Raw genomic sequence first — 115,343 nt, forward strand, 5'->3', positions numbered from 1 at the left:
GTATTAAAAGCAATTGAAGCTGCTGGTTACAAGCCAGGATCTGATATTTGTTTAGCTTTAGATTGTGCTGCATCAGAATTTTATGTAAACGGTAAATACGATTATACAAAATTTGAAGGTGATAAAGGTGCAATCCGTAGCTCTGAAGAACAAGTAGCTTACTTAGCAGAATTGACTGAAAAATATCCTATCATCTCTATTGAAGATGGTATGCAAGAAGATGATTGGTCTGGATGGAAATTGTTAACAGAGAAAATCGGTGCTACTATTCAATTAGTAGGTGACGATTTATTTGTTACGAATACAAAACGTTTACAACAAGGTGTTGATACGGATACAGCAAACTCAATCTTAGTTAAAGTAAACCAAATCGGTTCATTAACAGAAACGATCAATGCGGTTACTTTAGCACAGAACTCAAACTATACTTCGGTTATGTCTCACCGTTCTGGTGAAACTGAAGATGCAACAATTGCTGATTTAGCTGTTGCTTTGAACTGTGGTCAAATTAAGACTGGTTCTGCTTCTCGTTCTGATCGTATGGCTAAATACAATCAATTGTTACGTATTGAAGAAGAATTGGGTGCTAACGCTCGTTTTATCGGAAAGAACTTCCGTTTTGCAAAAAAATAATTTGCAAATACGTTATAAAAAAGGCGACTCTACACAGGTAGAGTCGCCTTTTTTAATACCTAATTATTTGTGGTAGGTATATGGAGATTAAGGTTGAGTTCTTTGTTTAATTTTTGGATAAAGTAAGCTACCAGTAGGGGCGATTCTACTTCGATATTTTGGTGGATGAAAAAGTACAAGTTTTGTAAACCTGCCTCTCGCCATTGTTTAATTACAGTTACCCACTCTGCTAATCGGGGATAATCGGAAGGGTCGTTGGCTCCGACATAACGGATGAATGCTGAAGTTGTAGTCAATCGCATATGCAATAAATCACGTCTTCCTGCTGTATCAACCAAGACATTTGTCATGTCAAACTCTTCGAGTAATTTATAATATGAAGTAGCTGTTGCCGGATTGGAGAACCACTCTTCATTACGGACTTCTACTGCTAGGGGTATGCCTTTTGGAAATTTAATTAAAAACTCCCGCAAACGCTCGATATCTTTTGGCTTATAGTTATCGTGCATTTGTAGGAAAGTCATCCCTAATTTTTCTTCAAATAAAGCGATACTATCTGTAAATTCCTTAACTTTTTCATCAGTATTGAGTAAGCGGCTATAGTGGCTAATGGATTGGGGTATTTTAGGACAAAACTTAAAATCGGGAGGAGTCTTTTCTTTCCAGGTCTCAACTTGACTTTTTGATGGTGTATTGTAAAAAGTCGCATTGAGTTCAATACTATTGAACTGCTTACTGTAGTATGGAAGTTCATCCTTTGTGCCTTTTGGATAGAATCCTTTCAAATCGGACTTGTTCCACTTCGCACATCCAACATAGGCTGCAAAGTTGTCTTTATGCTGCTGTTCCTTTAATAAGCTTAGGGTATCAGGCGCAGTAGGGGGTAATGTAAAGTCTATATCCTTAGGGTTCGATACTTGTCCAAATTTCATGTTTTCGTTTTTTAATGTTTAAAATTGTAAAGTAGAGATGAAAGATTAATGAAGATTTACATGTTCAAATTTTTTGTTATCGTAGCTTGGTCGTGTATCATGTAGAGGAACAGTGTTTTGAAATTTGATTTTTCTTAATGTAGTTCATCCCAGAATTCTTGAAATTGCTGTTTCAATTGTGCTAGTTCTTGTTCTAAATTTTCAATTCTTTTATGTAAAGCATCCGTGTTTTCAGGAGTACTATGTGTTTGTTCAAATTGCGCAAGATTAACGTCGCCTAACAAATGAATATAGCGAATTTCCTTATGTCCAGGTTGTTTTTCTAATGCTTTTACAAAACCTTCGGTCGCTAATTTTTCGAGTTGTGAGGTGATATCTTCTAAAGCTTCAAAATCATAAAGGCGTCCAGAATTTGAATTAATCTCACCGGCTGTTAATGGTCCACGAAGTAAAAGAAGACAGATAATGGCTAATTCTGAAGGAAGTAAAGGAAATTGTATGGCGAGATTGTGCTTATATTTCGTAACACGGCTTCCGCCACCTACCACATGTGCGATGAGTCCTCTTTTCTTCAATATAGCTAAGGTGTTGATGATGGTCTCGTCCGTATATTGTGCAATAGGTCTACGTGCGGTCTTTTGATTACATGCACTTTGTAGTCCGTTTAGTGACATTGGGTAATATTCGGGCGTGACCTTTGACTTTTCTATCAAAGACCCTAAGACACGCTGCTCTTCTGCAGATAGTTGAGGTTTTGGACTGAGTTCCATATGTTTAATTAGTTGTAACCAAACTTAAATAAATTTGTTCTATTTACAATTTTAATTGTGTCATATATAAAAAAAATATGCGTTCGCGTCTTCCATCAAGAAATATTATTTAACGGGAATAGGCCGTTTTTTTTATAAAGAGAAACTATTTTTTAAAATATTATCCACAATAAAAACCAATAATTGACCTTTTTATTATCTTAGTAAAGTTTTAAATACATTGTTTTGCTAAAGATTGCTTTCCACCCCGAATATATTCATCCCGTACGTGAAGGTCATCGATTTCCGATGGAAAAGTATGAATTAATTCCTTTACAATTATTGCACGAGGGTGTGGTCAGTAAATCTGATTTTTTTGAACCGAAACTGGCTTCATTTGAAGTGGCATGTCTGGCTCACGATCCGAGTTATGTCCAATCCTTATTTGATCTGACGTTAGACGCTAAGATGATCAGGAGGATTGGTTTTCCCTTGACAAAAAGCTTAGTCGATCGTGAACGCTACCTGTTGGATGGTACCATTCAATCAGCGTTATATGCACAACAAAATGGAGTTTCCTTTAATGTTGCTGGCGGTACGCATCATGCAGGTTATGATTTCGGAGAAGGATTTTGTTTGCTTAATGATCAGGCGGTGGCTGCACGGTATTTATTAAAGCATAAATCTGTGCAACGAATCTTAATAATTGACTTAGATGTCCATCAAGGTAACGGAACTGCTCATATCTTTCAAGATGATAACCGAGTATTTACTTTTTCGGTACATGGAGAGAAGAATTTTCCATTTATCAAGGAACGTTCAGATGTAGATATCCCTATCGCAGATGGCATAATGGATGATGCATATTTGCAGGTGTTGGATACTTATTTGCCAGCGGTATTCGAAAAAGTAAGGCCAGATTTTGTATTTTACCAAGCAGGAGTTGATATTTTGGAAACAGATAAGTTGGGAAAGTTGAAACTTTCGCATGAAGGCTGTCGATCGCGGGATGAATTTGTCTTTAAACTTTGCTTGAAAAAACAAGTTCCTGTACAGGTGAGTATGGGGGGAGGCTATTCTCCACGTATAAAAGATATCGTCAATGCGCATTGTCAAACATTTAAGACTGCGCTAGATTTATATAATTTTTAAAAAATAAAATTTAAATAAAAAATATGTTTTTTCATCAAGATGCAACTTTTGAGCAACTTTCTATTCATCGCGTAGGAAACAAGTCGCAAGAAGAGTTTTATATTTTATCCGAACAACCTGTTCCATTGGAAAACGATGAAGTCTTACCGCCTTTATTAATGCAATATTTTATGGGTCCGTTTGCAAAAGTGAATGAAGTCTATCGTTTGTTCCATCCCAATGAAGAATTGGAGTTGAATGAGATCTATTATTTCACGAAGCAGTTTTTTAAAGGTCAGTTGTCTTTTCATGAATTTTCACAACAGGTGGCCAAACATCTTTACGAAGTTTGTATGCACCCGAAGATTAAACCGGGAGAAGTTTATGTCGTATCCTTGAAAAATGTACAGATTGAGGGTGAGAATTACGATGCAATCGGCATTTTTAAATCTGAGAATAAGGAAACGTATTTAAAGGTCTATCCTAACCAAGGTGGTTTTCAATTGGATTATGAGGAAGAGGCGATTAATATCAATAAATTAGATAAGGGAGTTATTATAGTAAATGTAGAAGAGGAAGAGGGATACAAGGTGCTGATTGTGGATCAAACCAACAAAACAGAAGCTGTGTATTGGAAGGATGATTTCTTGAAAATAAAAATTCGTAACGATGACTTTAATCAAACAGGCAACTATCTGAAAGTCTATAAAAACTTTGTCAATGAAAAACTAGATGATATGTTTGAATTGGAAAAAGCAGATAAAATTGATTTACTCAATAAGTCCATGAATTATTTCAAGGAGAAAGAAACCTTTGACCAAGAGGAATTTGAGGTAGAGGTTATCGGGAATCCAATTGCGGCGAGTTTGTTTAAAGATTTTAGGTCTGGATTTGAAGATGAGTTTGAGTCTCCTTTTCAAAGTAGTTTTGATATCGCTGATAAAGCCGTTAAAAAAATGGAAACGTCTTATAAAACCGTCTTAAAATTAGATAAAAATTTCCATGTTTATTTACATGGGAAACGAGAATATATCGAGAAAGGATTTGATGAGGAAAAAGGGATGAATTACTATAAATTATATTTTGAAAATGAAAGCTAATCATTAGATGAAAACGATATTACGTAAGCCTCTGCTATGTTTTGCTATCCTGTTGCTTCTTATTGGTATTTTGACCTATATGGAAGGGCAGACTGCTTTAGTCGAACGCTATTTTTCACGATTGTGGTATCCCTTATTTTCATATGTTCCGCAGGCTATTTTCGGATTTATACCTTTTAGTATTGGAGATATATGCTATGTAATCATCGTGGTTTCCCTAGTTGGAATAGCTGTGTGTGCGCTTAAAAATTTATTGAGAAAGAATTATATTCATGCGATTAAATCCTTTATTTGCCTTTTAAATGTTGTATTGGGATTATATCTGTATTTTTATAGTAGTTGGGGAATGCATTATTATCGGGCTCCGATTACAGAAAATGCAGGTTTGGATACCGATAGTCTCCAACTGGCCGATTATTTGGTGCTTCTGGAGCAGAGTTTAGATTCAACGAACACATTACGAGCGGGAATAAATCCAAAAGAATGGGAAGATCATGGAGAGAAAATAAAAAGGGATATGGAAGAATTGGTTCGTACAGACACGACATTTCAATCTTTCCTTTCCACAACACTCATCCGTGCGAAAGGCCCGCTCAATAGTACTTTGGTGTCCTATTTTGGCGTTTCTGGATATTTTAATCCTTTTACGCATGAAGCACATGTGAATACGGAAATGCCCGTGGTTTCCAGCCCTTTTACTTATGTTCATGAACTTGCTCATCAACAAGGGATAGGATTTGAGGATGAAGCTAATTTTATTGCATATGTACGGTTGAGAAACCATTCGGAAGCCTTCTATCGCTACTCAAATTATTTGCAAACGACGACTTATATGTTGCAAGAGTTGAGGGGGATTGATGAAGGGTTATTTTTGAGTTTTAAAAATCGCCTCTCAAAGGGTGTATTAAGTGATTTACAGGAGGAAGCTGCTTTTTGGAGTAATTATACAGGCTGGATCAATACTGCATCAGGAATCTTCTATAATGGCTATTTGAAGCACAATAATCAACAGGAGGGCATGGCCCGTTATGATCGAATGACAAAACTTGTTTTAGCCTATGAACTAAAGCAACAAGGCTGTCGATAATATAAAAGAGTATCAAATAAAAAAAGCGAGCATAGCTCGCTTTTTTTATTTGATACTGATAATTTCAGTTTTTCCATCTACTCCAGGACTTCCTGAGTAAATCTGTCCTTGAGGAAGACCTCTCAGCCCTCCAGGAGCCTGTCTCACGCGATCATAAATTGATCTCAGGTCACTTGTGGCATTGACATTTTTCCCTCCACCTTCATTTGCAATTTGAAGATAATTCGGTTGCTTTTTATTTTCACGCTGTGGTACGATACTATTTTCAGCAAGTGTTAACTTCACATTCCCACCATTTCCATTTGGGTATGTTTTTGTTCCATTAAAGGCATTATCTCCTTTTGCTATGATATAAAGAGAACCTAACTTTTGGAAATTTGCTTGAATATCAAAATTAGCACCATTGTTCTTGCTATCTGTTCCCGAAATGGAAGCATTATTGCTAATAATGGCGTGACCAATGTTCAAATTGACATTTTTATTCCCGTAAAACATCAAGGATGCTTTATCTCCCATTATTAAGGTATCAATATGTAAATTAATAGTCGAGTCAGATGATTTGTTATTATAGACTTTTTTAGCCTTTTTCCCAATCTCTAACTTGCTGATGTGCTCAACATTGCTTTGAGCATGTGACTGAAATGCCAAAAAGGCAAAAGCTAACATTGCAATTATTTTTTTCATGGCTATTAGTAATTTATGTTAAACAACACTCATTTGACGAATAGCGTTTTTGAAGGTTTAATGCGCTACTTCAAATACTGAACAATTAATTTAGCTGTTTTGTTTGATGCCCCTGGTTGGCCTAATTTTTCGGCAAGTTCCTCATAGTTTTCCATTACGCTCGCGCGGTATTCTGGTTTATTGATAAGTTGATCTAATTCTTGTGCGATATCGTAGGTTGTGCAATCTTCTTGAATCAACTCACGAACAGAAAGATAGTTATTAATCAGATTGACCAATGAAATGAATTTGACTTTGATCACCAGCTTCGCTATCCAAATCGATATGGCATTGGCTTTATAGACTACGACTTGAGGGATTTTTAGGATCCCTGTTTCTAGTGTAGCAGTTCCACTTGTTACCACTGCTGCTTCGGCATTTTTGAGCAAATCATAAGTGGCATTAAATACGACAGGAATTTGCTGATCACCTATATACTGTTGGTAATAGGCTTGATTGAAATTAGGTGCTCCGGCTATGGCAAATTGATGCATTGGGAAAAGGTAAGTTAAATTGGCCATGATGGGTAATAACTTGGCGATTTCCATTTTACGGCTTCCGGGCAATAGGGCTATGATTGGCCTATCCGTTAGCTGGTGGTCCTGAATGAAATTAGGATTGAATTTATAGGCAGAAATGGCATCCAATAGCGGATTGCCAACGTAATCAACTGGCATTTTCCATGTTTTATAGAAATCCACTTCAAAAGGGAGGATACAGAACATATGGTCCACGACACGCTTGATTTTGACGACACGTTTTTGATTCCAGGCCCAGACTTTAGGAGAGATATAATAACAGGTTTTTAGGCCATTCTTCTTTGCAAATTCTGCAATTTTAAGGTTAAAGCCAGGAAAGTCGATGAGGATAACACAGTCAGGTTGTTCCTTGATGATGTCTGCTTTGACCTTTTTAAGGTTTTTTGCGATGGTACCTAAATTTTTAAGAACTTCTACAAAACCCATAAAGGCCATATCTGCGGTATGAATCAATGCTTTTTGATCCGTAGCCTCTTCCATTTCCGTTCCACCCACTATTTTAAAAGTAGCGTCCGAATCTTCGATCTTTAGTGCTTTGATTAAGTTTGCACCATGCAGATCTCCCGATGTTTCGCCAGCTATAAGGTAATATTTCATTTGCTCGATTCTATTCAATAATAGGGTTAAAGATAAGATTATTCTTCTTCATTAATAGATGACGGTCATTTACTTTTTCCATAAATGAAAAGCATTTAAGTGAAATTGTGGCTGATTTTAAAGAAATGTTTCTATATTTAATAGAGATTTAGCATGTATAGATCTTTAATATTACTTTTGTATTATGGATAGATTTTTAGCACTTATTCGAAATAAATACTTTTTAGCTGGTATCGCTTTTACGATATGGATGTGTTTTTTTGATCGGAATGATTTTGCGACACAATACAGTTATCAGCACCAGAAGAGTAATCTAGAACGGGAAAAAGATTTTTATGAAAAGGAAAATGAACAAATCATTGAGACCGTCACTAATATTCGATCTGACCAACGTGAAGTGCAAAGAATAGCGCGTGAAAAATATAAAATGAAGAAAGAAAACGAAGACGTTTATATTGTGACTGAAGTCGAACTTGCAGATAAATAGGATGGAGGTCTTCCGTGCCTATCAGGGATGGAAAAATAATAATACCCGAAACAAATAGGCTGCTTCATTTTTGAAGCAGCCTATTTGTTTTATTCTTTTGATTTTTGCTCTTCAGCATATTCTTTACGTATGACTGAATGCTTTTTGCTATATACAAAATAGACGACAACCCCGATCAACATCCAAATACCTAAACGTTCCCAAGATTCGACTGGTAATGAAGCCATCATCAATACGCAGACCAAAATCCCTAAGATTGGTACTAGTGGTACAAATGGTGTTTTAAAGGGCCGTTCTAAGTTAGGTTCTGTTTTCCGTAAAACAAGAATACCGATACAAACTAAGGTAAAGGCAAATAAAGTACCAATACTTACCATATGACCTAAATCTGAAACCGGCACAAATCCTGCAAAAATACTGACAAAAACCATAAAGATAAGATTGGTTTTCCATGGAGTTTGTCTTTTTGATAGGTCAGAGAATACTTTAGGTAATAAACCATCTTTACTCATGGAATAAAAAACACGACTTTGCCCTAAAAGCATCACTAGGATAACGGAAGTATATCCAGCAATAATAGTGACGATTAAAGCGGTATTTAAGAATGTATATCCTGTTTTAGCAAAGGCAGTTGCAACGGGTTTGGCGTCACCTTTAAATTCAGTATACGGTGCTAATCCTGTTAATACATAAGAGAAGAGTACATATAATAACGTACAGATAATCAAGGAACCGATAATACCAATTGGCATTCCTTTTTTAGGGTTTTTCGCTTCTTGAGCAGCAGTACTCACGGCATCAAAACCTATAAAAGCAAAGAATACGACACCCGCAGCACGTAAAATTCCGCTAAAGCCATAATGTCCAAAATCGTCACTTTGAAGGAAACTCCAGAAACTTAATTGACCACTTTTCACAAGCTCTTCGCCGTGGTTGATCGGTATAAAAGGAGTGTGGTTGGCATCATCTATGAAGCCCCAACCCAATACGATGAAAATGAGAACAACAGCAACTTTTAAAATCACCAAAATATTATTGACAAAAGAAGATTCTTCTGTTCCGCGCATCAAGAGCAAGGAAAGCAAACAAACAATGACGATGGCTGGTACATTCACAATACCGCCTTCCCAAGGACCGTGTAAAAATTGACTTGGAAGCTCTATACCTAAAGTTATTAGGAGCTGATTGAAATATTGCGACCAACTCACAGATACTGTAGCTGCTGCTAGCGCATATTCTAAGACCAAATCCCAGCCAATGATCCAAGCCATAAATTCGCCCATAGTCGCATAGGAATAGGTATATGCTGAACCCGCAACCGGTATCATCGATGCAAACTCTGCATAACATAATCCTGCAAACCCACAGCCGACTGCTGCAATGATAAAAGAGAGCACAACAGCGGGGCCAGCATGATCAGCAGCAGCGATACCTGTTAATGAGAATAGTCCGGCACCAATAATGGCACCTACTCCTAATGCAATAAGACCGGAACTGGAAAGTGTACGTTTTAAGGTAGCTTGACCATTGAGATCCGCCTCTGCTATTAGTTTGCTAATTGATTTTTTAAAAAGCATAAGATATTTTAAGTTATAGTGGTTTTAAAATTGTAATATTTGTCTTTTCAAAGTCAAACTTAGATAAATTTGTTTTATTTACAATTTTATTTTTGTCATATATAAAATAAATTTATTCGTTCGACTCTTTTTATTTGGAACTTATGATTGCTACGCAATTGTCGATTTCTCCTTTTCCATCGAGAAATGATTTTCAGAGAAAATATACCTTATTTGAACAACCTTTAGGAGGTTTATTTCATACCGTTTTAGCAGTCATTATTTAGCATATGTTGTCGAATTATATTGCCTTCCGTTGGAAATATGGAATCTGATTTTAGCTTCTCAAGCGCTGATTCTTCCTCTTGTAATTAAAAAACAATTAAGGGAAGTATAAAAAAAATGATGGAACGATTATACTGGGACGGGATAGCGTTATAAATAAACGTAAAAAAAAAGCTTTTAACTGAAATACAGTTAAAAGCTTTTTAATATGTAGCATTTTTAAGAAGTAAAAAATACCTTTATTTTTTACTTTTGAATTTTTTGTACGAATCCATAATGTACAATTTTATATCTTCATTTAATGCGTGTTCGACGAATTTGTAAGTTGGTCTGTATTGTTCTTTGAATAAAGCCAGTTCAGGATCGACAAGAGGAGTCAAGGACTGAATAAGATCGCTTGAGAACTTACGGTCAATTGCTCTTTTCTGTTGCTCTTCGACCAGTAATTTATAGCTTTGACGTGCTTTTTTTGCTTCCTTACTGAAAACGCGCGAAGGAGATATTCGGATACCACCACGTTCTTTACCGATATCAGCGTATTTACCGGCTAGTTTTGCTGTTTGTATTTCAGCGTTCAATCTACTATCGGTCATTCTTTCGATAACTACCTCACTTAATTCAATAGCCGTGTTTAGTTTATTTAAATAAACTCTTTTTACACCGAAGTCATACACAAATACAGTGTCTTTTTGGTAACCGGTCGATTCGATTGCTAAATAATCATCTAATTGAGCGTCGATTACAAAATTTCCATTCTGATCGGTCAGTACTTCCGTGTTTGTTCTTACATTTTTAATAGAAACCCCACCGATGGTCTGGCTAGTCACCAATTCCATTGCGATACCTTTGACTTTTTCCTGTGCATGTAGTTTTCCTAACATACTACTGAAGGCTAAGATTGTCAAGATGCTTAAACGCTGTATGAATGCTGCTGTCATTTGTTCTTTTTTATAATCAAAAATACATAATAATAAGTACTTATATCTTTCAAAAATTAATTATTTTAACAAAAAAATGTCATATGCTCTTTTACATATGACATTTAAGTTTTTTATTTAGCAGTCCAGCTATTATTTTCAGGAACATGATCTGGAAATACATGATCAGGATCTAACTGGACAGATACTAAAGGTTCTTTAGAATCTATCTTGAAATCGAACGATTGGTTTCTTTCCCAAATTTCTACCGGTAGTTTTTTTCGGATTTTCTTTCCAGAGGCTGTTGTTGCCTCTATGACAACAGGCATGGGAAGTTTTTCTAAATTTTGAACGGTAATGATTGCACCCTGTGATGGATCATTTTTTAAGTAAGATACTTGGCTAATCGCTTGATCTACCTGCCAATTATTGATAAACCAACCGCGCCAAAACCAATTTAAATTCTCACCGGTTCCATTTTCGATGGAACGGAAGAAATCTTCTGGAGTAGGGTGCTTATAGGCCCAATCTGAAATGTATTTTTTAAAGGCAAAATCGAAACGCTCCTTACCAATAATCTCATCGCGTAAAAGTTTTAATCCATAGGCCGGTTTATAGTATACTAAAATCCCGATATTTCGTTCATTCATATTTTGCGGCGTGTTCATAACAGATTCTAATCTTTGGTCGGTAAAACGGACAGCTTGACTGTTTGGGTCACCTACTTTTTTAGCGTATTCACCATTATTGAAACTTTCAGTAGCAATTTCGTTAATAAATGTATTGAATCCTTCGTCCATCCATCCAAATTCTCTTTCATTGCTGGAAACAATCATTGGAAACCAATTATGACCAAATTCATGGTTGGTCACTCCCCACAATGAGCCTGCTTTAGCTCTATTGCCACAGAAGGATAGCGCTGGGTACTCCATACCTCCTACATTTGAAGCCACATTAACGGCAACAGGGTAAGGATACTCATACCACTGATCTGAATAATGTTCGATTGCTGCCTTTGTATATTCTGTAGAACGTTCCCAAGCATTATTGCCGTTACTTTCTTCTGGATAAGCAGAAATGGCAAGTGATTTTTTTCCGCTAGCTAAATTTATTCGTGCGGCATCCAAAATAAAAGAAGAAGAAGAAGCCCAGGCAATATCCTGTGCATTATTAAGACTGTATTTCCATGTCAAGCTCTTTTTATTTGGTCTTGAATTTTTTTGCGCTACTTCTTGTGCAGAACGTATAATAATGGTCTGGTCACTTGTTTTTGCATTTTCATATCTTTTGAGTTGCTCTGCAGTGAAAACTTCTTGTGGATTAAGCAATTCGCCGCCCAATACTACGATATGATTGGCTGGAGCAGTAATTTCGACCTGATAATTTCCAAATTCCCGATAGAACTCACCAGGACCGGTATAGGGGAGGGTATTCCATCCGCGAATATTGTCATAGACACAAAGCCTTGGAAACCATTGTGCTATCGCGTATACATTGCCTTGAGCTGTTGGTAGGATACCTGTTCGATCCGCACCATATTCTGGGATGGTATAGGAATACTGTATCTTAAAACCAGCTTTTCCTCCTTTTGAAGCTAATGCTTGAGGAAGTCTAATTTGCATTCGGGTGTCGGTAATGATGTATTCTATAGCTTTTCCCGTTAAGTCGGTGACAGAAGAGATTGTGTAACCGCCATCAAAATTATTATTGGCATCTCCATATCTACTTTTCGTTAATGGAGAAATGGCTTGGCCGCGACCTTCCTTTGAAAACATATTCTGATCCAGCTGTAACCAAATATAATCAAGCTGATCAGGGCTATTATTCGTATAGTTTATTTCGACATCTCCAGCAATGCTGTTTTTTTTGTCGTCCAATGCGGCTGTGATTTTATAATCGGCATTGTTTTGCCAGTAGGCTGGTCCCGGTTTTCCACTTGCAGAGCGAAATTCATCACCATTATTGTTGAAAAACAAAGGTGCAAATGCTTCCGTATAACTATAATTGCTTTTTTGTTGGGCAAAGCTTAAAGAAGTGATTGATAAGGACAGAATACTTATTGATAGTAGGGGTAATCTTTTCATACTTAATTGTAAGGCTTGTTCTGCTCTAAATATAGTATGAAAAGATGTAATGTGAAATTATTTCTGATAAATAATCGGTTTGTAACGATTATTTTAAGATAGAGGCGTATTCAATTTCATCAAAACCCACCAAGATTTGTTGACCACCTTCAATGACTGGACGCTTGATCATGCTGGTGTTTTTAGCCAAAACTGAGTTCGCCGATTTGGCATCGATGACAGCTGCTTGTTCGTCGGCATCTAGTTTTTTCCAAGTGGTTCCTTTCTTATTCAATAGTTTTTCCCAGCTAATTTCTTTTTCCCATTCGATTAGTTTCGCCTCCGAAATACCCTCTTTTTTGTAGTCGTGAAAAGTATAGTCTAATTGATTATCTGCTAGCCAAGTAATTGCTTTTTTGACTGTGTTGCAGTTTTTGATTCCATAAACGTGTAACATAATATCCAATATTTTTAACCAAACTTAGATAAATTGAGCTTTATAAACAATATAATCAAGCGGAATATAGCAACAAGTTATTTTTAGGATGTATTTTATATGTTTATCTATAGTAATCGTTATGCTTATGCAATGAAATAGTGGCTTTAGTGTAGCGCTAAAAGCATATAATCTCCCAGTTAAATTACCTTTTCAAGTCGTGATGTTGCTATATGCAGATATTGGGAAGGTATAACAGTTTTCCGTCATCATTATGAGTAGAGCCAGTAATATGGAAGGAAGTCACTATCTTTAGGTTAATTAATAAGGTTAGTGTAATATGTACACTTTATAAATTATGTAGAACAATAATTTTTTTTTACCTTAGTCCATAAATAGATTATAAATATCAAAAGCAAATTATAATATGAGCCTAAAAGATTTTAAAGGTGTATTGACAGGAGATCAAGTACAAGAGTTGTTCGAATTAGCAAAAGAGCATAAATTCGCACTTCCAGCAGTTAACATTACTGGTACAAACTCAATCAATGCTGTGATGGAAACTGCTAAAGCAGTTAACTCACCTGTAATTATTCAATTATCAAACGGTGGAGCACAATTTTACGCTGGTAAAACATTAAATAATGATGGTTTAAAAGCGTGTATTCTAGGTGCTGTAGCTGCTGCTCAACACGTACATTTATTAGCAGAACACTATGGTGTTGCTGTTATTTTGCATACTGACCATGCTGCTAAGAAATTGTTACCTTGGATCGACGGTCTATTAGATGCTGGAGAGAAATTTTTTGCGCAACATGGTAAGCCATTATTTTCTTCTCATATGTTAGATTTATCTGAAGAGTCTATCGAAGAAAATATCGAAATTTCTGCAAAATACCTTGCTCGTATGAAACCACTAGGTATGACTATAGAGATTGAATTGGGTGTTACAGGTGGAGAAGAAGATGGTGTAGATAATTCTGATGTTGATAGCTCTAAATTATATACGCAACCAGAAGAAGTGGCTTATGCTTACGAAGAATTGTCGAAAATTTCTGATAAATTTACTGTAGCAGCTGCTTTTGGAAATGTTCACGGTGTATACAAACCAGGAAACGTAAAATTACAACCTGTTATTCTTCATAATTCGCAGGAGTATATTCGTGAGAAATTCAATTTAACAGCTCAAAAACCAGTAAACTTTGTTTTCCATGGTGGTTCAGGTTCTTCTCCGGCAGAAATCGAAGAAGCAATCTCATACGGTGCTATCAAAATGAATATCGATACAGATATGCAATGGGCTATGTGGGATGGCGTTCGTGAATACGAAGCTAAAAACCATGACTTCTTACAAAGTCAAATTGGTAATCCTGAAAGTGCTGATTCACCAAATAAAAAATACTATGATCCTCGCGTTTGGTTACGTAAAGGAGAAGAAGCTTTCGTTACACGTTTGAAACAAGCTTTCGAAGAATTAAATGCAATCGATATTAACAATAAATTGTAATATCAGATCATGCTACCTTTGGTAGCTGTTAAGAGCGCATGGAGGGATTTCACTTCATGCGCTTTTTTAATGCTTTATTTTTGTCTATTTTTTGTTAAAAACTGCTAAATTATGTGCTAAAGTCAAGGATGGTGCATATTTTGCAGAACAGTTACACGAAAACAATAAATGAATATGAAAAAATTAGGATTAGGTGCGATTTTATATTTTATTGCGCAATTTGGTTTTGCTCAAACAAAGCAAAATGTGGGAACCTTTAATTCCGTAGATGTGACGGATAAAATACAAGTGGAGTTGATTCATGGAAAATCTAATGAGGTTGTGATAGAAGGTGATAATTCCGAAAATATTCAAGTTGTCAATACAAATGGGGCACTGCGTATAAAAATGAATACTTTAAATGCCTTACAGGGTAATAATGTTAATGTAAAGGTTTATTACGATGCATTGAAAAGTGTGTCAGCAAAGAAGGGAGCCAAGCTTATTAATAGAGACGCTGATCAGCTTGTATCCGATCAGTTGAGCGTGTCTGCAGCTGAAGGGGGCTTGATTGTTATGCATGTACAGGCTAAGAAGGTGGATGTCAAAGCAACATCTGGTTCAACGATCTCTCTTATAGGAAAAAGTATAACGCAGGATGTCATTTCTAATTTCGGAGGTAAATATGAAGGTAAAGATTTACTGACCGATGTGAGCAATGTGACTGTGAATGGCGGAGGTAAAGCGGAAGTTTATGCTAAAGATTCTATTGTCGCCAAAACAAGAGCAGGGGGTGTAATCGATGTTTATGGTAAACCTGCCCACAAGTCAGAAAAAAAATTGGCTGGAGGTATGATCAATTATAAATAATTGGCACGCTATGTATTAAAGTAAGCACCTGAATACATCAGGTGCTTGCTTTACTATTTCATCAACATGTTAGGTGTTGCGATAATCGACAAATGTATTTTTAGCTATACCTAAGCCATCTATACCATATTCGATTACATCACCATCGACTAAAAAACGTTGTGGGATGTGTCCGATACCTGTTCCGGCGGGTGAACCTGTAGAAATAATATCACCAGGAAATAGTCCAAAGAAATCGGAGATATAGGATAAAAGATCTTTTACAGGAGTAATGAAGTTTTTTGTATTCCCCTCTTGCATCAATTCTCCATTCAATTTTAACCAGATACGCAAATTTCCGTCATCTTCAATTTCATCTTTGGTGACGAAGTAAGGGCCTAATGGAGCAAAAGTATTGTAACCTTTTCCTTTGTCCCAAGTTCCGCCTCTGTTTTTCATAAAATGCCTTTCTGTTACATCATTCATCATGACATATCCTGCAATATAATCGCTGGATTCTTCAATAGGAAAATGGTTTCCTTTTTTTCCAATTACAATAGCCAATTCTGTTTCCCAATCTGTATGGTAAGAATTTTTCGGAATGATGATATCATCAAAGGGACCATTTAATGCTGAAATAGCTTTTAAAAATAAAATGGGCTCTTGCTCCTGGTTCAACCCTGTCTCTGTTGCATGGTCTGAATAATTAAGACCCACACATACAATCTTACGTGGATTTGCAATAGGAGTGCCGATACGTGAATCAGCGGGAATTTGATTTAGATTTTTTAAATTTTTATTAATATAATCTTGTAGTCTTTCAAGTCCGCTGTTGGCAAGAAAATCATTATCGTAATCTTCCCCGAATCCGGATGTGTCGTAATGTATATTGTTAATAAGAATCCCTGTTTTTTCCTGATCTAATGGCCCGTATCGAAATAGCTTCATGTTAATTGTAATGTTGAATGGCAAATTTAACCCTATATTCTTATTTGATCGTTCTTAAATTGTCAAAATGAGGTTTTGAAGTTCTTAAAAGGTATTTAGTTATTTGTATAACGATAAATGCGTGCTGTCTAACTTTTATGAGAATGAAAAAAGGTTCCATTTACGGAACCTTGATTTTTATAAATTGCTTTGTTTTTTCTTCTTTTTTCGAACAACTGGTTTAGCGGCCATCTTTAACTCATATTGTTTTTCAAGATACAGGATAATCTCGCCTGCAATATCTTTTTTCGTCGCCTTTTCTATTCCTTCCAATCCTGGTGAAGAGTTTACTTCCAACACGAGTGGACCTCTGTCGGATGGCATCATGTCAACACCACAGACTGTTAATCCCATAGAAGCTGCTGCTGCAATTGCCGTCTCGCGTTCGTTTTTCGTTAATCTAATGATTTCGGCTGTTCCACCGCGATGGATATTCGAACGAAATTCCCCTTCTTTGGCTGTTCTTTTCATAGCACCTACTACTTTTCCTCCAACAACAAAAGCACGAATGTCGGTGCCTTTTGCTTCCTTAATATATTCTTGAATTAATATATTATTTCCTAGGCCATAGAAGGCTTCGATAACAGAAGATGCTGCTTTTTTGGTTTCTGCTAATACAACTCCAATGCCTTGCGTTCCTTCCAATAACTTGATGACCAATGGAGCACCACCGACCATATTGATAAGGTCGTCTACATCCGAAGCGGTACGCGCAAATCCAGTAATTGGAAGTCCTATACCTGCACCAGAAAGAATTTGCATACAACGCAGCTTGTCTCTCGAACGGGTGATTGCTTGACTCGGATTAGCGGATATGACGTCCATAACTTCAAATTGTCTTACAATGGCAGAACCATAGAAAGTAACGGAAGCTCCTATACGAGGAATGATTGCATCAATATCAGAAATATCCTGACCTTTATAGTGGATGCTTGGTTTGCCTTGTTGAATGCCCACATAGCATTTGCTGTGGTCAATAACAACGCATTCATGTCCACGTGTTTCTGCGGCCTCTACTAATCGACGTGTCGAGTATAAGCTTTTAACTGTTGATAATACAGCGATTTTCACTTTGCTATGATTAGAATGATTTAATTGTAATACTGGTCTATAAACAAATATGTACGAATATAAGTTTTATCCAATGGATTTTTGGGACACATTTGATCGTGAGACATCAACGATAAATTTTTTACTTAGGAAGCTTTTTCCTAATAACATGGGGTATCGCATGGAAGAGCGGTCTCTAAAAGATAACTTAATGTCGAATAATTGATTGTATAATTTGGCTTTCGTTAAAATATAATAACGCTTTTCTTTGTGACCGAATGAACTTTTAACGATCTTTTCTTTATAAACGGGGAACTGAAATATGCGTAGTTCCTGTGTTTTAAAATTAATGATAATATGACAAACAATCCATTTTTGATTGTCAATTATTTTGATTTCATAAGATTCACAATGTAAAACAGAAGACCCAGCTCCAGTATCTACTTTAGCTTCGAAATTAAATATACCAAGTTCTGGTAAATCTAATGATTCCTTCCATCCCACAATTAGTTTATCTTTCATGGCTATAGGGAGTAATAAGGCTTGAAATTACATCAAGCCTTATTCTAATTTTTATTATTCGTAAATAAATTCGCCGTAAGGAGATTTTACTGTTACTTGTTTTGTAGCAGATGTCTCTACGCGACCAATAATTTGAGCTGGTATACCAAAAGATTCTGATATTGCAATAATTGCAGCTGCAATGTCCTCAGAAACATATAATTCCATGCGGTGTCCCATATTGAATACTTTGTACATTTCTTTCCAATCGGTATTTGATTCTTTTTGAATTAATTCAAATAAAGGAGGAATAGGGAATAGGTTGTCTTTAATGACGTGTACGCCATCAACAAAATGCAATACTTTCGTTTGTGCACCACCAGAACAATGAACCATACCATCAATTTGAGGACGGTAAAGGTCTAATATTTTTTTGATGACGGGTGCGTAAGTTCGAGTCGGAGATAGCACTAATTTTCCGGCAGTAATTTCTTCACCTGTTTCAACTGTGATTTTGTCGGTTAAATTTTGACTTCCTGCAAAAACTAAATCATAAGGAACAGCTGGGTCAAAACTTTCAGCATATTTTTCGGCAATACTTTTATTGAAAACATCATGACGCGCTGAAGTCAAGCCATTGGAACCCATGCCGCCATTATATTCGTTTTCGTAAGTCGCTTTTCCTGAGGAAGACAAACCAACGATGACATTACCTGGTTTGATATTATGATTAGAGATTACATCTTCACGCTTCATGCGGCATGTAACCGTACTGTCTACAATGATTGTGCGTACCAAATCACCTACATCTGCTGTTTCACCACCTGTCGAGTAGATGCCAATTCCCATTTCACGGAGTTCTGCTAGAATTTCTTCTGTACCATTGATGATTTCTGCAAGAACTTCTCCAGGAATAACATTTTTATTACGACCAATTGTTGAAGATAGCAAAATATTGTCTGTAGCACCGACACAAAGTAAATCATCTAAATTCATGATGATTGCATCTTGTGCTATACCTCTCCAAACAGATATATCACCTGTTTCTTTCCAGTAAACATAGGCCAAGGAAGATTTTGTACCTGCGCCATCGGCGTGCATAATATTACACCACTGCTCATCACCACCTAGAATATCAGGAATGATTTTACAAAAAGCTTTAGGATACAATCCTTTATCGATGTTCTTAATAGCATTGTGTACATCCTCTTTACCTGCGGATACACCTCTTTGGTTATATTTTAAATCTGACATGTTGCTGCAAAAATAATGATTCGTTATGAATTTAATGCTTTTATTACTGGAAATATTTGTTAATCTTTTTTAAGGATAGTTTCCCATTCTTTAAATAGTTTTTCTAATGAATATTGTGCATTTGCCGGACTGGTACTTGGTAATATGTAATATTGATGGTGCTCCGTTCTTTTAAAATGTTTTTTAAAGAGTTGATGCGCCTTTTGACCATTGAAAATTATGGTGTGCAATTGTGGGTGGTCGATTAGGAATTGGGCAAGGTTATTCGGTTCTTCTTCAACGATGGCGATATCCATACTCCCTTTTCTGTTCGCTTGTGCACAGACATCCCATAGTCCAATTTGGTTTATTAAAAGCGTTTCTAACTTTTCGTTATATGATTTAAAATCCGTGCTATTAAAAATCAGTTTTATTAATTTCCAGAATCGATTTTGAGGATGTGCATAATATTCACCTTCTTGAATGGATTTATCGCCTGGTAATGACCCTAAGATCAGTATTTGAATATGATTGTTTGCAATTGGTGCGAAAGATTGTTTTAACATATTGATAATGAACTTCTGCTACGAATTTAAAAATTCTTTCTGATATCATGAATTTTCTAAGACTGAAATCTTAAAATGCTCTATTTCCTCTGAAAATCATTTTTGGTGGTAGATGTGATGTCGGACTCAAACGAGAAATTTTGTTTTATAAAATGCAATAATATATAAAAAAAAATTATCTAAGTTTGATATGAAACAATAATAAACTAAACAATTATGGAAAAATTAATCAAACCACTTTCCGGTTATTTGGCTCTTTTAATGGCTATTGTTCTTATGCTATTGGCTATTGTGTTTTTCGTTCAAGCAGACGGTTCACCCTGGTATATTTTTGGGGGTATTTTGTTTTTAATAGCGGCATTGTTCTTATTAAAAGGTTTGATGATCATCAACCCGAACCATTCGCGTGTATTGAATTTCTTTGGTCGTTATGTGGGAACTGTTAAAGAAAATGGACTATTCTTTGTCAATCCTTTGTATTCAACTTTAAATGTTAGTTTAAGATTGGATAATCTGCAAGGACAGACTTTAAAAGTAAATGATAAAATGGGTAACCCTATTGAAATTGGCGCGGTTATCGTTTGGCAGGTAGGAGACACCTATAAGTCGACTTATGATGTTACGAATTATACTTCTTACGTAAATACGCAGAGTGAAGCAGCTGTAAGGCATCTAGCCGGTAGTTTTCCATATGATAATTTGGAAGTTGACTCCAATAATGAAGAGTCAATTACTTTGCGTGAAGGTGGTGAGATGGTCAATCAAATATTAGAGCGGGAGTTATCCGACCGATTGGCACCAGCAGGTATTCTTATTAAAGAAGCACGTATCAGTCACCTGGCCTATGCTTCTGAAATAGCTGGAGCGATGTTACAACGTCAGCAAGCGACAGCTATTGTCGCTGCTCGAGCAAAAATTGTGGAAGGTGCAGTAGGTATGGTAGAGATGGCCTTACAGAAATTGTCTGAGAAGGATATTGTTGTACTTGATAATGAGAAGAAGGCTGCAATGGTCAGCAACTTAATGGTGGTGTTGTGCGGTGAGAAAGCCGTATCTCCGGTTCTTAACACAGGATCTCTAAATCAATAAGTATTTTTCAAGTTCGTTTTTAATTATGTTGAAATAAGGTAATAAATTCTAAATTTGAATGATTTTTGATTAGTAAGATTATATTAAATATGTATAGTAATTTTAGATTGCTTGTTATCAGTACGAGCACAATTCACGGAAGTTCGTTTTTAGCTTATATAAAGGATGATTTCGTCGACTTCATTCAAACGGATGAATTGATTTTTGTGCCCTATGCAAGGCCCTCTGGGATTTCTTATGATGATTATACGGTAAATGTCCAATCAGCATTGGCTGAAAAGGGGATTGCAGTAAAAGGTTTACATACATTTTCGGATAAAAAGGAAGCAATCAAACAGGCAAAAGCAATTTTTATAGGAGGAGGTAATACTTTTCTTTTACTCAAAACGCTGTATGAATTGGATCTTATTGGCGACTTGAAAACTGCTGTTGCGGCAGGTGTCCCTTATGTAGGTACTTCTGCGGGATCTAATTTAACGGGATTGACGATAGGGACAACTAATGATATGCCCATTGTTTATCCACCTAGTTTTGATGCCTTGCAGTTTTTGCCCTTTAATCTCAACCCACATTATCTGGATCCAGACCCCAATTCCACCCATAAAGGAGAAACAAGAGAAACGCGGATAAATGAATTTCATCAATTCAATAGTCAAGCAGTTTTGGGATTAAGAGAAGGAAGTTGGTTGCATGTCGAAAATGGCGAAATTCAACTTAAAGGTACATTATCAGCAAGATTGTTTCAACAAGGAGAAGAGCCTATTGAGCTTAATCCTGGTCAACTTAATTTCTGAGACTTTTGCACATCATGTTTGCAATTCAGTCTTTAGATCTTAGCGGCGACACTAAAAAGTAAAAGTTTATGGGGAAAAAAATAAAAGTACATCCCGCAGATCTTGCTGAGGCTCTAGGTAAATTAGATAAGGAGTCTTTATATCAACAATTCAATCAATATAATCTTGAATTGAAACTCGAGATATTCTCCTTTTTGGAAAAGGACGTTCAATATCGATTAGCACGTTCTCTTTCCGAATCGCAACTGACTGAATTGCTTAACAATTTGAAACCCGATATTAGGAATCAATTGTTTTCTGATTTACCTGATAATTTGATTAAATATTTAATCAATCTATTGAATGAACGGGAAAAGCAATTGGCTCTGAAATTGATTGGTTATGCTGAGAACAGTATAGCAAGGCTGATGACTCCTATGTATGTACAAGTTCGACCTTACTTTACTGTCGAGCATGTTTTTAAGCATATTAAGTTATTTGGTAAAAAGGCTGAGACATTAAATTTCATTTATGTGGTAGATGAAAATAATGTGTTGATTGATGATTTGAAAATAGGAGAGTTGTTATTGGCAGATGCTGATACCAAAATTTCGGAATTGATCGACTATAATTTTGCTGCTATAAAAGCAGCGACACCTATGGAGGAGGCGTTTGAGATTTTTCAAAAATATGATCGAAGTGCGCTTCCTATTACGACAGAAAATGGAGTTTTGGTGGGGATTGTCACGTTTGATGATGTGTTGGATCAGATAGCAGACCGTGATACGGAGGATATCCATCGTTTTGGTGGTATGGACGAGCTCGATGTTGCATATACAAAAACGCCCTTGATGAAATTAATTCAGAAAAGAGCAGGGTGGCTTGTTATTTTATTTTTAAGTGAAATGCTGACGGCATCAGCAATGGCTTATTATGATGGTGAAATAGAAAAAGCAGTAGTTTTGGCATTATTTGTTCCATTAATTATTTCGAGTGGCGGAAATTCGGGATCGCAAGCTGCTTCTTTGATTATTCGTGCCATGGCTTTAGGCGAAATAAAGCTAAAAGATTGGTGGTATGTGATGAAACGGGAGATCTCTTCAGGATTGATTTTGGGAGGGATATTGGGTATTATAGGTTTTTTAAGGATTTTAGTATGGCAAGAATTGGGAATCTATGATTACGGTGTCTATTGGGTGTATATTGCCTTAAGTGTATCCATATCGTTGTTATTTGTGGTGCTTTGGGGGACTTTGTCTGGTTCTGTGATTCCATTTGTTTTACGGAAGTTTGGTTTAGATCCTGCAACTGCTTCCGCACCATTTGTAGCGACTTTGGTGGATGTATCTGGATTGATTATTTACTTTACCATTGCAGGTTTATTTTTAGCGGGTAAATTGCTGTAAAGTTTCTTTGCATAAGATTTTAAAACTGATCGTGCTTTTCATTGTTATTTAAAGACCGAGCATTAAATTGGCTCGATTGACTTAAATAACTTAATATGGCAAAGATTGTTGCAGATCAATTGGTTGAAATGCTTGTTGAAGCAGGTGTAAAACGTGTATATGCGGTTACGGGAGATAGTCTTAATTTTTTTAATGAAGCCATCCGTAAGGATGGTCGAATCAAATGGATTCATGTAAGGCATGAAGAAGTGGGGGCTTATGCTGCAGCTGCTGAAGCTGAATTGGATGGCATAGCCTGTTGTGCTGGAAGTTGTGGCCCAGGGCACATCCATCTTATCAACGGTATGTACGAGGCCCATCGTTCTCATGTTCCCATGATCGTGATAGCGTCTACCATTAATACCCCGGAAATGGGAATGGGATATTTTCAAGAAACAAATACCATCAAGCTTTTTGATGACTGTAGTTGTTATAATCAGTTAATCACTACAGCCGAACAAGCACCTCGAATTATTCAAACGGCTATACAACATGCGATTGGGCAGAAAGGTGTAGCAGTCATCGGTTTACCGGGCGATGTGTTAGAGATGAAAGCTCAAGATTCGTCAGTATCTACACAGTTGTTTCGTGTAAATCCAGTCATTCGACCTTCTGATGATGAGTTAGATGCTCTTGCTAAGACAATCAATGCAAGTAAGTGTGTGACTATTTTTTGTGGAATTGGTGCTACAGCTGCCCATCGTGAAGTTGTTGAACTCTCACAGAAGATTTTAGCTCCTGTAGGTTATTCTTTTAGAGGAAAGATGGGGATTCAACATGATAATCCTTTTGAAATAGGTATGACAGGTCTATTGGGACAGGCATCAGCTTATCAGAGTATGCACGAGTCTGATCTGGTCTTGTTATTAGGGACTGATTTTCCTTACGATAAGTTTATGCCTGAAGATAATAAAATCATTCAAATTGATACTGCAGTGGAACGATTAGGACGGAGGGCAAAACTAGAGATGGGGTTATGTGGTGATATTAAACACACCCTGCTGGCGCTATTACCGTTATTGGATCAAAAAGAAGATACGAGCTTTTTAGAATCTCAATTGAAGATTTATGAGAAAGTGAAAGATAATATGAGGATGTTTATGGAAGAGCAGGGGGGAGAGGATACCATTCAACCAGAGTTCTTGGCACACTGCATTAACGAACTCGCCACCGACAGTGCAATCTTTACCGTTGATACGGGTATGACCTGCGTTTGGGGCGCTCGCTTCATTACGGGGACAGGTAAAAGACAGATGTTAGGTTCTTTCAATCATGGGTCAATGGCCAACGCAATGCCTATGGCAATAGGTGCAGCGCTGTCACATCCTGAAAGACAAATCATTGCTATGTGTGGCGATGGAGGTTTGTCCATGTTGCTTGGTGATTTAGCGACAATCAACCAGTATCAACTACCAATTAAAATCATAGTCTTCAATAATAGATCGTTGGGTATGGTTAAATTAGAAATGGAAGTTGTTGGATTGCCAGATCATGAGACCAATATGATGAACCCTGATTTTGCTGCTATAGCTCAAGCTATGGGTTTTAAAGGCATTAATGTGCATAAACCCGAGGAAGTAAGGAATGCTGTAGAATTTGCATTATCGCATCCTGGACCTATTCTTCTAAATGTTTTCACCAATCCTAATGCATTAGCAATGCCTCCGAAAGTAGATTTTGATCAAATGGTGGGGATGGCAAAATCCATGTCCAAGCTGATGTTGGGCGGCAAGATGCAGGAAGTACTGGATACCATAAAATCCAACTATAAACATCTCAAAGAGCTGTAATGTATACTATAAAACACCTAAGAATTTATTTATGTTATCGGATTCTTTAGGTGTTTTTATACTTTTTGAATTTCTTTAATTTTTCTTGGATACCAGATCTCCGTCTCTTTAAATGGAGGTAAAAATGATGTTTTGGACCTTTTAAAATTTGACTTGAGTAAATCCCATTTGCACCAGAAAAGAAATAGGCAATACAGCATGCTATACCAAAATATATACTTGCCTCATAACCAAAGAGCTCGATTCCCATGAGTAGACAAGCAAATGGTGTATTGGTCGCTCCAGCAAACACGGCGATAAAACCCATTGCTGCCAATAATCCCAGAGGTAGTGGAATGATTCCAAAAAGGGCATTGCCGAGTGCCGCTCCAATAAAAAAGAGGGGTGTAACTTCTCCGCCTTTAAATCCAGCTGAAAGGGTGAATGTGGTCAGTAATAGCTTAATCAAAAAATCATAAGAATTTAAGGGGCTGTCAAATGATGCTAATATTGTAGGGATCCCTAATCCAATATATTTCGTGCTTCCTAAGAACCAAATCGAAAGTACAAGTATCAACCCTCCGATAAAAGGTCGAAGTGGAGGATATGCTATTTTTTTGAACACCGTGCCAAAGAGGTCACTGCATAGTGTAAAGAGGTAGGCCACTAATCCGAAAATTGCACCTGCCACAACTGAATAAAGTATGGATGATGTATTTATTGCAGGTATGTCCTCTTGAATATGGTAATGTGTGTGGGCTACATTCCATAGGGAACATGTATAGTTGGCGATAAAGGCAACGAGTATACTTGGGATCAGTGCTTTTAATCTGGACTTTCCCCCTGTGATGACCTCTAATCCAAATAATGCTCCGGCCCAAGGTGTCCCAAAAATAGAAGCAAATCCGGCACTAATTCCAATTATAATTAAAATTTTCCGGTCATCATGATTGAGCTTCAAAACTCTTGTGCATTGATCAGCAATAGCTCCTCCGATTTGTACTGCTGTCCCTTCTCTTCCTGCCGATCCTCCAAAAAGGTGGGTGAGTAACGTACTGAACAAAACCAAAGGAGCCATTTTTAAAGGGATTGGATGTTCACTTTGGTAATATTCTTTAAGTAAAAGGTTATTACCCTTGTCCGATACACCACCGTAGTAGTAATATAATAGGCCAATGGTCAATCCTGCTAGGGGTAAGCCTAAAATAATCAAAGGATGGGCCTCTCTATAATTGGTTACCCAAGACAAACTTGTTAGAAAGAAGGCGGAAATGGAACCAACGACGCTACCGACTACTGCGGTAATCAATAGCCATTTTAGGGCTGTGATCGTTATTGTACGAAACGAATTTTCTGAAAGGTTACTGTTTTTTGCTAACATGTCTACTTGATAATATCATACACCATTACAAACGGTACAGCTTGTACCATCTAAAGTAGACGTCATCAGCTTCTTAAAGCGGTTTAGGGCAGACATCATTGCCTTATTTAGGTAAAATTAAATAAAACGGATGATTAATGCAACCCAACCCACGATCATTAAGAGTCCTCCTAGTGGTGTGATAGGGCCTAGGAATTTTAGATTCTTATTCCAATACTGCGCGAACGACAGCAAATAGATGCTAACTGAAAATAATAAAGTACCCGCAGTCATACTATAGAAGGCTAATCGTTCACTGTAAAGATCAAAATGTAGATTGAAGCCAAGCACTAATAAGGTAATTGCTATATACATTTGATAACGAACGCCAACTTCAAATGAGGCAAGTTTTTCTTCGCTGATTATTTTTTTAAAGGCATGTGCCCCAAAAGCTCCTAACATAATTGCTGTGGAACCTAAGATTGCTGCTGTGATGATTACAAGATTATTCATAAAAGTATGTTTAGGGTTTTATCATATCAATGTGGGGGATTCCGAAATCCAAGTATTCTTCTGATACTTGTTCAAATCCAAAGCAACCATAAAATTTCTTTAAATAGGTCTGAGCACCGATCTGAATAGCTGTCTGGCCATGTTTTTCGTAAGTTAGGGTAATTGCTTTTTCTACGAGCGATTTGCCATAATGATTTCCCCTGAAGGAAGGGTTCGTGACTATACGTCCAATAGATGGCTCCGGATAAGAGAAACTTGGTGGTACAAGTCTCGCATAAACAATAATTTCATGGCCGATTTCTGCCCAAAGATGGGAGCAATGGAAATCTTTATCGTCCAATTCTGGGTAAAAACATTGTTGTTCATTGACAAAAATATTTACCCGTAATTGCAGAATGCGATATAATTCTTCCGTAGTCAATTCGGAGAAAGCCTTATGTTTCCAAAATAATTCCATAAAAAAGAAGAGCTATATTGCTATAGCCCTTTTATAATATTACGTGTATTCAATTAAGCTAATAATCCTTTTACAAGTTCAGAGATGGTGCGGCCATCAGCTTTCCCTGCCAATTGTTGGTTAGCAGCTGCCATTACTTTTCCCATATCTTTCACCGAGGATGCTCCGGTAGTACTGATGATTTCCTTGATAATCTTCTCGACTTCTTCCTTACTTAATTGTTGTGGTAAGTATGCTTCAATAACTTCCTGTTCTTCGACCTCAATCGCATATAAATCTTCTCTGTTTTGATCTTTGTAAATCTCAGCAGATTCTTTACGTTGTTTAACTAATTTCTGAAGAACTTTGATTTCTGTTTCTTCTGTCAATTCTTCGCTATGACCTTTTTCAGTCTTTGCTAGTAAAATTGCTGCTTTCACAGCACGTAAGCCACGTAATTTACTCGCATCTTTTGCGATCATCGCTGCTTTAATATCCTGATTGATTTTTTCTTCTAAAGCCATATTTTAATTGATTTTATTATTTTCTATTTATGATCGTTCCTGAGGCCTGCGCAGTAGGCATGATAATAAGGTCATTGATGTTGACATGCTGGGGTCTACTGATGACAAATGATATCGTTTCTGCGATATCTTTTCCCGTTAATGCTTCGATACCTGAATATACATTTTTCGCACGATCCTTATCTCCCTTAAAGCGCACTTCTGAAAACTCTGTTTCAACCATTCCAGGGTTGATACCGGTTACTTTTATTCCCTTTGAAAGTAAGTCAATACGCATCGCTTGATTTAGCGCATCTACCGCATGTTTACTGGCGCAGTAGACGTTTCCATTGGGGTATACCTCTTTAGCAGCGATTGATCCTAGATTGACGATATGCGCTCCTTCTTGGTTCTCTAAAAGGGGTATGACAGTTTTTGTTACGTACAATAGTCCTTTAACGTTGGTGTCAATCATACTATCCCAATCGCCGATGTCACCATCTTGAATGGCATCCAAACCTTGACTTAGGCCCGCGTTATTGATCAGGACGTTGATGTTTTTCCATTCTTCAGGGAGGTTATCTATTTTAGTTTTTACTTCATCGTAATTACGAACATCAAGTTCAAAGATGTGAATAGCGAGTTTCGGGTATTGCTTTGTCAACCTATCCTTGATTTCTTCTAATCTTTGGAAGCGACGAGCGCAAAGTAATAAGTTAAACCCTTCATGTGCGAAGACTTCGGCACAAGCTTCTCCGATACCTGAACTTGCCCCTGTGATGAATATTGTCTTTGACATCGTATTGATATTAAAAATGAAACTTAATTGCGAGTTTTATTTTGTCGCGATATAAATGGTACAAACCCCGAAAGTTTGAGGACGAATGATTGTGCTTGAAAATCCTACAGCTTTTGTAATTGTCGCAAATTTTTCCCCATCGGGAAATCTAGCTACAGATTCCGGTAGATAGGAGTAAGCGCTTGAGTCTTTTGAGAATAATTTTCCTATTGTTGGTGTAATCCTTTTGAAATAGAAATTATACAATTGTTTTATTGGGAATTTTTTAGGGTTAGAAAATTCCAATATCACTGCTTTCCCTCCTGGTTTCAATACACGACAGATATCTGCTAAGCCTTGCTCTAGGTTTTCGAAATTACGAACCCCAAAAGCTACAGTTACAGCATCGAAGCTATTGTCTTCAAATTGAAGATGCTCAGAATCGCCAAGCTGAACTTCAAACTGATCGGATAGCCCTTTTTGTTTAATCTTTTGTTGTGCAACATCGAGCATGCCTTGGGAGATGTCTACCCCAATTATTTTTTTTGGATTCAATATCTTAATCGATTCCAGGGCAAAATCACCCGTTCCTGTCGCTACATCGAGCATGTACTGCGGAGCAATTGATTTTAAAGCATTGATTGCTTTTTTACGCCAAATTATATCGATACCTAAAGATAGAAAATGATTTAAAAAATCGTAAGTTTTTGAGATGTTATTAAACATGTCTGCAACTTGTTGTTTTTTACCGTCTTTTGCGTCTTTGTAAGGTTTTAATGATGATGCTTCATTTGTCATAGTAGCAAAGATACAATATTCTGATTGAGCTTTAATATGATCGAAAAGGAAAAAATGAAATCGCGGATTTTTCTGATTCAATCTCTTGTCGAATTAATAACAGGAATGTCCTTTTTAATATTTATTGGTTTTGTATTGTACGATTGCTAGGATAATTAGCGTAACTTTGTTAACATAGGGTAAAGTTGTTAACATTTATATAAGGTGTTGTTATTTAGCTATGGTTTTTGTTTATCAACATTTTTTCCCACATCAATTGTGGAAAAGTATCGATGTAAATCGATGTTTATCAAAAGCTTTTAGGGTCATTGTTTTCACAACTAATTTGACTGTGTACAACTCTTAAAAAATGTCAACCTTATTTTTTATACATTTGCTATCCGCTATCAATTTTTTAGCGTACATGCACACGTTTTGGATATCACATAAAGATGAGTAACGATAATAATTTTGAAGATAAAAATGCTGGAACTGGAAAGAAGACCAATTTCGGAGAGCGTAGAACTAAACTCAATAACTTAGTTGGCGGCATGGGCAAATTGCCTCCGCAAGCTTTGGATTTAGAGGAAGCAGTTCTAGGTGCTTTGATGTTGGAAAAGAATGCTTTAAGTGAAGTTATTGACATCCTTAAGCCAGAATCTTTCTATAAAGATGCACATCAGAAAATTTTCGAAGCTATTTTTAGTTTATTCCAAAAATCATCTCCCATAGATTTGTTAACTGTAACTGCTGAGCTTCGAAAGATGGGAGCTTTAGAGATGGTAGGTGGTGCTTACTATATAACGCAATTAACCGATCGTGTTGTTTCTGCAGCTAATATTGAATTTCATGCTCGGATTATTTCTCAGAAATATATTCAACGTGAATTAATTAAAGTTTCAACAGAGATCATCAACAGTTCTTATGATGAAACTTCTGATATCTTTGATTTGTTGGATCATGCAGAGAAGAGCTTGTTTGATATTGCTCAAAACAACTTAAGAAGAGATTCTAGGAAAATGGACGACATCATGCGTGAAGCAATATCTAATTTGGAGTTGTTGCGTGATCGTACTGATGGATTGACAGGAGTGCCTTCGGGTTTAACGGCATTAGATCGCATGACCTCAGGATGGCAACCTTCGGATTTGGTTATTATTGCTGCTCGTCCTGCAATGGGGAAAACAGCTTTCGTATTATCTATAGCACGTAATGCCGCGGTAGATCATAACAAGCCTGTTGCGGTTTTCTCACTAGAGATGTCATCGGTGCAGTTGGTGAATCGTTTGATTGCTGGTGAAACCGAAATAGAACAGGAGAAATTAAAGAAGGGGAATTTAGCCGATCACGAGTGGCAGCAATTGCATTCTAGAATTGGACGCTTGACTGAAGCGCCATTGATCATTGATGACACTCCGGCTTTAAATGTGTTTGAATTTAGGGCAAAATGTAGGCGTTTAAAGGCGCAGCATGATATTCAGATGGTTATTGTCGATTATTTGCAGCTTATGCAAGGTAAAGCTGATGGTAAAGGTGGTGGTAACCGTGAGCAGGAGATTGGTAGTATTTCAAGAGCCTTGAAATCTGTTGCGAAAGAGTTGAATGTTCCTGTATTGGCATTGTCTCAATTAAGTCGTGCGGTAGAGTCACGTCCTGGGAACTCAAAACGACCTATGCTTTCGGATTTACGTGAATCTGGGTCTATTGAGCAGGATGCGGATATGGTGTTGTTTTTATATCGTCCTGAATATTATGGTATGACAGAGGATGAAGAAGGACGTTCTACGGCTGGATTAGGAGAGGTTATTATTGCTAAGCATCGTAATGGTGAAACTGGTATTGTTCCACTTCGTTTTATAGGTAAATATGTGAAATTTGTGGATTTGGAAGATGAGTTCTCAGGAATAGGTGCTGCTGATGGGTTTAATAACCCTACTTCATTTAGCTCTCCTGCTATGAATCCTTCTGCCCTATTTAGTGGAGGTGATAAGGGCGGTATGACTGGTGGTATTACCATGCCATCACGAATGAATGATATGCCTGATGATGCTCCATTTTAATGAAAAATAATTAAATCGTCTAAGTTTCTCAGATTTTAGTCTGATCACTTGGAATGATGCTATATCATGATAAAGGGCTGTTCATAGAACAGCCCTTTATTTATTTCATGCGGATAATTTTATCAACCACATAAACGGTATTTCCGCGCCAAGGTAATATTCCATGGTACTCTTTATAGTGTAAGTCGAAAAATTTTCCACTGTTCGTTTCAAGCTGTTTGAAAATGGCATCATCCTCAATGGAGAATTCGAACTGATTGCTGGTAATACCTCCTGTTTTCATCTGTCCAAAACCTTCTTGGATAAGTTTGCCTTCGTAAGTTTTGAAAACGTTACCTTTTTTTACGGCGTAATTTAAATAGCCGGATTTAACACCTTCTCCAAATACGAAGTAATATTTATAATAGGTTGCACATGCTCCAATGGCTACGATGAGTAGGATAGCAATGGTTAAAAACTTTTTGAAACCACCTGATTTTTTTTGTGTATCAACAGAATTGTTCATAATATCTTTATTTTAATATAAATATATAGGTTTTATCGTCAATATAATTATTCCCTCTAAAATAGAGATAGTCGTTTTTATTTTAATGTAGCGTTTTGTCTAAAATTATGATCAGATGAGACATCTCTGTATATAATTATATAGATTTGTCTTGACAAGAAGTTATGATGGATAGCACGACAGATAGGAAGAGGAAAATTATCCATTTGGATATGGATGCATTTTTTGCTTCTGTTGATCAACGTGATTTTGAGGAGCTGCGAGGGAAGCCTATTGCTGTTGGTGGATCTCCAGATGGTCGCGGTGTAGTGGCTACCGCAAGTTATGAGGCGCGTAAATATGGCGTTAAATCAGCTATGTCTTCTTCAAGTGCTCTAAAATTGTGTCCCCATTTAATATTTACTAAGCCTAGATTTGACGTTTACAAGCAAGTGTCAGACCATATTCGTACAATTTTCAATCGTTATACGGATTTGGTTGAGCCCCTGTCTTTGGATGAAGCTTTTTTAGATGTTTCTGATGATAAGCAAAATATTGGATCAGCTTTGGAAATCGCAAAAAGAATAAAAATTGTGATAAAGGAGGAGCTTAATCTAACGGTATCAGCAGGGGTTTCTGTCAATAAGTTTGTTGCAAAGATAGCTTCGGACATGAATAAGCCAGATGGTCTTACTTTTATAGGTCCGTCCAAGATTTTTTCTTTTATGGAGGAATTGCCTGTCGAGAAATTCTTTGGCGTAGGGAAAGTGACAGCAAATAAAATGAGGTCATTAGGTATTTTTAAGGGTTTAGACTTAAAAAAGCAATCGCATACCGATCTGGTTCGATGGTTTGGGAAATCGGGCGATTTCTTTTACCAAATTGTAAGGGGAATCGATGATCGACCTGTCGTCCCGAATCGTATTCGTAAATCAATCGGTATTGAGGATACTTTTTCTAGTGATGTAGCGCATGTAGAAGATTTAAAATTAATCTTACAGGATTTAAGTACACGACTTTATGGTCGCTTAGAAAAAGGTGACAAGCGGGGGAGAACCTTAACATTAAAAGTGAAATATGCAGATTTTACAGTATTGACGCGAAGTGTTTCCATTTTACAAGTTTTTAAAAAGCAAGAAGAAATGTATCAAGTTGCTCTGGCGTTATTCCTTAAATTGGAGTCGGATAAAAAGGTTCGTTTAATGGGAATTTCGATTTCAAATTTTCAAGATGAAAATAATGAACGCTTCGAGGGGTATCAATTATCGCTGTTCGATGATGAATGAATTTTGTGTTCTTAATAACCTTGTTACAACTTAAATTTCTTATAAATAAGGGCAATTTCCTATCTTAGTGCTCAAACTTAGATAATCTTCATATTTAAATGAGTAAATTAATTACCGCGCTGAGTCTTACGGCTTTTATTCTGGTTTCAGAATCTTCAGTTCAAGCGCAACAAAAACGATTGGATTTTGATCAATCTTGGGGGAATCGAAATTCATTAACACAGAGCATCAACAGTTATTCAGGTTGGGCAAATAATAATGCTTACTTAGAACGTGATGCCCAAGATGGTATAACGTATCAAGTAGATTTGAAAACAGGAAAACGCGAAGTGTATATTGTGCCTGCTAAATCTTCTATAAAGGTATATGTCTCCAAAAATGATATTTTCATTCAGGATGGCAGTCAGGAAGCAAAGCAATTGACAAATTCTCCTGATATTGAAGAGCAAAATCCGACACTCTCTCCAGATGGCAATTTTATCGCATTTACACGCAAAAGTGATCTTTATGCTATTGATCTAGTTTCAGGAAAAGAAATTCGCTATACGAATGACGGTACAGATGTCATTTATAATGGTTGGTCTTCATGGGTCTATTATGAAGAAATTTTAGGTCGATCGACGAACTATAAAGCTTTTTGGTGGTCGCCGGATAGTAAAAAGCTCGCTTTTATGCGCTTTGATGATACCAAGGTTCCGATGTTTCCGATTTATGTCTCCAAAGGTCAGCACGGGTATCTTGAAGAGACACGTTATCCAAAGGCTGGTGATCCAAACCCAGAGGTTAAAGTTGGATTTGTCAACGCGACGGGTGGTCAAGTTACATGGTCTGATTTTAACGAAAAAGATGATCAATACTTTGGTCAACCTTACTGGAGTTTTGATAGTAAGAATATCATGGTGCAGTGGATGAACCGTGACCAAAATAATTTGAAGTTTTATCAGGTTGATCCTATCTCTGGCCAAAAAGTGGAGATTTATGACGAAAAACAACCTTCGTGGATTAACTTAGATCATGAAGAACGCATTACTTATTTAGCCGATAATAAACATTATATCTTAAAATCGGATCAGACAGGTTGGGCTCATTATTATTTGTATACGTTAGATGGTAAGCTATTAAATCCAATCACATCAGGTGACTGGCAAGTAACTTCATTGGAGTATATTGATGAGAAGTCTAAAGTGGTTTATTTTATGGCACGAAAAGAAAATTCGGCTCGTTGGGATTTGTATCGCGTTGATTTTTCAGGTAAAAACTTGAAGCGATTGACATTTGGAGATTATTCTCATGACGTGAAGGTTTCTCCGAATGGTCAATATTTCATTACGAATTATTCCAATGTGAGCACACCAAATAAAATAGCGTTAGTCGATAACAAAGGAAAAGTTATTAAGGAATTGGCCGATAGTAAAGCGGCGGATTTTAATGGATATAAATTTGGCGAAACAAAGTATTTCACTATTAAATCTGATGATGGACAGTATGATTTACCGGTGGTAGTTACTTACCCGACAGATTTTGATGAAACAAAAGAGTATCCCGTTATTTTTAGTATTTATGGTGGCCCTGATGCTGGAACAGTAAAAGATACTTGGAAAGGTACTAGAAGCCAATATTGGGCTAATGAAGGTGTTATTCAGGTCTCTGCCGACCACCGTGCATCTGGCCAATTCGGAAAACAAGGGGTAGCGCTTATGCATCGCAACTTGGGCCACTGGGAAATTATAGATTACGTTACGGTTGCAAAATGGTTTAAAGCGAAACCTTGGGTTGCTAAGCATAAATTTTTGATTACGGGCCATAGTTATGGTGGTTACATGACTTGTTTGGCTATGACAAAAGCGGCTGATGTTTTTGACTTTGGTATCGCTGGTGCTCCTGTAACATCGTGGGAATTATATGACACCCATTATACAGAGCGTTGGATGGATACACCTCAGGATAATTCTGAAGGATACAAAAATGGTTCTGTATTAACGTATGCAGATAAATATAAAGGTGTATTAAGAATTATGCATGGTGATATGGATGATAATGTTCATTTGCAAAATACCATGCAATTGGTGGATGCATTGACAGATCGTGCTGTTCCTTTTGAATTGATGATTTATCCTGGTAGCCGACATGGTTTTGAAAGATCTAAGAGTGCTTATGATTTTAAGGAACGTGTACGTTTTTATTATCAGTATTTGCTCGAAAAACCAATTCCAAAAGAATTCAAATAGGCGTGTAAAAACAGAAAAAGCCATCTCAAAATTTTATTTGAGATGGCTTTTTTGTTAAGTCGCCTTTTATCTGTAAAAAAAGAAGAAATATTGGAGCGTTAAATTGTTGATAACCAAAAATTATTTCATCTTTGTGTAATCTATTTTTATTTCAATGATTCAGTTTCTCAAGGAGAGCACTTTTGCTGTTAATGAAGTTTTAAGCAAGTCAATTCGTATACTAAAGGGACATTATTTCTCTATTGGGGGATTGTTATTGTCTATTTTTTTATTGTTTGTACTTGCACATGAACTGACGTTTTATTTGGAAACGTCAAGTCTACTCATCAAAATCCCTTTGATGTTACTGTTTGCGATTAGTTTATTAGGTTTACAATTGTTCCTTTTTAAATACATTTTGAATCTATTGGATCATAAAGAGAACGTAGGGCTTGTGAAAACATGGCCATCGTGGTCAGAATTGGTTTCTTTTTTAGGAGGAATTGTCGTTTTTACCTTTGCTTCTATTTTGATTTCTGTATTTGCAATGATCGTGTGTTTCCCACTTATTTATATGGGGATTGATACGGAAGTAGTTTCTTTTGAAGTTGTACCAAATGTAGCGGCTATATTATCATTCTTTATTTTGCTCCGAATTTCATTTTTCCCATTCTTTATCATTGATAAAGGAGCGAATGTGACAAAATCGCTGCGATGGAGTCTTGCCATTACAAAGGGAAATATCGTTCGCCTATTTTTAATTCTATTGAGTTTAGCGTTTGCTAGTGTAATGAATATCTATTGGGTCTATATGGATTATTCTATTATGGCGATAATATTTAGTATAATAAATTCGTTTTTGATTATTCCATTGACATCTGTGGTTTACACAGTTGCTTATAGGGACATGATTCAGGAATATAAGGGAAGTGAAGACCCCAGTATTTTAAGTAATATATTTTAATAAAGAATTTTGATTTTGAAGAAAAAAGGAATCGCTATTTTAGGTTCGACGGGTAGTATAGGTACACAAACCTTAGATGTGGTTCGCGCTTTTCCTAGTCATTTTAATGTTGTTGTATTAACCTGTGCTTCGAATGCTACGTTGCTCGTTGCTCAGGCTTTGGAATTTCTACCCCAAGCTGTTGTTATTATCAATGAAGACCTCCTTGATTTTGTTCGGTCAAAATTAAGTCATACTTCCATTGCTGTTTATGCAGGGATATCTGCATTGGAGGAAGTGGTACAGTTTGAAGCAATTGATGTTGTTTTAAATGCTATCGTGGGGGCCGCAGGATTAAGACCAACAGTGAAGGCGATTGAGAGCGGGAAAGATATCGCTCTTGCTAATAAAGAGACATTGGTTGTCGCTGGTGAGCTGGTTATGCAATTAGCTTCGAAACATCAGGTTAAGATGTTACCTGTGGATTCAGAGCATTCAGCAATCTTTCAGTGTTTGGCCGGGGAGGAAAAGAATCCTATTGAGAAAATTTACATCACGGCCTCTGGTGGTCCTTTTCGTGGAAAAGATCGTTCCTTTTTATCATCAGTTAAAAAGGAACATGCCTTAAAGCATCCAAACTGGGTAATGGGTGCCAAAATAACCATTGATTCGGCTTCTTTAATGAACAAAGGACTGGAAGTGATAGAAGCTAAATGGCTTTTTGACCTTGAAGTTGATCAAGTTGATGTTATTGTACATCCGCAGTCTATTGTGCATTCACTGGTGCAATTTCAAGATGGTTCTATGAAAGCGCAACTTGGATTGCCCGATATGAAATTGCCGATACAATATGCCTTGTCTTATCCCAATCGTTTGGAGAATAATTTTGAACGATTTAATTTCTTGGATTATCCGGAGCTGACTTTCGAAAAACCCGACATGGCAACTTTTAGAAATTTGGCTTTGGCCTACGATTCATTGCGGAAAGGTGGTAATCGTGCATGTGTTTTAAATGCAGCTAATGAAATTGTCGTTGATTCCTTTTTGAATGATAAGATTAGTTTCTTGGGGATGAGTGATGTTATCGAGGCTGTGTTGGAAAAAGTAAATTACCTTGTGAGACCAAGTCTAGATGACTATATTGAGTCGGATTATGAGGCAAGGAGAATTGCGAGAGAAATAATCATTAAGTAAAATTATAGAAGAAGAGATACATGGGTGTTTTAATTATGGTGGCGCAAGTTATTTTAGGCTTGTCAATTTTAATTGTATTGCATGAGTTAGGTCACTTTTTAGCGGCTAGGGCTTTTGGAATCAAAGTAGAAAAATTTTATTTGTTTTTTGATGCTTGGGGTGTCAAATTATTCAAATTTAAATATAAAGACTGTGAGTATGGTATTGGTTGGTTGCCTTTAGGTGGTTACGTTAAGATTGCGGGTATGATCGATGAATCGATGGATACTGAGCAGTTGAAAGGTGAACCACAGGATTGGGAATTCCGTTCCAAACCAGCTTGGCAACGTTTAATTGTCATGTTGGGTGGTATTATTGTCAATGTGATTGTTGGTGTCATTGTATTTTGGATGTTAACATTCAAAATGGGGACTACCGATATTAAAAATGATCAATTGGTGAATGGTATTGTACCAGGAGAAATTGGTAAATCAATTGGGTTGCAGGTAGGAGATCGTATACTGGCCATCGATGGGACTAAGATTGAAAACTATTCTGATTTGATCAGTTCTAAATTATTGATGGGGGGAGTTGACTTGACGGTAAACCGTGGAGGTATCGATACTCAGGTACACGTTCCTGCAGATATTTTGAATACAATTGCAGATAAGAAGGATGAGAAGTTTATAGAACCCCGTATGAAAATGACTGCTGTTGCAGCTACACAACCAGGTTCTGAAGCAGTAAAAATGGGCTTTATCAAAGGGGATAGTATTATTGCTGTTGATAATACACCTATCCAGTTTTTTGACCAATTTAAGGATCAATTAAAAGGGAAAGTTGGAAAGCAGATAGAATTGAAAGTTATTCGTGATGGCCAAGAACAATTATTAAGTGGTGTGGTTCCAGCGGATGCGATTTTGGGTTTTAATGTCAATCCAGATCAAACACTTAAAACATTTACAATACACTATAGCCTATTAGAATCTTTACCAATGGGTGCAAAGAAAGCATTTACTGTTATTACAGATAATGCAAAAGGGTTTGGTAAAATATTTAAGGGTGAAATTCGTGCAGATAAAGCACTTTCTGGACCTGTTGGTATAGCACAGTTATTTGGAACAGAAGTGGATTGGGTACGTTTTTGGTCATTGGTAGGTATGTTGTCGATGGCCTTAGCATTTATGAATCTATTACCTATTCCTGCTTTAGATGGAGGGCATGTTGTTTTCCTTTTGATTGAAATGATACAAGGAAAGCCGCTTAGTGAGAAGTTCTTAGAAAAAGCACAAATGGTAGGATTCTTTATTTTGCTGGCTTTGATGGTATTCATTTTTGGAAATGATATTTTTAAATTATTTAAGTAAGAAATATTAAGCTTATTGAACAAGGTCTTACTTCATTTGTAAGACCTTGTTTATTTTTAGATATTTGTATTATGGATGGAAAAACTAGAGCAACGATTAAACCAGGGATGTTGGTTAACATTATCTTGAAAAAAGATCAACGTTCCGGAGAACTTACAGAAGGTATCGTAAAAGATTTATTGACTTCGGCACCTTATCATCACAGAGGAATAAAGGTTCGTTTAATGGATGGTCAAATAGGTCGAGTTGCAGAGATTATTGAAGACGATTTTTAAGTCGGTCTTGCATTTAATAAAAAAGCTTCTATCCTTAAAAGGATAGAAGCTTTTTTATTAAATATTTTCAGCGTTTTATTGTGCTGTTTCAGCTTTAGGTAGCTCTTCTTTTGTTACCTCAGTTGCTTTGGTTGTCTTGTTTACCCTTGCTTTATTTTTTGGTCGCCTAACACCATAAGAACCATTTGTGATTTTTCCTTTTCCGGTTTTGATATCTCCTTTGCCCATACTTCAATGTGTAAAATTAGTGATAGTTGAATTATTCAGCTGTTTTTCAGCTGAATAATTCAATTTAAGCAATTAAAGGCTAACTATCAAATTTATTGAAATTATATAATTGGAAATATCTTTTTCTGAAGATCAATTTTATAATTTTTCTTTAAAGTGTCGAAAAAATTTTGGTTGCTAGCCGTATTTTGAAACACGAGATAGGGTATTTCGACTATTTTATCTTGTGTTTTTATTCTGAAATAACCAAATAAAAGACCTTTAGTATTTTGAATGGATTCTATCTGTTGCACTGCCTTCACATCGGTGAGCATATTAAAGCGATAAGTCTCTTTTGTAGTCGATTCAATAAGCACTTCTGCAGTTTCTTTATTGTACCATATAATTTGATCTGTTGCTTTCTTTAAATGATTTTTAAAAAGAAAAAGGTAGCCCATCATATAAATGGAAATTGGAAGTAAGAAAAGGAGCAACTTAACCTTAATAATCAATGCAAGCATGATAATTAATAGGATAGCGCCAATTCCTACATTTTTCATCACTTTTTGCGAAGTGTCTGCAATGATAAGTTTAGAGGTGTCTATTTTCTGAAAACCATTTCTAACAATAATAGTTGGACTACTACTGGTCGTAAACGAACTTGTTAACTTTTTACTGATAAAGTATAGCAAGAATAGAATGAGTCCAACTATTAAGATGATTTTGGTCATGACAGTTTATGTATTAATACTGTTCGTTATCATTTGGGTAGTTTGTTGCTTTTACGTCAGCAACATATTGTTCTACAGCACCGGTTATTTCTTGATATAGTTGTGCATATTGTCTTAAGAATTTCGGTTTAAATCCTTTTGTTAAACCTAGCATATCATTGACTACCAAAACCTGTCCATCACATTGATTACCAGCTCCAATACCTATTGTTGGTATCGTTAACGAGGCGCTAACTTCGGCTGCTAATTTTGCTGGTATTTTTTCCAATACAACAGCGAAACAACCTGCTTCTTGTAGCGCTAAAGCATCTGCTTTTAATTTCTCGGCTTCACTATCTTCTTTTGCACGGACACCAAAATTTCCGAATTTATTGATTGCCTGTGGCGTCAATCCTAAATGGCCACATACAGGAATTCCAGCGTTTATGATTTTTTTGATATTGTCAATGATTTCAATGCCACCTTCCAATTTAAGGGCGTGTGCTCCAGATTCTTTCATGACACGTACTGCAGAGAGATAAGCTTGGTCGACGCTACCTTGGTATTCTCCGAATGGAAGGTCCACTAAAACTAAAGCTCTTGTTGTGCCACGTACGACAGAAGCGGCATGATAGATCATATGGTCTAATGTGATAGGAAGGGTGGTCTCGTAACCTGCAAATACGTTCGCAGCCGAATCTCCTACTAAAATGATGTCGATTCCACCTTCGTCAAGCGCCTTTGCCATTGTGAAATCATAACCTGTTAACATCGCAATTTTTTCATGGCGATGCTTCATTTCCTGCACTTGTACTGTTGTGATACGTTTTATTTCTTTATTTACAGACATTACTTATAATTTAATTAATCAAAATTAGAGAAATTCGTTGAATTAAGGTCATTAATTGTTGATTTTAAAATGTTAGTTGCGCATTTACCAGATTAAATTGCTTTGATTTTACTATTTTTGTAGGATGAGAGAAAACGAGACTCGCTTATTTAAATTTCCGAAATTTTCCGACCTTATTGTATTTGAAGATGACAATTTGATCGTTATTAATAAACCACCTTTTGTCGCTTCTTTGGACGAACGCGAGGGAGGGGAGGTCAATATATTACGCTTGGCGAAAAAATATCATGCTGATGCACAAGTTTGCCATCGATTAGATAAGGAAACATCGGGGCTGTTACTCATTGCTAAAAACCCTGAAACTTATCGCTCCGTTTCAATCGAATTTGAAAGACGTCGTGTTAATAAAGTATATCATGCCATTATTGCTGGGACGCATACTTTCACGGATCTAAAGGTCGAACTACCAATTTTAAATCAAGGTAGTAAAAATGTATCTATCGATCGTGTCAATGGTAAAGCGGCTACTACAATTTTTAATTCTTTACGTTATTTTAATCATTTTACTTTAGTGGAATGTAAACCAATTACGGGACGTATGCATCAAATCCGAATTCACCTGGCAACGCAAAAAGCTGCTATTGTAGGGGATGACATGTATCATGGAAAGCCTGTATATTTGTCGCAGATTAAAAAACGCGGATTTACTTTGTCCAAGAATGAAGAGGAACAACCGATTATGAAACGTTTTGCGTTGCATTCTAGGTATGTTGACTTTACAATTGATGGCAAGAAGTTTGAATTTGAAGCACCGTATCCCAAAGACTTTGCGACTTTACTGAAGCAATTAGAAAAGTTTGACTCTTAAAAAGCATGTGCCATGAATCCAAAAACGAAAAAAATAATCGTTAACGTTGTATTTGCAGTCTTTCTTCTTTTATTATTATGGCCAACAAGTAGGGCGTATTTTCAGCAAGGCTTAATGAAAATCGGTTTGTTTAAGCCCTCTCTTGAGGAGCCTAAAAAAATAGATTCAGCGTCTACGATACCTACTCAGAATAACATTTCTTTTAAGAATGATATGGGAGAGGTCGTGCATATGACTGATTTGAAAGGGAAAGTGGTTTTTATCAATTTTTGGGCTACTTGGTGTCCTCCTTGTATTGCAGAGATGCCTTCAATTGCTGTTTTATACGAGCGGTTGAAAGATAATAAAGATGTTGTTTTTCTTATTGTGGAGATTGAAGGTGAGTCTGAAAAAGCAAACAAGTTTATGCAAGGTAAGCAATTAACTCTTCCTGTGTATTATCCAAATTCTCAGATTCCACAAGAATGGTTAGGCGGATCGATACCCACAACAATAATCATCAATAAAGAAGGCGAAATCGCGACTAAACATGAAGGTTTAGCCGATTATTCTCGTCAAGATGTCTCTGATTTTATAATTGAATTAACAAAAAAATAAGTACAGAATAATAGGTATGACAAGAGCAGAACTTATTCAGCAGATTAAACTAAAGAAGTCATTTCTTTGTGTTGGTTTGGACACCGATATCACTAAAATACCTACGCATCTTCTAGGAGAGGAGGATCCTATTTATACTTTCAATAAGGCTATTATAGAGGCTACAGCAGATTTATGTGTTGCTTACAAGCCGAATATTGCATTTTATGAAAGTTACGGTATAAAAGGATGGCAATCTTTGCAAAAAACGTGGGAGGCTTTGCCTAAAGATTGCTTGAGCATAGCTGATGCAAAACGTGGTGATATTGGAAATACGTCGAAAATGTATGCACAAGCTTTTTTTGACGAAAAACAATCTGGCTTAGGATTTGATTCCATTACTATCGCTCCTTATATGGGAAATGACTCGGTTACACCATTTTTGGATTTTGAAGGAAAGTGGGCAATTGTATTGGCACTGACATCAAATGAAGGGAGTCTAGATTTTCAGAATTTTAAAAATTCCGCTGGTTTACAGTTGTTTGAACAGGTTATCGATAAGGTAAATACTTGGGGAACGATCGAGAATTTGATGTATGTGGTAGGTGCTACGCGCGGAGAAGGATTTGTTAAAATTCGGGAGCATGCACCAGATCACTTTTTGTTGGTACCAGGTGTTGGTGCTCAAGGAGGATCGCTTCAAGATGTTTGTCAATATGGTATGAATAAGGATTGTGGTCTTTTAGTAAATAGTACTCGGGGTATTATTTATGCTTCAAAAGGTCTTGATTTTGCAGAAAAGGCCAGAGAGGAAGCTTTAAAATTGCAACAAGAAATGGAAATAGAATTGATAAAGGCTGGTATTATTGATTAACAGCTACAATAAAACAAAAAGTGCTTCATTTAACCCAAAATGAAGCACTTTTTGTTTTTAGCCTATTTATTTTTCTTCTAAAGGAGGATAAAAAGGGAGTATTTAAGCGTATTTAAGTCAAATTTCGATACTATAATTTCATATCAAATGTGTAACTTTGCGCCATGCCAGAAAAAATTATAATTCTTGACTTTGGTTCGCAATACACGCAATTGATCGCGCGTCGTGTAAGAGAACTTAATGTGTATTGTGAAATTCACCCTTTCAACAAATTACCTGAATTTGATGAGACTGTAAAAGGAGTAATCCTTTCAGGAAGTCCATCTTCAGTGAGACAAGAGAATGCACCACAAATTGATTTTAAATCAATTCAGGAGCGTTTCCCTTTATTAGGCGTTTGTTATGGTGCACAATATATCGCTCAAAAATCAGGAGGTGAAGTTTTACCTTCGGAGATTCGTGAATACGGACGTGCCAATTTGCAATTTGTGAATGCTGAGAATGAATTATTAGCAGGTGTACCGGTACAATCTCAGGTATGGATGTCACATGGTGATACCATCAAAGAGGTTCCTTCAAATTTTGAAATTATCGCGAGTACTGATAAAGTTCGAGTTGCAGCTTACCATATTGTTGGTACAAAAACTTACGGTATTCAGTTCCACCCAGAAGTTACTCACAGTACAGATGGAGCAGTTTTGTTGAAAAACTTTGTCGTTAACATTTGTGGATGTGCTCAAGAGTGGACTCCTGATGCATTTGCAGAAACTAGTGTTGCATCATTGAAAGCACAATTGGGTGATGATCACGTTATTTTAGCATTATCTGGCGGTGTCGATTCTACTGTTGCAGCTGTATTATTGCACCAAGCAATTGGGAAAAATTTACATTGTATATTTGTAGACCACGGTTTGTTACGTAAAGATGAATTCGAACAGGTATTGGATTCGTATAAAAACATGGGCCTTAATATCAAAGGCATAAATGCAAAAGAGTTATTCTTCGGTCGTTTAGCTGGTGTTTCTGATCCAGAGCAAAAACGTAAAATCATTGGAAATTCATTTATTGATGTATTTGATGAGGCTGCGAAGGAAATTCAAAAAGAATTACCTGAAGGTGTTGAAGCAAAATGGTTAGGTCAAGGTACTATTTATCCTGATATTATTGAATCAGTATCGGTAAATGGCCCATCTGCAACGATTAAATCGCATCATAATGTTGGCGGATTGCCAGATTATATGAAATTGAAAGTGGTTGAGCCTTTGAAAGCTTTATTTAAAGATGAGGTAAGACGTGTTGGTAAAACATTAGGTGTTGATCCAGCTATCCTTGGGAGACATCCTTTTCCTGGACCTGGCTTGGGAATTCGTATCTTAGGTGATATTACCGAAGACCGTGTTCGTATTGTGCAAGAAGCTGATGATATTTACATTCGTAATTTAAAAGAAGCGGGTTGGTATGATAAAGTTTGGCAAGCTGGCACGATTTTTCTTCCAGTTCGTTCAGTAGGCGTTATGGGTGATGAACGTACATATGAGCATGTCGTTAGTTTACGTGCAGTAGGTTCATTAGACGGTATGACTGCAGATTGGATTCACTTACCCTATGACTTATTGGCTAAGATTTCAAATGAAATTATCAACCATGTCAAAGGCATTAATAGAGTTGTATATGATATCAGTTCAAAACCACCAGCTACGATTGAGTGGGAATAAAATTGCTCTTGCAGTAGCATTGGCTTTAAGCCTTGCAAGCTGTACGACAAAAAAAATAGGCGTACTTCGCTCACCTTCTCAAAGAGGTGAGCAAGGTGCTGCTTCTAATAATAGTGGGATAACTACTGCTGAACAAGCAGAAGAAGCCAAAAAACTCGAAGCGGCTAAAGCGAGTGAAAATCTTAAAAGTCAAAAATCAATTGCTCTTCTTTTACCTTTTCAACTGAATCATATAGGTGGAATGCAGCCTACTGCTGAGGATATTAAAAGATCAGCTCTAGCGTTGGATTTTTATCAAGGTTTTCAATTGGGACTAGAAGAGCTAGGTGAGAAGGGTAGTAAATTTAATCTTCAGGTTATTGATTCTGAAGATGATAATTATAGAAACACCTCCTTAGCAACATCTTCTTCTGTGAAAAATGCGAACCTAATCGTGGGACCGATTTATCCAAAAGAGATTAGAGCATTTTCACGAGCGATTCAAGATAAAAATACGTTACAAATTTCTCCTTTAGCAGCGACTTTGGCTTCAGAATTCGAAGTTTCAAATTTAGTGTCTTTAACTCCTTCTATTCGAGTTCATTCTGAATTAATGGCCAAGTATGTAGCCAAGCAATTTGCTTTAGGGGATGTTGTATTGGTTTATGATATACAGGACGCTGATAGTAAACAGTTTTTAGACAGTTTTATGTCTGAAGCGCTGGGCTATAATAAAGATCTACAAATTAAAGTAGTGAATTCTATAGCTGAATTGAATGATAATCTAGTAGCAACTGGTAACAACCATATTGTTTGTGGTACAACAAATAGAAATCAAATTAGGACATTGTTAGCAAACATGGATGTGCAAACGACTGAATTTGGTTACGGGTTTAAATTGTACGGTCATCCAAATTGGGCTAAATTGTCATTTGAAGATTACATGTATATGGATCGTTACGAATTGACGTTGACTACCTCTACATTGGTCGATGAAAGAGCTGAAAAAACCCGCAAATTCGATTATAATTATAAAACTAAATTCCAAGTTGCTGCATCAGATTTTTCTTATAAAGGATATGACGCCGCTATTTATTTTGGTGGTCTTCTATCCAAATACGGTACAGACTATGTACAGTATCTCGTGAAGGAATCGTACTCTGGAATAAGCAATGATTTTAGTTTTGATTATTTTCCGAAATGGGGCTATGTGAACAGGGGAATTAGATTTATAGTATATCGTAATAATAGTTTTGTTAGAAAATAAAAAATGAGTGATTTTAGTGAAAAAAGAGTACAGCAGCAAATTCGTAATTTTGAAAGAGCACTGGATGGTTATGAAGGGAATGAGCCGTTTGCACGTTATCTCACTTCATTTTTTAAAATAAACAAGCAAATGGGCTCAAAAGACCGTAAATGGACTTCCCGTTTGTGTTATAATTTTTTTAGATTAGGAAAGGGTGCAAAACAGCTTTCGCAACAAAAAAGACTTGTCATCGCTGAGTATTTATGTGAAAAAGAAAGCCCTCTTGTTTCATTGTTTGAACCGGAATGGAATTTGGATTTGACATTAGAAGAGAAATTAACTTTTCTACAGGACCAGAATTTATTGCTCTTGGAAGATGTTTTTCCATTTACTAATAAGCTATCGCCAGCAATCGATCAAAATATTTTTATTCAAAGTCTGTTTATCCAACCCGATTTATTCATTCGCGTAAAGAAAGGTAAAGAAAAGTTTGTGAAAGCTATTTTTGAAGCTGAGCAGATTATTTATCACTTTATCTCCGATCAAACTATTGCTTTGGCTAATGGTACCTCTTTGCAAAGATTCAAAGATTTGGAAGGTGTGATTGAGGTGCAAGACCTTTCTTCACAACGTACTGTTGAATTTATGAGTGCTTTTCCTAAAGAAAACTGGTGGGATGCATGTGCAGCCTCAGGTGGTAAGGCATTATTGTTTCTTGATAAATATCCAACAACAAATCTGATGGTGTCCGATATTCGTATGAGTATTTTGCGTAATCTTGATGAACGTTTTGAAAGGGCTGGAATCCAAAATTATCGCAAGAAGATAGTCGATTTGACGAAAGATACAACACCTATTTTAGGAGCGGAGCTTTTCGATGGAATTATTGTAGATGCTCCTTGTACGGGGTCTGGTACCTGGGGACGAAGCCCTGAGAATATCAGTTATTTTAATGCGAAAAAGATTGAAGATTTTTCTGCTTTGCAAAAAGATATCGTTAAAAATGCTTCGTTGCATCTGAAAGCTGGAAAACCTTTGGTTTATATCACTTGTTCGGTTTTTGAAAAAGAAAACGAGGATGTTATTGACTATATCCAAAAAGAATTGGGCTATACACTAGACTCATATAAAGTGTTAAAAGGATATACTGAAAAAGCAGATAGTATGTTTGTAGCCCGCTTAATTAAACTGTAATCTTGTAAGATATTATATCATAAGCCATCTGTAGAAATACAGATGGCTTTGTTTTTTTAATTATATTGTGAATGGCTTTATTTATTATTCGCACTTGCTTGGTACTACAAGTACGGGGCATGTTGCTTTTCTAATTACGGCCTCGGAAACAGATCCAGATATAAAGTGGTCGAAGCCAGTTCGGCCATTGGAACCCATTACAATCAAATCTGCAGACCACTCATGTGATGTGGCTAATATTTCCTCTTTCACAGATCCTATCCTGTTGAATAGGAAAACTTCATTTGCTTTATCAAATTCTTTTCCCAGTTGCTCTAAGTATTTTTGAGCATTTTGTTGTTCTATTTCAGATACCTCGGGTATTATGATGGGCTGTTGACCCAATAATGGATCAGCACCGTAGCTTGCGGGTGAGGTGGGGGAAGTTACTGTTACTAGAGCGACCGATGCCTCAAATTTATTAACCATTTCTTTGGCATAAGTGATTGCTTTATGTGAACATGGTTCATCGTCCACAGCAACTAATATTCTTGTTATTTTTACGACATTGGTATCCATGGTTGTTATATTAAGTTTATATTCGTATTTAATAATAACTTGAATATACGCTTTTTTGTTTTAGAAATATGGAATACGGAATTTGTAATTTAACAATTGTTCCCCTTCGTGCAGATGAGGCACATCGTAGTGAAATGGTTTCACAAGTGCTGTTTGGTGAAGCGTTTGAAATACAAATGAAATCGAAGGAATGGACAAAGGTTTGTATGATTGCTGATGGTTATACTGGTTGGATTCAAAATGGCCAGTTTTTAACCCTTAATGAAACGCAATACCAAGACTACCTTTCCCTGGATAAAGAATACGTTGGTTTTGAAGGAGGTTTTTTAACAAATGGTGAATTTCGTATTGAACTATTGCACGGAACTGTTATTAGGAAAGATTTCGCTTATCTTAACGATAGAAGATTGAAGCAATTTGTAGTACCGCATGCCCCTATTGATCAAACAAGTTTTCAACTTGAGGTGAGTTTACTCGCTAAGCGGTATTGGGAGGTGCCTTACCTGTGGGGAGGACGTTCGAAATTTGGTATTGATTGTTCTGGTTTTGCGCAATTAATCTATCAATCCTTTGGGCATGCCTTACCACGAGATGCGTATCAACAAGCGGAGTTAGGGCATACGGTGGACTTTTTGTCAGAAATTGAAAACGGAGATCTGGCATTTTTTGACAATGAGCAGGGGAGAATCAATCATGTGGGTATCCTATTGGATTCGGAAACAATCATACATGCTTCCGGCCGTGTACGAATAGACAGCATGGATCAGGAAGGGATATTTAACAAAGAGTTGAATAAATACACACATAAATTACGCATCATTAAGCGTTATATATAAAAAAGGGAGAGGTCTCTATTAAGACCTCTCCCTTTTCATATATTCAAAAATGATTAGAATTTGAAAGTCAAACCAAATTTAGCAGTATCAAAGAAGTTGTTGAAACTGTTGATGTTTGCGTTAAAAGCGTTTGAAGACTTGCCGCCGTCTGCTTTAGCTGTTCCAAATGATACTAAGTCTGTCAAACCAAAGTTGATAGCAATATTTTCAGTAACAAAGTAATTAACACCTAATCCAGCACCAGCACCAAAACCTTTAATTTTAGGAACGTCTAACGTAGATGTGCCATCATTTATTTCACCAGTTGCTTGTTGGTAACCAGCTGCCAATTGAGCATAAGTTTTAAAACGTGAACCTAGATCTAAGAAGTAGTAACGACCATAAGCGCCAATTCCAAAGTTGCTTACTTTATCGTAAGTATCACTAGTACCCATATAATTCGTGTTTTTTTCGTTACCGAAATTGAAATCTAATCCAACAGCAATTTTATCAGATACGAAATAACCTACAGAAGGATTGAAGTTGAACGTACTTGTTTTTTCTTTTGTAGTCTTATCATTTGTTGTGTTTGCAGAGAAATTTCCCTCTACAATAAAGTCCGTTTTTTTGAAACCAAATTCTTGCGCTTGAGAAGCAAATGTTAAACCAGCTACAGCAGTTAATGTAAGTAATAATTTTTTCATTTTTTGTAATTTGTTTTTTAAAATCAACAATCAAACCTTTTGACTATTTAACTTATATTATCAATATGGATACCAAAGCGCTTTAAAATTGTCATGAAAATGTACGAAGAATTTGATAAAACTATAATGTAATCGCAATCAGCAACTTGTATTTCGCTTTATTTTTGCTGAAATTTAAAAATATGATTGGCTATTTTTTAGATTCGGCAAACATATGACTATTTGTGTTAATTTGTCAGTTTGTAGGGTGGCACAAAAAAAGACCATATGTCAGTGCTGACATATGGTCTTGTATATTATTTTAAATTTATTATTTAGTCAAAATATTCTTTGATACGTTCGAAGAATGATTTTTCTGACTTGCCTGGTTGAGGCTTGAAATTTGGTGATTCTTTTAATTTTTCTAAGATTTCTTTCTCATCAGAAGAAACAGCCTTCGGAGTCCAGATATTTACATAAATAAGTTGATCTCCTTTGTGATATGAATTGACTTCAGGAATACCCTTACCTTTTAATCTTAATATTTTACCAGCTTGAGTTCCTGGGTCTATCTTAATTTTTGCTTTACCATCAATAGTTGGAACTTCAACACTTGTTCCTAATGTAGCATCTACAAAATTGATATATAAATCATAAATGACATTAAGACCATCCCTTTTTAATGCTTCATGAGGTATTTCTTCAATGAGAATAATAAGGTCTCCAGCAATACCGCCACGAGGAGCCGCATTACCTTTACCGCTCATTGACAATTGCATTCCTTCACTTACTCCTGCTGGGATATTGATTGCAATCGTTTCTTCGCCTCTTTCTAAGCCTTCACCTCTACATGTTGTACATTTTGCAGTAATTTCTACACCTTCTCCATTACAAGTAGGGCAGGTGCTTGTAGTTTGCATTTGTCCTAAAATAGTATTGGTAACACGGCGTACAGATCCTGAACCACCACAAGTATTACAAGTATGGAAAGATGATTTATCTTTAGCACCATTTCCATCACAGGTATGGCAGCTAACTTGTTTATTTACTTTAACTTTTTTCTCAACACCTTTAGCAATTTCCTCTAGTGTCAATTTAACTTTAATGCGAAGATTCGTTCCTCTAGCAACGCGACGGCCGCCTCTAGAGCCTCCGCCACCACCACCGAAGAAACTTTCGAAAGGATGACCACCACCACCAAATATATCTCCAAATTGACTAAATATGTCGTCCATATTCATGCCACCACCGTAACCACCACCGGAAGCAGAGTTGCCCGCATGACCAAATTGATCATAGCGTTGTTTTTTCTGAGGATTGCTCAAAACATCATATGCTTCGGCGGCCTCTTTAAATTTTTCTTCAGCTTCATGATCCCCAGGGTTTTTGTCTGGGTGATACTTTACGGCTAGTTTACGATAGGCAGATTTGATCTCTTTTTCATCTGCACCACGAGCTACACCTAATATATCGTAATAATCTCTTTTTGACATCTTTTTTATCTTATTGACCTATAATTACCTTTGCATGACGGATTACTTTATCATTTAAATAGTAACCTTTTTCAATGACATCAACTACTTTGTTCTTTAAATCTGGAGTAGGGGCTGGGATAGCTGTAATTGCTTCTTGTAAATCCGCATCGAAATCTAGACCTAATACTTCCATCTCTTTTAACCCCTGTTGTTCTAGAGTTTGTCTGAATTTATTATTGACGATATCAATGCCTGTTTTTAAAGATTCTATATCTGTTGCCGTTTCCATTGCTTTTAAAGCTCTGTCAAAGTCGTCTACTGTTGATAGTAATTTTGTGATAACATCTTTTCCTGCAGATTGGATTAGTTCAACGCGTTCCTTACTCGTACGTTTTCTATAATTGTCAAATTCTGCAGATAAACGTATATATTTATCTTTTGATTCTGCTAATTCTGCAGTTAATTTTTCCTCAACAGATAGTTCAATTGTTTCTTCTTGATTTTCCGTTGTATTATCCTCAATAGGATCTTGAATAGTCTCGTTATTTTTCTCTTGTTCGCTCATTTCTTCTAAATTCTATGTTGGAAACTAATGTTCTGTCTTTAAAATTTAAGTACAGTCAAAGTTGTTGCCAAAATGAAAAAATCCGACAGCTTGTCAGTAACCATGTAATTGGACTAACAAAATGTCGGATGATAAGGATTTATGTCAGTATTGACAGCTTATATCTCTACCTGATCTACAAGTACGCCATCGGCGGTTTTGATGATGCGTGCTGGCATATTGCGGATGATTTGGTAATCATGTGTTGCCATTAAAATAGCAGTACCTGAAGATGCGATATCACGTAAAAGCAATACAATTTCTTCTGAAGTTGCCGGGTCTAGATTTCCTGTTGGCTCATCAGCCAATATAATTTCGGGATTGTTCAATAGTGCACGTGCTATCACGATACGTTGCTGTTCACCTCCCGAAAGTTCATGTGGCATTTTTTTTAATTTAGAACGAAGTCCCACTTTTTCTAGCACATCAAGCATGCGATGTTCAATTTGAGTTCTATCTTTCCAACCAGTTGCTCTTAGCGCAAACTCTAGATTCTTTTCTACTGAACGGTCGGACAAAAGATGAAAGTCTTGAAATACAATCCCTAATTTACGTCTCAAATAAGGTACATCATTTTCATGTAGTTTTTTGAGATCAAATCCTGCAATTAATCCTTCACCGTTTCCAATGTATAAATCGCCGTAGATGATTTTAAGTAAACTACTTTTTCCACTTCCTGATTGGCCAATGAGATAAAGAAATTCTCCCTTATTGATATTCAAATTCACATTGGATAAAACCAAGTGTTTTTGTTGGTAGATATCGACGTTTTTTAATGTGATTACTGTATTTCCAGACATTGAACTATAATTCTAATTTTTTTATTTGTCCAAATGGTAAATCCTTCACCATTTGCATAATGTATTCTGACTTATCTGCGAGACCGATTTTTTCCAAAGATTTATCAGGTCGATCGACCCTGAAGTATGCTAATAGAGTGAATGAATCATCTCTTAATTGAACATAGTCTGGGATTTTGGCAACTCCTTTTACTTTGATTATATACATGTATTACAAAGTTAATACTTTTTATTTCAAAACCCTTTTACGAATATAAGGCTATGTTTATTGGTTTGCAAATAAAAATTCAAGGGTATTGACACCATCTGCGTAATCATCTAGAGCTGGACTTTGACTAGACCCGAATTTAAAAGTCGGTGTCTTAAGTTGTATAGCGGTATCAGTTGTTACACATTGTAAACGGTCTTGTATTGCATCCAGTGCTTGTGCAAGATCATTTAGGTTGTCATACTCTTCAAAGTAAATCGTTGCCAATGGAGATGAAATCTTGTTGTCTTCCTTTAATAGTAAAAAACCATTATCATAATGTTTATCGCCATTGATGAGGTAAATGGATTTGTTATAATCATAATTGTTATTGTACTTGAAATGCGTATTGACACTTTCGAATGCGATGATTCCTTCGTAAAAATGACTAATGTCGTAGTTCTTTGGAACATATATTTTTGAGACCGAACGGCAGCCTAAACCATAAAAATCAAAAATATCATGGCCTAATGCATTTAATTGTTCTGGTGACTCTTTACCAGTAATAATGGCTACGCTGTTTCTGTTTTTTCGAATAATATTTGGTTTTTTTCCAAAATAATGTTCAAAATAACGTGAGGAATTATTTGATCCAGTGGCAATGATTAAATCAAAATCTGTTAATCTTTCTACTAACGCTACTTTATCCTTAAATCTCGGCTCCACCTCGATTAGTTTTTTAACAATATAGCTAGTCAAAAGAGCATCGTCTGAGGAAACCTTAACTTGAGCCTTGAAACCTGAAGCCAATACGCATAATAAATCATGTAAGCCTACTAAGGGGATGTTTCCAGCTAATATTAGTCCTACAATTTTATCACTTTCAATATCAGGATATGGCGATAGCCACTGTTCTAATTGCTCAAGTTTTAAATTAGCTTTCCATGAAGTAAATGCTTTTGTTACTTGCTCTGCTGTATACCATGGATTTCTATGATGTGCAGATGTTATTAAATCACGCAGCTCTGCATTATCATCATGGAATAAGTCTGCTAGCTTTGCAAAAGCTTCTAATCGTTGTTTCTTTGTCAAAATGTAAAATTTTATAAACGTGTATACACAAATTTGTTTTATATTTGTGTTATCAAATACAATCAGCAAAACCAAATTACTACTATTTAAAACGTGTAAAATGATTTGATTGTATATATGATAGTACAAAAATAGTTTTTTATCATAATTTTGAGGTTATAAATGGCGATTAAAATTACAGACGAGTGTATTAACTGTGGTGCTTGTGAACCGGAGTGCCCAAATAATGCAATATATGACGCTGGCGTGAGCTGGAAATTCTCTGATGGAACTGCATTAGAAGGTGTTATTGATTTTGGTGATGGTGTGACGTTGGATGCTGAAGATTCTCAGGCTGCAATATCAGATGAAGTATATTATATTGTTTCAGACAAGTGCACAGAGTGTGTGGGTTTTCATGATGAGCCGCAATGTGCGGCAGTTTGTCCAGTAGACTGTTGTGTGGATGACGAAGAAGTTCGTGAATCTGAAGAAGAGTTATTAGCAAAAAAATCTTGGCTACATGCTGAATAAAAGCGTAGCTTTTAAAATAAAATTTTGAAAAAGGTAGAATAATAAATTATTCTACCTTTTTTTATGTCTTTATAGAAGCATAAAATTTGTTGTTATTGTTTCCCGCCATATTTATATTTGTGAAAGCCTAGTATTTTTTTATTTTTGTATTTTAACTTTTTTAATAGTTTGCCGATGTATAAATCAAAAATGGGGCTAGTTACCCTTGTTTCGGTCACAATTGCAGCAATTATAGCAATATGTTACGAATTTAGTTGGGTCGATTTTTCTCCATCATTTTTAATGGCAGTAAGATGGTTTGTTGCTACTGTGTTGATATTGAACGCTTTTGTGAGAAAAAATCTAACAACTTGGATCCTAACGTGTATGATTTTGGGTATTTTTGTGGGGTTGGATTTTCCAAATATTGCCATTTCACTACAACCTTTAAGTAAAGGGTTTATTAAGTTAGTGAAAACTATTGTAGGTCCTATTTTATTTGCGACTTTGGTGTATGGTATAGCAGGGCATTCTGATTTGAAACAAGTAGGCCGTATGGCATGGAAATCTATGTTGTATTTCTTCTGTGCTACAACTTGTGCCATTTTCATTGGGCTTGGTGCAATCAATCTCACACAAGCGGGAGTGGGTGTCGATGTTGCACATATGCCTCATGAAGAGTTACCTACCACGCATGCCAATAATGATGCAGATGTCTTAGCATCTTTGCCAGATCATGTTCATCCTGTATATAAATTTACGGCATTTTTTAGAGATTTATTTCCAGAAAATATAGTAAAAGCAGTATATGATAATCAAGTTTTGCAAATTGTGGTGTTTTCAGTTATTTTTGGGATTGGACTAGCGATGGTCGATGAAAAGAAAAGAAAACCTTTGGTTGATTTTACGGAGAGTCTTTCAGAAACCATGTTTAAGTTTACTAATCTGATTATGTATTTTGCTCCGATTGGTGTAGGTGCAGCCATGGCTTTCACGGTAGGGCATCTTGGGGTGGATATTTTGAAAAATCTTTTTATGTTATTGGCAACTTTATATCTAGCTTTAATCGGTTTTTTATTATTGGTGTTATTACCAGTCGCATTGTATTTGAAAATTCCAGTTTTAAAGTTTATTAACGCTATCAAAGAACCCGTTTCAATCGCTTTTGCTACAACAAGTTCTGATGCTGCTTTACCAAAGGCAATGTCTGCCATGGAAAAATTTGGAGTTCCCCGTAAAATTGTATCTTTTGTTATCCCAACGGGATATAGTTTCAATTTGGATGGTACATCCTTGTATCTGTCATTGGCAGCTATTTTTGTAGCACAAGCAGCTGGTATACATATGACATTTGGGGAGCAATTGATGATTGCTTTTACTTTGATGATTACTTCTAAGGGTGTTGCAGCAGTGCCTCGTGCTTCATTGATTATTTTAATTGCTACGGCAGATCAATTCGGTTTACCAACATTTGTGATTGCTGCTATTTTGGGTATTGATGAATTAATGGATATGGCGCGCACTTCTGTCAATGTAATAGGAAATTGTTTAGCGACTGTTGTAGTTGCCAAATGGGAAGGCGAATTTGACGAAGAGGCCCCATTTAGGGATGAAAATGAACAACAAACTGAATTGAACAGTTAGATTGTATTCTGATTGCATAAAAAAGGATCCTATTGCGTTATAGGATCCTTTTTTTTATGCAATCAGTTCTCCATCAACATAATACCAAACTCCCTTAATTTGTTTGAAATTGGATCTCTCATGGTGAATCTGTAAATTGAGCTGTGTATCTAGGTAATGTGCTTCAAATTCCACAACAGAAGTGGTACTTGTTAGGATATGCAGCTGCATCCATTTGGATTCTTTGGCCCACATTTCAATTTCTTTTTTATCTTGAAAGTTACGTGTTGTCGGATGAAAGCTATTGTATAGAAAGTCAATATTTTGAACGACGAATGCACTATATCTTGCTCGCATTAATTGCTCTGAAGAAAGTGCTTTCTGTTGGTTAAGATGAATTCGTTGGCAACATTCCTCATATGGGAGACTATTGCCACAATAACATTTATTCGTATATTTTGTCAATGCACCAAGATTTTAATGTTTAGCAAATGTAAAAAATGATTCCGAGTTTTTTAGGTGATAAAATTTATAACGCATGGTTTTTCTAAACCGTAACTTAATTAAATATTTTTATTCTGTTCATTTCTAGTGTTTTTTATCGGTTTTAACAAATATTAACAACCTTGCATTAATCTTCTATTATAAAGTATAGTCATACCTATAAATAATTTGAAAATATAAATTTTAGGGAGGAGCAGGAATGAAAAAATTAGTTTACTTAACGGTTTTAGTCGGCGGTTTGTTTTTTGTAAAACCTGCAGAAGCACAAGTTAATGTGAGTATCAATATCGGTAATCAACCCACATGGGGGCCAGTGGGATATGATTATGCCCGTTATTATTACATTCCTGAAATTAATGTGTATTATGATGTTATCAATCGCAGGTATACACATTATCAGGGTAGAAGATGGATAACGAGTAGGAATTTACCAGGGAGATATCGGAATTTTAATTTTTACAACACTTATAAAGTGGTCGTAAACGACAGAGATCCTTTGAGACATCATGACCGCTATAGAAGAGAATACGGACATTATGCACATCGTAGAAATCAAGTCAATTTGAGAGACCATAGAGGTCACGATCGTCCACGTAACAACAATCGCTACGATAATCACCGTGTAGAAAAGCGTAATAATCATAGAGGTGATCGTTTTGAAAATAGAAAACCTGAAAAAAGAAATGCTAAAAAAGAACATAATCGTCGCTCGGATAGAGGTGAGGGACATGGTAGAAGATAAACGGTTGGGTATGTATGTTTAATAAAAAAAGAGGAAACAAAGATTTCCTCTTTTTTTATTTTTCACTATTTATATGGGGTAGGCCGTTTCACTTTTGGTTTCTGATAAAACAAAATAAGTTTGCACGGTGTTGACATGTGGCAATACGGCTAAACGATATCTTAAAAATTCGTGATAAGCCTGCATGTCTCTAGTTGCTATTCTAAGCATAAAATCATATGATCCAGCCATTTGGTAACATTCCATTACTTCAGGGAATTTTGCCACTTCTTTTTCAAACTCATTTAATACCTCTGCTGTATGTGCTTTTAAGAATACCTGAGAAAAGGATATCAGACCCATATTTATTTTTTGACGGTCGAGAATGGCTACTGTTTTCTTAATATAACCTTGTTGCTTAAGTTTCTTGACCCTTTCGTGTATTGCTGCGATTGATTTATGGAGCCTAAATGCTAGTTCCTTATTGCTTAGCGTAGCATCATGTTGAAGTATCCGGAGTAGTTTGATATCTATTTCATCGAGCTGCATATTGTGTTTTTTATGGATATCAATAAAATGTTATCCTTGTTTCTGTAATATTTTTTAAATATATCATTATTACCATAAAATTTATTGATTTATCTTATTTGTGTTGAATATTATTTTGTTTTAAAGCAATTTTGCCGATGATATTGGGTTTTATGTGTCACCTGATGTTTTAAAATAATATGTCATGAATAACGAATTGATGTTTAGTAAATGTTTGTCTCCTGAGCTTGATAATAGATTTAAACATTTATGGTGTTTGGTTGGAAATACACCGATGTTGGAGTTACAATATACGTATAAGGGCAAACCAGGTAAAATATATGTGAAATGTGAAAACTATAATTTGACAGGAAGTATTAAGGATCGCATGGCATTGTATATTATGTACAAAGCCTATATGAATTGTCAAATTCAACCTGAAGATATGATTGTAGAAGCTACTAGTGGTAATACTGGAATTTCATTTTCTGCGATTGGTAAAGCTTTGGGACACCAAGTGAAAATTATCATGCCTAATTGGTTGAGTAAAGAGCGTATCGATATTATTAAAAGTATGGGTGCTGATATCCAACTGGTCAGTAAAGAGGAGGGAGGCTTCTTAGGTAGTATCAAACTGAGTGAGGAGTTAGCTGAAAAAGGAGGTGTGTTTTTGCCAAGACAATTTGAAAATGATTTTAATGCAGAAGCACATGAATTGACAACAGGTCGTGAGATTGGTTTGCAGTTAGCCTCTAAGGGTTTAGTTGCGGATGCATTTGTAGCTGGTGTAGGGACAGGTGGCACAGTGATGGGCGTAGGTCGCCATTTACGTAGCCTGAACCCGAATGTAAAGGTTCATCCTTTAGAACCTGCAGAAAGCCCAACGATGTCAACAGGGCATAAAATTGGTTCACATCGTATTCAAGGGATATCGGATGAGTTTATCCCTGCTATTGTGAAATTGGATGAATTGGATGAAATTATTGCTGCATCAGATGGCGATTCTATTATAATGGCTCAAAAACTAGCCAAAGAGCTCGGGCTAGCTGTAGGGATTTCTTCTGGAGCCAATGTGATTGGTGCTATTAAATTGAAGCAACAATTAGGTGAGGAAGCTGTTGTTGTGACGTTATTGTGTGATGATAATAAAAAATATTTAAGTACAGATCTAGTGAAAGAACAAGCTATTGTTGATGGATATATCTCTACGGATCTTATATTCACAGGATTTCAACCGATCAGTAGGTTAGAACAATCACTTTTTAAAGCTGAAACAGTGTAAATTTTAGTTTTCACTGAATTATATATTAAGTGATTGGTTTGTAATTAAGGATAAACTGGTCGCAATGAGAATATCCTATTGCGGCCAGTTTTCGAACCAATTATCATTTTGCCACTCGGCATTATTTAAGTATTGTTTATGAAAAGATTAATTGTAAAATTATTGCTTTCAGTAGCTTTTCTATTTCCTTCTTTTGCGCAATCGCAGGAAGCTGACACGTTATTGAAATTAGATGAGTTGGAGTTTGTGGACGGAAGTATTTATGAGAATCAGATAGCGGCCATTGCGGTTGATTCGTCCGTACATATTATGCCCATTAAGACCATTGCTGAATCAAAAGAAAGTAAAGTGAATGATTCGCTTTTCGGTATATTTTTGGGTGGACTTATAGGTGGTTTTGCTGCTCTATTGATGCCCTGTATCTTTCCAATGCTACCCCTTACGGTAAGTTTTTTTACTAAAGGGAATAAAAATAGATCAAAGTCTTTTATTAGTGCTTTGTTTTATGGAGTTTCCATTATTGTTATTTATGTTGTATTAGGGTTGGCCGTAACGATGATTTTCGGTTCAGATGCCCTCAATGCCTTGTCAACAAATGGACTTTTTAACTTTTTCTTCTTTTTAATGTTGCTTGCTTTTGGAGCATCTTTTTTAGGTGCTTTTGAAATCAGCCTTCCAAGTTCATGGGTGAATAAAATGGATGAAAAATCAGATAAGGGGGGATGGGCTGGTATATTTTTCATGGCAGCGACTTTAGCGTTGGTGTCATTTTCCTGCACAGGTCCCATCATTGGTACTTTGTTGGTGCAAGCGGCTACTAATGGAGCGCTATTAGGCCCTGCCGTCGGAATGTTTGGATTTTCTTTAGCTTTAGCTATACCATTTGCGTTATTTGCTTTGTTTCCAAGCGCAATGAAAGCAATGCCAAAATCTGGAGGTTGGTTGAATAGCGTGAAAGTAGTATTGGGATTCTTAGAACTTGCGTTTGCTTTGAAATTTCTTTCTAATGTAGATTTAGCCTACCACTGGAATTGGTTTGATCGTGAAGTATTCTTGGCTTTATGGATTGTTATTTTTGGATTAATGGGGCTCTATTTATTGGGTAAAATCAAGTTTGCACATGATAGCAATCTGACTCACTTATCTGTGTTGAGAACTTTCTTTGCAATTGTTGTGCTATCATTTACTGTATATATGGTTCCAGGACTATGGGGGGCACCACTGAAATCAATTTCTGCATTTTTGCCTCCGCAAAGTACGCAAGATTTTGATTTAAACCCAGTTTATGCAGGTGATGTTTCGCATAAAGAGGATGTTTCTAGTCGTAAATATGCTGATTTATTTCATGCTCCATTGGGTTTGAATGTATTTTTTGATTATGAGGAAGGCATGGCATATGCGAAAACCCAAAATAAGATGGTGATGATTGATTTCACGGGACACGCTTGTGTGAACTGTCGAAAAATGGAAGCTAATGTTTGGACCGATCAACATGTTCGTTCTTTTTTAACTAACGATGTGGTTATCATTCAACTTTATGTCGATGATCGTACTGAACTCGCGATCGAAGATCAACAAGTAACAAGCGATGGGAAATTGTTGAAAATGATTGGAAGTAAATGGAGTTATTTACAAGCAAATCAGTTTGAGTCAAATTCACAGCCTTTTTATGTATTAATGAATCCATCTGACCGTCAAGTTTTAATTAAACCTAAAGGCGCAGACTATGATGCGAATACTTATTTAATGTATTTAAAGGAAGGTCTGGAAGTTTTTAATAAGGTGAAATAGTTTTGCATAACTAATCTGATAAAAAATGTTTTTGTTTTTGACGCAAAAAGCTTTCGTAAAATTGGATTTCTGAAAAATTTAATCTTACTTTTACATCATCAATGCTATTGGATAACGAATACTATTATTCAGTGGCTTTAGGGTGGGGCTAATAGTGAATTATAACATGAAGAAAGCATTCAATCTGGGGTTGATCCTCGGGTTATTATCAATATCATCTTTTGCATTACAATCTTGCAATGAAGGTGCTAAAGGAAAATCAGGTTCAATACAAAATGATACCGTTGTTAATACAGCGGTTATAGATAAGTTGGGAGCGGATAAGGTAGAAAAAAAAATAATTGACGATTCTATAGCTGTTAAGAACAAAAAGACGGTGTTGCATCATGCAGTTGATACGTCTAAGTTATTGACGGATTCGGTTTCTCCACGATATATTTATCTTACATTTGATGATGGTCCATTAAATGGAAGTCAATTTATTGATTCAATTGCAACAGCCAAGAATGTGAAAATTAATACTTTTTTAATCGGTAAGCATGATCGGATGAGCAAAGGCCTACATAAATACTATGAACGTTATATAAATAATCCATTGGTTGATTGTTATAATCATAGTTTTACACATGCTCACAATAAATTTACAGAGTTCTACAGCAATGCGGAGTCTTCATTCGAGGATTTTGATAAGAATGAAAAGGAGTTAAATCTACAGCATAAAATCGTTCGCTTACCAGGTCGTAATATTTGGTATTTTGCGGATCGTAAACGTATTGATATGGAAAGTGGTTCTAGCACTGCCGATATGCTCTATCAAAATGGCTATCGAACAATGGGATGGGATTGTGAGTGGAAAAAGGGTAAGCCATCTGGTATTCCTAAGGAGTCCGTTAGCTTTATGTACCGCCAAATCAATAATAGGTTGCGTAATGGTACTTCATTTTCTAAAAATAATGTCGTTTTATTGATGCATGATGATATGTTTCAGACTAGAAAGGGACAGCAGATGCTGAGCGATTTAATTGACAGTTTGAAGTCACATCCTAACTATGAATTTGCTCATATGCGGGATTATCCGAAGCAGAAATAAAAGAAAGGCTACAACAGAGTTGTAGCCTTTCTTTTTAATTTTGTTTTCTTAAATATTTTGTCAATATGACGATAGTCTGTCCATCTATCTTACCTTCAATTTGTTCCGTGTTATCAAAAACAAGTCGGATGTTTTTAACGACGGTACCTAATGTTGCACGAATAGAAGATCCTTTTACATCTAAAGTTTTTGTAAGTACTACAGAATCCCCATCCAACAACTGTTGACCTATACTATCGAGGTGAAATTCCACATAGCCATCATTTTCATGATCACCTGTTTGTTTTGCCCACTCCAATGTCGCATCGTCTAGATATAAAATATCTAGCGCATCTGAAGCCCAGCCTTCGTTTTTTAATCGATTCAACATACGCCATGCCGCTACTTGTACAGCAGGTATTTCAGACCACATGGTATCAGGTAAGAATTTCCAGTAGTCAGCATCTAATTGTGTCGATTTATTTAGTTGATCGGCGCATTTTTGACATACTACAATGGTGTTTTCTGCATTAGCTTGTAAATCTGGGGGTAATGTGTATAAGGTTAAATCGTCAGTTGCTTGACTCAATTCACATTTATTTCCCGCTCTTTCGAATAGTTGATTTTCTAATTTCATCTAAATTTTGGATAAGTTGCAAACGATAAGGTACAAACATAATGAATATTTATAACTCTAGATAAATAAACCCCCAAGTAGAAAATGAAAAATATTTGGAATGTATTTTGCGTTAATGTGAATTATAAAATTAGTATCTTATTTTATAATTAACAGAAATGTAACTTAAATTATTGAAATATGAAATGGCAAGGAGGTAAAAAGAGTGACAACTTTGAGGATAGAAGGGGAATGTCCGGTGGACAGAAGCTAACTTTGGGAGGAATTGGGGGAGTAATTGTATTAATCATTGGTTTCTTAATGGGAGGCGACCCTTCACAATTGCTGCAGCAAGCGCAAAACATGACGGGTACGGAACAGGTGGGACAGCCAAGGGAAATCAGTGAAGAGGAAGCTAAATTAACAGATTTTTCGAGAATTGTTCTGGGAAGTACCGAGTCTGTATGGAGCAATCTTTTTAAGGAACAATTAGGAAAAAATTATGAACCAACAAAGTTGGTGTTTTATGATGGAGGTACAGAAACAGACGGATGTGGAATTGGTAAAGCGTCATATGGACCATTTTACTGTCCGGGAGATCATAAAATCTATTTAGATTTAACATTTAATCAAGAATTGACAACAAAATTCGGTGCTAAGGGAGAATTTGCATTAGCTTATGTAATTGCACATGAGGTTGGACACCATGTGCAGCAACTTGTTGGGTTACTCCCAAAGACAAATGCCATGCGTGGTAAATTGAGCGAAGTTGAAAATAATAAATTATCGGTGATGACTGAATTACAAGCCGATTATTATGCAGGAGTATGGGCCCATCATGTCAATAAAATGTCTGATATAGAAATTGATTATAACGATATCTTAGATGGTATGGCGGCAGCTGAAGCTGTTGGGGACGATAAATTACAAGAACAGGCTCAGGGTTATGCAGTACCTGATTCATTTACACATGGTACATCTGCACAACGCCGTGCATGGTTTAAAAAGGGCTATGATTCGGGTGATATACGTGCCGGAAATACTTTTCAAGATCCTAGTTTAAATTAATATCTATTGTACAAGCAGATTGCAACCTCTTATATCGCTTTGATCAAAACGACCTAAGACTTCAAAAGATCCGTCCTCATAGATTTTTCCCAGATCTTGAGTTGCAATGAAAGAGCATGAATACCGGTTTGCTAAATCAATGACATTGATAGCGCCGGTTTTTTTGTTTGCTGCAAGTGTTAAGGGATCATTCGTTTCTCTGATTAAAATTTTCATCCAGCTTGGGTGTTTAAATATACCATCGCTATAGGAGTAGCCTTGGGATAGTAATTCGGTCATTCCGTATTCGGAATGTATACCGGGCACCTGAAAACTGTTACAGAGCAGCTCATGGACTTCTTCACGAATCATTTCTTTGCGCTTTCCTTTCATACCGCCTGTCTCCATAATGATTAACTCAGGAAAGGTCAATGCGTATTTCTCAATAAAATCAAGCAGGGCAAAGGTGACTCCGAATAAAATCGTTTTTGTACCCTTTGCTTTTAATTGAAGAAGCGTTTGGTAGAGCTCTTCATGATTATACAAAAAATAGTTGCTTTCGGGTTGTTTACTTTGCTCCATTAAATCATTGATCATATAGATTAAAGAGGAGCCTGTTCGTTCTAAATAGGAGGGTAGAAGTGCCAGAATGGCAATATTTTCTATTTTACCATAGAATTGTTCAAAAGCTCGACGAAAACTGTTCTCATAAACTTCCTTTTGTGCTACAAAATGATTGCTTGTCACCATTCCAGTAGTTCCTGAGCTCGTAAATATTATCTCTGAACTTACATTCTGCGCAAGAATTTTCTGTGTTTTAAAAAACTCGATGGGAAGAAAAGGGATTTTAGTATAATGGTCTATGGTATCAATTTTCCTATTCAAATATTGCACATATTTTCTATAGATAGGCACATTGTTCATTTGAAAATGAAAAGTGTCTAAGCAAATTTCATTAAATTCAGTGTCATTTTGAATAGTAAATACCCGTTCCCAATTCATATTATAAATATTTCAATGCAAACTTATGTAAATTTGCTTTCTTTAACAATATAATTACGTTGAGAAAAACTCAAATATATTCGTTTTTGGGCTGTGTGAATCGTCGATCATGAATGCTTTATCATTAAGATTACTTTTAATAAGTAGATAAGCACTATTTTTAAACGATATATAGGTGGTAAGCTTCTATAAGATAAAAAAGGTTCTTGAGCGATGGCTAAGAACCTTTTTATATATTAATAATTTCAGTTTGTATTACAACATACCACCATCAACCGGTAAGACTTGTCCTGTTACATAAGCAGATAAATCTGAAGCAAGGAATAGACACACATTGGCCACATCTTCTGCTTCGCCGGCACGTTTCAGAGGGATACCTGCTTCCCAACCTGCTACAACTTTAGGATCTAATACATCGGTCATCTCTGTGCGGATAAATCCTGGTGCTACCACATTGGATCTGATATTTCGAGAACCTAACTCTTTAGCTACTGATTTAGAAAAACCAATGATACCAGCTTTAGATGCTGCATAATTAGCTTGTCCTGCATTTCCTTGTACACCAACTACAGAACTCATATTGATAAAAGAACCTTTGCGGTTTTTCATCATGATTTTAGAGGCCGCCTTAGTAACATTGAACACAGATTTTAAATTAACATTGATGACATCGTCCCAGTTCTCTTCTGTCATACGCATCAATAAGCCGTCTTTCGTAATACCAGCATTATTAACGACAATATCAATCGTTCCAAAATCAGTAACGATATCATTGATTAATTTTTCAGCATCAGCAAATTTTGATGCATCCGAACGGTAACCTTTGACAGTAGTTCCGAAAGCCTGAAGTTCTTGCTCTAAAGCTTGGCCTTTTTCCACAGATGATAAATATGTGAATGCTACTTTTGCACCGTTTTGAGCAAATACTTCAGCAATTTTTCTTCCTATTCCTTTTGACGCTCCTGTAATAAGAGCAGTTTTTCCTTCAAGTAATTTCATTCTTATGTATTATATGTAATAAAGGTACTTGCAAAAATGTTAAAACTATACTACAATCGCAACCCTAATAACAATTTAATTACGTGATTTCAAAATTAAAATTTGAAAAATTAGTATTAAAGGAGGTTTAATCCTTGAAGAACGTCAATATTTGAAATTAATGAAAAAAATTAAGTTAGGGAATTCTTAATAATAGTACGGTAAATTTGAATAAGTGGTTTTAAAAAGTACAGTTTTTTGACAAAAGGATTGCGTTTATATAAAAATCTATATTAAATTTGCATCAATCACGAAGACATGAGTAAAAGAACAAAAAATACCAAAGAGGTTGACGTCGTTTTAATTGGCGCAGGTATCATGAGCGCAACTTTGGGCACACTTATTAATGAGTTGAGTCCAGATATTAAAATAGAGATTTTAGAGCGCTTGGATGTTGTTGCAGCAGAGAGTTCAGATGCATGGAATAATGCAGGAACTGGTCACTCTGCATTATGTGAGTTGAATTATACCCCACAACAAGCGGATGGTTCTGTAAAAATTGATAAAGCAATCAGTATTGCTGAACAATTTGAAGTTTCCAAACAATTTTGGACTTATTTGGTTGATCAGGGTGTTATTAAAAAACCTGAAGACTTTATTCGCTCCGTACCGCACATGAGTGCTGTTTTTGGGGAGAAAGATATTGACTTTTTACGTAAAAGATATGATGCTTTATCCAAGAATAACTTGTTTAAAGGCATGGAGTATACAGAAGATAAAGCTGTTCTAAACGAATGGATTCCATTGATGATGAAAGGACGTCCAGTAGATGATAAAATAGCTGCGACGAAGATGATATTGGGAACAGATGTAAACTTTGGTTCATTAACCCGAGATTTGGTTGAACATTTGGATGCTAAGGAAAATATTACTCTTCATCTTACTCAAGAGGTACGCGACATTGAAAGAAACGATAATGGCACGTGGGAATTAGAAGTAAAAGATTTAAAAACAGGAGAAAAAAGAACGATCAATGCTAAATTTGTATTCATTGGTGCCGGTGGACACTCACTATTGTTGTTAGAAAAATCGGGTATTCCAGAATCTAAAGGTTATGGTGGATTTCCTGTTGGCGGACAATGGTTACGTTGTGTCAATGAAGATGTTATCAAGAATCATCATGCAAAAGTATATGGTAAAGCATCTATAGGTGCACCTCCTATGTCTGTTCCACATCTCGATACGCGTTATATTGATGGCAAACAAGCTTTATTGTTTGGACCTTATGCTGGTTTTTCGACGAAATTCTTGAAGCAAGGTTCTTACTTTGATTTACCTGCATCGATTAAATTGTCAAATATTAAACCTATGTTATCCGTGGGACGGGACAATATGGATTTGACGAAATATTTAATTTCTGAGGTGATGAAGAGTCCTAAAGACAAATTGGATGCATTGAAGCAATTTATGCCTACAGCAAAATTAGAAGACTGGAAAATTGAGGTCGCAGGTCAACGTGTTCAAGTCATCAAAAAAGATGCTGAACATGGTGGGGTCCTTGAGTTTGGTACTGAGGTCGTTTCTTCTGCTGATGGTTCTATTGCTGCGTTGTTGGGAGCCTCTCCTGGTGCATCTACTTCAGTTGCTATCATGATTAAACTGTTAAAAAGATGTTTCCCTGAACGTGCTAAAGCGGATGAATATCGTAAGAAATTACGCGAAATGATTCCATCACATGGACAGTCTTTGAATGATAATGTTGAATTGTGTGAGGCTACTAGAAAGCGTACGCATCTCGCATTGAAACTTGAAAATTTTAAAGATTAATTTCTATTAACCATACTTATGGGGTGCTTGCAGTACTATTTACTGTCGCAGGCTGAGATTATACCCAATAACAACAATTGCTCATCATACTGAGCAATTGTTGTTATATACCTGATCCAGATAATGCTGGCGTAGGGATTTTAATTTCAATAACCTTGCATTCTAGCCACTCCTAAAGTGTGTATTATTTTATTTTACACATATTTTGAATGCAGTCAGATCAAATTTTAAACGATTTTTTTCAACAGATTAAAGCGACATCATTAGCAGAATGGTTTGCTGTGGGCTTTGGAATTTTGCAAGTGTGGTTCGCTAAGTCTAATAAACCCATTAATTACCTTTTTGGTATTTTTGGCATCTTAATATCGATTTATGTTTTGTATTTCGCAAAACTTTATGGTGAAATTGCCTTAAATATGTATTATTTGTTGATGAGTATATATGGTTGGATATACTGGCAACAAAAAAGTAAAGAACAACATGTAATAACCACTTCAACAAAAAAGGATTGGGTGATTGTTTTGTTTATTTGTATCATAGGTTTTAATATCTTTTACTTTGGCTTATTGCATGCTACGGACTCCGATGTTCCGCTATGGGATGCCCTGGTTTCTTGTACGGCATGGGCAGGCATGTGGTTATTGGCAAAGCGGAAAATAGAAAATTGGATTTTGTTGAACATCAGCAATCTCATGGCAATACCCTTACTCTATCATAAAGATTTGTTGCTATTCGCAGCAATAACATTATTTTTATTTATTATGGCTTTCTTCGGCTATTTTAACTGGAAAAGAATCCTAAAACGTGAAATTATATATGGTAATCAATCAAGCTCAAATTAATCTTATAAAAGACCAACAAGCGCATGCAATAGTTGCTAAAACGATGACTTCGGAACAGTTGGAATTGGCAATTTCTGGAAAATGGTTTAAGATTTGGGTTCCAAAATCTCTTGGAGGTTTGGGCTTATCTCTGTCTGAAGGTATGCAGTTTTTAGAGGAGATTGCATATCATGATGGCGGTTTGGCCTGGACTATAACTTTGTGCTCGGGAGCTAATCTATTCGTAGGGTTTATTGATCCGAAAACAGGCGAAGAAATCTTTCAAAATCCTGCGGTATGCTTGGGCGGTAGTGGCCGTGCATCTGGCTATGCTGAAAAGGAGGAAGCTGGATATCGAATTAAGGGCCATTGGAAATATGCGACAGGAGCTCCTCATTTGACGCATTTTACCGCCAACTGCATAATAACTGAGAAAGGGATCCCTATGCTTGATGAAAGTGGACAACCCTTAGTATATTCTTTCTTTTTTGACCGTGATGATGTTTTGATTCATTACGATTGGGACACCTTTGGGCTAGAATGTACCGCAAGTCATAGTTTTTCCGTTGAGAATCATTTTGTAGAAGATTCACGTAGTTTCGTTATAAAAGAATCGGAAAGCACATGGCCCGATTTATTATATCAGTATCCTTTTATTCCATTTGCAGAATTAACATTGCTTAGTAATTTTATTGGCATGTATAAACGATTTCTGGATTTAGTTGAAAAATATTTTATTATTAAATCCCAAGACCAAGTCTGGTTGCAAGAAAAGGGGAAAGATAGATTTAAGCAACTAGATTTATTTCAGCAAGACTTTAATAAGCGTAGGAATCTGATTCAGGGATTAACGGAGCGATCTTGGGAAAATCAGGAAAGTGGAATCGATAATACCATGATGTTTCAAAAAATTGCACAGGAAAGTCGAGATTTTGTATCCGTCATTAAAAAAAACACGGTCGAACTATTTCCTATTTGTGGTATAGGTGCAGCACAGCGCGATCAAGAGATGAATATTGTCTTTAGAAATATTTTTACAGCAACGCAACATAGCTTATTGCAACAATAACATCAGTCCTTTTTGATTAATTGAACTGATGTTGTATTACTGTTTTTCAATCGCTTCTTTTAGATTCATCAAACGTAAATATGATGGACATTTTTCCAGTTCTCTATTCCAGCGCTCAAGGGCAGCTAAATTAGCCTGAAGAAATTTCGGTAAATCGAAAATGTGCATATCAACAGTAATCTGTATTTCACTAGGTAATGAAGCAGTATTAAAATAGTCTTTTAGTTCCTCAATAGTCATACCTCAAAGATAAAATTATAATATGACACAAAGAACTTGAGATAGTTCTTTCTTGTATTAGATTCATTATATTTATAGTTTAGTAAAAAAAATAGATGCTATTTCCATTATGATTATACAGAAGAGTAGTGTTTCGGATTTGTCTACGCATATGAAGCTATATCGTCAAGCTATTGCGTTTCAACACGCATTGGGAATTGTTAATTGGATAGGTTTTGAAGATGATGCTGTACTTCAGGAAATCAACACCGGACAGCAGTATAAGATTCTTGTAGGAGGTCAAGTTGCATGCGTCTTCCTATTGGCGACATCAGACCCGCTACTTTGGCAAGAAAAGAATGAACAACCGGCGATTTATATCCATCGTATAGCTACTAATCCAGACTTTAGAGGTCAACATTTTGTAATCAAAATTGTTAGTTTTGTTAAGGGTTTAGCAAGGAGAGAGGGTAAGAAATATATCCGGATGGATACCACTGCAGGTAATGAACGATTGAATCGGTATTATGAACATTGTGGGTTTAGCATTGTAAACACAATTGTTATCCAAGAAGCAATTGATATGCCAGCACATTATCAAAATAATTCTTTTACATTATTTGAAATGTCGGTAGAGTAGGATATCACAGATGAGTGTATATCTTTATTAGTTGTCATTTTAATCGACTCGATTTACTTTAGTCTTAACTGTTACTAGGTTACAATGGTGTTTTATTTTTAATTTTTTTTGCCACTATCGCTCCTAGATAGGCCATAGGTAGATAAGCTGCAACTATATCTATTATTGTATACCATGTTGGCGATGGTAACATAAAGACACTTGCTATACCACCTACCAAGAAAAGTAGACCAATTATTAGGGCATAATTAAGTTTGTTCTTTTCAACTATAAAGGCTGTGATACCTGCTCCGAATAGAGTTCCAAGGGCATGTGCTAAGAAAGGGAAAATAAAATGTTTTGGTTGGAACAGGTGCATGGAGGCTTTTAATCCTTCGGTAGTGGTGATATCGGCTCCAAGCGGAGCGGGAATGATAACCCCACTTAACATGATAATACTCATATTAATTATACTGCCTATGATGATACCAATCACTATTGCTAGCAGATTCTTTAAAATAGGATTCATAAATTTACATTTTAGAAAATTTATTTATAATATTATTATAAATAAATTTAGTGTTTTTCATTGATAAAAGTTGTATTTAGATAAGGGAAATTGGCAAAAATTGTCCTAATACATTTTGTTTTTCCATTATCCTTCCACTATTCTAATAATTTATAATCTAGCCCTCAGTCCGTAAATAACACGAATGCATATTAATTAAACACTATTAAGCATTTGATTGTTATACATATACAAGTAATGAAGGAGTTTTTTATGGATAATAGTAAAAAAAGTTTGAATGCACGTATTGCACGATACAATAAGCATTACGGATTTTTAGAAAATCCTCACAAATTTAGTATAGAGTGTAATCCACATCGACTGATTATTAGAAATTTTGCACTACGTAATAATAGGCGTGAACTTTATGAAGAATATATACGGAGCTTTTATCCTGATAAAGCAGCGAAGGAGCTTGGAGAGTTTGATTCGTGTTTAATGTATTTGAAGTTTTTTAATCAGGAAGAAGCGAAAGAGTGGTTTGTTTCTAATGATACAAAAGTAGTAGAATCGGATATTCAAGTGATTGAGAATGATGCGATACTCAGGATGTTGTTTGTGGAAGATGAGCAAGATAGAAAGGAGCTTTTGCAGGCTGAGCAAACTTATATCTTAAATCGTATAGCGCCAGAGTCTATTTTGCAAGAGCGTGAAAATTTTTGGATAGATACGAGAGTTTGTTAGTCTCTTCTTAAAACATTCTAGGGTTAGGTTTCCTTGGTCGTTAATAATATATGAGGGGAAGCCTAAGCTTCCCCGTTTTGATATAGAGACATATATGATTAATCAGAAATATACATCATCTATGAGAAAAAATAAAAATGTTAATTACAGCTCTTTTTCAGCTGTCTCGTCTAAATATTTTTCTAGACTATCATCTAACTCATCCATCCAAGCGGTGTGGTGCGTTTCCGCTTTCGTACCATCCATAACAGACGTATAGATTTGATCACGATAATTTAAGATATTATTTTCTTTATCCTTTAACCAGCTTTTGAACATGCCAGCTATTTTATCAAGATTAAAACTCGGATAATCGGTATAGCTCATCAAATCTTTGATGTAGTTGGTTTGGAAATCAACATGATCTTCTCCGGTTTTAGTAAGAGCTTCATCATCCATCCATTTTTTTATATCGAGTAAGCGTTCTTCTTTAGCAGGCACTGGGAACCTTCCTAAGATATAATCTCTTGCGAACCAAGCTTGCGTATCAAACATGTTGAACGTGTAATATTGGTCTTGCATACCCAAAAACAATAAGCGTTCATTGTGATTGAAGATTACGCCTTTGTACAAGTCGTCAGGGTATAAGCAGTTACTTGTTTTTAAACGTAAATTATCCGGTAAAAAAGGGAATTTATGTTGATAACCAGTACACAAGATAACAGCATCAAATTCTTCTGAAGTTCCATCTTCAAAGTAAGCCACACTATCTTCAAAGTGTGATAGTTTTGCTTTTTCCTTTATGCCTTCAGGCCAATTACATCCGATTGCATTTGTTCTATATGCTATAGTAACTGATTTACTACCATGTTTATAACATTGTACACCAATATCTTCTGCGGAATAGCTGCTTCCAATTAATAGCAATCTTTGGTCTTTAAATTGATCTGCTCCACGGAAATCATGAGCATGCATTACAGCTCCTGGAAAATTTTCAATTCCTTTGAAATATGGATGATTTGGAGTAGAGAAATGGCCCGTACCAACAATTAGATAATCAAAGAATTCTTCAAAGGTTTCATTCTTTTCTAAATTATCAAAAACTACTCTAAATTGTTGTTTTTCTTCGATGTAATCAACCCAACGTGCGACCGTATTGAACTGAATAAAATCTCTTGCGTTACTTTGGTTAATGCGGCCTTGTATGTAGTCAAAAAGTACCTCACGAGGAGGGTAAGAGGATATTTTTTGACCAAAATGTTCTGTAAATGTATAATCTGCGAATTCAAGACATTCCTTAGGTCCATTTGACCACAAGTATTTGTACATACTTCCGTGAAGTGGCTCTCCATATTTACCGACACCCGTGCGCCAAGTAAAGTTCCACATTCCACCCCAATTATCTTGTTTTTCGTAGCATTTAATTTCTGGGATGGGATTACCTTTTTTCTGTTCCGATTCAAATGCTCGTAGCATAGCTAGACCACTCGGTCCAGCACCAATAATTCCAACTTTAAAATTTGTCATATAATATAATTAACATGTATGCCCATCCTAAATAGGTGAGCGCTATAATTCGTCTTTGAAATCGAATTTTTAAATTCTAGACCATACTCATATTGAGTATGCAAAATGAAGAGATTAATAATCTCTAAAATAGATGGCAATAGCCAAAAAGATGCACAACATCAATGTAGTTGTGCCAAAAAAATGACCTAATATAATTATATTAAGGTATTTTCATCATAATGGCTAAGCTAGGGAAAATTTATGGCAATGTCAAGTGTTAATTTATATAAGTGGTTAATAATTACCAACTTTGTTGTGTTAAATTATATAAATACGACTTATTTCATTCCTGTATATGTGGAGCTATTCATCGCCAAGTTTTTCCAAACTGATGTAAATAATAATTTCAAATGATGCAGAGGAGAATCTGATACAAAATACATGAGCTTACGAATATATTCATAACTTTAATTCATGGAATTACTCATTTCGATTTTGTGTGCTAAATATGGAGTTTCTTCAACACTTGTCTACCAGCTTTTATCACATATGGAAAAAAGAACCTATACGCCTCATGAAATGGTTATAGGTCTTCAGGCTCGTAAGCAATATTACTATAGAATTGATGGAAACTATAGTTCAAAAGAGTAACTGGAAAAATAAATTTGGCATTATTTGGACAGGACAGTTATTTTCTATATTGAGCAGTTCGATTGCTCAATTCGCTATGGTCTTGTGGATAGGGATGGAAACCGGCTCGGCTGAAGCACTTGCATACGCCGCTATTGCAGGATTGTTGCCACAGATTATTTTGGGACCATTTGCTGGAGTATTTATTGATAGGTGGAATCGTAAATGGACCATGATAGGAGCTGATTTATTTGTTGCCCTCTGTTCTGCTGCAATAGCATTATTCTTTTACTTAGATATCGTAGAGTTGTGGTCTATTTATATTTTACTGATGCTTAGATCTGTGGGAAGTGCATTTCATGCACCTGCTATGAAATCTGCGATACCTATATTGGCACCTAAATCTGCACTTGTCCGTATTGCTGGAGTGAATGAAATAATCCAATCTATATCTATCATTTGCGGACCGATGCTAGGCGCAATATGTTTATTAACCTTTGGTATGAGCATCGTGATGATATTGGATTTTATAGGGGCTTTTATTGCCAGTTTTTCGTTGTTATTCGTTTCAATTCCCAGCATACCAAAAGAAAGGAGATCTGCAAAGACCATGTTACAAGATATGACCGATGGGGCTGCTGCAATCCTTCAAAATAGAGGTATGACATGGTTAATGGTTTCAGAAGTGGTTGTCAATTTCTTTGTAATGCCAATTGTGGCAGTTATGTCATTGATGACATTACAATACTTTAAAGGGACGGCATATCAAGTGAGCCTAATCGAGGGTTTTTATGGGATTGGTTTACTGGTTGGAGGTATTATTTTAAGTCTTTGGAATCCAAAAATAAGAAAAGTGAGCTTAATTATCCTTGGTTTTTCTGGACTCGGCGCTGTGTTAGCCATATGTGGTGCATTGCCTTCCGGATACTTCACAGCTTATGCTATTTTGACCATTGTGCAGGGCTTTGCAGTTCCACTCTTTACAGGTCCATTCACCGTGTTAATTCAAACACAGTTTCCTCCGACATATTTAGGTCGTGTTTTTGCCTTATTTGGTAGCATAAGCCAACTTCCTGCTATGATTGGACTGTTGTTTGCAGGGTATATTGCTGATGATATCGGTGTAGAGAAGCTTTTTGTGTTTGGTGGTGTCGTGGTTGCAATGACTGGAATTATATTGTTCTTTATTCCTTCTGTGCAGCATTTAGAGGAAAAATCAGCCCATTAATAATCATATTCAAGGCTAAGGTGTTGAATGTCATTATTAATGAGGGCGTTACCTAGTTAATTTTATTTGAAGGATCTATGTTTTTTAACATAAAATGCACTCTTTCTTCAACTGTTCCTATGGGAACATCGATTACTTCATAGCCATAATCGCAGTAGGTTTTTTTTATCTTTTCATAGGTTTCGAATGCTTCTTGCCATGGCTGTTTTCTTTCTTCGTCAGTTTCATAGATAGCCAACCATGGGGGGAGAATAAAAACCTTTTTATTATATAAATGTGTTGTTGGTATTTGTTCTATTTCAGATGTGATGCCTAGTTTGATTATCCGCATATAGCAGATGGTATCTAATATTCCACGATCAAAAAAGGTAATAGCGTTTTCATCATGACCGATTTTGAAGCTCTCTAGTGATGCCTCAAGCATCAGTTTGGCATAAAGGACTTTATTTCCCCAAGGAAGTCCTTTACCATTTGATAGGATCTGTTGTTTTATAATCTTGCGAGCATCTTCTGGAATAGTTTTATAGCCTCTTTTTCTTAAAGCGCGTAGTAAGGTTGTTTTACCAGCACCCGGACCTCCTGTTATAATATAACAATTGTTTTTTCGAGTATTCATTTTGATTTAATTTAAGGTATCTGAATTTGGAAAATAGACTTCATAAGATGTATAATTTTCCAATTTTCCCAGATGATTTGAAAAGAAATCTTGCCTATTTGTTATGTAGATTCTTATATTTAAGTACTTATTTTTAAAGTCATTTATATGAATAGATTTTCATACATCCTTATTGTAATGTTTATACTACTAGCAGTCATTTCTACTTTTCTATATTCCATTGGAGAAATGGACTTGTCAGGTTTTATATTATCTACTAGCTCGTCAGTTTTAGGTATTCTAGGGCAAAAACTAAGTGTAGATAAAAGAAAGAGATTGAATACTTCCAATTATCTGAAGAATTATAATAAGCTCTGACCTGAACAATGAGGGATTATTTTTTAAGGGCACTATGGTTAGTAAGAACGAGTTGAAATATATGAACTTATTGCGATAGTATGTTATAGTTGGATTGACTATCGTAACAAGCCACATACTACGACAATTTACATGTGCAATGGTATTTGGCTTGGATCAGTTTATTCAAAAGATAGACTAATCTTATTATAGCCTAGACCTTTGAGAAGAGGTGTGAAAACACTTAATGCATTAGAACGTGTTTGTTGAAGAATGTCAGATTTTCGAACTTCAATTGCGATTTGTTTTTCTGCATTTTTGTAAGCTTCATCCACAAGGTTTGCCTCTCGAAAGAATGCCATCTTGGTATCATATACACGCGAAGAATTGTGGTCAATTTTAATGTAACAAATCTCAGGTTGCGGTAGTCGCATGGAAACAGAATCTCCAAAAACCTGGATATCCTCCTGTTTAACTTTAGTTAAGTCGACACATCCTACGGCGTCAGCTTTAATGATTAATAATACACTCGCTTCTGGAAGAAATTGGCTGATATTTTTATGTTCGACAACATCACTAAATCTATATTTGACTAATTCCAATTTTCCCATTGCTTCAATACGTTCAATTAAAAGCTGGTGAGAGGTCACTTGCTTTGTATTGAAATCAAATTTTGGCCATAAAAACCAACCGATTAGACCTATTATTGCGAGTGTAAATATTATTTTTAAAAATCTTCCCATACTGTAAACCAATCAATTTACAGACCAGAATTTTAATATAGAGTTAAAATGTGGTGATTTTTTGATTTTTATAATCAGAATGTTACTGTGATAAATGATATATGGCTTTTTAATAGTTGTCTATTGGGAGGATTTGAAAATCCAGTAATCGTTAAATATAAGAAGCAGAAGGTCTGTGATACTTTTAGAGTAATATAATTTTGAGAATATTGAATGTTGCAGTATTTTGCAATTATGTGTATTATTGCACTTAAAAATCTCGACACCTTTCCTATTTGACGCGGTTTGATGGTTAGTATTTTCGCAACTTTATATGTATAGGACCTACGTTATTGCTGTTCAGACGTATGTTTTTTTCTAGGGTTTATTTTATGGAAATTTATGCTGATAATATTACTGATTTTTTGCAACCCTCAGTTATTAAAATAGATGTTGCATCTAATTATTAGGTAACGACTGTTTCTTTAGTTCATCAGACCGGTTTATTAGAAGAATAGAAAAATTTAAATATGTGTCATGTAGAAATGAGTGGTGTTGATTATGCTGGATTGGGTTATTTACAGCTCCATCATATGGATATGCAGTCAAAAGATAATTTTTAATATAAATCAATGAATATAAATACTTTAAAAAATTTGAAAGACTTTAAATTGACTCTTAAATTAGCGCGTGCTGTTAGTACTGCTCGTGCTCTTTATAAATTTAGTATGCTCTGGAAATGGCAACGGTTTATTGTTAGTATGGTACTTCTTGGACTTGTTCAACTTTCTATGGGACAAAAGAAACCTGTTGATTATGTAAATCCATTTATTGGCACCACTAATTACGGCACTACAAATCCGGGAGCTCAGGTCCCTCAAGGATTAATGAATGTATCTCCGTTCAATGTTATGGGGTCTTCTCTTAATAAGTCCGATAAAGATGAAGGATGGTGGTCAACACCCTATGAATATAACAACAAATTTTTTACAGGATTTTCGCACGTCAATCTCAGCGGAGTAGGGTGCCCCGATATGGGCAGTCTCTTGCTCATGCCTACCACTGGAGAGCTGCAGGTGGATTACAAAAAATATGGAAGTACTTATTCGAATGAAAATGCTTCAGCTGGATATTACACGAATCAACTGGATAAGTATCATGTAAAAACAGAAGCCACAGCAACGCAGAGAACAGGTATTTCTAGATTCACTTTTCCAAAGGGGAAGAGTCATATATTGTTAAACTTAGGTGAAGGTCTGACCAACGAGACGGGGGCAACCATGCGTTTTGTTAATGATAGAGAGATAGAAGGCTCTAAACTATTGGGGTCATTTTGTTATGTCAATAATCAAGCGGTATATCCACTATATTTTGTAATGCGCTTGAGCAAAAAACCAATTCAAAAAGGATATTGGAAATTCCAAAGACAAGGTGCTCCGTGGGAAAATGAATGGAATAAAGATGCAGGGAAATACAAGCTCTTCACTGCTTACCAAAATGAGATGTCAGGTGATGATATTGGTGCATATCTTAGTTTTGAAACAGCAGAAAATGAGCAGATTGAAGTTCAAGTAGGTGTTTCCTTTGTAAGTATTGAAAATGCACGCCAGAATCTGGAACACGAACAACCACAAGGTGGTTTTGACCAAATTAGAGTAGCTGCTCATAAGAGATGGAATGAAGACTTATCGAAGATAGAAGTTGAGGGAGGAAGTGAAGATCAAAAAACGGTGTTTTATACCGCATTATACCATGCTTTAATTCATCCGAATATTCTACAAGATGTGAATGGTCAATATCCAGCAATGGAGAGTAGAGAAACTCGTCATACAGATGGCAATCGCTATACTGTCTTCTCGTTGTGGGATACTTATCGTAATGTTCAACCATTGATGAGCCTGTTGTTTCCTGATAGGCAGACCGAGATGATTCGCTCTATGATTGATATCTATAAGGAAAGCGGTTGGATGCCCAAATGGGAATTGTATGGACGTGAATCGTATACTATGGATGGTGATCCAGCTATTCCTGTTATTGTAGATGCATGGATGAAAGGTATTCGCGATTATGATCATGAAGCGGCATACGAAGCTTTTTATAAGTCTGCAACACGCGTAGATAGTGCAAACAAGATACGACCCGATAATGCCGACTATGTAAAATACGGCTATGTACCCTTGCGTGAGCCATTCGATAATTCAGTTTCACATGCTATCGAATATTATCTTGCAGATTGGAACCTTGCTCAGTTTGCCGCTTCGCTAGACAAAAAGGAGGATGCTAAATTGTTTACTGAACGTGCTAAAGGGTATAAACATTATTATTCCAAGGAATATGGCACTTTTCGACCTATACTTCCTGATGGCACTTTTTTAACACCTTTTGACCCATTGCAGGGAGCGAATTTTGAACCTAATCATGGATTCCATGAGGGTAATGCATGGAACTATTCGTTTGCAATTCCGCATGATATTCCGGGATTGATGAAATTGATGGGGGGTAAACGTAAATTTGTTGAGAAACTTCAGGAGACCTTTGATAAGGGATATTTTGATGTAACCAATGAGCCGGATATGCTTTATCCACATATTTTTTCAGAAATAGAGGGTGAAGAATGGCGGACCCAAAAACTGGTTACAGAGATTTTAAATAAATACTTTACAAATGCACCAGGAGGTATACCAGGAAATGATGATACCGGAACAATGTCGACATGGGCATCTATGAATATGATTGGTATTTACCCACTTTGTCCAGGTAGGCCTGAATATACTATTGTAACTCCTGTATTCGATAAAGTGACTATCCATCTGGATGCGAAATACCACCATGGAAAGGATAAGTTAGTGATTCGACGTGAGCGTTTGGGACAAGATGGATATATTAAAAGTATTTCGGTCGATGGCAAGAAAAATAAAGGATTCAAAGTATCACATCATGAACTTGTAAATACTGATGAAATTGTTGTTGCCACGGGAAGTCGTTAATCAAAATGTTATTTAAACATTCACCTGTTCAGGGTTCTTATCAAAGAATGTAAGTTTATAGACCCAAAATTTGAAAATTAATGGTGGATAGCAAGATGAGTCTACTCATAAGAAAGGCTTACATTTTTATGTAAGCCTTTCTTATGATATTTTTCCAATATGGCATATTGACAAGTCTAGATGACTATTCGAATTTGACCTATTATGACTATTTTGATTTACAGTTGAAGAAGAGTAAGTAATTCTGTGGAATATCCTTGACTTCAATATGAGATTTGATGAAGTTTAAATATTGTTTTAGCTAATAATTTCAATCAAAATTATGTAAGGTGGGATGTCTAAAAAGCAGTTTGTTTATGTTGCTTTATACTGAATATAAAAATGTTTTTACTGAAGAATTAAGCGATCTTTTTATACTAAATTAATCGATATACGAAATATTTGCTACATTGTAGGTAATGGACGGAAAAGAGAATAATCCGAATATGCAACTTAAGCATTGGTCTAAGGTAGAGTATTTACACGAAACCAATACGAACACTAATATTCATATAAAAGGAACGACAAGTTATTATAGTAACGCTTGGATGGGAAATTTTGAGGAAAGTGTTGTTCGCTATTTATATGGTGATGAATATAGTGTAAGTCAGTGGAAATCAACTTGGAAAGTCGATCAATTGTATATTGGCTCGCATGTCTGTATCGCCGCTGAAGTGGTTATTTTAATGGGGGGTAATAATACCCATCGTTCTGATTTGTTTAGCCTGTATCCTTTTATGGAAACAATAACAGAATCTTATGAAAGTAAAGGTGATACTATTATTGACGATGGTGCTTGGTTAGGATTACGTGCTATATTGCTTCCTGGTGTTCATATTGGAGAAGGTGCTATTGTCGCTTCTGGTTCGGTAGTTACAAAGAACGTTGCTCCTTATAGTATCGTGGGTGGTAATCCTGCGAAGTTTATTAAATTTAGGTTTTCTCAAGAGGTTATTTTGACATTGATTGATTTGAAAATTTATGAATGGTGTTCGGAGAAATTCAGACAATTGCAGCCATTTGTTTGTAGTGATAATATTGAACGGTTGGTGGAAGAGGAACGAAAATATGAAATTTTGCTAAAATGTAAATGAATATAAATTTTAGTTGCAAATTTAACTTTTTAAAGTGACGTTTATCGCTTAGGATTTCGAGCTGAAAAGTATCAAATAAAAACTCAATCCTTAAGATAAGTATAGTGATTAATCTCAATGCTAAGTTTATCCTTCTAGTACTACATTTTTTCCGACATTTTAGTTATTTTTGTAGGTCATAGCTCAAGTTAATATTAACTTCATTAATCCATCTTATCTATTATAATAACCTTTTATTATTTACTGCACATAGGTGTATTCTAATGATAAGCTTTAAGGATGTGTCAATTAAAATGAGCAAATAAGTAGCTTAAAGAGCTATTTAACGAATTATTAGAAGAAATGGAAAGTAATAAAAAAGATGTTTTAAGGATTGGTATCGTTGGATACGGTAATTTGGGAAGAGGAGTTGAATTGGCTATTCGCCAACATCCAGATATGGAGCTCATTGCAATTTTTACAAGAAGGGATCCTGCATTATTAGATATTGGCCCTCGTGCACATATTATCACTGAAATCTACAAATTTGTTGGTAAGATAGATGTGATGATCCTTTGTGGAGGATCTGCGAAGGATTTGCCAGAGCAAGTATTGCAGGTTGGGCAGTTGTTCAATACGGTAGATAGTTTTGATACACACGCCAAGATTCCCGAATACTTTGATCGCATTGATTTAGTTGGAAAAGAGAATAATACGTTGAATTTAATTTCTACGGGCTGGGATCCAGGATTGTTTTCTATGGCTAGGTTAATAGGAAAGAGTATTTTACCAGTTGGAGAGGAATATACTTTTTGGGGTAAGGGCTTAAGTCAAGGACACTCTGATGCGGTAAGACGTGTTGATGGTGTAAAGAATGGTGTGCAGTATACCATTCCTTTAGAGCGCGCATTGGAAAAGGTTCGTGCGGGTGAAAATCCTCAATTAACAACGGCGGAGAAACATCAACGTGTCTGCTATGTTGTGGCAGAAGTTGATGCGGACAAAGTGGCTATAGAAAATACAATCAAAACAATGCCGCACTATTTTGATCAGTACGAGACTATTGTTCATTTTATTAGTGAACAGGATTTATTAGCCGAACACTCAAGTATGCCGCATGGTGGTACAGTATTCCGTACAGGAATAACAGGTAACGGAACTAAGCAACGTATTGAATTCAACTTGGCTCTGGAAGATAATCCAGAATTTACTTCAAGTGTATTGGTCGCCTATGCAAGAGCTGTATGTAAGTTAGCTGCTGCAGGTCAAACTGGTGCTTGTACTGTCTTTGATATTCCTTTAGGGTATTTGTCTCCAGAATCTCCTGCTGAATTGCGACGTACACTGTTGTAGCGCAATAAAGGATCCAGCATATGCTAGTTTTTGGTGTTTAGGTTACATGCAATAAGTGACAACCGCATATCCAAGGATTTTATAAAAAGAGATAGCCATACACTAAGTGTATGGCTATCTCTTTTAGATGGGCTTATATAGCTAAATTAAAAGTCTTTTATTTGGAAATTCATGTCTCTCACTTGAAACATTATTTTCCCGTCATAAATGGCATCAAGATCAATTGTACCTTTTGTATATTTATCAGTACCTAAAGTAATTTTTTCTTGGATATCAATTGTTCCAACGACCGTGTAAGTCATAAAATCACTTTCTGAAGTTGTAGGTTGTTGCGTTGCAATCATAGGGCCAACATATTTTTTTAATATTAATTGGTTTGCACTCGGGAGTTTACCTACTGGAATTTTACCCAAAGGTAGATCTTCTAATTTTTTTTCTAGTTTTATTTCAAGGGTTGTACCGTACGTAGACCAAAACTTATAAGAGCTTTCCTCACTTGTTGTGTGATAAAAATTCCAAGACTTCGTGTTGAATTTAAAACTGTCACTGGTATAATAAATATTATTATTAGGTACAGTACAAGTTTCATTCTTAAGTGAATAAGTAGCGAAGTTGCCTTTTAGGTGTAATAATTTTGAATTTTCTTGTTCGTAAAGTAAATTTCCTTCGAATTCGAATGTTAATTGTTTTGTATCCGAATTGAATCCGAAATTTTTGATTTTTATTGTGGTGTCTGGGTTAAACGAGGGCGTGAGGTAGGTGAAAAAACCGATTCCATTTTCCATGCGATCCAAACGTACATTGATGAGCTCGCCAGTTTTTAGAAAGCTGAAATTGAGCATTAGGTTTTCGTCACCTTGTTTAAAAGACATATTAGCATGGAGGGTGTTGCATTTTTCATTACCCGTAATATTTTCTTGTGCTATTTTAATGACCTGTCCATCGACTTCGATTGGCGTGAAATAGTTTGTAGTTTCGACAATCTTGTCTTCTTTACTGCAACTGAGTGTGAGTAGTGTAACAGCTATGATTAAAATTTTTTTCATTTATACTTTAATTTATTTTTACAAATAGTAAATATAATGATTAAAATTTTGAAGGAGAAAAAATTACCTTAGATAAAGGAGAGTATCTAGAAGTTTAGAAGCTAAGATTTTATAGTTAAAGTAATGCTATCAGATTTTCGGTAAAAAAAAATGCGCAGTTTATGGCTGCGCATCTGAAAAAATAATGTTAATACTATTAACCTAAATAAGATTTTAAGATCTTGCTACGAGATGTATGACGTAAGCGTTGTAAAGCTTTGTCTTTAATCTGACGGACACGTTCGCGCGTTAAGTTGAATTTTTCACCGATTTCCTCTAAAGATAATTGGTGGTTTGATCCAAGTCCGAAAAATAATACAATTATTTCTCTTTCGCGTTCTGTCAATGTTGACAATGAACGTCTGATTTCCTCTGATAAAGACTCGTCGATAAGGGAGCTGTCAGTTTCTGGGTCATGATTCTCTAATACGTCTAATAGGGTATTTTCTTCCCCTTGCACGAATGGTGCATCCATAGAGACATGTCTGCCCGAATTACTTAACGTATCCGAAACTTTATCGACTGTTGTTTCAAGAATTTCTGCTAATTCTTCTGGTGAAGGTTCGCGTTCATATTCTTGTTCTAATTTAGAGAATGCTTTACTAATTTTACTTAATGAACCGACCTGGTTCAATGGTAAACGTACAATACGAGATTGCTCCGCAATAGCCTGAAGAATCGATTGACGAATCCACCATACCGCATAAGAGATAAATTTAAAACCCTTTGTCTCGTCAAAACGCTTAGCTGCTTTAATTAAGCCCAAGTTACCTTCGTTGATTAAATCACCTAAGGTTAATCCTTGATTCTGATATTGTTTTGCTACAGATACGACGAAACGTAAGTTGGTTTTAGTCAATTTCTCCAAGGCAACTTGGTCACCTTCGCGAATACGTTGTGCTAATTCAACTTCTTCTTCTGCTGTAATTAAGTCTACTTTACCAATTTCGTGTAAATACTTGTCCAAAGACTGTGATTCACGATTGGTAATCGATTGTGTAATTTTGAGCTGTCTCATTAATTATATTAATACCTTTCTCCTCTGAAATGTTTGCAAAAATACAAAATAAAAACGACTTATTGTAATATTTATTGCTGATGTATGATTATATCTGGTTGATTATGAGGATTTTTATTTAAAATACATCATAGCAAAAATTATTCCAAAAAGATGTATTTAAGTCATAATAGTGTTTGAACTTTTAAATCGCATTCTAAACGATTGGTAATGAATGCCCTCTGCTGTCGCGAATGATTTATGATAAGATTTATGTATTTGTCAGTATAAAATTAAGCTTATCAAAGTTTCCGTAAATATTTTATCCTTGCCCAAAACTTTTTAATGATTCACGTGTTTTGCAATAAAACAATAACTTTTGATTATGCCAATTATTATACATTTAGACAGAGTAATGCGCGATCGCAGAATGTCATTGAATGAGCTTAGCGCTAAGGTAGGCATCACGCTATCAAATCTTTCCATTATTAAAAATCAAAAAGCCAAAGCATTGCGTTTGGATACTTTGGCTTCAATTTGTCATGCTTTGCATTGTCAGCCAGCAGATTTGATGGTATATGTACCCGAAGAGGGGATAGAACCGACTAAAAGCGATAACCCCTTAGAAAGTCTATAATTTCCATTTTCTTTTTGCCTTCTATTTGCAGCTCTAAAACATTTATGTAGCCGTCGTTTCCCGCAAATTTAAGATAGGTTTTTCCGTCCGTTTTATAAGTGCCTGGAGAATCTCCTACGGTATTATATTCTTTTGTAACGTTGTATAGTTTTAAAACTTTATTATCTAAGCTTGTGAAAGCTGCTGGATATGGACTTAATCCTCTAATTAAGTTGTAGATGGAGTCAATGTCATTGTTCCAGTCAATCAGGCAGTTTTCCTTAAATATTTTAGGAGCGTGCTTCAGTTCATTTTCGGGAATTAATGTGCTTTGGGCAGTTGGTGTTAAGCTGTTGTTTTTTATACCAGTTACGGTTCTTAGTAAAAGCTGTGCTCCCGTATGCATAAGTTTGTCATGTAAGATGCCCGCATTGTCATCTTCAGCAATATTAACTTCTTCTGATAATAAGATGTTACCTGTATCAATTTCATGCTGTAATAAGAATGTGGATACGCCACTTACTTTTTCACCATTGATAATAGCATGGTTAATGGGGGCTGCGCCACGGTATTGTGGCAATAAAGAAGCGTGTACGTTGATTGTTCCATGTGTTGGCATGTTCCAAACGACTTCGGGCAACATGCGGAAGGCGACGACAACCTGTAAATCTGCTTGATAGCCTTTCAGTTCTTTCAGAAATACTGGGTCTTTGAGTTTAATTGGTTGCAATACAGGTATATTGTGTGTTTCTGCATAAACTTTTACCGCAGATTGGTGAAGCTTTTGTCCACGACCAGCAGGTTTGTCTGGTGCTGTAACGACTGCTACTATATTTTCTCCAGATTGCACAAGTGCATCTAATGAAGCGACTGCAAAGTCTGGAGTTCCCATGAAAATGATGCGCATATACGTTTTGTTTTCTTATTTTAGTACTGAGGTGATGGAAGCAGCAGGAATAAAATAGGCTGGTTCACATTTTTTTTTAACTTTGCGAAGTTACATAAATAATTTAAAAGCTTGAATTTTCCATATTTTTTAGCCAAGAGAATCACTTTTTTAGGAAAAAGAACTTTTTCTAAATTAATTGTGCGCATTACCGTAGGGGCAATTGCCTTGGCGATTGCGGCAATTATTCTTTCTGTGGCTGTTTTGCGTGGGTTTAAGTCGGAGGTTACCGCCAAGCAACGGGGGTTCTTTGGGGATGTTGTGGTCTTACGTTATGACCTTAATAGTTCCTATGAAAACTCACCAATTGCCTTGGATACAACGGAATTGAACACCTTGACAAAATTACCCAACGTAGCGGGCATACATGCTTTTGCGACCAAACCTGGGATTATCAATGTTAATGATGAGGTGGAAGGGGTGCTACTGAAAGGTGTTGATACCTCTTACGATCAGAGCTACCTAAAGAGTATATTAGTAGCTGGTGATACGATCGATTTTAGAACTGATCATGATGCTGGAAAGCAAATCTTGATATCTAAATATTTGGCAAATAGATTAATGCTGAAGGAGGGGGATGATTTCATCATGTACTTCGTACAACAGCCTATTCGTAAACGTAAGTTTGAAATTAAAGGGATATATAACTCGGGCTCCGAAGAATTGGATAAAATTTATGTCATTGGTTCTCTCAATCTGATTCGTAGGCTTAATAATTTGGATAGTGCAGCTGTTGGTGGATATGAATTGCGCATACATGATTTTTCTAAACTACAGCAGACCACAAATGAAATTGATGATATGGTACCGATGGATCTGCATGCCGTAAGCATTCGGGATCAAATGGCAGATATCTTTCAGTGGTTGGATCTATTAGATATGAACACTACCATTATCTTTATATTGGTTACTTTGGTAGCTATTATTAACATGATTTCAGCTTTGCTCATTACTATCTTGGAACGGACATCTATGATTGGTATTTTGAAAGCACTTGGTTTTCATAATAATGGGGTGCGGCGAGTTTTTATGTACAACGCGTTATATCTGATTGGTTTAGGGTTGATTCTAGGTAATTTGATTGGCCTTGGTTTGTACTTCTTTCAGGATTACACCCAGTTTTTTAAGTTGGATGAAAAGACCTATTATATCTCATATGTGGCTGTTAAACTCTATTGGACGGACATTGCTTTAATCAACTTATCGGTGGTTATTATTGGAATGTTGGCCTTATTTATTCCTTCCTTACTGATTACAAAAATCAGTCCAGTACGCGCGATTTCTTTCAAATAAATGACTGTTTTAATTGTGGTTCCGAAATAAATATTTTACTTTTAGAGGTTTGGTAAGTGGATTTCTATAGGTAATCCGCTGTAAACACATACTTGAACTAGCTTATATATTTATGAATAGAAACGTATTAGATCACTTATCGCATGCTTTTGAAGCTCCTTTAAAAAGTCCAGTACTCATCTTCGCGCTCGTATTATTTATCATTTTATTGTCGCCTATACTATTGCGATCCATTAAGGTTCCGGGCATTATAGGCTTGATTATTTCGGGAGTGATTATTGGTCCACATGGATTGAATTGGTTAGAGAAAAATTCGGCAGTGGATCTTTTTTCAACAATCGGTTTGCTATATATTATGTTTATAGCTGGATTGGAGTTGGATATGAATGAATTCAAGAAGACGAAACATAAAAGTGTTATGTTCGGTTTTTTTACTTTCATCATACCTATTTCTATTGGTTTTCCAGTGTGCTTTTATCTTTTGGATTATGGAATATTAGCCAGTATACTGATATCCAGTATGTTTGCTACGCATACTTTGGTTTCCTATCCTATAGTTAATAGTTACGGTATTTCGAAGAATGAGGCTGTCGCCATCACTATTGGAGGTACCATTTTGACAGATACGGCTGTGTTGATTATACTTGCAGTCATCACTGGTGCTTCGCAGGGGAATATAGGACAAGAATTTTGGGTAACCTTAGGCGTTTCGTTTTCTATTTTTCTCTTTATTATGTTTGGTGTCATTCCTTGCATTGCAAAATGGTTTTTCGAGCGTATTGAAAGTGAAAAAACTTCCCATTATATTTTTATCCTATCCATCGTTTTTTTTGCAGCTTTCTTATCTGAAATTGCGGGTTTGGAGCCGATTATCGGAGCGTTTGTGGCTGGTCTTGCTTTGAATAAATTGATTCCACATTCGTCTGCATTGATGAATCGAATCGAATTTATCGGTAATGCGATTTTTATTCCATTCTTTTTAATCAGTGTAGGGATGATTGTGGATGTTAGCGTTCTTCTACGCGGCCCAGAGGCTTTAATCGTGGCAGCAACACTGACCGTAGTAGCGATATTGGGTAAATGGGGGGCAGCATGGGTGACACAATTTGTCTTTAAGTATTCAATTGGTCAACGTAACGTGATATTTGGTTTGAGTAGTTCACATGCTGCGGCAACTCTAGCCGTCATTATGGTTGGTTATAAAAATGAAATTATTGATGAGAATGTACTGAATGGGACAATTTTATTGATTTTAGTGACTTGTATCGTGGCAACTATTGTAACCGAAGCGGCTTCTAAGAAAATTGTTATGGATGGGGATCAGGATGATACCCATATCAATATTGTGAAGGAACATGATGAACATATTATGATTCCATTAGCAAATATGGAAAATATGAAATCTATTTTAGATTTTGCTACTTTAATGCGAAGTAAGAAATCACATCATCCGATCAGTATTGTCTCCGTAGTAAAGGATAACGAGCAAGCGGAAAAGAATATGGCTATTGCTCGTAAAAATCTTGATAACATAGCAAAATATGCTTCAGGTAGTGAAACAGAGGTAAGTATCGCAGCTACAATTGACTTTAATATTCCTAGTGGAATCAGCAGAAGTGCTAAAGAGGTGATGGCAGATTGTATTCTTTTAGGGTGGCCAAGTGCTAGTAATTTTGTGGATAAAATAGTCGGTGAAAAATCAGAGAGTATTCTTAATCGTACTTCTGCAAATGTGATGATGTGCCAATTCAAAAAGCCATTTATCACCCATAGTAAAATTATCGTTTTTGCTCCACCATTATCACAATCTGAATTTGGTTTTGAGTATTGGGTAGAGAAAGTGTTAAAATTAGGACAGGAGCTTACTATTTCGGTCACTTTTGTATGTGATGAACGCACAGAGGCTGCTACTACAGTGTTCCTAGATGAAATCAAAAATTCAGTTCCCGTTAATTTTAGAATTTATGATAATTGGGATCATATTCATGGTTTAATCTCATTTAGGGAGGATAATGCGCTGTTGTTTTATGTTTCTTCCCGTTATGGAGAGGTGTCTTATCGTGATTCATTGGATGGTTTGGCAAAGAAATTGGAACGTATCCATGAAAATGACAACGTGGTGCTGGTATTTCCAAGCCGGGTGGACAATCATCATATTGATGAATATGAAGATGTGCAAGCGGCGCCGATCTTTAGAAAAATCAGTAAGGAAATCGGTAACATGTTCAATAAGGAGAAATAGAAATACACTATGGCAAGTAAAATAGTTAAGTCCGAGCATGGATTATTGCAGGTTCCTGACCAACCTATCATCCCTTTTATTATTGGAGATGGTATTGGACCAGATATTTGGCACGCTTCGGTGCGGGTCTTTGATCATGCTGTAGAAAAAACTTATGCAGGTAGAAGGAGGATTGAATGGAAAGAGGTCCTTGCAGGAGAAAAAGCATTTAATGAAACCGGAGAATGGCTGCCTGAAAAGACGTTGCAGGTGTTAAAAGAATATTTGGTAGGTATCAAAGGTCCCTTAACAACACCCATCGGTGGTGGAATCCGTTCGTTAAATGTCGCTCTACGTAAAGAACTCGATTTATTTGTTTGTCAACGACCTACGAAATGGTACGAAGGAGTTCCTTCTCCTGTAAAGCATCCGGAGGATGTCAATATGGTTATTTTTCGAGAGAATACAGAAGATATCTATGCGGGTATTGAATTCGCTGCCGGTACGGCTGATGCACAGAAAATTCAAAATTTTTTACGTGACGAATTGCATGTAGATTATAATTTTTCATCAGAAACGGGTGTTGGTATCAAGCTGGTATCAGAAAAAGGTTCAAAGCGCCTTATACGCGCTGCGATTGAACATGCAATGGAACATAATTTACCCTCTGTGACCTTGGTTCATAAGGGGAATATTATGAAATTTACGGAAGGAGCCTTTAAAAATTGGGGATACGAACTCGCTGAAACAGAATTTGCTGATAAAACTTATACTTGGGGACAGTGGGAGCGTACCAAAGCAGAAAAAGGTGATTTGGCAGCCAATGCAGAACAGCAACATGCTTTGGATTCTGGTAAAATTTTAATAAAAGATGTAATTGCAGATAATTTCTTACAACAGATTTTATTGAATCCTAAGGATTATTCGGTAATCGCTACCCTAAATTTAAATGGGGATTATATTTCAGATTCTTTGGCGGCAATTGTTGGTGGTATTGGCATTGCTCCTGGAGCGAATATTAATTATGATACTGGACATGCTGTGTTTGAGGCTACACATGGGACTGCACCACGTTTTGCCAACACAGATACGATGAATCCTTCTTCGGTGATTTTAAGCGGTGTCATGATGCTGGTATACATGGGTTGGCAAGAGGCTGCAGACGCAATTGTTAAAGCATTGGGCGAAACCATAAAAGCCAAGACCGTAACGGTCGATTTCTATAATTTAATGAAAGATGCAACGCTTGTAAAGACAAGTGAGTTTGCCGATCATATTATCGAAAAATTGTAAAAACTATTTTGAATACCAGAGATAAAGCTGACCTTTGAACATTGTTTAAAGGTCAGCTTTTTTTTATATGAAATTTTCAGATTTACCTCCCTTTTTAAAATCATCTACTGTGTTCTCAAAGATGGAAATCCAACAATTACTGACGGTAGAGGAGTTGCCAGACGAAGATGCTATTGAAGCGATTCGTGATGAACCAGAAATATACGACTTGCTCAACGCCTTTATTGGAGACGAGAGTAGTCGGTTGGTACATTTACAGCTTTATGCCCAACGATTATTGAAAAATAACGATGTAATACAGGCTTGGAAAGTCATGCTACTTTAGGTGGTTTAATAATATCATTTTTAATGATTTTGGGTGTTTTTTATAGAATCTTTGTATGTTTTTGCTGTTTGCTTTTTGTTAATTTCATTAAAATTGATTTTTTGTTGAAATTTAAATAAGAAATCTTGTATCTTTGGTTTTTGGTAAGCAAACGATTGTCTTGCCAAATCTTAGAAAGCTATACATAAAACAAACTATATATCAATGAAACATAATTTTGGAGCAGGTCCTTGCATTCTGCCAAAGGAAGTTTTTCAAGAAGCTTCACAAGCTGTTATTGATTTTAATAATACAGGTTTATCCATTTTGGAGGTTTCGCATCGTTCTAAAGAATTCGAAGCAGTATTGGATGAATCGACTAAATTGGTGCGTGAATTGTTAAATGTACCGCAAGGATATTCCATCTTGTTTTTACAAGGAGGAGCAAGCTTACAATTTGCCATGATAGCGTTGAATTTGTTACCAGAAAGTGGTAAAGCGGTTTATTTGGATACAGGTGTTTGGGCGTCAAAGGCAATTAAAGAAGCAAAAAAAATAGGAGCAGTAGAAGTAGTTGCCTCGTCGAGTGACAAAAACTACACTTATATTCCAAAACAGTTTTCTGTTCCTGCTGACGCAGCGTATTTCCACTATACTTCGAATAATACCATTTACGGTACGGAAGTATTTGATGTACCGGCTTCAGGTGTTCCAATTGTGGTTGATATGTCTTCAGATATTCTGAGCCGCCAAATTGATGTTGCAGACTTTGATTTGATTTATGCAGGGGCACAAAAGAATATGGGTCCTGCTGGAGCTACATTAGTTATTGTTAAAGATGAAATATTAGGTAAATCTGGTCGTGTAATTCCTTCTATATTGGACTATACAGCGCATATTGGTGCAGGTTCGATGTACAATACACCCCCAGTTTTTTCAATTTTTGTATCGTTACTTAATTTACGTTGGTTAAAAGCAAAAGGTGGCGTAACAGTTATTGAACAAGAGAATATAATCAAAGCGCGTACTTTGTATGATGAGATAGACCGTAACCCATTCTTCAAAGGGACTGCAGTTGTGGAAGATCGATCACGTATGAACGTGACCTTTATAATGGATTCTGCGGAATTAGAAGCGGAGTTCTTGATTTTAGCTAAAGAACGCGATTTAATCGGTATCAAAGGTCACCGTTCAGTAGGTGGATTTAGAGCATCGATTTATAATGCATTATCGATTACCAGTATCAATGCCTTGGTAGATGCGATGAAGGAGTTTGAGGAATTAAAAAAATAAAATCTAATTTATATCATGAGAATATTAGCAAATGATGGTATCGATCCAGCAGGAAAAAAACTTTTGGAGGATGCCGGATTTGAAGTCGATACAAATCATATACCGCAAGAAGAATTAGCGGAAAAATTACAAGCCTACGACGCAATTACAGTGCGTAGTGCAACAAAAGTTAGGCAATCATTAATCGATGTTTGTCCAAATCTAAAGGTGATAGGTCGTGGTGGTGTCGGTATGGATAATATCGATGTTGACTACGCACGTTCTAAAGGTATTGCTGTCTTAAACACACCTGCGGCTTCTTCTTTATCTGTAGCAGAGTTGGTATTTGCGCATCTTTTGAATGGAGTACGTTTCTTATATGATTCTAATCGTCAGATGCCAGTATCAGGTGATAGCCAGTTTGGAGCTTTGAAGAAAGCGTACGCTGGGGGATCGGAGTTGAGAGGTAAAACTTTAGGTGTCGTTGGATTCGGTCGTATTGGGCGTGAAACAGCAAAAATAGGATTGGGAATGGGCATGGATATCGTTTATTACGATTTAGCTGATGGTCCTAAAACATTGACATTAACACTAACTCAGGGATTTGAAGTAGAGTTACCTGTGGATCAGGTATCCATGGAAGATTTGTTGAAAACTTCAGATTTCATTACTTTACATGTGCCGTTTTTGGATAAGCCAGCAATTGGTGTACAAGAGTTCGCTTTATTAAAAAATCAGGTCGGTTTGGTGAATGCTGCTCGTGGTGGTGTAATTGATGAGCTTGCATTAATTGAAGCTTTAGATTCTGGTAAAGTCGCTTTTGCAGGATTGGATGTGTTTGATAATGAGCCTACTCCGAGGTCGGTGATTTTAAAGCACCCGAAAATTTCGTTGACGCCACATATTGGTGCAGCCACAAATGAAGCACAAGAGCGAATTGGTGTCGAATTAGCGCAGTTGATTATCGAGAGTCTTAAGAAGTAGATTTCCGCAACAATATTTGGTGCGGCACAAAAACTTATGTATTTGTGCCGCTTTTTTATGCGAAAAAAGTAAGTAATTGCCTATATTCACGGCAAAATTTAAATATAATGTAAGTCAGTATGAAAATTTTAAAATTTGGTGGTACATCTGTCGGTAGTGCAGAGCGCATCAAAGGGTTGTTAGATATCGTAAACCCTTCTGAGCGTCAGGTTGTGGTGTTGTCAGCAGTGTCTGGGACAACAAATGCTTTAGTAGAAATTGGTCAAGCTTATCTTGCGGATAACAAGGACTTGGCAAAGGAGTTGATTAAGAAGCATAAAGACAAGTACGAAGACCTAATTAAGGAATTGTTCAAAACTGAAGCGGGATATAAAAATGGTAAGAGCTTAATCGAGTCACATTTTAATTTTATTGAAGGATTTGCGCATGAGATCTTTACTCCTGTGGAAGAGAAGATTATTTTAGCACAGGGTGAATTGTTATCTACAGCTTTGTTTCACTTTCACTTAACAGAGATCAATGTTCCTTCTGTTTTATTGCCTGCATTGGATTTCATGAAAATTGATGAAGATAATGAACCTATTGTAGATTACATTACCTCTAAATTGACACCCTTGATTGCGAATCATCCTGAGAATACATTGTTCATTACACAGGGCTTTATTTGTCGTAATTCTTTCGGTGAAGTCGATAATTTACGTCGTGGTGGATCGGATTATACAGCATCTTTAATTGGTGCAGCAATAGGTGCTGATGAAGTGCAGATCTGGACGGATATTGACGGTATGCATAATAATGATCCTCGTATCGTAAAAAATACGTCTCCTATCGCTCATTTGAGTTTTGATGAAGCAGCAGAATTAGCCTACTTTGGTGCGAAAATTTTACATCCTCAATCGGTTTTTCCTGCGCAAAAATATAATGTACCAGTACGTTTGTTGAATACATTAGATCCGACTGCAAGCGGCACATTGATTAGTAAAGAGGGAGGACAAAAGGGAAGTATTCGTGCGATTGCGGCCAAAGATGGCATCACTGCTATTCATATCCATTCTTCTAGGATGTTGTTGGCCTATGGTTTTTTACGTCGTGTTTTTGAAATTTTCGAACGCTACAAGACACCAATCGATATGATTACGACATCAGAAGTGGCCGTATCTGTGACAATTGATGACACGAAAAATCTGCAGGATATCATCAAAGAAGTAGAGGACTTTGGGACAGTTTCAGTTGATGAGGGGCAAACTATTGTCTGTGTAGTAGGTGACTTTGACTTGAATACACATGGTTATGCGGCACGAGTATTGGATGCTGTTAAGCACCTACCTGTCCGTATGATTTCATACGGAGGGTCTGATTATAATGTCTCTGTTTTGTTGGATACAAATCATAAAGTAGAAGCTTTACGTTCTTTACACAACCGTTTATTTTAATTGTAATTTTCTAAATGAAAAACAAAAATATAGAGAGCCAGTTCATTGGAAAGGAAACACCTTTCTACTATTATGACCTGAACGTGTTAGAAGATACGTTAGATGCAGCAATTGCTGCTTCGAGTAAACGTGGGTTTCATGTGCATTTTGCTGTGAAATCTAATTTCAATAGCCGTCTTCTCGAGATGATACAAGCTAAAGGATTTGGAGCAGACTGTGTGAGTGGTAATGAGGTGCAACGTGCAATTGATGCAGGTTTTGACGCTAAAATGATCACTTTTGCCGGTGTTGGTAAGTCTGACAAGGAGATTAATCTAGCGCTAGAACATGATATTTTCGCTTTTAACGTGGAATCGATCCAAGAGTTGGAAGTAATCAATGAACTGGCTGCAGTAAAGGGACGTAAGGCTAAAGTAGCTTTGCGTATTAACCCAAATGTGGATGCAAATACGCATCATTACATTACGACTGGATTAGATGAGAATAAGTTTGGTGTCACTAATGCAGAGCTTGAGAGAGCTGCGGCAGTCATTCGAACTTGTGAAAACATCGAACTTATTGGCCTTCACTTTCATATTGGTTCACAAATAACAGATATGAATGTGTTTAAAAGTTTGTGTGTCAAGGTGAATGAATGGAAGAATTGGTTTGAAGAGCGAGGTGTCCCGATCAAGGTACTGAACGTGGGGGGGGGATTGGGTGTGGATTACCACAATCCAGATAAAAATGCTATTCCTGACTTTGAATCATATTTTGATATCTTTGAAAAGTTTTTGGAGAGAACGCCACAGCAGGAGGTTCATTTTGAATTAGGTCGTGCTTTAGTGGCTCAATGTGGTTCGTTGATCAGTAAGGTTCTGTATGTTAAAAATGGTGTCAAGAAGAACTTTTTGATATTAGATGCAGGTATGACTGAGTTGATGCGTCCTGCTTTGTACCAGGCTTTTCATAAAATTGAAAAACTAGGTGAAGAAGTAGCTTCGGATATCATTAATTATGATGTCGTGGGACCAATTTGTGAAAGTTCAGATTGTTTCGGTAAGGAAGTGCCTTTACCTCTTTCTAGAAGGGGCGACTTAATCGCTATCCGTACAGCTGGAGCGTATGGTGAAGTGATGTCTTCACGATATAATCTGAGAGAAGAAATTCGTTACGTTTATAGTGACGAATTAGCGTAGTACTTAATCCTATGAAATAGAATTGGCCTAAACTTTAAAGAGTTTGGGCCTTTTCGCTTTAGAGGTTATTTATAGCATATTTAATTTTAATTAATTTCATATGAATTCATGCTATTATAGCTTGTAATTGTGTTATATAACTCTTTTTTAAAACATGCTTTTGGTAACCTGACTGCCAGCGCACGCGAAATATATTTCTGTTTTGCTGTTCATCGTCGTACCTTTGTATATGCAAGAAATACTTCAGAAATTATTTATACAGCAGACTACGGTTGATTTTGATCTAAAGGAGGATACTACTGTTTTATTGGCGAATTATGCATTCTTACCAATAAAAGAGTTGATTGATTTTAAACTTGATGCAACAACTGAGTATGAACAGATATTGGTGGAATTGGATACCATGAATTGGCTAGATCCTGTTGTAATGGCATTATTAAAAGGGATAGCGGGATTACAAGCGGGAAATTTAAATGCAGAGATTCATTTATTAGAAGCGCAAGCACAGCAAATTACTGCCTTGGGATATAGCTATCTTGCTTTAGGTTATTTTTTGCAAAACCAGATTGAAAAGGCTGTTCAGGTATATACCGACGCAATTGTATCCTATCCTAAAGAACCTTATTTTTATGCATGTCGTTGTGTACTGAATCGTATTTTAGATGATGACGAAGGTGCTTTTTATGATTATCAAATTGCTAAGCGACTTGATTTTAATTACCATAGCTTATTGGAATGGGAGGAACACTTACCTTATTTGGTAACACTCAAATCTGAGCAAGCAGAGATAGAAGAATTGGAAGAAACTTGGAGTCAGGATACGCAAGATCTAGATGTATTGGCTAAACTAGCACTGGAATTTGTAGATATTTATGATTATCAACATGCAGTCAATCTATATACACAGGGGTTATCACTGGCAAAAGATCAGTCAGATTGGTATGTTTACCGTGCCGCCATTTATACCAAATTGACGCAATATGTGGCAGCCCAGGCAGATTGTGATTTAGCATTGGCAATTGATTCTGGTTGTGTTTCTGCTTACGTATTACGTGCAAAGGTACAAGAATGTTTGAGTAGACATACCGAGGCTTTAGCAGATTATGGAAAAGCAGAATCACTAAACCCAGAGCAATCCGTGATTTATGAGGAACGTGCTTCCTTGTTTGAGCGAATTGGAAAGTTTGAAGATGCGGTTATCGATTATTCGAAATTGATATCTTTGATGAAAGATGATTTCTATCCTTATGTGTTAAGAGCTGATGTATTTGAGCGTTTGGGGAAGCAGGAGGAAGCTTTAATGGATTATTCAAAGGCGATTGATTTGAACCCTTATTATTCAGATCTCTATCAATATCGAGCTGCGATAAAAGAATCCTTAGGCGATATATTGGGAGCTGAAGCTGATTTGCGCAAGTTTGAAGAATTGGATGAAGACTAGATGATTATTGTTATAAAAAAAAGGTTCAGTGTTAAACACTGAACCTTTTTTTATATTAAATACCTAATTCAACTTGGAACAGGAAGCCCCAAGAGTTCTTTTGGTTAACGTTGTTGAATTGCCCCTCTTTGAAAGTATAATTTCCACTCAAATTGAATTTCAGGCGATGTGCTTTCATATATTTGTTTAAGCCAGCTTCGATAATTTCAGTTTGCTTCTCATAAGCGCGGATGTCTTGGTGTGGCTTTACAAATGTATAACGACTCACGACTTCGAAACCATGATTCATGAGGTAAGACATTTGCTGATTGATACCAAATCCTTTATAAGCATAGGCTGTTTTACCTTCTAAGTCAAGATTCAGTGGGTTGTCTACGTCACGACGCATGTATTCTGCTTGATAGGCAAATCCCTGATATTTTAAGATGGCATCTACGAAACTTGTTTTAAGTGTAAATGGATTTTCAACATATTTGCCTGTTTGACCTCCTACTCGGGTAGTTCTATCGTTGTAGCTGTAGCCACCACCGATTGAAAGTTTCGGTGTTTCTTCTCTTTCTAAGTCACCTTCTGAATAGTCTCCGCCATTTTTAAAGTTACCTAAGGGCAAAAATTCGACACGACCAGTGTAAGATAGTCCACCATCCGTGCCACTAGCTGCTCTACCTTCACCGGTTGATATAGCTACTTTGGCATTGATAGGTACTTCTCCAATTTTCTTGCTTAGATTAGCGCTCATACCGAAATCACGGTCAACAGTAAACTTTGAATTCACTAAGGAACGGTCTGCAAACTGTAGCTGCCCAGAAGAGTTCACACGTTGTCTGTTTCCTGGTAATTTGTTTTGACCAAAACTGATGTAAAAATCATCAGTGAAATTGTAGAATACAACTGCGTCACGAACAATGTTCGGAATACCTGTCTCGTCAAAATCCTGGTCACTTCTAGTGAAGGCTAATTGTATTGAGTAGCTAATTTTAGGCGTGTATATGTAACCGTCCACACGCATGCGTAATCGGCGCACACGTGCATCCCATTCGCCATTTGTTTCGCCATCCAATTTTTCTGTGAAACCAATGCGGTTTTGCATTCTAAACCTAAAGTTCGTATAGAAGAGGGAGTCATTGCTGTGGAATTGGATTCCTTTGAAATTTAAGATAGTAGCTCTATCGTCTCGTTCTTGCGCTTTTGACGCAAATGTTAATGTCGCTAGTAAGGCTGTAAGGGTAACAATTTTTGTTGCTCTCATTCGTCTTTTAAAAAAAAGTAATTATAGTAAGGGTTGTTTGTTATTGACTTTTTTAATTTTTATTTATTTTATTCAATTGTACTGGCTATCTCGTAATCCTTGCATATTGGATTAATTCAAGTATAGCTTTAGTAGCTCGAGTCAAATCGTTATCCATTGGTATTAATGTAAGCGATGTTTTTTCAACTACATTAAAAGCAGACATCTTTTAAGATTAGACCATTTTTGTCAGAAACAAAGATAATAATCTAATTGGTTATGCAGGCGTAGGATAAATCAATAAAAAGTAAAAAGCCACTAAAAAGAAGCTTTTTACCATTACTATAACTCTTTGCGCAATCTAGCGACAGGAATATTAAGTGCTTCCCGGTATTTTGCAACAGTACGTCGTGCAATGTTATATCCTTTGTCTTTCAAGATTTCAGTCAGCTTTTCGTCAGCTAGTGGTTTTCTTTTGACCTCATTAGCAATGCATTCTTCGAGAATTTTTTTGACTTCCTTGTTGGATACCTCTTCTCCAGATTCGGTTTGAATGGCTTCAGAGAAAAATGATTTGAGAAGGAAGGTTCCAAATTCTGTCTGTACGTATTTGGAGTTTGCAACACGCGACACAGTGGATATATCCATACCTATGCGATCAGCGATATCTTTTAATATCATAGGCTTCAGTTTCACATCATCACCTGTCAGGAAATAATCATACTGATATTCCATAATTGCGTTCATCGTTTTCAATAAAGTTTGTTGTCTTTGTTTGATGGCGTCGATGAACCATTTGGCCGAGTCCAGTTTTTGTTTGACAAACTGAACGGCTTCCTTCATCTTTTTGTCCTTTTGGTCTGATTTATCGTAATGCTCAAACATGCTCTGATAAGAGCGACTCACCCGTAGCTCGGGTGCATTTCTACCATTTAGCGTGAGGTGTAAGATCCCATCATTGTTGCTAATGTGAAAATCAGGGATTACGTGAAGTTGTTTACCAGCTACAGCGCCAGAATCGCCTGGTTTTGGATTTAGCTTAAGGATTTCATTTATGATATTTTTTAAATCCTCAGAGGTCAGTCCCAGCGATTTTTCAAGTTTGTCATAGTGTTTTTTTGTAAACTCTTCTAGGTAGTTTTTTACTATTTTAATCGCTTGAGCAATAATGGGATTGTTTTGATCTTTTTTCTCTAACTGTATCAATAAACATTCTTGTAGATCACGTGCTCCAATTCCAGCAGGTTCAAAATCTTGAATAACTTTAAGCATTTCCAATACTTCACCTTCTGTTGCAATGACATTTTGTGAAAAAGCAAGGTCGTCAATAAGACTCAATATGGGTCTACGTAAATAACCATCATCATCTAAACTCCCGATAATTTGTTGTCCAATCAGAAAATCGCGGTCATCAAGGGCTAACAAGTCCAACTGTTGCTGTAGTTTTTCGAAAAACGAATCTTGTACAGCAATCGGGATTTCTTTTTTATCATCATCTTCGTCGGAGTAATTATAATTATTGGAATAATCCGTAAAATCATCCTCCTGAATATATTCATCTACATTAAATTCATCACTTTCATGGTTTTCATCAGTGTCAAAACTGTCGTCTGGATCACGGTCGGGGTATTCTTCATTTGGTTCGGACATATTTGCTAAACTACCGTCCTCAAGGGCTGGATTCTCTTCTAGTTCTTCTTTTATGCGCGCATCCAAAGATACCGTAGGAACTTGTAAAAGCTTGATAAACTGAATCTGTTGCGGAGATAGTTTCTGTAATAACTTTTGTTGTAATGTTTGCTTTAACATGTTTTATATGACTAATTGCATATAAATTTATATAATATATATCGATTAATGAAAAGAAAACGTATCGATAGTATTTTTAGGTATAATTTTTGATGTCTTCTTGATTCTTATATTCCTAATTATCAGATTTAGAATAATGAAATGTTAAATTTCGTTAATTGTTATAGCTGCAGGTAAAACCTTAGTTTTTTTGCTTGTTTTCACAAAACATTTTTAGACCTTTACCGTATGTTTAAACGGATTAAGAATAAATTTATTCGCTATATAGCGTTCGGTATATATTTTTTAATCGTCCTAGTTTGTGCCATACAGCTTAACTTTTTGGGACTCTTCGGCTATTCTCCTACTAAAAAGGATATTACGATGCCTAATGTTAATATTTCAACGGAATTGTTTACAGCTGATAGTGTTTTGATCGGTCGATATTTTGATGAAGATCGTAACCCAGTGGCTTTTGATAGTATATCTAAAAATGTAATTAATGCATTAGTTGCAACAGAGGATGTTCGTTTTTATAAACATAGTGGTGTTGATTTTTTAGGATTAGGCTCAGGTATTATATCGACATTGACAGGGGATAAGAGAGGAGCAAGTACGATTACTCAGCAACTGGCGAAAAATCTATATCGAACACGATATAACAAATCGGTTGGATTATTGGGTAGAATTCCTGGCATAGGTCTGATTGTAACCAAATTCAAAGAGTGGATGACCGCTTATAAGTTGGAGACCCGATATAGTAAGGCTGAGATTATTACTATGTATTTAAATACAGTATCATTTAGCAATAATTCATATGGAATACAAACAGCTGCACGACGCTATTTTAGTAAAAATGCTAGCGATTTGTCTATCAATGAAGCAGCTGTATTAGTCGGTATGCTGAAAGGTACGACTATGTATAATCCCATGCGTAATTTAGATAAATCGCGGGAACGAAGGAATGTGGTTTTATTACAGATGCAGAAGGCCAACTATATCGATCAGGCTCAAGTGGAAACCTTATCTAAGGAACCCTTGGTCTTGCATACGGATAATAAAGATGTGCATGCTGGTGAAGACTCTTATTTACGGGCCGCTGTGGAGCGTTGGTTGGAAAAGTGGGCTGAAGATAATGATCGCGATATTTACAGAGATGGATTGAAGATATATACGACAATCAACTCAAAATTGCAGAAGCATGCCGAAGAGGCTGTAGCAAAACAGATGGAGGTATTGCAAAGAAGATTAAAGAACGCTTGGGGTGATGAAGAGCCATGGCGCGACCTATCGGGTAAAGTGATTCCTGGATTTATAGAGAATTTAGCTAAAAAGACAGATTATTATAAGTACCTAACAAAAAAGTATGATAACCGTACTGATAGTATTGATTTTTATTTGAATCAGAAAAAACAAATGGAGATTTTTTCATGGAAGGGAGAACGTTTGCGTGAAAAAGTTCAGATGTCCACAATGGATTCGATTAAATATTATGTGACGATGCTGAATACAGGTGTTATGAGTATGGATCCATATTCGGGTGAAATCAAAGTATGGGTTGGCGGTATTGATCATCAGTTCTTTAAATATGATCACGTTAATCAATCTAAAAGACAAGCGGGATCAACCTTCAAGCCTTTTGTTTATTTAGCCGCATTGGAGTCGGGTATGACGCCTTGTGACCAAGTGCAGGATAAACCAGTCACGATTAAAATTGATAAAGGAGATTCAATTGAAGTTTGGGAGCCTAAAAATGCAGATTGGAATTTCAGTTATCGCGAAATGTCGTTACGCTGGGCAATGGCACGTTCTGTTAATTCTATCACGGTTCAGTTAACGGAAAAAGTTGGTGCGGATAAAATTGCTGAAGCAGCGCATCGTGTAGGTATTGAAAGTAAATTGAACCCCGTACCATCCATTGGTTTAGGACCAAATGATGTATCGGTGTTTGAAATGGTGAATGGCTATTCGACTATGATGAATGAAGGTGAGCGTTTAACTCCTATATTAGTTTCACGTATTGAAGATTATGATGGGAAGGTGATTGCAACTTTTAAGCCAGAACGAAAGCAAGTGGTGGATAAGCAAGATGCATGGTTGATGACCTATATGTTGCGTGGGGGGATGGAAGAACCTGGAGGTACTTCTCAAGCATTATGGGAATACGATTTATTTGCAAAAGAGAATGAGATTGGAGGGAAAACAGGTACTTCATCGGAATATGTGGATGGTTGGTATATGGGGGTTACGAAAGATTTGGTGACTGCCGTATGGGTTGGCTGTGATGATCGGAATGTTCATTTTAAAAACTCGCAAACAGGAGAGGGGTCGAAGACGGCATTGCCTATTTTCGGTTTGTTTATGGAGGCCGTCTATAAGGATAAGTCATTAGGTTATACTCAGGGTAAATTTCCTGCGCCAACCGTAGAGATAACCAAGAAATATAAATGTGTGACACCTCGTCCATTTCGTGAAGAATCCTTGTCAGATTCTACAGCAGTAGATGACGGTGTGGATTTGGAGGATATTGGTAGCGGTGAAGTAATTCAAGAAGAGGGGGCAGAAACTCCGGAGGGTGATGTTGATATGGGAGCTTTATCCACGGAACAAGATGTGGTCGCTACAAAGTTGCGCGATTCACTTGATAACGTTGGATAGCGAGTTTGTAAAAGTTTTTTTAATCGGTTGTTTATGAAGAATAAACAACCGATTTTTTTTGTGGAGTATTTACGATAGTAAGGGATAGATTGTGCCAGTTAGCGTTGTGCTTACGGATAAGTTTCTCTTTTTGCATTCGTGTGAATTGCCCCAGCTGTAATAGTCTTTTTTCTGCTTGTTCGTTAGATTGGAAATGTTCCATATAAACAATACGTGTCAGGTGCGGACCATTGGGAAATAGTATTTTGCTACTACTTTTTATTTCGTTCATTGTTATGTTGATATCCGATGTAATATCCGCTTTTAAGAATTGTCTATTGCTATCGGTAATGATGTATAAAATGTGTAATTTCATGATTGCGCTAATAAATTTGGTTATTTGTGTTTTTTTTACTAATTTTATTGGCACAATAATACTAATATTTTTAGATATTAAAAAATTAAATTTAAAAAAATATGCCAAACATCGCTTCCAATCTTAAGTTTTTAAGAAAAACGAAAAGACTTACACAACAGCAGTTTGCCGATTTAATGGAGATAAAAAGAGCTTCTGTTGGAGCTTATGAGGAGGATCGTGCGGAACCCAAATATGAGTTGCTAAATAAAATAGCAGAGTTTTATGACATGACAATGGATGAGCTTGCTAACGATGAAATCAACGAAAAATGGCGTCCTGCTCCAAAAAGTAACGCTTCAAACCTTCGTGTGTTAAGTGTGACCGTCGATGGGCAAGATCGTGAAAACATCGAATTGGTTCCAGTAAAAGCTAGTGCAGGATATATGAATGGTTATGCAGATCCTGAATATGTAGCTACTCTTCCAAAGTTTTCGTTACCTATGTTTAATCAGGGTACCTACCGTGCTTTTGAAATCAAAGGAGATTCGATGCGACCATTGGCTAGTGGGTCAATTGTGGTGGCAGAGTATGTGGAGAATTGGAATGATATTAAAGCAGCCCAGACGTATGTGATTGTTTCAAAAGATGAGGGCGTTGTTTATAAGCGGGTAGCCTATAAGTTTAAAGAGGATAAAGGATTGAAGTTGTTGTCTGATAATAAAAGCTATGACCCATATTGGGTAGAAGCGGGTGATATTATGGAAGTCTGGCGTGCTAAGGCGTATATCAGCACGGTATTGCCTGAACCTAATAGCGAACCGACAATGGAAACTTTGTCGACCATGATGGCTGAAATGCAAAAGACGATAAATTCGGTTGTGGATAAGGGCTAAATAGGCGCATTGATTTAGAACTTTTTCATCTATATTTTGTTTGTTGAAAAAATATTTTTATCTTTGTCCTATCTGAGAGGAAGGGGGCAACGTATGCCCCCTTTTTTAATTCATTGATTTCAGTCTTTTTATTCGATTTCGAAAGAATATGCAAAATGTAGAGAAAAGAGTTGTCGAACTCATTCAAGAAAAGTTAGCAGATCGCGATGATTTGTTTATTGTAAGTGTTAAATTTCACCCAAACAGTGTGTTGGAAGTTTTGCTAGATGGTGATCAGGGGATTAGTATCGATGATTGTGTACAAGTCAGTAGATTTGTAGGTTTTCAGTTAGAGGAGGAAGAGGTGGTAGAAAAAGCTTATCGCCTTGAAGTGTCTTCACCAGGTATAGATACTAATTTGGTCCACCTGAGACAATACAAGAAAAATATTGGGCGTAATGTCCAAGTGAAGTTGAATGATGGTACGAAAACTGAAGGAAAACTACTGACAGTTGAGGAAGCACAGATAACAATTGAAGAAACGATAAAAGAAAAAGGAACAAAAGCGCAGCAGGCTGCTCGTATCATTCCTTTGGAACAAATAAAAGCAACTAAGGTGTTAATTTCATTTAAATAAAAATGAGCAGCAATATCAATTTGATTGACTCTTTCCAAGAGTTCAAAGAGTTTAAAAACATTGACCGTCCTACGGTTATTTCTGTCTTAGAAGAAGTATTTCGTAGCATGATCCGTAGACGTTTCGGTACAGATGAGAACTGTGACGTTATCGTGAATCCTGATAATGGGGATTTAGAGATCTGGAGAACACGTGTTGTTGTTGAAGATGAATTTTCGGAAGATGATGATCTAGAGATTGAATTAACAGAAGCGAAGAAACTTGATGTTGATTTAGAAGTTGGCGATGACTATATTGAGCAAATCACATTAGAGAGTTTTGGTCGTCGTGCAATTTTGGCAGCACGTCAGACTTTGGTTTCAAAAGTATTGGAATTAGAGAAAGACGAAGTTTTCAAAAAATATAAAGACCGCGAGGGTGAATTGGTAATTGGTGAGGTCTACCAAATTTGGAAAAAAGAATTACTTGTTTTGGATGATGATGGTAATGAGTTGATCTTACCAAAGACAGAACAGATCCCAGCAGATTATTTCAAAAAAGGGGATAGCATTCGTGCGGTAGTTTATAAAGTAGATATGATGAATAATAATCCTAAGATTCTTATTTCTCGTACTGCTCCTGAATTTTTACAACGTTTGTTTGAATTGGAAGTTCCTGAGATTTTTGATGGATTGATTACCATCAAAAAGATTGTGCGCGAACCAGGAGAACGTGCTAAAGTAGCTGTTGAGTCTTATGATGATCGTATTGATCCAGTAGGTGCTTGTGTAGGTATGAAAGGATCGCGTATTCATGGTATCGTTCGTGAATTGCGTAATGAAAACATTGATGTAATCAATTTTACAACGAATCATTCACTTTATATTACACGTGCATTAAGTCCAGCTCGTATAAGTTCCATCAAGATTGATGAAGAAAATAAGACAGCAGCTGTGTACTTAAAATCCGATCAAGTATCTTTGGCAATTGGCCGCGGTGGTCACAATATTAAATTGGCCGGAAAATTGACGGGTTATGAAATCGATGTATATCGTGAGAATGACGAGTTTGATGAGGATGTGGATATCGAAGAATTCAGCGATGAAATTGAAAGCTGGGTGATTGATGCATTGAAACGTGTAGGCTTAGATTCTGCACGCTCGGTATTAGCACTTACAGAAGAAGAATTGCTGAGACGCACTGACTTGGAAGAAGATACAGTAAAAGAAATTTTACGTATTTTACAGGCTGAATTCGAATAAAATGAAGCCACATAATTTGTTTTCATCTCTATTTCAAATTTAATTGTTATAGAGATGTAAAAAAACCATATTTTTGTATTAAATATTTAATTAGTTAAAATAATAGATGACTGAAGGAAAAGGTACAAACCTGCTTAAAGCAGCAAAGGAACTCAATATTGGCATATCTACTGCCGTAGATTGTTTAGTGAAAAAAGGATATGACGTAGACGCCAAACCTAATACTAAGCTATCCGGAGAGATGTACAATGTGCTGTTGAAAGAGTTTCAAGGTGACAAAATCGTGAAAGATGAAGCTAAGCAAATTGTTATTGGCAAAATTCGTCGTGATGAGTCGCCAGTGGCTTCTCCTAAAGAATCATCTAAAAATGACGATTATGAAGAAACTGTAGCTTCAAAAGAAATTTTGATTAAGAATGCTGCGGCTAATACAAGAGAAGAATCTGATGCTGGTAAAAAAGAGGCTCCTGCTGAGAAAGTAGCGAGTGTTGAAACTGCAGAAAGTTCGTCAAATACACACACTGGAGGGATGAAAGTTGTGGGGAAAATTGATTTAGACTCTTTGAAAAGAGGATCTAAACCTAAAAAAGAAGAAACTCCAGTTGTGAAAGCTGAAACTCCAAAGGAAGTGGAGAAGAAGCCAGAGGTGGTTAAACAGGCTACTATCCCTGCTCCAAAGCCTATCATAAAAGAAGAGCCGAAAGTAGAAGCTCCTAAAGTAGAGACACCAAAAGCTCCAGTAGTGGAAGCACCAAAAGTAGAAGAGAAAGCGAAAGAAACCCCAAAGGTTGTCGTCGCTGCACCTCAAATAGTTGAAGTTAAAACTGAAGCTCCTAAAGTTCAAGAGAAGAAAGTGGTAGAAGAAAAGCCAAAAAATGAAAAACCTGCTGTGAAAGCACCGGTTGAAACTCCTGTAAAGGAAGTGAAAAAAGTTAATCCTGCAGATGAGGTTATCAGTGCTAAAGCAGAAAGATTAACAGGTCCAAAAGTAATTGGTAAGATTGAATTGCCCACGGCAAGACCTTCTCATAGAGATAAACCAGTAGCATCTTCTTCAAGTGCTACGGGTAATGATCATAAACGTAAGCGTAAGCGTACAAATAATACGGGAACTCCCCCTCCAGGTGGTGGTACTCATCCAAATCGTACGGGAGGTCCAAACCAAGGTGGTGGAAATCATCCAAACCGTACAGGAGGAAATGCAACAGGTACTCATCAAAACCGTCCAGCAGGAGGTCCAGGAGGAAATAATCAAAACCGTCCAGCGGGTGGTCCAGGTGGTCATCATAACCGCCCAGGAGGTCCAGGTGCTCATAAAGGTCGTCCAGCCTTCAATAATAGAAGTACTGGACCTAACGTACCAAAAGAGGAACCTACAGAAAAGGAAATTCAAGACCAAATTAAGGCTACTTTAGCTCGTTTGAGCGGTGCTGGTAAATCTGGTAAATTTGCACAACGAGCAAAGTTGAGACGTCAAAAGCGTGACGATGTTGCTAATATTGCAGAAGAAGAAGCATTAGAAAGAGAGATGCAGGCTAAAGTTTTACGTGTTACAGAGTTTGTAACCGCAAATGAACTTGCAAATTTAATGGATGTCGCTGTTACGCAAATTATCGCAACTTGTATGAGTTTAGGTATGTTTGTCTCAATTAACCAACGTTTAGATGCTGAAACTTTAACGATTGTTGCTGACGAATTTGGTTATCAGATTGAATTTATCAAACCAGAAGATGAGGAGATTGCAGATCTTGAAGAGTTAGATAATGAAGACTCATTAATTTCTCGTGCTCCGATCGTAACGGTAATGGGTCACGTCGATCATGGTAAAACATCGCTATTGGATTACGTTCGTAAAGCCAATGTGACTCATGGTGAAGCAGGGGGTATTACACAGCACATTGGTGCTTATGCAGTACAATTAGATGGTGGTCGTAAGATTACATTTTTAGATACACCGGGTCACGAGGCTTTTACAGCCATGCGTGCTCGTGGTGCGAAAGTAACGGATATCGTTATTATTGTTATTGCTGCAGACGATGCTGTGATGCCACAAACAAAAGAGGCTATCAACCACGCACAAGCTGCTGGTGTGCCAATCGTATTTGCATTTACTAAAGTAGACAAGCCTGGTGCTAATACAGACCGTATTAAAGAGCAGTTGTCTCAAATGAACATATTAGTAGAGGATTGGGGTGGTAAATACCAAGCTCAAGAGATTTCATCTAAAACTGGATTGAATGTAGATCTTTTATTAGAGAAAGTATTATTAGAAGCTGAGATGCTAGACCTGAAAGCCGATCCTAACAAACGTGCTGTAGGTTCAGTAATCGAGGCTGCTTTAGATAAAGGTAGAGGTATTGTTACAACTGTATTAATCTTAGGAGGTACTTTACGTGTAGGAGATCCAATTTTAGCAGGTTCTCATAGTGGTAAAGTAAAAGCATTGACAAATGAACGCGGTGAACGTGTGAAAGAAGCAGGCCCTTCTGTACCAGTCCAAATATTAGGTATGGCAGGTGCACCTACTGCAGGTGATAAATTCTACACAATGGATAGCGAGTCGGAAGCTCGTAATGTGGCGAATAAACGTCTTCAATTGCAACGTGAGCAAGGTATGCGTGCTACGAAACATATTACTTTAGATGAGATCGGTCGTCGTTTGGCAATCGGTAACTTTAAAGAATTGAACGTAATCGTGAAAGGTGACGTGGATGGTTCAATTGAGGCACTATCTGATTCATTATTGAAATTGTCTACACAAGAGATTCAGGTGAATGTGATTCACAAATCAGTGGGTGCGATTTCAGAGTCAGACGTATTATTAGCTTCTGCATCTGATGCAATCATTATCGGTTTCCAAGTTCGTCCATCGATTGGTGCACGTAAATTGGCTGAGCAAGAGCAAATTGATATTCGTCTTTACTCGATTATCTATGATGCTATTGAAGAACTTAAATCGGCAATGGAAGGTATGTTAGCTCCGAAATTCGAAGAGAAGATTGTTGCTAACGTTGAAATCCGTGAGACATTTAAAATCTCCAAAGTGGGTACAATCGCAGGTTGTATGGTATTGGATGGTAAAATTAACCGCAATAATGATATTCGTATCGTACGTGATGGTGTTGTTATATTCACAGGAAAATTAGCATCACTGAAACGTTTCAAAGACGATGTGAAAGAAGTTTCATTCGGGTATGAGTGTGGTTTGAACATTCAAGGTTATAATGATATACAAGAAGGAGATATCGTTGAAGCATACGAACAAGTTGAAGTAAAACGTAAATTGTAATCAAACAGTTTATAACATATAGAAAAGAGCGTTTTTAATTAAACGCTCTTTTTTTTGTGATGTACCTGTTTTTTATGAGGTGAATATCTCCTCGTTATATCGTAAAGCTTTCTTCAAGTTAATAATTTCTTATTATCCAGAAGCTCACAACAATTATGAAAACGATTATGATGGCTTTATAGCCGAACAAAATCTTACGCCATTTGAGAATTTTGGGTGTTGGATTTTTGTTATATTCAAAGCTTAAACCTGTAATGATATAGGGGATAGCGATGACAACCAAAAAATTTTGCCTCCACGCATTATAGAAGTCAAAATTCAATAAATCATGTATTGCGCGCTGTGATCCGCAACCCGGACACTTGTATCCAGTTAATGCATAGAAAGGACATTTTGGGAATAAATTATATTGCATTGGATTAAAAAACTTATAGATCAGGATTAAACATGTTAATGCTATAAACCCTATTATCCATGTGTAGTACTTCTTAATCACCATAATTCATTTTTTTAAAAAATGTGCGCGATTATATTCATAATTCATTCGTGCAATATTAAGAACAGAAATACCTTGTGGACATTCCACTTCACATGCTTCGGTATTCGTACAATGTCCAAATAGTTCTTCATCCATTTGATTGACCATATCAATTACTCTAGTCAGTCGTTCTTCTTTATCCTGAGGTAATAATACCATATGGTTGATTTTAGCTGAAGTAAAAAGTGCTGAACTTCCATTCTTACAGGTTGCGACACAGGCTCCACACCCAATACAGGCAGCTGCATCGAAGGCTGCTTCTGTCACTTGATGTGTTACGGGAATGGTTAATGCCTCTGGCGCTTGCCCTGTATTTATGAACACATATCCACCAGAGGAAATAATGCGATCAAAAGCTGAACGATCTACTTCTAAATCTTTTTTTATGGGAAATGCTTCAGATCTGTAGGGTTCGATGAAAATGACCTCACCATCTCTGAAGGACCTCAAATGTAATTGGCAAGTGGTGGTGTTTTTCAACGGCCCATGTGCAATACCATTAATCATCATACCGCATTGTCCGCAGATCTCTTCCCGGCAATCGTGATCAAATTCGACAGGTATATCATTCGCTAGTATGAGTTTCTCATTTAATGTATCGAGCATCTCTAAAAAGGACATATGCGGATTGAGGTTTTCTAAGGTATAATCAACGAGCTTGCCAGTCGTATTTTTATTCTCTTGCCTCCGAATTTTTAGATGTAATTTCATAACTTGAATTTTAAAATTATTTATAACTACGTACAATTGGTTGAATGACTTCAAAGGATAGTGGCTCTTTATGAAGTAGGGGATATCAGTTTTATTCCATTCCCAAGCAGAAATAAATTGAAGCAAAGGTTATACCCATTCTTGTAATGCTCACTTCTTTCATAATGCATGTTAAAGGTTATAATCGACTTTGCACTTGTACAATGAACAAATTGCCAATGTATTTGTTTGTATTATCGATTTGATATTCATAATAATCCATTTGCATACCCATTTGTATTCGAGTTCCATAGTTTTTGAGAAATTCAAAACTTAACATCGGAACTAAAGATTGTCTCGGATTGGAGTTCTGTTTGAAGTCAGTATCAAGATATTCATATCTACAAGAAAACTCGAAAGCTTTTAAGTTCTTATAATCTATTTCGTAGCGCATATTTGGCAAGAAGTATGCGCCGCGCATTTGGTACTAATATAAGTCTAGAAGTCGATTTGATTCATCAAGGCTGAAATATAAATTGTGATTAATTACCTGCATAGCTTAGATTTGAAAATCTAAGTTCCATTTTTTGCAAGGTTGAATTTAGATGGATATCAAATGCTAAAGCATGTACATTTCTTTTAAAAACGGTACCTGTTCCTCCATTTAGACTAATACTTAGGTCATATTTCTTTGAAAGGTCAAATACGACAAGTGTCAGAAATTGTTTACCATTGTCTTTATTCGAGACCTGATTCTTCCCATTCCCATTGACAACAGAAACAGCATAATGCATTGGCATTGTACCTAAAGGTAGGGTGCCGCCTACTGATGCTCCAATCTGAAAGCTTGTCCAACCATTTTTACCAAATTCGGTATACTGATTAGACCATTCTAAGGATTTGATAATATCCACATGATAGGTTTCTTCAAGTCCAAACCAGGGTCTGAATTGGCCAACAGTAATCGCAACTTTAGGATTAAAACTGTATCTCAGGTAAGCATTTTCTAAAACTCGTGTTTTGGGTCCATTTTTAAAATCAGCAAAATTAGCCAAAGCTACGACTTCCACTCTTCTGCTTATTTATCCTTTGACTTGTGCAGGCATGTACTTGAGAGAAAAGGAATTATTTGTGCCTTTATCATCGGTATGATGAACGCCTTCGACGTCAACATTTTTTTAAGACTTGTGGTAAAGCGCCCTCGAAAAAGCCCCTTGAATTGAAATTTGGGATAACTTTCTAAAATTTCTCCTTGTGTACTGTCGGGAACTTTAGCGCTAACAGAAATAGTGTATAAAAGTAAAAAGCCAAGTATAGTACATATTTTAAAGGGTGTTTTTTATTTCATATAAAAAAATGAAGTAAAGAATAAGAAATTGGTTATTAAAGATTATAAACTTAAGTCCGGTTTTTTATAATTGAATTGGTCATATATGAGCGTCAATTCATTTGCGCATACGTAAATTTATGTGTTTAAATCTAAATGAGAATGTAGAAATTTTAATATTTTAAAAATTTCAACATGTTGTACTATAAACACGGATTGTAAATATTTTGTTTTTTATAATCAGGTAATAACACTGCAATTATCTAATACCAAACTTGTTTTTTGAGAAATCATACTAGGAAAACACGTTTTATAACCATCAAAAAAGCCTTCATCACAATTAGATGAAGGCTTTCTTGCCGTATTTGGTCTTAACTTAAATTATTTGAAGTTCAAGGAAACTATATTAGTTACTTTGAAGCAGCTCATTTAAAGACGCTATAATTTCGGGGGCCGCATAATCGCGTCCGCCTTCCATACGATTCACCAGTTCGCCATTTTTGTTTAAGATTACTGTAGTAGGAATGGCATTTCCTAAGAAATTTGATGGAATTTCCCCTTTTGGTATATATACTTGAAGATTATAGTTGTTTTCGGTCATAAATCCTTTCGATTTTTCCATCGTTCCATCTACATCAACCATTAAAAATACGATGTCATCACGATCTTTAAAAGATTCTTTTAGCGAATTGATAGAAGGCATCTCACGTATACATGGAGGACACCATGTTGCCCAAAAGTTAATAAAGACCACTTTTCCCTTTAGTGAACTAAGCGTGATATCTTTCCCATTTTCATCTATAAAGGAAACATCGTTGGTCAGTGATGATGTTGCATCCGTTGTATTTTCTGCTGTTATTTCGGTATTTTGGGAATTTTGATTTTCCTTATTCTGCGAATTGCAGGAAAGTAAAGAAATACTTGCTATACTAAGCAACATACCCAAGATACTCCTATTGAATTTTAATTTCATATTTTATTCGTATTAGTTTATTTTTCCTTCTTTGATTTCTTCCGACGGCTTTAGTATAATTTTATGTTCTGCAGAAAGCGAACCAAATACTTCCGTTAATGAATCCAAATGTACGCCTTCTTTGACAGGAATACGTTTAATTTCTTGATCATCTAATATAAGTATAAAAGTACCAGACTGCGTAGTCAAGACACTTTTTTTAGGCACCCAAGTAGAGGCTTCTTTACGTTTTAACTTTAATTTTACCTGCGCATAATCACCCCCCTGTAATTCACGAGAGGGATTGTCAACATCAAATTCCAGAGTTAGCGATCGGTCTTGCTGATCTAATAATCCCGATGTACGAGAAAGTGAAGTGTCAAATACTTTCCCAGGTTGCGAACTTACGGTGAATTTCGCTTGTACGCCTTGTTGCACAGAAGCAGCATGTTTTTCAGGAAGTGATAACGTTAATCTCAATTTATTGCCCTGGGCCATCATAAACAGTGACTGATTGGATGATGTACCTGCCAGAGCTCCTACAGATACATTTCTCGCAGTAATAACACCATCAAATGGAGCTGTTATGCGTAGGTATTGTTGTAACTGTGATGTATGTGTTGTACCTGCTTTTGAGGCCTCATATGCAGCGCGCGCGCTTTCAACTGTACTTTTAGCTCTGTCCAACTCGATAGCTGCTACAGCACCAGCCGTTTTAGAAGCGTCTTTTAGGCGGTCGTAAGCCTGCTGCGCAAAAAGATAATCGTTGTATATCTTTTGTTCCGTTGCTTTGTCAGAAAGATACCGCTGATTCATTTCTGGGGCTTCAAGGACAGCCAATAATTGACCCTTACGTACCTGATCGCCACGTTCTACATAAAGTTGCTTTACAAATCCTGATACTTTTGCAAATACAGCCACCTGTTCATAAGGCTTTAGTTCTGCAGGAACAGAAATTTCGTATTCTGGATTCATAATCTGTATTGCACCTGTAGGGTAGTTTACCTGTTTTTCGGTTTTTTGAGGGGCCATATCAACTTTTTGTTCTTGTTGCGAACAGGCAGATAATGAAATCAAAATTGCGGCAAATGCGCTTAATTTACTTGTTTTATATATTGAAGTTGTAGAATACATATCGCTGATATTTTATAAAGATGATGTCGATGGATTTGAATAATATTGACTTTCTTCATCATCCGGATCTAAAGATGGACTCTTAATAGTTGTTCTTGATAGGAGTGAAGCAAAGAAATGCGGTAATAGAAGTAGAATGGTAATGGTCGAAGCAATTAAGCCACCAATCACAGCTCTACCAAGCGGAGCTACCTGTTCAGCCCCATCACCTATCCCCATAGCCATAGGTAACATACCCGCTAGCATGGCTGCAGCTGTCATTAATATCGGACGTAATCGAGATGATGCCGCTAGTCTCGCAGCGTTAGCAGGCTTTAGAGCCATATTTTTTCTGTAATATTCAGCTTGATTAATAAGAAGTACCGCATTGGATACCGAGACGCCAATAGACATGATGATTCCCATGTACGATTGGAGGTTAAGTGTACTACCGGTGATAAATAGGATAATCAAACTTCCGGCTATTACAGCTGGAATTACGGATAAGATGATCAACGGCACTTTAAAAGATTGATAATATGCAGATAACATTAAGAAAATAGCGATAATAGCGACCGCTAATCCTGTCAATAAACTACCTAATGTGTCATCCAATAGTTGCATCGTCCCTTCTGTCCATACGTTGACCCCACGTGGAGGGGTTCCAGCTTCCTTAATGGCTTTTTTTACCGCTGCAGAAGCCGTTCCAAGATCTTGATTATATACATTTGCGATGATTGTGACATAGCGATTTGGACCCTTACGGTTTACTTGCGCTGGGGCAGTGACTCGTTTTACTGTTGCAACATCTTCAAGTACTGGACGCAGACTTCCCTTTTTTAGAGGTAATGATTTAAGCATTTCTTCAGAAGACATGATGTGCTCAGGAATTTGTACTTGAACCTGAAATACAAGTCCTGATTTTGGATCTACCCAAAGATTTTTATCAGTAAAGCGCGTCGATGATGTGGCCGCAACTAAATTCCGGGTGATATCCTGCATTGTCAATCCAAACTGGCCCGCCAGATCACGGTTCACTTCAATTTCCAATGTGGGGTAAGCAAGTGGTTCAGCAATGCGCACATCTCTTAGGTAAGGAACTTTCTTTAAATTCGCTTCTATTTTTGAGGCATGGGCATTTGCAACCTTGAGTTGTCCAGCACCGACTTTAACTTCAATCGGCGTCATAGCGCCCTGTCCCATTATTTTTTCAGTCAACTCCATCGGTTCAAAATTTAGCTGTACTTCTGGATGTTTTTGACCTATTGATTTTCTGATTTCTTCCTTGAGGTCCTCCATTGAACCGGTGTAAATATCTTGATCTACGGATACCTGTAGCACTGCTTCATGCGATGCACTTGTAAACAAGAAAATAGGGTTTATAGGCGATGTTGCGGGTTGCATACCTACAAAAGCTGAACTTATCGCCATGCCATTTTCAGGAAGTTGTGCCTTAATTTCTTCTGTGATGGTTTTGACTAGTTCTTCCGTTTTTTCAATTCTACTGCCTTGAGGTGCTTGGATACGGAGTTGGAAATCACCACTGTTTGAAACAGGCATGACATCGGTACCAACTACGTTTAATAATAGTCCCACAATGGCTCCAGCTATGAAGATGTAGGATATGAATAGACCTAGTGATCTGGTAGACCACTTACGCATCCTATAAGAATAATTAACTCTGAATTTATCAAAAAAGGCTCTTTTCCTAGCCGTTTTATTATGCACCTCATGTTTATCCTTCATTAACCAGTTCGCTAATATCGGCACAAATGTTTGTGAGGCAATAAACGATGCAATCATTGCAAATGCTACGGCCATAGATAATGGAATAAACATATCTCTGGGAATACCGGTCATGATAAAAGCAGGAGTTAACACAGCAAGGATACACAGGAGAATCAATAACTTGGGAACAGAGATTTCAAGCAACGCATCTAGAATTGCTCTTTGCTTTCCTTTTTTCATTTCCATATGTTGGTGAATGTTCTCGATGGTCACCGTAGCCTCATCAACTAAGATACCGATGGACAAGGCTAACCCACTTAGTGTCATAATGTTAATCGTTTGGCCAAATAAGTATAATACCATAACGGCCGA

Annotated in this window: 110 protein-coding genes and 1 riboswitch (2 of these 111 running past the window's edge); of the genes, 57 read left to right on the forward strand and 53 right to left on the reverse strand. The window is 36.4% G+C overall.

All coding sequences use genetic code 11. The annotated features are described in order from the left end of the window. Nucleotides 1-633 carry the 3' portion of a phosphopyruvate hydratase gene (gene eno, locus KO02_RS07435; RefSeq protein ID WP_038697172.1) on the forward strand. The gene continues 663 nt to the left of window position 1, outside the view, so 633 of the gene's 1,296 nt are visible here — the last part of the coding sequence; the start codon falls outside the window, past its left edge; the stop codon is at nt 631-633. Between the two features lie 59 nt (nt 634-692). On the opposite strand, the gene KO02_RS07440 is transcribed toward eno, so the two are convergent. Both KO02_RS07440 and KO02_RS07445 read right to left on the reverse strand, forming a co-directional pair. Continuing rightward, nucleotides 693-1,565 carry a DUF72 domain-containing protein gene (locus KO02_RS07440; RefSeq protein ID WP_038697174.1) on the reverse strand — a complete coding sequence of 291 codons (873 nt, stop codon included), beginning with the start codon at nt 1,563-1,565 and terminating at the stop codon, nt 693-695. Between the two features lie 134 nt (nt 1,566-1,699). Beyond that, entirely contained in the window at nt 1,700-2,335 is a 636-nt protein-coding gene (locus tag KO02_RS07445; RefSeq protein ID WP_038697176.1) for a YceH family protein, read from the reverse strand. Nucleotides 2,336-2,560: 225 nt separating this feature from the next. Here KO02_RS07445 and KO02_RS07450 point away from each other — a divergent pair, with 225 nt between their 5' ends. Genes KO02_RS07450 through KO02_RS07460 form a run of 3 tightly spaced genes read left to right on the forward strand, consistent with a single transcriptional unit; the run spans nt 2,561 to nt 5,632 of the window. Continuing rightward, on the forward strand, nt 2,561-3,466 hold the full coding sequence (locus KO02_RS07450) for a histone deacetylase (RefSeq protein WP_038697177.1): 906 nt from the start codon (nt 2,561-2,563) through the stop codon (nt 3,464-3,466). Nucleotides 3,467-3,489: 23 nt separating this feature from the next. After that, nucleotides 3,490-4,545, forward strand: coding sequence for a nucleoid-associated protein (locus tag KO02_RS07455; RefSeq protein WP_038697179.1), 1,056 nt, complete (start codon nt 3,490-3,492; stop codon nt 4,543-4,545). A 7-nt stretch (nt 4,546-4,552) separates the two neighbouring features. Next, complete coding sequence (locus tag KO02_RS07460; protein ID WP_038697181.1) at nt 4,553-5,632, forward strand: DUF3810 domain-containing protein; 1,080 nt, start codon at nt 4,553-4,555, stop codon at nt 5,630-5,632. A gap of 45 nt (nt 5,633-5,677) precedes the next feature. Here the strand turns inward: KO02_RS07460 and KO02_RS07465 are convergent, their stop codons facing one another. Both KO02_RS07465 and lpxB read right to left on the reverse strand, forming a co-directional pair. Continuing rightward, entirely contained in the window at nt 5,678-6,316 is a 639-nt protein-coding gene (locus tag KO02_RS07465; protein ID WP_038697183.1) for a hypothetical protein, read from the reverse strand. 65 nt (nt 6,317-6,381) lie between these two features. After that, nucleotides 6,382-7,491 (reverse strand): lipid-A-disaccharide synthase, encoded by a 1,110-nt coding sequence (gene lpxB, locus KO02_RS07470; protein ID WP_038697185.1) that lies wholly within the window; start codon nt 7,489-7,491, stop codon nt 6,382-6,384. A 184-nt stretch (nt 7,492-7,675) separates the two neighbouring features. On the opposite strand from lpxB, the gene KO02_RS07475 reads away from it, so the two are divergent. Next, the gene (locus tag KO02_RS07475; RefSeq protein WP_038697187.1) at nt 7,676-7,978 is read left to right on the forward strand and encodes an FtsB family cell division protein; all 303 of its coding nucleotides are present in this window, start codon (nt 7,676-7,678) and stop codon (nt 7,976-7,978) included. A gap of 89 nt (nt 7,979-8,067) precedes the next feature. Here KO02_RS07475 and KO02_RS07480 read toward each other — a convergent pair whose 3' ends face one another. The 4 genes from KO02_RS07480 to KO02_RS07495 all read right to left on the reverse strand — a co-directional run bounded on the left by KO02_RS07480 (nt 8,068) and on the right by KO02_RS07495 (nt 13,256). Further along, nucleotides 8,068-9,555 (reverse strand): amino acid permease, encoded by a 1,488-nt coding sequence (locus tag KO02_RS07480; protein ID WP_038697189.1) that lies wholly within the window; start codon nt 9,553-9,555, stop codon nt 8,068-8,070. A gap of 503 nt (nt 9,556-10,058) precedes the next feature. Further along, entirely contained in the window at nt 10,059-10,757 is a 699-nt protein-coding gene (locus KO02_RS07485) for a hypothetical protein (protein ID WP_038697190.1), read from the reverse strand. A gap of 113 nt (nt 10,758-10,870) precedes the next feature. Further along, nucleotides 10,871-12,820, reverse strand: a complete 1,950-nt coding sequence (locus KO02_RS07490; RefSeq protein WP_038697192.1) for a M1 family metallopeptidase — start codon at nt 12,818-12,820, stop codon at nt 10,871-10,873. An 88-nt stretch (nt 12,821-12,908) separates the two neighbouring features. Next, nucleotides 12,909-13,256, reverse strand: coding sequence for an arsenate reductase (locus tag KO02_RS07495; RefSeq protein ID WP_038697194.1), 348 nt, complete (start codon nt 13,254-13,256; stop codon nt 12,909-12,911). Nucleotides 13,257-13,662: 406 nt separating this feature from the next. Here KO02_RS07495 and fbaA point away from each other — a divergent pair, with 406 nt between their 5' ends. After that, complete coding sequence (gene fbaA / locus KO02_RS07500; RefSeq protein WP_038697196.1) at nt 13,663-14,742, forward strand: class II fructose-bisphosphate aldolase; 1,080 nt, start codon at nt 13,663-13,665, stop codon at nt 14,740-14,742. 174 nt (nt 14,743-14,916) lie between these two features. Then, nucleotides 14,917-15,591 carry a head GIN domain-containing protein gene (locus tag KO02_RS07505; RefSeq protein WP_038702293.1) on the forward strand — a complete coding sequence of 225 codons (675 nt, stop codon included), beginning with the start codon at nt 14,917-14,919 and terminating at the stop codon, nt 15,589-15,591. A gap of 69 nt (nt 15,592-15,660) precedes the next feature. On the opposite strand, the gene KO02_RS07510 is transcribed toward KO02_RS07505, so the two are convergent. The 5 genes from KO02_RS07510 to KO02_RS07530 all read right to left on the reverse strand — a co-directional run bounded on the left by KO02_RS07510 (nt 15,661) and on the right by KO02_RS07530 (nt 19,907). Then, nucleotides 15,661-16,518 carry a fumarylacetoacetate hydrolase family protein gene (locus KO02_RS07510; RefSeq protein ID WP_038697198.1) on the reverse strand — a complete coding sequence of 286 codons (858 nt, stop codon included), beginning with the start codon at nt 16,516-16,518 and terminating at the stop codon, nt 15,661-15,663. A gap of 177 nt (nt 16,519-16,695) precedes the next feature. After that, nucleotides 16,696-17,628: a 30S ribosomal protein S6--L-glutamate ligase gene (gene rimK / locus KO02_RS07515; RefSeq protein ID WP_038697200.1), complete on the reverse strand. Its 933-nt coding sequence runs from the start codon at nt 17,626-17,628 to the stop codon at nt 16,696-16,698. Between the two features lie 66 nt (nt 17,629-17,694). Continuing rightward, complete coding sequence (locus KO02_RS07520) at nt 17,695-18,129, reverse strand: ATP-dependent zinc protease (protein WP_038697202.1); 435 nt, start codon at nt 18,127-18,129, stop codon at nt 17,695-17,697. A gap of 54 nt (nt 18,130-18,183) precedes the next feature. Further along, on the reverse strand, nt 18,184-19,362 hold the full coding sequence (locus tag KO02_RS07525) for an AIR synthase related protein (protein WP_038697204.1): 1,179 nt from the start codon (nt 19,360-19,362) through the stop codon (nt 18,184-18,186). A gap of 59 nt (nt 19,363-19,421) precedes the next feature. Next, on the reverse strand, nt 19,422-19,907 hold the full coding sequence (locus tag KO02_RS07530; protein WP_038697206.1) for a DNA-deoxyinosine glycosylase: 486 nt from the start codon (nt 19,905-19,907) through the stop codon (nt 19,422-19,424). 216 nt (nt 19,908-20,123) lie between these two features. Here KO02_RS07530 and KO02_RS07535 point away from each other — a divergent pair, with 216 nt between their 5' ends. The 4 genes from KO02_RS07535 to KO02_RS07550 all read left to right on the forward strand — a co-directional run bounded on the left by KO02_RS07535 (nt 20,124) and on the right by KO02_RS07550 (nt 25,004). Further along, nucleotides 20,124-20,996 (forward strand): SPFH domain-containing protein, encoded by an 873-nt coding sequence (locus tag KO02_RS07535; protein WP_038697208.1) that lies wholly within the window; start codon nt 20,124-20,126, stop codon nt 20,994-20,996. Nucleotides 20,997-21,085: 89 nt separating this feature from the next. Then, complete coding sequence (gene pepE, locus KO02_RS07540; RefSeq protein WP_038697210.1) at nt 21,086-21,790, forward strand: dipeptidase PepE; 705 nt, start codon at nt 21,086-21,088, stop codon at nt 21,788-21,790. Nucleotides 21,791-21,858: 68 nt separating this feature from the next. Then, nucleotides 21,859-23,175, forward strand: coding sequence for a magnesium transporter (gene mgtE / locus KO02_RS07545; protein WP_038697212.1), 1,317 nt, complete (start codon nt 21,859-21,861; stop codon nt 23,173-23,175). Nucleotides 23,176-23,270: 95 nt separating this feature from the next. Beyond that, nucleotides 23,271-25,004, forward strand: a complete 1,734-nt coding sequence (locus tag KO02_RS07550; protein ID WP_038697214.1) for a thiamine pyrophosphate-dependent enzyme — start codon at nt 23,271-23,273, stop codon at nt 25,002-25,004. 46 nt (nt 25,005-25,050) lie between these two features. On the opposite strand, the gene KO02_RS07555 is transcribed toward KO02_RS07550, so the two are convergent. The 6 genes from KO02_RS07555 to ubiE all read right to left on the reverse strand — a co-directional run bounded on the left by KO02_RS07555 (nt 25,051) and on the right by ubiE (nt 29,371). Beyond that, nucleotides 25,051-26,364, reverse strand: coding sequence for a voltage-gated chloride channel family protein (locus tag KO02_RS07555; RefSeq protein WP_051959805.1), 1,314 nt, complete (start codon nt 26,362-26,364; stop codon nt 25,051-25,053). Nucleotides 26,365-26,413: 49 nt separating this feature from the next. Further along, a riboswitch (Fluoride riboswitch) is annotated at nt 26,414-26,476 on the reverse strand. A 5-nt stretch (nt 26,477-26,481) separates the two neighbouring features. After that, complete coding sequence (locus KO02_RS07560; RefSeq protein ID WP_038697216.1) at nt 26,482-26,856, reverse strand: DUF423 domain-containing protein; 375 nt, start codon at nt 26,854-26,856, stop codon at nt 26,482-26,484. Nucleotides 26,857-26,866: 10 nt separating this feature from the next. Continuing rightward, nucleotides 26,867-27,313: a GNAT family N-acetyltransferase gene (locus KO02_RS07565; protein ID WP_038697218.1), complete on the reverse strand. Its 447-nt coding sequence runs from the start codon at nt 27,311-27,313 to the stop codon at nt 26,867-26,869. Between the two features lie 53 nt (nt 27,314-27,366). Next, nucleotides 27,367-27,816 (reverse strand): GatB/YqeY domain-containing protein, encoded by a 450-nt coding sequence (locus KO02_RS07570; protein WP_038697220.1) that lies wholly within the window; start codon nt 27,814-27,816, stop codon nt 27,367-27,369. A 16-nt stretch (nt 27,817-27,832) separates the two neighbouring features. Next, a complete protein-coding gene (locus KO02_RS07575; protein WP_038697222.1) occupies nt 27,833-28,594 on the reverse strand; it encodes an SDR family NAD(P)-dependent oxidoreductase in 762 nt (253 codons plus the stop codon). Between the two features lie 36 nt (nt 28,595-28,630). Then, the gene (gene ubiE, locus KO02_RS07580; RefSeq protein ID WP_038697224.1) at nt 28,631-29,371 is read right to left on the reverse strand and encodes a bifunctional demethylmenaquinone methyltransferase/2-methoxy-6-polyprenyl-1,4-benzoquinol methylase UbiE; all 741 of its coding nucleotides are present in this window, start codon (nt 29,369-29,371) and stop codon (nt 28,631-28,633) included. A gap of 431 nt (nt 29,372-29,802) precedes the next feature. On the opposite strand from ubiE, the gene dnaB reads away from it, so the two are divergent. After that, nucleotides 29,803-31,410, forward strand: a complete 1,608-nt coding sequence (dnaB, locus tag KO02_RS07585) for a replicative DNA helicase (protein ID WP_038697226.1) — start codon at nt 29,803-29,805, stop codon at nt 31,408-31,410. Nucleotides 31,411-31,510: 100 nt separating this feature from the next. On the opposite strand, the gene KO02_RS07590 is transcribed toward dnaB, so the two are convergent. Continuing rightward, complete coding sequence (locus KO02_RS07590) at nt 31,511-31,915, reverse strand: hypothetical protein (protein ID WP_038697228.1); 405 nt, start codon at nt 31,913-31,915, stop codon at nt 31,511-31,513. A 164-nt stretch (nt 31,916-32,079) separates the two neighbouring features. Here KO02_RS07590 and dinB point away from each other — a divergent pair, with 164 nt between their 5' ends. The 6 genes from dinB to KO02_RS07620 all read left to right on the forward strand — a co-directional run bounded on the left by dinB (nt 32,080) and on the right by KO02_RS07620 (nt 39,145). Next, the gene (gene dinB / locus KO02_RS07595) at nt 32,080-33,180 is read left to right on the forward strand and encodes a DNA polymerase IV (RefSeq protein WP_410528204.1); all 1,101 of its coding nucleotides are present in this window, start codon (nt 32,080-32,082) and stop codon (nt 33,178-33,180) included. 98 nt (nt 33,181-33,278) lie between these two features. Next, nucleotides 33,279-35,408, forward strand: coding sequence for a S9 family peptidase (locus KO02_RS07600; RefSeq protein WP_051959806.1), 2,130 nt, complete (start codon nt 33,279-33,281; stop codon nt 35,406-35,408). Between the two features lie 154 nt (nt 35,409-35,562). Further along, nucleotides 35,563-36,351, forward strand: coding sequence for a hypothetical protein (locus tag KO02_RS07605; protein ID WP_038697232.1), 789 nt, complete (start codon nt 35,563-35,565; stop codon nt 36,349-36,351). A gap of 15 nt (nt 36,352-36,366) precedes the next feature. Beyond that, complete coding sequence (locus KO02_RS07610; protein WP_038697234.1) at nt 36,367-37,524, forward strand: 1-deoxy-D-xylulose-5-phosphate reductoisomerase; 1,158 nt, start codon at nt 36,367-36,369, stop codon at nt 37,522-37,524. 20 nt (nt 37,525-37,544) lie between these two features. Beyond that, nucleotides 37,545-38,870: an RIP metalloprotease RseP gene (gene rseP, locus KO02_RS07615; RefSeq protein WP_038697236.1), complete on the forward strand. Its 1,326-nt coding sequence runs from the start codon at nt 37,545-37,547 to the stop codon at nt 38,868-38,870. A gap of 71 nt (nt 38,871-38,941) precedes the next feature. Beyond that, on the forward strand, nt 38,942-39,145 hold the full coding sequence (locus KO02_RS07620) for a YwbE family protein (protein ID WP_038697238.1): 204 nt from the start codon (nt 38,942-38,944) through the stop codon (nt 39,143-39,145). Nucleotides 39,146-39,220: 75 nt separating this feature from the next. Here KO02_RS07620 and KO02_RS23200 read toward each other — a convergent pair whose 3' ends face one another. The 3 genes from KO02_RS23200 to panB all read right to left on the reverse strand — a co-directional run bounded on the left by KO02_RS23200 (nt 39,221) and on the right by panB (nt 40,912). Further along, nucleotides 39,221-39,373, reverse strand: a complete 153-nt coding sequence (locus KO02_RS23200; protein WP_081918322.1) for a 30S ribosomal protein THX — start codon at nt 39,371-39,373, stop codon at nt 39,221-39,223. A gap of 101 nt (nt 39,374-39,474) precedes the next feature. Continuing rightward, nucleotides 39,475-40,083, reverse strand: coding sequence for a hypothetical protein (locus tag KO02_RS07625; RefSeq protein ID WP_038697240.1), 609 nt, complete (start codon nt 40,081-40,083; stop codon nt 39,475-39,477). A 13-nt stretch (nt 40,084-40,096) separates the two neighbouring features. Continuing rightward, nucleotides 40,097-40,912, reverse strand: a complete 816-nt coding sequence (gene panB, locus KO02_RS07630; protein WP_038697242.1) for a 3-methyl-2-oxobutanoate hydroxymethyltransferase — start codon at nt 40,910-40,912, stop codon at nt 40,097-40,099. Nucleotides 40,913-41,036: 124 nt separating this feature from the next. Here panB and KO02_RS07635 point away from each other — a divergent pair, with 124 nt between their 5' ends. The 6 genes from KO02_RS07635 (at nt 41,037) to KO02_RS07660 (ending at nt 47,364) form a co-directional block, all read left to right on the forward strand. Next, nucleotides 41,037-41,780 carry an RluA family pseudouridine synthase gene (locus tag KO02_RS07635; RefSeq protein ID WP_038697244.1) on the forward strand — a complete coding sequence of 248 codons (744 nt, stop codon included), beginning with the start codon at nt 41,037-41,039 and terminating at the stop codon, nt 41,778-41,780. A 12-nt stretch (nt 41,781-41,792) separates the two neighbouring features. Further along, the gene (locus KO02_RS07640) at nt 41,793-42,377 is read left to right on the forward strand and encodes a TlpA family protein disulfide reductase (protein ID WP_038697246.1); all 585 of its coding nucleotides are present in this window, start codon (nt 41,793-41,795) and stop codon (nt 42,375-42,377) included. A 16-nt stretch (nt 42,378-42,393) separates the two neighbouring features. After that, nucleotides 42,394-43,230: an orotidine-5'-phosphate decarboxylase gene (pyrF, locus tag KO02_RS07645; protein WP_038697248.1), complete on the forward strand. Its 837-nt coding sequence runs from the start codon at nt 42,394-42,396 to the stop codon at nt 43,228-43,230. Nucleotides 43,231-43,394: 164 nt separating this feature from the next. Next, nucleotides 43,395-44,945: a glutamine-hydrolyzing GMP synthase gene (gene guaA / locus KO02_RS07650; protein ID WP_038697250.1), complete on the forward strand. Its 1,551-nt coding sequence runs from the start codon at nt 43,395-43,397 to the stop codon at nt 44,943-44,945. Then, complete coding sequence (locus KO02_RS07655; protein WP_158500272.1) at nt 44,902-46,191, forward strand: ABC transporter substrate-binding protein; 1,290 nt, start codon at nt 44,902-44,904, stop codon at nt 46,189-46,191. Before guaA ends, KO02_RS07655 begins: the two co-directional genes overlap by 44 nt. Before the next feature lie 3 nt (nt 46,192-46,194). After that, complete coding sequence (locus KO02_RS07660) at nt 46,195-47,364, forward strand: RNA methyltransferase (RefSeq protein WP_038697254.1); 1,170 nt, start codon at nt 46,195-46,197, stop codon at nt 47,362-47,364. 84 nt (nt 47,365-47,448) lie between these two features. On the opposite strand, the gene KO02_RS07665 is transcribed toward KO02_RS07660, so the two are convergent. Next, nucleotides 47,449-47,922: a universal stress protein gene (locus KO02_RS07665; RefSeq protein ID WP_038697256.1), complete on the reverse strand. Its 474-nt coding sequence runs from the start codon at nt 47,920-47,922 to the stop codon at nt 47,449-47,451. Between the two features lie 68 nt (nt 47,923-47,990). On the opposite strand from KO02_RS07665, the gene KO02_RS07670 reads away from it, so the two are divergent. Beyond that, nucleotides 47,991-48,758, forward strand: coding sequence for a C40 family peptidase (locus KO02_RS07670; RefSeq protein WP_038697258.1), 768 nt, complete (start codon nt 47,991-47,993; stop codon nt 48,756-48,758). Nucleotides 48,759-48,811: 53 nt separating this feature from the next. Here KO02_RS07670 and KO02_RS07675 read toward each other — a convergent pair whose 3' ends face one another. From KO02_RS07675 to KO02_RS07700, 6 genes are all read right to left on the reverse strand, one after another. Next, nucleotides 48,812-49,441, reverse strand: coding sequence for an outer membrane beta-barrel protein (locus tag KO02_RS07675; protein WP_038697259.1), 630 nt, complete (start codon nt 49,439-49,441; stop codon nt 48,812-48,814). A 314-nt stretch (nt 49,442-49,755) separates the two neighbouring features. After that, a complete protein-coding gene (gene dnaJ / locus KO02_RS07680) occupies nt 49,756-50,913 on the reverse strand; it encodes a molecular chaperone DnaJ (RefSeq protein WP_038697261.1) in 1,158 nt (385 codons plus the stop codon). A gap of 10 nt (nt 50,914-50,923) precedes the next feature. Then, complete coding sequence (locus KO02_RS07685) at nt 50,924-51,460, reverse strand: nucleotide exchange factor GrpE (protein ID WP_038697263.1); 537 nt, start codon at nt 51,458-51,460, stop codon at nt 50,924-50,926. A gap of 158 nt (nt 51,461-51,618) precedes the next feature. Further along, nucleotides 51,619-52,299, reverse strand: a complete 681-nt coding sequence (locus KO02_RS07690) for a cell division ATP-binding protein FtsE (protein ID WP_038697265.1) — start codon at nt 52,297-52,299, stop codon at nt 51,619-51,621. Nucleotides 52,300-52,303: 4 nt separating this feature from the next. Beyond that, nucleotides 52,304-52,507, reverse strand: coding sequence for a hypothetical protein (locus KO02_RS07695; RefSeq protein ID WP_038697267.1), 204 nt, complete (start codon nt 52,505-52,507; stop codon nt 52,304-52,306). Between the two features lie 57 nt (nt 52,508-52,564). Further along, the gene (locus KO02_RS07700; protein WP_038702299.1) at nt 52,565-53,578 is read right to left on the reverse strand and encodes an acyl-CoA reductase; all 1,014 of its coding nucleotides are present in this window, start codon (nt 53,576-53,578) and stop codon (nt 52,565-52,567) included. Between the two features lie 162 nt (nt 53,579-53,740). Here KO02_RS07700 and KO02_RS07705 point away from each other — a divergent pair, with 162 nt between their 5' ends. Together KO02_RS07705 and KO02_RS07710 are read left to right on the forward strand one after the other, a co-directional pair. Continuing rightward, nucleotides 53,741-54,091, forward strand: a complete 351-nt coding sequence (locus tag KO02_RS07705; protein ID WP_038697268.1) for a 4Fe-4S dicluster domain-containing protein — start codon at nt 53,741-53,743, stop codon at nt 54,089-54,091. Nucleotides 54,092-54,265: 174 nt separating this feature from the next. After that, a complete protein-coding gene (locus tag KO02_RS07710) occupies nt 54,266-55,714 on the forward strand; it encodes a dicarboxylate/amino acid:cation symporter (RefSeq protein ID WP_038697270.1) in 1,449 nt (482 codons plus the stop codon). Nucleotides 55,715-55,768: 54 nt separating this feature from the next. On the opposite strand, the gene KO02_RS07715 is transcribed toward KO02_RS07710, so the two are convergent. Continuing rightward, on the reverse strand, nt 55,769-56,158 hold the full coding sequence (locus KO02_RS07715) for a YchJ family protein (protein WP_038697272.1): 390 nt from the start codon (nt 56,156-56,158) through the stop codon (nt 55,769-55,771). A 238-nt stretch (nt 56,159-56,396) separates the two neighbouring features. Between KO02_RS07715 and KO02_RS07720 the strand changes: the two genes are divergently transcribed. Then, a complete protein-coding gene (locus KO02_RS07720) occupies nt 56,397-56,939 on the forward strand; it encodes a hypothetical protein (protein ID WP_200878609.1) in 543 nt (180 codons plus the stop codon). Between the two features lie 69 nt (nt 56,940-57,008). On the opposite strand, the gene KO02_RS07725 is transcribed toward KO02_RS07720, so the two are convergent. Continuing rightward, nucleotides 57,009-57,467: an Lrp/AsnC family transcriptional regulator gene (locus KO02_RS07725; protein WP_038697274.1), complete on the reverse strand. Its 459-nt coding sequence runs from the start codon at nt 57,465-57,467 to the stop codon at nt 57,009-57,011. 184 nt (nt 57,468-57,651) lie between these two features. Between KO02_RS07725 and KO02_RS07730 the strand changes: the two genes are divergently transcribed. The 3 genes from KO02_RS07730 (at nt 57,652) to KO02_RS07740 (ending at nt 61,609) form a co-directional block, all read left to right on the forward strand. After that, the gene (locus KO02_RS07730) at nt 57,652-58,728 is read left to right on the forward strand and encodes a PLP-dependent cysteine synthase family protein (RefSeq protein WP_038697276.1); all 1,077 of its coding nucleotides are present in this window, start codon (nt 57,652-57,654) and stop codon (nt 58,726-58,728) included. Between the two features lie 138 nt (nt 58,729-58,866). Next, nucleotides 58,867-60,519, forward strand: a complete 1,653-nt coding sequence (locus KO02_RS07735) for a protein-disulfide reductase DsbD family protein (protein WP_038697278.1) — start codon at nt 58,867-58,869, stop codon at nt 60,517-60,519. Between the two features lie 166 nt (nt 60,520-60,685). Continuing rightward, entirely contained in the window at nt 60,686-61,609 is a 924-nt protein-coding gene (locus tag KO02_RS07740; protein WP_038697280.1) for a polysaccharide deacetylase family protein, read from the forward strand. Nucleotides 61,610-61,643: 34 nt separating this feature from the next. Here the strand turns inward: KO02_RS07740 and KO02_RS07745 are convergent, their stop codons facing one another. Continuing rightward, nucleotides 61,644-62,225, reverse strand: a complete 582-nt coding sequence (locus tag KO02_RS07745; protein WP_038697282.1) for a PhnA domain-containing protein — start codon at nt 62,223-62,225, stop codon at nt 61,644-61,646. A gap of 180 nt (nt 62,226-62,405) precedes the next feature. Between KO02_RS07745 and KO02_RS07750 the strand changes: the two genes are divergently transcribed. Continuing rightward, nucleotides 62,406-63,272: a neutral zinc metallopeptidase gene (locus tag KO02_RS07750; RefSeq protein WP_038697284.1), complete on the forward strand. Its 867-nt coding sequence runs from the start codon at nt 62,406-62,408 to the stop codon at nt 63,270-63,272. Between the two features lie 3 nt (nt 63,273-63,275). On the opposite strand, the gene KO02_RS07755 is transcribed toward KO02_RS07750, so the two are convergent. Both KO02_RS07755 and fabG read right to left on the reverse strand, forming a co-directional pair. After that, nucleotides 63,276-64,253 carry an acyltransferase gene (locus KO02_RS07755; RefSeq protein WP_038697286.1) on the reverse strand — a complete coding sequence of 326 codons (978 nt, stop codon included), beginning with the start codon at nt 64,251-64,253 and terminating at the stop codon, nt 63,276-63,278. A 255-nt stretch (nt 64,254-64,508) separates the two neighbouring features. Continuing rightward, nucleotides 64,509-65,252 carry a 3-oxoacyl-[acyl-carrier-protein] reductase gene (gene fabG / locus KO02_RS07760; RefSeq protein WP_038697288.1) on the reverse strand — a complete coding sequence of 248 codons (744 nt, stop codon included), beginning with the start codon at nt 65,250-65,252 and terminating at the stop codon, nt 64,509-64,511. Nucleotides 65,253-65,549: 297 nt separating this feature from the next. Here fabG and KO02_RS07765 point away from each other — a divergent pair, with 297 nt between their 5' ends. The 3 genes from KO02_RS07765 (at nt 65,550) to KO02_RS07775 (ending at nt 68,948) form a co-directional block, all read left to right on the forward strand. After that, a complete protein-coding gene (locus KO02_RS07765) occupies nt 65,550-67,058 on the forward strand; it encodes a malate:quinone oxidoreductase (protein WP_038697290.1) in 1,509 nt (502 codons plus the stop codon). Nucleotides 67,059-67,267: 209 nt separating this feature from the next. Continuing rightward, nucleotides 67,268-67,900, forward strand: coding sequence for a nicotinamide riboside transporter PnuC (gene pnuC, locus KO02_RS07770; RefSeq protein ID WP_051959807.1), 633 nt, complete (start codon nt 67,268-67,270; stop codon nt 67,898-67,900). Continuing rightward, nucleotides 67,875-68,948 carry a hypothetical protein gene (locus KO02_RS07775; RefSeq protein ID WP_038697292.1) on the forward strand — a complete coding sequence of 358 codons (1,074 nt, stop codon included), beginning with the start codon at nt 67,875-67,877 and terminating at the stop codon, nt 68,946-68,948. The genes pnuC and KO02_RS07775 overlap by 26 nt, the downstream gene beginning before the upstream one ends. A gap of 36 nt (nt 68,949-68,984) precedes the next feature. Here KO02_RS07775 and KO02_RS07780 read toward each other — a convergent pair whose 3' ends face one another. Further along, nucleotides 68,985-69,188, reverse strand: a complete 204-nt coding sequence (locus tag KO02_RS07780) for a DUF6965 family protein (RefSeq protein WP_038697294.1) — start codon at nt 69,186-69,188, stop codon at nt 68,985-68,987. A gap of 109 nt (nt 69,189-69,297) precedes the next feature. Between KO02_RS07780 and KO02_RS07785 the strand changes: the two genes are divergently transcribed. Next, complete coding sequence (locus KO02_RS07785; protein WP_038697296.1) at nt 69,298-69,807, forward strand: GNAT family N-acetyltransferase; 510 nt, start codon at nt 69,298-69,300, stop codon at nt 69,805-69,807. 79 nt (nt 69,808-69,886) lie between these two features. Here KO02_RS07785 and KO02_RS07790 read toward each other — a convergent pair whose 3' ends face one another. Beyond that, a complete protein-coding gene (locus KO02_RS07790) occupies nt 69,887-70,315 on the reverse strand; it encodes a hypothetical protein (protein WP_038697298.1) in 429 nt (142 codons plus the stop codon). Between the two features lie 252 nt (nt 70,316-70,567). On the opposite strand from KO02_RS07790, the gene KO02_RS07795 reads away from it, so the two are divergent. Continuing rightward, nucleotides 70,568-71,038 carry a hypothetical protein gene (locus tag KO02_RS07795; RefSeq protein ID WP_144243275.1) on the forward strand — a complete coding sequence of 157 codons (471 nt, stop codon included), beginning with the start codon at nt 70,568-70,570 and terminating at the stop codon, nt 71,036-71,038. A gap of 144 nt (nt 71,039-71,182) precedes the next feature. Here the strand turns inward: KO02_RS07795 and KO02_RS07800 are convergent, their stop codons facing one another. Further along, on the reverse strand, nt 71,183-72,544 hold the full coding sequence (locus KO02_RS07800) for an NAD(P)-binding domain-containing protein (RefSeq protein ID WP_038697302.1): 1,362 nt from the start codon (nt 72,542-72,544) through the stop codon (nt 71,183-71,185). A 456-nt stretch (nt 72,545-73,000) separates the two neighbouring features. Here KO02_RS07800 and KO02_RS23740 point away from each other — a divergent pair, with 456 nt between their 5' ends. Beyond that, nucleotides 73,001-73,177 (forward strand): hypothetical protein, encoded by a 177-nt coding sequence (locus KO02_RS23740; RefSeq protein ID WP_158500273.1) that lies wholly within the window; start codon nt 73,001-73,003, stop codon nt 73,175-73,177. Continuing rightward, nucleotides 73,152-74,384: an MFS transporter gene (locus KO02_RS07805; RefSeq protein ID WP_038697304.1), complete on the forward strand. Its 1,233-nt coding sequence runs from the start codon at nt 73,152-73,154 to the stop codon at nt 74,382-74,384. Before KO02_RS23740 ends, KO02_RS07805 begins: the two co-directional genes overlap by 26 nt. 52 nt (nt 74,385-74,436) lie before the next feature. Here KO02_RS07805 and KO02_RS07810 read toward each other — a convergent pair whose 3' ends face one another. Together KO02_RS07810 and KO02_RS07815 are read right to left on the reverse strand one after the other, a co-directional pair. Next, on the reverse strand, nt 74,437-75,000 hold the full coding sequence (locus KO02_RS07810) for an AAA family ATPase (RefSeq protein WP_038697306.1): 564 nt from the start codon (nt 74,998-75,000) through the stop codon (nt 74,437-74,439). Nucleotides 75,001-75,518: 518 nt separating this feature from the next. Further along, nucleotides 75,519-76,079: a DUF4230 domain-containing protein gene (locus KO02_RS07815; RefSeq protein WP_038697308.1), complete on the reverse strand. Its 561-nt coding sequence runs from the start codon at nt 76,077-76,079 to the stop codon at nt 75,519-75,521. A 611-nt stretch (nt 76,080-76,690) separates the two neighbouring features. Between KO02_RS07815 and KO02_RS07820 the strand changes: the two genes are divergently transcribed. From KO02_RS07820 to KO02_RS07830, 3 genes are all read left to right on the forward strand, one after another. After that, nucleotides 76,691-79,045: a GH92 family glycosyl hydrolase gene (locus tag KO02_RS07820; protein WP_200878610.1), complete on the forward strand. Its 2,355-nt coding sequence runs from the start codon at nt 76,691-76,693 to the stop codon at nt 79,043-79,045. Between the two features lie 458 nt (nt 79,046-79,503). After that, on the forward strand, nt 79,504-80,178 hold the full coding sequence (locus KO02_RS24285; protein WP_144243276.1) for a CatB-related O-acetyltransferase: 675 nt from the start codon (nt 79,504-79,506) through the stop codon (nt 80,176-80,178). Nucleotides 80,179-80,520: 342 nt separating this feature from the next. Beyond that, nucleotides 80,521-81,510: a diaminopimelate dehydrogenase gene (locus tag KO02_RS07830; protein WP_038697310.1), complete on the forward strand. Its 990-nt coding sequence runs from the start codon at nt 80,521-80,523 to the stop codon at nt 81,508-81,510. Nucleotides 81,511-81,656: 146 nt separating this feature from the next. On the opposite strand, the gene KO02_RS07835 is transcribed toward KO02_RS07830, so the two are convergent. Continuing rightward, nucleotides 81,657-82,556 (reverse strand): hypothetical protein, encoded by a 900-nt coding sequence (locus tag KO02_RS07835; protein ID WP_038697312.1) that lies wholly within the window; start codon nt 82,554-82,556, stop codon nt 81,657-81,659. A 196-nt stretch (nt 82,557-82,752) separates the two neighbouring features. Then, nucleotides 82,753-83,613 carry an RNA polymerase sigma factor RpoD/SigA gene (locus KO02_RS07840; RefSeq protein WP_038697314.1) on the reverse strand — a complete coding sequence of 287 codons (861 nt, stop codon included), beginning with the start codon at nt 83,611-83,613 and terminating at the stop codon, nt 82,753-82,755. A gap of 394 nt (nt 83,614-84,007) precedes the next feature. On the opposite strand from KO02_RS07840, the gene KO02_RS07845 reads away from it, so the two are divergent. Then, nucleotides 84,008-84,229, forward strand: a complete 222-nt coding sequence (locus KO02_RS07845) for a helix-turn-helix domain-containing protein (RefSeq protein WP_316929686.1) — start codon at nt 84,008-84,010, stop codon at nt 84,227-84,229. Here KO02_RS07845 and fmt read toward each other — a convergent pair. Beyond that, the gene (gene fmt, locus KO02_RS07850) at nt 84,198-85,115 is read right to left on the reverse strand and encodes a methionyl-tRNA formyltransferase (protein WP_038697318.1); all 918 of its coding nucleotides are present in this window, start codon (nt 85,113-85,115) and stop codon (nt 84,198-84,200) included. The two genes, KO02_RS07845 and fmt, sit on opposite strands and share 32 nt — an antisense overlap. Before the next feature lie 111 nt (nt 85,116-85,226). On the opposite strand from fmt, the gene KO02_RS07855 reads away from it, so the two are divergent. The 9 genes from KO02_RS07855 (at nt 85,227) to KO02_RS07895 (ending at nt 96,573) form a co-directional block, all read left to right on the forward strand. After that, a complete protein-coding gene (locus KO02_RS07855) occupies nt 85,227-86,447 on the forward strand; it encodes an ABC transporter permease (protein WP_038697320.1) in 1,221 nt (406 codons plus the stop codon). A 112-nt stretch (nt 86,448-86,559) separates the two neighbouring features. Further along, entirely contained in the window at nt 86,560-88,689 is a 2,130-nt protein-coding gene (locus tag KO02_RS07860; protein WP_038697322.1) for a cation:proton antiporter, read from the forward strand. A gap of 9 nt (nt 88,690-88,698) precedes the next feature. Further along, nucleotides 88,699-89,961, forward strand: coding sequence for an NADP-dependent isocitrate dehydrogenase (gene icd, locus KO02_RS07865; RefSeq protein ID WP_038697324.1), 1,263 nt, complete (start codon nt 88,699-88,701; stop codon nt 89,959-89,961). 67 nt (nt 89,962-90,028) lie between these two features. Continuing rightward, nucleotides 90,029-90,286: a hypothetical protein gene (locus tag KO02_RS07870; RefSeq protein ID WP_038697332.1), complete on the forward strand. Its 258-nt coding sequence runs from the start codon at nt 90,029-90,031 to the stop codon at nt 90,284-90,286. A gap of 204 nt (nt 90,287-90,490) precedes the next feature. Beyond that, nucleotides 90,491-91,558 (forward strand): 3-phosphoserine/phosphohydroxythreonine transaminase, encoded by a 1,068-nt coding sequence (serC, locus tag KO02_RS07875; RefSeq protein ID WP_038697334.1) that lies wholly within the window; start codon nt 90,491-90,493, stop codon nt 91,556-91,558. A gap of 15 nt (nt 91,559-91,573) precedes the next feature. After that, nucleotides 91,574-92,521 carry a D-2-hydroxyacid dehydrogenase gene (locus KO02_RS07880; RefSeq protein ID WP_038697336.1) on the forward strand — a complete coding sequence of 316 codons (948 nt, stop codon included), beginning with the start codon at nt 91,574-91,576 and terminating at the stop codon, nt 92,519-92,521. Nucleotides 92,522-92,640: 119 nt separating this feature from the next. Next, entirely contained in the window at nt 92,641-93,954 is a 1,314-nt protein-coding gene (locus KO02_RS07885) for an aspartate kinase (RefSeq protein ID WP_038697338.1), read from the forward strand. Between the two features lie 14 nt (nt 93,955-93,968). Continuing rightward, a complete protein-coding gene (gene lysA, locus KO02_RS07890; RefSeq protein WP_038697340.1) occupies nt 93,969-95,132 on the forward strand; it encodes a diaminopimelate decarboxylase in 1,164 nt (387 codons plus the stop codon). Nucleotides 95,133-95,361: 229 nt separating this feature from the next. Then, nucleotides 95,362-96,573 carry a tetratricopeptide repeat protein gene (locus tag KO02_RS07895; protein WP_051959808.1) on the forward strand — a complete coding sequence of 404 codons (1,212 nt, stop codon included), beginning with the start codon at nt 95,362-95,364 and terminating at the stop codon, nt 96,571-96,573. A 55-nt stretch (nt 96,574-96,628) separates the two neighbouring features. On the opposite strand, the gene KO02_RS07900 is transcribed toward KO02_RS07895, so the two are convergent. Together KO02_RS07900 and rpoN are read right to left on the reverse strand one after the other, a co-directional pair. Next, complete coding sequence (locus KO02_RS07900; protein ID WP_038697342.1) at nt 96,629-97,822, reverse strand: porin; 1,194 nt, start codon at nt 97,820-97,822, stop codon at nt 96,629-96,631. A 321-nt stretch (nt 97,823-98,143) separates the two neighbouring features. Next, nucleotides 98,144-99,610, reverse strand: coding sequence for an RNA polymerase factor sigma-54 (gene rpoN, locus KO02_RS07905; RefSeq protein ID WP_038697344.1), 1,467 nt, complete (start codon nt 99,608-99,610; stop codon nt 98,144-98,146). A 228-nt stretch (nt 99,611-99,838) separates the two neighbouring features. On the opposite strand from rpoN, the gene KO02_RS07910 reads away from it, so the two are divergent. Continuing rightward, nucleotides 99,839-102,247: a penicillin-binding protein 1A gene (locus KO02_RS07910; protein ID WP_051959809.1), complete on the forward strand. Its 2,409-nt coding sequence runs from the start codon at nt 99,839-99,841 to the stop codon at nt 102,245-102,247. 31 nt (nt 102,248-102,278) lie between these two features. Here the strand turns inward: KO02_RS07910 and KO02_RS07915 are convergent, their stop codons facing one another. After that, nucleotides 102,279-102,602 (reverse strand): hypothetical protein, encoded by a 324-nt coding sequence (locus tag KO02_RS07915; RefSeq protein WP_038697346.1) that lies wholly within the window; start codon nt 102,600-102,602, stop codon nt 102,279-102,281. Nucleotides 102,603-102,703: 101 nt separating this feature from the next. On the opposite strand from KO02_RS07915, the gene KO02_RS07920 reads away from it, so the two are divergent. From KO02_RS07920 to infB, 4 genes are all read left to right on the forward strand, one after another. Further along, on the forward strand, nt 102,704-103,477 hold the full coding sequence (locus tag KO02_RS07920) for an XRE family transcriptional regulator (protein ID WP_038697348.1): 774 nt from the start codon (nt 102,704-102,706) through the stop codon (nt 103,475-103,477). Between the two features lie 148 nt (nt 103,478-103,625). Beyond that, nucleotides 103,626-104,093 carry a ribosome assembly cofactor RimP gene (gene rimP, locus KO02_RS07925; protein WP_038697350.1) on the forward strand — a complete coding sequence of 156 codons (468 nt, stop codon included), beginning with the start codon at nt 103,626-103,628 and terminating at the stop codon, nt 104,091-104,093. Nucleotides 104,094-104,095: 2 nt separating this feature from the next. Then, on the forward strand, nt 104,096-105,334 hold the full coding sequence (nusA, locus tag KO02_RS07930) for a transcription termination factor NusA (RefSeq protein WP_038697352.1): 1,239 nt from the start codon (nt 104,096-104,098) through the stop codon (nt 105,332-105,334). Nucleotides 105,335-105,440: 106 nt separating this feature from the next. Next, complete coding sequence (gene infB / locus KO02_RS07935; RefSeq protein WP_038697354.1) at nt 105,441-108,623, forward strand: translation initiation factor IF-2; 3,183 nt, start codon at nt 105,441-105,443, stop codon at nt 108,621-108,623. Between the two features lie 118 nt (nt 108,624-108,741). Here the strand turns inward: infB and KO02_RS24335 are convergent, their stop codons facing one another. The 7 genes from KO02_RS24335 to KO02_RS07965 all read right to left on the reverse strand — a co-directional run. Further along, nucleotides 108,742-109,122: a DUF2752 domain-containing protein gene (locus KO02_RS24335; protein WP_144243277.1), complete on the reverse strand. Its 381-nt coding sequence runs from the start codon at nt 109,120-109,122 to the stop codon at nt 108,742-108,744. Between the two features lie 3 nt (nt 109,123-109,125). Continuing rightward, complete coding sequence (locus KO02_RS07945) at nt 109,126-109,872, reverse strand: succinate dehydrogenase/fumarate reductase iron-sulfur subunit (RefSeq protein WP_038697355.1); 747 nt, start codon at nt 109,870-109,872, stop codon at nt 109,126-109,128. 178 nt (nt 109,873-110,050) lie between these two features. After that, on the reverse strand, nt 110,051-110,332 hold the full coding sequence (locus tag KO02_RS24085; RefSeq protein ID WP_235212364.1) for a hypothetical protein: 282 nt from the start codon (nt 110,330-110,332) through the stop codon (nt 110,051-110,053). A 61-nt stretch (nt 110,333-110,393) separates the two neighbouring features. Further along, a complete protein-coding gene (locus KO02_RS24090) occupies nt 110,394-110,921 on the reverse strand; it encodes a porin (protein WP_235212365.1) in 528 nt (175 codons plus the stop codon). Nucleotides 110,922-111,584: 663 nt separating this feature from the next. Next, the gene (locus KO02_RS07955) at nt 111,585-112,151 is read right to left on the reverse strand and encodes a TlpA family protein disulfide reductase (RefSeq protein ID WP_038697357.1); all 567 of its coding nucleotides are present in this window, start codon (nt 112,149-112,151) and stop codon (nt 111,585-111,587) included. 12 nt (nt 112,152-112,163) lie between these two features. Further along, nucleotides 112,164-113,264: an efflux RND transporter periplasmic adaptor subunit gene (locus KO02_RS07960; RefSeq protein WP_038697359.1), complete on the reverse strand. Its 1,101-nt coding sequence runs from the start codon at nt 113,262-113,264 to the stop codon at nt 112,164-112,166. A 12-nt stretch (nt 113,265-113,276) separates the two neighbouring features. After that, on the reverse strand, nt 113,277-115,343 hold the 3' portion of the coding sequence (locus tag KO02_RS07965; RefSeq protein ID WP_038697361.1) for an efflux RND transporter permease subunit. 1,110 nt of this gene lie beyond the right edge of the window; only the last 2,067 of its 3,177 coding nucleotides appear in the window; its start codon lies beyond the right edge, outside the window; its stop codon occupies nt 113,277-113,279.

The organism is Sphingobacterium sp. ML3W (assembly GCF_000747525.1).
Lineage (GTDB): Bacteria > Bacteroidota > Bacteroidia > Sphingobacteriales > Sphingobacteriaceae > Sphingobacterium.

Coding starts and splice junctions, on each gene's coding strand:
- KO02_RS07810 (WP_038697306.1), bottom strand. CDS start 75,000: ATGAATACTCGAAAAAACAATTGTTATATTATAACAGGAGGTCCGGGT.
- rimP (WP_038697350.1), top strand. CDS start 103,626: ATGCAAAATGTAGAGAAAAGAGTTGTCGAACTCATTCAAGAAAAGTTA.
- KO02_RS07735 (WP_038697278.1), top strand. CDS start 58,867: ATGAAAAGATTAATTGTAAAATTATTGCTTTCAGTAGCTTTTCTATTT.
- KO02_RS07860 (WP_038697322.1), top strand. CDS start 86,560: ATGAATAGAAACGTATTAGATCACTTATCGCATGCTTTTGAAGCTCCT.
- KO02_RS07685 (WP_038697263.1), bottom strand. CDS start 51,460: ATGAGCGAACAAGAGAAAAATAACGAGACTATTCAAGATCCTATTGAG.
- KO02_RS24335 (WP_144243277.1), bottom strand. CDS start 109,122: ATGGTGATTAAGAAGTACTACACATGGATAATAGGGTTTATAGCATTA.
- pnuC (WP_051959807.1), top strand. CDS start 67,268: ATGCAGTCAGATCAAATTTTAAACGATTTTTTTCAACAGATTAAAGCG.
- KO02_RS07535 (WP_038697208.1), top strand. CDS start 20,124: ATGGAAAAATTAATCAAACCACTTTCCGGTTATTTGGCTCTTTTAATG.
- rseP (WP_038697236.1), top strand. CDS start 37,545: ATGGGTGTTTTAATTATGGTGGCGCAAGTTATTTTAGGCTTGTCAATT.
- KO02_RS07625 (WP_038697240.1), bottom strand. CDS start 40,083: ATGACCAAAATCATCTTAATAGTTGGACTCATTCTATTCTTGCTATAC.
- KO02_RS07780 (WP_038697294.1), bottom strand. CDS start 69,188: ATGACTATTGAGGAACTAAAAGACTATTTTAATACTGCTTCATTACCT.
- KO02_RS07505 (WP_038702293.1), top strand. CDS start 14,917: ATGAAAAAATTAGGATTAGGTGCGATTTTATATTTTATTGCGCAATTT.
- KO02_RS07665 (WP_038697256.1), bottom strand. CDS start 47,922: ATGGATACCAATGTCGTAAAAATAACAAGAATATTAGTTGCTGTGGAC.
- KO02_RS07765 (WP_038697290.1), top strand. CDS start 65,550: ATGAGTAAAAGAACAAAAAATACCAAAGAGGTTGACGTCGTTTTAATT.
- KO02_RS07555 (WP_051959805.1), bottom strand. CDS start 26,364: ATGTTAGCAAAAAACAGTAACCTTTCAGAAAATTCGTTTCGTACAATA.
- KO02_RS07465 (WP_038697183.1), bottom strand. CDS start 6,316: ATGAAAAAAATAATTGCAATGTTAGCTTTTGCCTTTTTGGCATTTCAG.
- KO02_RS07725 (WP_038697274.1), bottom strand. CDS start 57,467: ATGCAGCTCGATGAAATAGATATCAAACTACTCCGGATACTTCAACAT.
- KO02_RS07805 (WP_038697304.1), top strand. CDS start 73,152: ATGGAAACTATAGTTCAAAAGAGTAACTGGAAAAATAAATTTGGCATT.
- KO02_RS07900 (WP_038697342.1), bottom strand. CDS start 97,822: ATGAGAGCAACAAAAATTGTTACCCTTACAGCCTTACTAGCGACATTA.
- dnaJ (WP_038697261.1), bottom strand. CDS start 50,913: ATGTCAAAAAGAGATTATTACGATATATTAGGTGTAGCTCGTGGTGCA.
- KO02_RS07775 (WP_038697292.1), top strand. CDS start 67,875: ATGGTAATCAATCAAGCTCAAATTAATCTTATAAAAGACCAACAAGCG.
- pyrF (WP_038697248.1), top strand. CDS start 42,394: ATGACAAGAGCAGAACTTATTCAGCAGATTAAACTAAAGAAGTCATTT.
- KO02_RS07845 (WP_316929686.1), top strand. CDS start 84,008: ATGCGCGATCGCAGAATGTCATTGAATGAGCTTAGCGCTAAGGTAGGC.
- KO02_RS07550 (WP_038697214.1), top strand. CDS start 23,271: ATGGCAAAGATTGTTGCAGATCAATTGGTTGAAATGCTTGTTGAAGCA.
- mgtE (WP_038697212.1), top strand. CDS start 21,859: ATGGGGAAAAAAATAAAAGTACATCCCGCAGATCTTGCTGAGGCTCTA.
- KO02_RS07705 (WP_038697268.1), top strand. CDS start 53,741: ATGGCGATTAAAATTACAGACGAGTGTATTAACTGTGGTGCTTGTGAA.
- KO02_RS07640 (WP_038697246.1), top strand. CDS start 41,793: ATGAATCCAAAAACGAAAAAAATAATCGTTAACGTTGTATTTGCAGTC.
- ubiE (WP_038697224.1), bottom strand. CDS start 29,371: ATGACAAATGAAGCATCATCATTAAAACCTTACAAAGACGCAAAAGAC.
- KO02_RS07655 (WP_158500272.1), top strand. CDS start 44,902: ATGATATCAGTTCAAAACCACCAGCTACGATTGAGTGGGAATAAAATT.
- KO02_RS07785 (WP_038697296.1), top strand. CDS start 69,298: ATGATTATACAGAAGAGTAGTGTTTCGGATTTGTCTACGCATATGAAG.
- fmt (WP_038697318.1), bottom strand. CDS start 85,115: ATGCGCATCATTTTCATGGGAACTCCAGACTTTGCAGTCGCTTCATTA.
- rpoN (WP_038697344.1), bottom strand. CDS start 99,610: ATGTTAAAGCAAACATTACAACAAAAGTTATTACAGAAACTATCTCCG.
- KO02_RS07560 (WP_038697216.1), bottom strand. CDS start 26,856: ATGAATAATCTTGTAATCATCACAGCAGCAATCTTAGGTTCCACAGCA.
- KO02_RS07820 (WP_200878610.1), top strand. CDS start 76,691: ATGAATATAAATACTTTAAAAAATTTGAAAGACTTTAAATTGACTCTT.
- KO02_RS07670 (WP_038697258.1), top strand. CDS start 47,991: ATGGAATACGGAATTTGTAATTTAACAATTGTTCCCCTTCGTGCAGAT.
- KO02_RS07565 (WP_038697218.1), bottom strand. CDS start 27,313: ATGGAATTATTTTGGAAACATAAGGCTTTCTCCGAATTGACTACGGAA.
- KO02_RS07490 (WP_038697192.1), bottom strand. CDS start 12,820: ATGAAAAGATTACCCCTACTATCAATAAGTATTCTGTCCTTATCAATC.
- KO02_RS24085 (WP_235212364.1), bottom strand. CDS start 110,332: ATGCGCGGCGCATACTTCTTGCCAAATATGCGCTACGAAATAGATTAT.
- KO02_RS07710 (WP_038697270.1), top strand. CDS start 54,266: ATGTATAAATCAAAAATGGGGCTAGTTACCCTTGTTTCGGTCACAATT.
- KO02_RS07510 (WP_038697198.1), bottom strand. CDS start 16,518: ATGAAGCTATTTCGATACGGGCCATTAGATCAGGAAAAAACAGGGATT.
- KO02_RS07920 (WP_038697348.1), top strand. CDS start 102,704: ATGCCAAACATCGCTTCCAATCTTAAGTTTTTAAGAAAAACGAAAAGA.
- KO02_RS07445 (WP_038697176.1), bottom strand. CDS start 2,335: ATGGAACTCAGTCCAAAACCTCAACTATCTGCAGAAGAGCAGCGTGTC.
- KO02_RS07575 (WP_038697222.1), bottom strand. CDS start 28,594: ATGTCAAAGACAATATTCATCACAGGGGCAAGTTCAGGTATCGGAGAA.
- guaA (WP_038697250.1), top strand. CDS start 43,395: ATGCCAGAAAAAATTATAATTCTTGACTTTGGTTCGCAATACACGCAA.
- dnaB (WP_038697226.1), top strand. CDS start 29,803: ATGAGTAACGATAATAATTTTGAAGATAAAAATGCTGGAACTGGAAAG.
- KO02_RS07520 (WP_038697202.1), bottom strand. CDS start 18,129: ATGAAAGATAAACTAATTGTGGGATGGAAGGAATCATTAGATTTACCA.
- KO02_RS07945 (WP_038697355.1), bottom strand. CDS start 109,872: ATGAAATTACATCTAAAAATTCGGAGGCAAGAGAATAAAAATACGACT.
- dinB (WP_410528204.1), top strand. CDS start 32,080: ATGATGGATAGCACGACAGATAGGAAGAGGAAAATTATCCATTTGGAT.
- KO02_RS07910 (WP_051959809.1), top strand. CDS start 99,839: ATGTTTAAACGGATTAAGAATAAATTTATTCGCTATATAGCGTTCGGT.
- KO02_RS07795 (WP_144243275.1), top strand. CDS start 70,568: ATGGATAATAGTAAAAAAAGTTTGAATGCACGTATTGCACGATACAAT.
- KO02_RS07570 (WP_038697220.1), bottom strand. CDS start 27,816: ATGGCTTTAGAAGAAAAAATCAATCAGGATATTAAAGCAGCGATGATC.
- KO02_RS07815 (WP_038697308.1), bottom strand. CDS start 76,079: ATGGGAAGATTTTTAAAAATAATATTTACACTCGCAATAATAGGTCTA.
- fabG (WP_038697288.1), bottom strand. CDS start 65,252: ATGAAATTACTTGAAGGAAAAACTGCTCTTATTACAGGAGCGTCAAAA.
- KO02_RS07480 (WP_038697189.1), bottom strand. CDS start 9,555: ATGCTTTTTAAAAAATCAATTAGCAAACTAATAGCAGAGGCGGATCTC.
- KO02_RS07885 (WP_038697338.1), top strand. CDS start 92,641: ATGAAAATTTTAAAATTTGGTGGTACATCTGTCGGTAGTGCAGAGCGC.
- KO02_RS23200 (WP_081918322.1), bottom strand. CDS start 39,373: ATGGGCAAAGGAGATATCAAAACCGGAAAAGGAAAAATCACAAATGGT.
- KO02_RS07495 (WP_038697194.1), bottom strand. CDS start 13,256: ATGTTACACGTTTATGGAATCAAAAACTGCAACACAGTCAAAAAAGCA.
- KO02_RS07880 (WP_038697336.1), top strand. CDS start 91,574: ATGAGAATATTAGCAAATGATGGTATCGATCCAGCAGGAAAAAAACTT.
- KO02_RS07745 (WP_038697282.1), bottom strand. CDS start 62,225: ATGAAATTAGAAAATCAACTATTCGAAAGAGCGGGAAATAAATGTGAA.
- KO02_RS07730 (WP_038697276.1), top strand. CDS start 57,652: ATGAATAACGAATTGATGTTTAGTAAATGTTTGTCTCCTGAGCTTGAT.
- KO02_RS07960 (WP_038697359.1), bottom strand. CDS start 113,264: ATGTATTCTACAACTTCAATATATAAAACAAGTAAATTAAGCGCATTT.
- KO02_RS23740 (WP_158500273.1), top strand. CDS start 73,001: ATGGAATTACTCATTTCGATTTTGTGTGCTAAATATGGAGTTTCTTCA.
- KO02_RS07660 (WP_038697254.1), top strand. CDS start 46,195: ATGAGTGATTTTAGTGAAAAAAGAGTACAGCAGCAAATTCGTAATTTT.
- KO02_RS07455 (WP_038697179.1), top strand. CDS start 3,490: ATGTTTTTTCATCAAGATGCAACTTTTGAGCAACTTTCTATTCATCGC.
- KO02_RS07840 (WP_038697314.1), bottom strand. CDS start 83,613: ATGAGACAGCTCAAAATTACACAATCGATTACCAATCGTGAATCACAG.
- KO02_RS07740 (WP_038697280.1), top strand. CDS start 60,686: ATGAAGAAAGCATTCAATCTGGGGTTGATCCTCGGGTTATTATCAATA.
- KO02_RS07590 (WP_038697228.1), bottom strand. CDS start 31,915: ATGAACAATTCTGTTGATACACAAAAAAAATCAGGTGGTTTCAAAAAG.
- KO02_RS07440 (WP_038697174.1), bottom strand. CDS start 1,565: ATGAAATTTGGACAAGTATCGAACCCTAAGGATATAGACTTTACATTA.
- KO02_RS07695 (WP_038697267.1), bottom strand. CDS start 52,507: ATGTATATAATCAAAGTAAAAGGAGTTGCCAAAATCCCAGACTATGTT.
- KO02_RS07750 (WP_038697284.1), top strand. CDS start 62,406: ATGAAATGGCAAGGAGGTAAAAAGAGTGACAACTTTGAGGATAGAAGG.
- KO02_RS07605 (WP_038697232.1), top strand. CDS start 35,563: ATGATTCAGTTTCTCAAGGAGAGCACTTTTGCTGTTAATGAAGTTTTA.
- KO02_RS07800 (WP_038697302.1), bottom strand. CDS start 72,544: ATGACAAATTTTAAAGTTGGAATTATTGGTGCTGGACCGAGTGGTCTA.
- lysA (WP_038697340.1), top strand. CDS start 93,969: ATGAAAAACAAAAATATAGAGAGCCAGTTCATTGGAAAGGAAACACCT.
- KO02_RS24285 (WP_144243276.1), top strand. CDS start 79,504: ATGGACGGAAAAGAGAATAATCCGAATATGCAACTTAAGCATTGGTCT.
- KO02_RS07675 (WP_038697259.1), bottom strand. CDS start 49,441: ATGAAAAAATTATTACTTACATTAACTGCTGTAGCTGGTTTAACATTT.
- KO02_RS07690 (WP_038697265.1), bottom strand. CDS start 52,299: ATGTCTGGAAATACAGTAATCACATTAAAAAACGTCGATATCTACCAA.
- panB (WP_038697242.1), bottom strand. CDS start 40,912: ATGTCTGTAAATAAAGAAATAAAACGTATCACAACAGTACAAGTGCAG.
- KO02_RS07635 (WP_038697244.1), top strand. CDS start 41,037: ATGAGAGAAAACGAGACTCGCTTATTTAAATTTCCGAAATTTTCCGAC.
- KO02_RS07895 (WP_051959808.1), top strand. CDS start 95,362: ATGCAAGAAATACTTCAGAAATTATTTATACAGCAGACTACGGTTGAT.
- KO02_RS07755 (WP_038697286.1), bottom strand. CDS start 64,253: ATGAATTGGGAACGGGTATTTACTATTCAAAATGACACTGAATTTAAT.
- serC (WP_038697334.1), top strand. CDS start 90,491: ATGAAACATAATTTTGGAGCAGGTCCTTGCATTCTGCCAAAGGAAGTT.
- icd (WP_038697324.1), top strand. CDS start 88,699: ATGGCAAGTAAAATAGTTAAGTCCGAGCATGGATTATTGCAGGTTCCT.
- KO02_RS07485 (WP_038697190.1), bottom strand. CDS start 10,757: ATGACAGCAGCATTCATACAGCGTTTAAGCATCTTGACAATCTTAGCC.
- KO02_RS07835 (WP_038697312.1), bottom strand. CDS start 82,556: ATGAAAAAAATTTTAATCATAGCTGTTACACTACTCACACTCAGTTGC.
- KO02_RS07955 (WP_038697357.1), bottom strand. CDS start 112,151: ATGAAATTAAAATTCAATAGGAGTATCTTGGGTATGTTGCTTAGTATA.
- KO02_RS07870 (WP_038697332.1), top strand. CDS start 90,029: ATGAAATTTTCAGATTTACCTCCCTTTTTAAAATCATCTACTGTGTTC.
- KO02_RS07830 (WP_038697310.1), top strand. CDS start 80,521: ATGGAAAGTAATAAAAAAGATGTTTTAAGGATTGGTATCGTTGGATAC.
- pepE (WP_038697210.1), top strand. CDS start 21,086: ATGTATAGTAATTTTAGATTGCTTGTTATCAGTACGAGCACAATTCAC.
- KO02_RS07475 (WP_038697187.1), top strand. CDS start 7,676: ATGGATAGATTTTTAGCACTTATTCGAAATAAATACTTTTTAGCTGGT.
- KO02_RS07790 (WP_038697298.1), bottom strand. CDS start 70,315: ATGAATCCTATTTTAAAGAATCTGCTAGCAATAGTGATTGGTATCATC.
- infB (WP_038697354.1), top strand. CDS start 105,441: ATGACTGAAGGAAAAGGTACAAACCTGCTTAAAGCAGCAAAGGAACTC.
- KO02_RS07600 (WP_051959806.1), top strand. CDS start 33,279: ATGAGTAAATTAATTACCGCGCTGAGTCTTACGGCTTTTATTCTGGTT.
- KO02_RS07460 (WP_038697181.1), top strand. CDS start 4,553: ATGAAAACGATATTACGTAAGCCTCTGCTATGTTTTGCTATCCTGTTG.
- fbaA (WP_038697196.1), top strand. CDS start 13,663: ATGAGCCTAAAAGATTTTAAAGGTGTATTGACAGGAGATCAAGTACAA.
- lpxB (WP_038697185.1), bottom strand. CDS start 7,491: ATGAAATATTACCTTATAGCTGGCGAAACATCGGGAGATCTGCATGGT.
- nusA (WP_038697352.1), top strand. CDS start 104,096: ATGAGCAGCAATATCAATTTGATTGACTCTTTCCAAGAGTTCAAAGAG.
- KO02_RS07915 (WP_038697346.1), bottom strand. CDS start 102,602: ATGAAATTACACATTTTATACATCATTACCGATAGCAATAGACAATTC.
- KO02_RS07620 (WP_038697238.1), top strand. CDS start 38,942: ATGGATGGAAAAACTAGAGCAACGATTAAACCAGGGATGTTGGTTAAC.
- KO02_RS07530 (WP_038697206.1), bottom strand. CDS start 19,907: ATGTTAAAACAATCTTTCGCACCAATTGCAAACAATCATATTCAAATA.
- KO02_RS07720 (WP_200878609.1), top strand. CDS start 56,397: ATGAAAAAATTAGTTTACTTAACGGTTTTAGTCGGCGGTTTGTTTTTT.
- KO02_RS07525 (WP_038697204.1), bottom strand. CDS start 19,362: ATGTCAGATTTAAAATATAACCAAAGAGGTGTATCCGCAGGTAAAGAG.